The sequence below is a fragment of the Klebsiella sp. 10982 genome (genome assembly GCF_048589245.1).
In the GTDB taxonomy this organism is placed as follows: domain Bacteria; phylum Pseudomonadota; class Gammaproteobacteria; order Enterobacterales; family Enterobacteriaceae; genus Klebsiella; species Klebsiella quasivariicola.
Window position 1 is genome coordinate 1 of the sequence record NZ_JBMAXV010000022.1, and the last position, 90,402, is coordinate 90,402.

The 90,402-nt window shown below is 54.9% G+C and carries 71 protein-coding genes, 1 pseudogene and 1 riboswitch; of the genes and pseudogenes, 47 read left to right on the top strand and 25 right to left on the bottom strand.

Annotated elements, in window-relative coordinates; all coding sequences use genetic code 11:
- Positions 1–183: 183 nt before the first annotated feature.
- Complete coding sequence (locus ACKLKD_RS16650; protein ID WP_087805334.1) at positions 184–738, bottom strand: GNAT family N-acetyltransferase; 555 nt, start codon at positions 736–738, stop codon at positions 184–186.
- A gap of 85 nt (positions 739–823) precedes the next feature.
- Positions 824–2,566: a D-lactate dehydrogenase gene (dld, locus tag ACKLKD_RS16655; RefSeq protein WP_087805336.1), complete on the bottom strand. Its 1,743-nt coding sequence runs from the start codon at positions 2,564–2,566 to the stop codon at positions 824–826.
- 194 nt (positions 2,567–2,760) lie between these two features.
- Here dld and bglX point away from each other — a divergent pair, with 194 nt between their 5' ends.
- The 5 genes from bglX to ACKLKD_RS16680 all read left to right on the top strand — a co-directional run bounded on the left by bglX (position 2,761) and on the right by ACKLKD_RS16680 (position 8,938).
- A complete protein-coding gene (gene bglX / locus ACKLKD_RS16660) occupies positions 2,761–5,058 on the top strand; it encodes a beta-glucosidase BglX (protein ID WP_087805337.1) in 2,298 nt (765 codons plus the stop codon).
- A gap of 136 nt (positions 5,059–5,194) precedes the next feature.
- A complete protein-coding gene (osmF, locus tag ACKLKD_RS16665) occupies positions 5,195–6,112 on the top strand; it encodes an ABC transporter substrate-binding protein (protein WP_087805339.1) in 918 nt (305 codons plus the stop codon).
- A 7-nt stretch (positions 6,113–6,119) separates the two neighbouring features.
- On the top strand, positions 6,120–7,277 hold the full coding sequence (locus tag ACKLKD_RS16670) for an ABC transporter permease (protein ID WP_080897442.1): 1,158 nt from the start codon (positions 6,120–6,122) through the stop codon (positions 7,275–7,277).
- A complete protein-coding gene (locus ACKLKD_RS16675; protein WP_087805341.1) occupies positions 7,270–8,217 on the top strand; it encodes an ABC transporter ATP-binding protein in 948 nt (315 codons plus the stop codon). Before ACKLKD_RS16670 ends, ACKLKD_RS16675 begins: the two co-directional genes overlap by 8 nt.
- Positions 8,201–8,938: an ABC transporter permease gene (locus ACKLKD_RS16680; RefSeq protein WP_087805343.1), complete on the top strand. Its 738-nt coding sequence runs from the start codon at positions 8,201–8,203 to the stop codon at positions 8,936–8,938. Before ACKLKD_RS16675 ends, ACKLKD_RS16680 begins: the two co-directional genes overlap by 17 nt.
- Here the strand turns inward: ACKLKD_RS16680 and ACKLKD_RS16685 are convergent.
- The gene (locus tag ACKLKD_RS16685; protein ID WP_002912762.1) at positions 8,913–9,026 is read right to left on the bottom strand and encodes a protein YohO; all 114 of its coding nucleotides are present in this window, start codon (positions 9,024–9,026) and stop codon (positions 8,913–8,915) included. The genes ACKLKD_RS16680 and ACKLKD_RS16685 overlap by 26 nt on opposite strands.
- A gap of 229 nt (positions 9,027–9,255) precedes the next feature.
- Between ACKLKD_RS16685 and ACKLKD_RS16690 the strand changes: the two genes are divergently transcribed.
- From ACKLKD_RS16690 to ACKLKD_RS16700, 3 genes are read left to right on the top strand one after another with little or no spacing between them, the layout of a single operon-like run.
- A complete protein-coding gene (locus ACKLKD_RS16690) occupies positions 9,256–10,944 on the top strand; it encodes a sensor histidine kinase (RefSeq protein WP_025713098.1) in 1,689 nt (562 codons plus the stop codon).
- Positions 10,938–11,657 (top strand): two-component system response regulator BtsR, encoded by a 720-nt coding sequence (gene btsR / locus ACKLKD_RS16695; RefSeq protein ID WP_087805345.1) that lies wholly within the window; start codon positions 10,938–10,940, stop codon positions 11,655–11,657. Before ACKLKD_RS16690 ends, btsR begins: the two co-directional genes overlap by 7 nt.
- Before the next feature lie 47 nt (positions 11,658–11,704).
- The gene (locus tag ACKLKD_RS16700) at positions 11,705–12,175 is read left to right on the top strand and encodes a DUF1456 family protein (RefSeq protein WP_080897446.1); all 471 of its coding nucleotides are present in this window, start codon (positions 11,705–11,707) and stop codon (positions 12,173–12,175) included.
- A 110-nt stretch (positions 12,176–12,285) separates the two neighbouring features.
- Here ACKLKD_RS16700 and metG read toward each other — a convergent pair whose 3' ends face one another.
- Entirely contained in the window at positions 12,286–14,319 is a 2,034-nt protein-coding gene (gene metG / locus ACKLKD_RS16705; RefSeq protein WP_002912753.1) for a methionine--tRNA ligase, read from the bottom strand.
- Positions 14,320–14,472: 153 nt separating this feature from the next.
- Here metG and apbC point away from each other — a divergent pair, with 153 nt between their 5' ends.
- Positions 14,473–15,582: an iron-sulfur cluster carrier protein ApbC gene (gene apbC, locus ACKLKD_RS16710; protein ID WP_025713094.1), complete on the top strand. Its 1,110-nt coding sequence runs from the start codon at positions 14,473–14,475 to the stop codon at positions 15,580–15,582.
- Here the strand turns inward: apbC and ACKLKD_RS16715 are convergent.
- Both ACKLKD_RS16715 and ACKLKD_RS16720 read right to left on the bottom strand, forming a co-directional pair.
- Positions 15,579–16,040 (bottom strand): GNAT family N-acetyltransferase, encoded by a 462-nt coding sequence (locus ACKLKD_RS16715; protein ID WP_025713093.1) that lies wholly within the window; start codon positions 16,038–16,040, stop codon positions 15,579–15,581. The two genes, apbC and ACKLKD_RS16715, sit on opposite strands and share 4 nt — an antisense overlap.
- Positions 16,015–16,332 carry an RcnB family protein gene (locus ACKLKD_RS16720; protein ID WP_025713092.1) on the bottom strand — a complete coding sequence of 106 codons (318 nt, stop codon included), beginning with the start codon at positions 16,330–16,332 and terminating at the stop codon, positions 16,015–16,017. The genes ACKLKD_RS16715 and ACKLKD_RS16720 overlap by 26 nt, the downstream gene beginning before the upstream one ends.
- A gap of 183 nt (positions 16,333–16,515) precedes the next feature.
- Here ACKLKD_RS16720 and ACKLKD_RS16725 point away from each other — a divergent pair, with 183 nt between their 5' ends.
- The gene (locus ACKLKD_RS16725) at positions 16,516–17,415 is read left to right on the top strand and encodes a LysR family transcriptional regulator (protein WP_080924815.1); all 900 of its coding nucleotides are present in this window, start codon (positions 16,516–16,518) and stop codon (positions 17,413–17,415) included.
- Here ACKLKD_RS16725 and ACKLKD_RS16730 read toward each other — a convergent pair.
- Positions 17,405–18,748, bottom strand: coding sequence for an NCS2 family permease (locus tag ACKLKD_RS16730; protein WP_087805347.1), 1,344 nt, complete (start codon positions 18,746–18,748; stop codon positions 17,405–17,407). The two genes, ACKLKD_RS16725 and ACKLKD_RS16730, sit on opposite strands and share 11 nt — an antisense overlap.
- A gap of 2 nt (positions 18,749–18,750) precedes the next feature.
- The gene (locus tag ACKLKD_RS16735) at positions 18,751–20,562 is read right to left on the bottom strand and encodes an adenine deaminase (RefSeq protein WP_087805349.1); all 1,812 of its coding nucleotides are present in this window, start codon (positions 20,560–20,562) and stop codon (positions 18,751–18,753) included.
- 120 nt (positions 20,563–20,682) lie between these two features.
- On the opposite strand from ACKLKD_RS16735, the gene ACKLKD_RS16740 reads away from it, so the two are divergent.
- Positions 20,683–21,606 (top strand): LysR family transcriptional regulator, encoded by a 924-nt coding sequence (locus ACKLKD_RS16740; protein WP_117141023.1) that lies wholly within the window; start codon positions 20,683–20,685, stop codon positions 21,604–21,606.
- An 86-nt stretch (positions 21,607–21,692) separates the two neighbouring features.
- On the opposite strand, the gene ACKLKD_RS16745 is transcribed toward ACKLKD_RS16740, so the two are convergent.
- Positions 21,693–23,669, bottom strand: coding sequence for an alkyl/aryl-sulfatase (locus tag ACKLKD_RS16745; RefSeq protein WP_025713087.1), 1,977 nt, complete (start codon positions 23,667–23,669; stop codon positions 21,693–21,695).
- A 203-nt stretch (positions 23,670–23,872) separates the two neighbouring features.
- Between ACKLKD_RS16745 and ACKLKD_RS16750 the strand changes: the two genes are divergently transcribed.
- Positions 23,873–24,508, top strand: a complete 636-nt coding sequence (locus ACKLKD_RS16750) for a helix-turn-helix domain-containing protein (protein ID WP_087805351.1) — start codon at positions 23,873–23,875, stop codon at positions 24,506–24,508.
- A 67-nt stretch (positions 24,509–24,575) separates the two neighbouring features.
- On the opposite strand, the gene ACKLKD_RS16755 is transcribed toward ACKLKD_RS16750, so the two are convergent.
- Positions 24,576–26,552, bottom strand: a complete 1,977-nt coding sequence (locus ACKLKD_RS16755; protein ID WP_087805353.1) for an alkyl/aryl-sulfatase — start codon at positions 26,550–26,552, stop codon at positions 24,576–24,578.
- A gap of 230 nt (positions 26,553–26,782) precedes the next feature.
- Positions 26,783–26,880, top strand: a riboswitch (TPP riboswitch).
- A 34-nt stretch (positions 26,881–26,914) separates the two neighbouring features.
- On the opposite strand from ACKLKD_RS16755, the gene thiM reads away from it, so the two are divergent.
- The 3 genes from thiM (at position 26,915) to fbaB (ending at position 29,685) form a co-directional block, all read left to right on the top strand.
- Positions 26,915–27,688: a hydroxyethylthiazole kinase gene (gene thiM / locus ACKLKD_RS16760; protein ID WP_087805355.1), complete on the top strand. Its 774-nt coding sequence runs from the start codon at positions 26,915–26,917 to the stop codon at positions 27,686–27,688.
- Entirely contained in the window at positions 27,685–28,485 is an 801-nt protein-coding gene (gene thiD, locus ACKLKD_RS16765; RefSeq protein WP_025712744.1) for a bifunctional hydroxymethylpyrimidine kinase/phosphomethylpyrimidine kinase, read from the top strand. The genes thiM and thiD overlap by 4 nt, the downstream gene beginning before the upstream one ends.
- 147 nt (positions 28,486–28,632) lie before the next feature.
- On the top strand, positions 28,633–29,685 hold the full coding sequence (gene fbaB, locus ACKLKD_RS16770; RefSeq protein ID WP_025712743.1) for a class I fructose-bisphosphate aldolase: 1,053 nt from the start codon (positions 28,633–28,635) through the stop codon (positions 29,683–29,685).
- A gap of 81 nt (positions 29,686–29,766) precedes the next feature.
- On the opposite strand, the gene ACKLKD_RS16775 is transcribed toward fbaB, so the two are convergent.
- The gene (locus tag ACKLKD_RS16775; protein ID WP_025712742.1) at positions 29,767–30,708 is read right to left on the bottom strand and encodes a sugar-binding transcriptional regulator; all 942 of its coding nucleotides are present in this window, start codon (positions 30,706–30,708) and stop codon (positions 29,767–29,769) included.
- 206 nt (positions 30,709–30,914) lie between these two features.
- Between ACKLKD_RS16775 and dalD the strand changes: the two genes are divergently transcribed.
- The 4 genes from dalD (at position 30,915) to ACKLKD_RS16795 (ending at position 35,814) form a co-directional block, all read left to right on the top strand.
- Entirely contained in the window at positions 30,915–32,282 is a 1,368-nt protein-coding gene (dalD, locus tag ACKLKD_RS16780) for a D-arabinitol 4-dehydrogenase (protein ID WP_087805357.1), read from the top strand.
- Between the two features lie 9 nt (positions 32,283–32,291).
- Positions 32,292–33,755 (top strand): xylulokinase, encoded by a 1,464-nt coding sequence (xylB, locus tag ACKLKD_RS16785; RefSeq protein ID WP_087805359.1) that lies wholly within the window; start codon positions 32,292–32,294, stop codon positions 33,753–33,755.
- Positions 33,756–33,825: 70 nt separating this feature from the next.
- Positions 33,826–35,103 (top strand): D-arabinitol transporter, encoded by a 1,278-nt coding sequence (gene dalT, locus ACKLKD_RS16790; protein ID WP_025712739.1) that lies wholly within the window; start codon positions 33,826–33,828, stop codon positions 35,101–35,103.
- A gap of 48 nt (positions 35,104–35,151) precedes the next feature.
- Positions 35,152–35,814, top strand: a complete 663-nt coding sequence (locus ACKLKD_RS16795; protein ID WP_080897461.1) for an HAD family hydrolase — start codon at positions 35,152–35,154, stop codon at positions 35,812–35,814.
- A 268-nt stretch (positions 35,815–36,082) separates the two neighbouring features.
- Here the strand turns inward: ACKLKD_RS16795 and yegS are convergent, their stop codons facing one another.
- The 8 genes from yegS to ACKLKD_RS16835 all read right to left on the bottom strand — a co-directional run bounded on the left by yegS (position 36,083) and on the right by ACKLKD_RS16835 (position 49,981).
- Positions 36,083–36,979 (bottom strand): lipid kinase YegS, encoded by an 897-nt coding sequence (yegS, locus tag ACKLKD_RS16800; RefSeq protein WP_165931776.1) that lies wholly within the window; start codon positions 36,977–36,979, stop codon positions 36,083–36,085.
- 242 nt (positions 36,980–37,221) lie between these two features.
- Positions 37,222–38,583: a tRNA 5-hydroxyuridine modification protein YegQ gene (gene yegQ, locus ACKLKD_RS16805; RefSeq protein WP_080897462.1), complete on the bottom strand. Its 1,362-nt coding sequence runs from the start codon at positions 38,581–38,583 to the stop codon at positions 37,222–37,224.
- Between the two features lie 318 nt (positions 38,584–38,901).
- Complete coding sequence (gene baeR / locus ACKLKD_RS16810) at positions 38,902–39,624, bottom strand: two-component system response regulator BaeR (protein ID WP_025712735.1); 723 nt, start codon at positions 39,622–39,624, stop codon at positions 38,902–38,904.
- Entirely contained in the window at positions 39,621–41,129 is a 1,509-nt protein-coding gene (gene baeS / locus ACKLKD_RS16815; protein WP_025712734.1) for a two-component system sensor histidine kinase BaeS, read from the bottom strand. The genes baeR and baeS overlap by 4 nt, the downstream gene beginning before the upstream one ends.
- The gene (locus ACKLKD_RS16820; RefSeq protein WP_087805361.1) at positions 41,126–42,541 is read right to left on the bottom strand and encodes an MFS transporter; all 1,416 of its coding nucleotides are present in this window, start codon (positions 42,539–42,541) and stop codon (positions 41,126–41,128) included. The genes baeS and ACKLKD_RS16820 overlap by 4 nt, the downstream gene beginning before the upstream one ends.
- Before the next feature lies 1 nt (position 42,542).
- Entirely contained in the window at positions 42,543–45,620 is a 3,078-nt protein-coding gene (mdtC, locus tag ACKLKD_RS16825; RefSeq protein WP_087805363.1) for a multidrug efflux RND transporter permease subunit MdtC, read from the bottom strand.
- Positions 45,621–48,743 carry an MdtB/MuxB family multidrug efflux RND transporter permease subunit gene (locus tag ACKLKD_RS16830; protein WP_080897464.1) on the bottom strand — a complete coding sequence of 1,041 codons (3,123 nt, stop codon included), beginning with the start codon at positions 48,741–48,743 and terminating at the stop codon, positions 45,621–45,623. It lies immediately after the preceding gene.
- Complete coding sequence (locus ACKLKD_RS16835; RefSeq protein WP_080897465.1) at positions 48,743–49,981, bottom strand: MdtA/MuxA family multidrug efflux RND transporter periplasmic adaptor subunit; 1,239 nt, start codon at positions 49,979–49,981, stop codon at positions 48,743–48,745. The genes ACKLKD_RS16830 and ACKLKD_RS16835 overlap by 1 nt, the downstream gene beginning before the upstream one ends.
- A 300-nt stretch (positions 49,982–50,281) precedes the next feature.
- On the opposite strand from ACKLKD_RS16835, the gene ACKLKD_RS16840 reads away from it, so the two are divergent.
- Positions 50,282–51,556, top strand: coding sequence for a dicarboxylate/amino acid:cation symporter (locus ACKLKD_RS16840; RefSeq protein ID WP_025712729.1), 1,275 nt, complete (start codon positions 50,282–50,284; stop codon positions 51,554–51,556).
- A gap of 271 nt (positions 51,557–51,827) precedes the next feature.
- Here ACKLKD_RS16840 and ACKLKD_RS16845 read toward each other — a convergent pair whose 3' ends face one another.
- The 5 genes from ACKLKD_RS16845 to yegD form a co-directional block, all read right to left on the bottom strand.
- Positions 51,828–52,439: a helix-turn-helix transcriptional regulator gene (locus tag ACKLKD_RS16845; RefSeq protein WP_025712728.1), complete on the bottom strand. Its 612-nt coding sequence runs from the start codon at positions 52,437–52,439 to the stop codon at positions 51,828–51,830.
- Positions 52,440–52,555: 116 nt separating this feature from the next.
- A complete protein-coding gene (locus ACKLKD_RS16850) occupies positions 52,556–52,696 on the bottom strand; it encodes a small membrane protein (protein WP_042929430.1) in 141 nt (46 codons plus the stop codon).
- 225 nt (positions 52,697–52,921) lie between these two features.
- Positions 52,922–53,623, bottom strand: a complete 702-nt coding sequence (locus ACKLKD_RS16855; RefSeq protein WP_087805365.1) for a response regulator transcription factor — start codon at positions 53,621–53,623, stop codon at positions 52,922–52,924.
- Positions 53,624–53,637: 14 nt separating this feature from the next.
- Positions 53,638–55,491, bottom strand: a complete 1,854-nt coding sequence (locus ACKLKD_RS16860; RefSeq protein WP_165931858.1) for a sensor histidine kinase — start codon at positions 55,489–55,491, stop codon at positions 53,638–53,640.
- Positions 55,492–55,779: 288 nt separating this feature from the next.
- Positions 55,780–57,132 (bottom strand): molecular chaperone, encoded by a 1,353-nt coding sequence (gene yegD / locus ACKLKD_RS16865; RefSeq protein ID WP_087805367.1) that lies wholly within the window; start codon positions 57,130–57,132, stop codon positions 55,780–55,782.
- Between the two features lie 137 nt (positions 57,133–57,269).
- Between yegD and alkA the strand changes: the two genes are divergently transcribed.
- The 4 genes from alkA (at position 57,270) to asmA (ending at position 61,424) form a co-directional block, all read left to right on the top strand.
- Positions 57,270–58,118, top strand: a complete 849-nt coding sequence (alkA, locus tag ACKLKD_RS16870; protein ID WP_080897470.1) for a DNA-3-methyladenine glycosylase 2 — start codon at positions 57,270–57,272, stop codon at positions 58,116–58,118.
- Between the two features lie 114 nt (positions 58,119–58,232).
- Positions 58,233–58,874 carry a uridine kinase gene (udk, locus tag ACKLKD_RS16875; protein ID WP_002912442.1) on the top strand — a complete coding sequence of 214 codons (642 nt, stop codon included), beginning with the start codon at positions 58,233–58,235 and terminating at the stop codon, positions 58,872–58,874.
- 90 nt (positions 58,875–58,964) lie between these two features.
- Entirely contained in the window at positions 58,965–59,546 is a 582-nt protein-coding gene (dcd, locus tag ACKLKD_RS16880; protein WP_004151145.1) for a dCTP deaminase, read from the top strand.
- Positions 59,547–59,576: 30 nt separating this feature from the next.
- On the top strand, positions 59,577–61,424 hold the full coding sequence (gene asmA / locus ACKLKD_RS16885) for an outer membrane assembly protein AsmA (protein WP_080897471.1): 1,848 nt from the start codon (positions 59,577–59,579) through the stop codon (positions 61,422–61,424).
- A 410-nt stretch (positions 61,425–61,834) separates the two neighbouring features.
- Here asmA and ACKLKD_RS16890 read toward each other — a convergent pair whose 3' ends face one another.
- Complete coding sequence (locus ACKLKD_RS16890) at positions 61,835–63,418, bottom strand: TerC family protein (protein ID WP_087805369.1); 1,584 nt, start codon at positions 63,416–63,418, stop codon at positions 61,835–61,837.
- A gap of 358 nt (positions 63,419–63,776) precedes the next feature.
- On the opposite strand from ACKLKD_RS16890, the gene ACKLKD_RS16895 reads away from it, so the two are divergent.
- The 23 genes and pseudogenes from ACKLKD_RS16895 to rfbC all read left to right on the top strand — a co-directional run bounded on the left by ACKLKD_RS16895 (position 63,777) and on the right by rfbC (position 90,352).
- Positions 63,777–63,983 carry a hypothetical protein gene (locus ACKLKD_RS16895; protein ID WP_132312348.1) on the top strand — a complete coding sequence of 69 codons (207 nt, stop codon included), beginning with the start codon at positions 63,777–63,779 and terminating at the stop codon, positions 63,981–63,983.
- 193 nt (positions 63,984–64,176) lie between these two features.
- Positions 64,177–65,149, top strand: a pseudogene (gene galF / locus ACKLKD_RS16900) (GalU regulator GalF).
- Positions 65,150–65,464: 315 nt separating this feature from the next.
- A complete protein-coding gene (locus ACKLKD_RS16905; protein WP_087805371.1) occupies positions 65,465–66,094 on the top strand; it encodes a phosphatase PAP2 family protein in 630 nt (209 codons plus the stop codon).
- A gap of 958 nt (positions 66,095–67,052) precedes the next feature.
- On the top strand, positions 67,053–68,492 hold the full coding sequence (locus ACKLKD_RS16910; RefSeq protein ID WP_087805373.1) for a capsule assembly Wzi family protein: 1,440 nt from the start codon (positions 67,053–67,055) through the stop codon (positions 68,490–68,492).
- A gap of 73 nt (positions 68,493–68,565) precedes the next feature.
- Positions 68,566–69,717 carry a polysaccharide export protein gene (locus ACKLKD_RS16915; RefSeq protein WP_087805375.1) on the top strand — a complete coding sequence of 384 codons (1,152 nt, stop codon included), beginning with the start codon at positions 68,566–68,568 and terminating at the stop codon, positions 69,715–69,717.
- On the top strand, positions 69,717–70,154 hold the full coding sequence (locus ACKLKD_RS16920) for a protein tyrosine phosphatase (RefSeq protein WP_087805377.1): 438 nt from the start codon (positions 69,717–69,719) through the stop codon (positions 70,152–70,154). Before ACKLKD_RS16915 ends, ACKLKD_RS16920 begins: the two co-directional genes overlap by 1 nt.
- 14 nt (positions 70,155–70,168) lie before the next feature.
- Positions 70,169–72,343: a polysaccharide biosynthesis tyrosine autokinase gene (locus ACKLKD_RS16925; RefSeq protein WP_087805379.1), complete on the top strand. Its 2,175-nt coding sequence runs from the start codon at positions 70,169–70,171 to the stop codon at positions 72,341–72,343.
- Between the two features lie 132 nt (positions 72,344–72,475).
- Positions 72,476–73,903 (top strand): undecaprenyl-phosphate galactose phosphotransferase WbaP, encoded by a 1,428-nt coding sequence (wbaP, locus tag ACKLKD_RS16930; protein ID WP_087805380.1) that lies wholly within the window; start codon positions 72,476–72,478, stop codon positions 73,901–73,903.
- A gap of 36 nt (positions 73,904–73,939) precedes the next feature.
- Complete coding sequence (locus tag ACKLKD_RS16935) at positions 73,940–74,851, top strand: glycosyltransferase family 2 protein (RefSeq protein ID WP_087805382.1); 912 nt, start codon at positions 73,940–73,942, stop codon at positions 74,849–74,851.
- A gap of 176 nt (positions 74,852–75,027) precedes the next feature.
- Positions 75,028–75,498: a hypothetical protein gene (locus ACKLKD_RS16940; protein ID WP_087805384.1), complete on the top strand. Its 471-nt coding sequence runs from the start codon at positions 75,028–75,030 to the stop codon at positions 75,496–75,498.
- A gap of 458 nt (positions 75,499–75,956) precedes the next feature.
- Positions 75,957–77,036, top strand: coding sequence for a glycosyltransferase (locus ACKLKD_RS16945; protein ID WP_087805387.1), 1,080 nt, complete (start codon positions 75,957–75,959; stop codon positions 77,034–77,036).
- Position 77,037: 1 nt separating this feature from the next.
- A complete protein-coding gene (locus ACKLKD_RS16950; RefSeq protein WP_087805389.1) occupies positions 77,038–78,210 on the top strand; it encodes an O-antigen polymerase in 1,173 nt (390 codons plus the stop codon).
- A gap of 4 nt (positions 78,211–78,214) precedes the next feature.
- On the top strand, positions 78,215–79,387 hold the full coding sequence (locus ACKLKD_RS16955) for a glycosyltransferase (protein WP_087805391.1): 1,173 nt from the start codon (positions 78,215–78,217) through the stop codon (positions 79,385–79,387).
- Positions 79,388–79,394: 7 nt separating this feature from the next.
- Positions 79,395–80,642 (top strand): right-handed parallel beta-helix repeat-containing protein, encoded by a 1,248-nt coding sequence (locus tag ACKLKD_RS16960; protein ID WP_087805393.1) that lies wholly within the window; start codon positions 79,395–79,397, stop codon positions 80,640–80,642.
- Between the two features lie 68 nt (positions 80,643–80,710).
- Positions 80,711–81,238 carry an oligosaccharide flippase family protein gene (locus ACKLKD_RS16965; RefSeq protein WP_232667753.1) on the top strand — a complete coding sequence of 176 codons (528 nt, stop codon included), beginning with the start codon at positions 80,711–80,713 and terminating at the stop codon, positions 81,236–81,238.
- Complete coding sequence (locus ACKLKD_RS16970; protein ID WP_420061979.1) at positions 81,198–82,136, top strand: oligosaccharide flippase family protein; 939 nt, start codon at positions 81,198–81,200, stop codon at positions 82,134–82,136. Before ACKLKD_RS16965 ends, ACKLKD_RS16970 begins: the two co-directional genes overlap by 41 nt.
- Positions 82,137–82,332: 196 nt before the next feature.
- Positions 82,333–83,739 carry an NADP-dependent phosphogluconate dehydrogenase gene (gndA, locus tag ACKLKD_RS16975; protein WP_087805395.1) on the top strand — a complete coding sequence of 469 codons (1,407 nt, stop codon included), beginning with the start codon at positions 82,333–82,335 and terminating at the stop codon, positions 83,737–83,739.
- Between the two features lie 208 nt (positions 83,740–83,947).
- Positions 83,948–85,363, top strand: a complete 1,416-nt coding sequence (locus ACKLKD_RS16980; RefSeq protein WP_004103671.1) for a mannose-1-phosphate guanylyltransferase/mannose-6-phosphate isomerase — start codon at positions 83,948–83,950, stop codon at positions 85,361–85,363.
- Between the two features lie 22 nt (positions 85,364–85,385).
- On the top strand, positions 85,386–86,756 hold the full coding sequence (gene rfbK, locus ACKLKD_RS16985) for an O9 family phosphomannomutase RfbK (RefSeq protein WP_087805397.1): 1,371 nt from the start codon (positions 85,386–85,388) through the stop codon (positions 86,754–86,756).
- Between the two features lie 157 nt (positions 86,757–86,913).
- Complete coding sequence (gene rfbB, locus ACKLKD_RS16990; protein WP_087805399.1) at positions 86,914–87,978, top strand: dTDP-glucose 4,6-dehydratase; 1,065 nt, start codon at positions 86,914–86,916, stop codon at positions 87,976–87,978.
- 13 nt (positions 87,979–87,991) lie between these two features.
- Positions 87,992–88,861: a glucose-1-phosphate thymidylyltransferase RfbA gene (gene rfbA, locus ACKLKD_RS16995; protein ID WP_087805401.1), complete on the top strand. Its 870-nt coding sequence runs from the start codon at positions 87,992–87,994 to the stop codon at positions 88,859–88,861.
- A gap of 31 nt (positions 88,862–88,892) precedes the next feature.
- The gene (gene rfbD, locus ACKLKD_RS17000; RefSeq protein ID WP_087805403.1) at positions 88,893–89,783 is read left to right on the top strand and encodes a dTDP-4-dehydrorhamnose reductase; all 891 of its coding nucleotides are present in this window, start codon (positions 88,893–88,895) and stop codon (positions 89,781–89,783) included.
- 14 nt (positions 89,784–89,797) lie between these two features.
- On the top strand, positions 89,798–90,352 hold the full coding sequence (rfbC, locus tag ACKLKD_RS17005) for a dTDP-4-dehydrorhamnose 3,5-epimerase (protein ID WP_087805406.1): 555 nt from the start codon (positions 89,798–89,800) through the stop codon (positions 90,350–90,352).
- Positions 90,353–90,402 lie beyond the last annotated feature (50 nt).

The following is a 90,402-nucleotide window of genomic DNA, read 5'->3' on the forward strand; positions in this document are numbered from 1 at the left end:
GTGATTTGGCACCGGGTTCGCCCCCTTCCCGGGCCCGGCAAGCGCAGCGCCGCCGGGTAATCAGGCCGAGTGCCGGTGTTTGTGCCGGATGGCGGCTCGCGCCTTATCCGGCCTACGGAACCGCGCTGAACGGTAGCCCGGCTAAGGCGTTTACGCCGCGAGCCGGGGATTTGACGCCAGATATCACTCCGGCAGCGTCCAGTCGCCGTCACCCAGCGCGCGCTGCATAATCAAGGTATCTCGCCAGTCGCCCATCTTATAACCCACGCTACGCAACTGACCTACCACGGTAAAACCAAACTTTTTATGGATCGCCAGCGAGCCGGCATTGTTATGGCCATCGCCAATGATCGCCATCATCTGCCGCCACGGCCCTTTTTCACACTCAGCGATCAGCCGCGACAGCAGCGCGCTGCCAATCCCGCGCCCGCCCATGCCGGACTCAACGTAAATTGACTCCTCAAGCGTGTAGCGATAGGCCGGACGAGGCCGATAGAAGGTGGCATAGCAGTAGCCGACGATGGCGCCGCGCCACAGCGCCACCAGCCAGGGTAGCCCGTTATCGCGCACGGTCTGGATCCGTTTACGCATTTCGTCAACGGTCGGGGGGATCTCTTCGAAGGAGGCACGACCATTAAGCACGTGCCAGACATACAGCGCGGCGATGGCGTGCGCATCGTCGGGCAGCGCTTCACGAATTTCTAAATCACTGTCGAGTAACGGGGCCTCTGCGGGCATGGCGGCGCTCCTGAATTAGCCGAAGAAACATTCTCCGGCGTGCAGCGTAATACAGAAGCGCCAGGCTGAATAGTCCTGCCGCCGATTATTGCGGATCCGCCGACGAGGCCGGCTTCTGCGGCTCGCCCCAGTATTTTTGCTTACTGGTTTTACCAATCCCCGGGTTCATGCTGTTGGTCGGATCGTTCTGGCGATAGAACTGCTGCAGGCTTTCCGGCGCCTCATACAGATGACCCACGTTATGCTCGGCCGGGTACTGGGCGCCGCGCGCTTTCAGCAACGCCAGCATCTGCTCCTTCAGCGCGTGGGCGTCGACCCCTTTCTTAACGATGTAATCCTGATGGAACACATGGCACATAAAGTGGCCATAGTAGAGCTTATGCACCAGCTGGCTGTCGATCTCCGGCGGCAGATGTTCGAACCACTCGGTATCGTTGCGGCGCAGGGCGATATCCAGCGCCAGAATATCTTCCACTTCGTCAGCATGCACCGCCTGATAGCGGATGGCCGCGCCGGCGGCGGCAAAGCGGTGCAGAAACGCCTTGCTGCCTTCCTCCGGGGTACAGGCGAAGAAATCCCCCTCAGCCTGCTGGAAGTATTCCGTCAGCCAGCGCTGCGCTTCTTCGATGCCGTCGCCGGCCATCTTCAGCAGCAGATGGTGTTCATATTTATCACGCCAGGTTTTCATCCGCTCCGGTAAGTGCGCCGGGAAGACGTGGCCGAGCTTCTGCATAAAGCGGTCGGTAAAGTGCGGCTTAAACAGGGAAACTTTCTCCAGCATCGCGTCGGTGCGCCCCTTCATGGTGAAGAAGAACGGCATTTTGTCGGTGCCGAGCTTGTCGATCATCAGGAAGGTGTCTTTGCCATATTTCTCGGCGATATCGTAAATATCACGGTGCATATATTCCCCGGCCACCGGCAGATGCTGGAACTCGGCGAGGATATGGCGGCGAATTTCGGTCAATACCTGCGGCTGGTTGGTGCCAATGTAAAACACCTGCTGGCGTTTTTCCGCCGGGAAGGTATCCAGACGCGCGGCGAAAACCGCCAGCTTTCCGGCGCAGCCGGAGGATTCGAACAGGCGGTCCGGGTCGGCGTTGTAGCGCGCCGGAGTGTCGGCATCGACATCGCGCACGCGGGTCACATAGTCGTGATCGTGGGCGTGGCGGCCATCGTGCAGCACATCGCTATCGCTGATCCGCTCGTCGTCGAGCCGGCTGAGAATTTGCTCCGGCGTGCTGCCGAGATCAATGCCCAGATGGTTGACCAGCTTCAGCTTGCCGTCGGCGTCAATCTGCGCGAACAGCGACATCTCGGTATAGGCGGGCCCGCGCTGCACCAGCGAACCGCCGGAGTTGTTGCAGATCCCGCCGATCACCGATGCGCCGATGCACGACGAGCCGATCACTGAGTGCGGTTCGCGACCCAGCGGTTTGAGCGCTTTTTCCAGCGAATAGAGGGTAGTGCCGGGCCAGGCCAGCACCTGCTCGCCTTTGTCCAGCAAATGCAGTTTGTCCAGGCGCAGGGTGCTGATAATCACGATCTCGCGATCGTAATCGTTGCCGTTGGGGGTCGAACCTTCGGTCAGGCCGGTGTTGGCCGCCTGCATCAGAATAATTTTATCGGCGTCTACGCAGGCGTTAAGCACACGCCAGAGTTCCAGCAGGGTGCCGGGAAAGACAACCGCCAGCGCCTCGCCCTGACCGGAGCGGAAGCCTTTGCGGTAGCGTTGGGTTTTTGCCGGGTCGGTCAGCAGATGCGAAGGGCCAACCAGGCGCGCCAGATCCGCCAGAAATGTTTTATGGGTGTTAGTGGGTGCAGATGACATGTTCCACTCCTTGTGGTGGTGCGCAAAATATCGAGAATAAGCATAGCGCTTTGTATGACAATTTGATGCATGAATGTTTCGCAAAAATCAGAGAACAACCTTAGCATTCTGCGGGCGCGTTGTTTATATATATGGCAAACTGCGGTTTTTATTATGTTTTACCGAGTCCCCGTCTGAGAAAAAGCGAGATAACAATGAAATGGCTCTGCACTGTAGGCGTCGCCGTGAGTCTGGCGCTGCAACCCGCGCTGGCGGATGAACTGTTTGGTAACCACCCCCTGACCCCGCAGGCGCGGGATGCCTTTGTCACCGACCTGCTGAAAAAAATGACGGTGGACGAGAAAATCGGCCAGCTGCGTCTGATTAGCGTTGGCCCGGACAACCCGAAAGAGGCGATCCGTGAAATGATCAAAGATGGCCAGGTGGGGGCGATTTTTAACACCGTCACCCGGCCGGATATCCGTGCCATGCAGGATCAGGTGATGCAGCTTAGCCGCCTGAAGATCCCGCTGTTCTTTGCCTACGATGTGCTGCACGGCCAGCGCACCGTCTTCCCGATAAGCCTCGGCCTGGCCTCATCGTTTAACCTTGACGCGGTGAAGACCGTGGGCCGCGTGTCAGCTTATGAAGCCGCCGATGACGGGCTGAACATGACCTGGGCGCCGATGGTTGACGTCTCCCGCGACCCGCGCTGGGGACGCGCCTCCGAAGGGTTTGGCGAAGACACGTATTTGACCACGATGATGGGCCAGGCGATGGTGGAGTCGATGCAAGGCAAGAGCCCGGCGGACCGCTATTCGGTGATGACCAGCGTCAAGCACTTCGCCGCCTACGGCGCGGTGGAGGGCGGGAAAGAGTACAACACCGTCGACATGAGCCCGCAGCGCCTGTTCAACGACTATATGCCGCCGTACAAAGCCGGGCTGGATGCCGGCAGCGGCGCGGTGATGGTGGCCCTGAACTCGCTGAACGGCACCCCGGCGACCTCCGATTCCTGGCTGCTGAAAGACGTCCTGCGCGACCAGTGGGGCTTTAAAGGCATCACGGTTTCCGACCACGGTGCCATTAAAGAGCTGATTAAACACGGCGTGGCCTCCGACCCGGAAGACGCGGTGCGCGTAGCGCTCAAGTCCGGCATCAACATGAGCATGAGCGACGAGTACTACAGCAAGTACTTGCCGGGGCTGGTGAAGTCCGGCAAGGTGACCATGGCCGAGCTGGATGACGCCACCCGTCATGTCCTCAACGTGAAATATGACATGGGGCTGTTCAACGATCCGTACAGCCACCTGGGTCCGAAAGAATCTGACCCGCAGGACACCAACGCCGAAAGCCGCCTGCATCGCAAAGAGGCGCGGGAAGTGGCCCGCGAAAGCCTGGTGCTGCTGAAAAACCGTCTCGAGACGCTGCCGCTGAAAAAATCCGGCACCATCGCGGTGGTGGGGGCGCTGGCGGACAGCAAGCGCGACATGATGGGCAGCTGGTCGGCGGCGGGCGTGGCCGACCAGTCGGTGACCGTCCTGACCGGCATCAAAGAAGCGCTAGGCGATAATGGCAAAGTGATTTACGCCAAAGGGGCGAACGTTACCGACGACAAAGGCATTGTCGATTTCCTCAACCTGTATGAGAACGCGGTGCAGGTTGACCCGCGCTCGCCGCAGGAGATGATCGACGAAGCGGTCGCGGCGGCGAAGCAATCCGACGTGGTGGTTGCCGTGGTGGGCGAGGCGCAGGGCATGGCGCATGAGGCCTCCAGCCGGACCAACATCACCCTGCCGCAGAGCCAGCGCAATCTGATCGCCGCCCTCAAAGCCACCGGCAAACCGCTGGTGCTGGTGCTGATGAACGGCCGTCCGCTGGCGCTGGTGAAAGAAGATCAGCAAGCCGATGCGCTGCTGGAGACCTGGTTTGCCGGCACCGAAGGCGGTCACGCCATCGCCGACGTGCTGTTTGGCGACTATAACCCGTCGGGCAAACTGCCGATGTCTTTCCCGCGCTCGGTGGGGCAGATCCCAACCTACTACAGCCACCTGAATACCGGCCGGCCGTATAATCCGGAGAAGCCGAACAAGTACACCTCGCGTTACTTCGATGAAGCCAACGGCCCGCTGTATCCGTTTGGCTACGGCCTGAGCTACACCACCTTTAGCGTCTCCGATGTCACCATGTCGTCGGCCACCCTGCCGCGTGATGGCAGCGTGACCGCCAGCGTGCAGGTGACCAATACCGGCAAGCGCGAAGGGGCGACGGTCATTCAGCTGTATCTGCAGGACGTCACCGCCTCCATGAGCCGGCCGGCGAAAATGCTGCGCGGCTTTAAAAAGGTCACCCTCAAGCCGGGCGAAACGCAAACCGTTAGCTTCCCGATTGACGTCGACGCGCTGAAGTTCTGGAACCAGCAGATGAAATACGTTGCTGAGCCGGGCAAATTCAATGTCTTTATCGGCGTGGACTCTGCCCGCGTGAAGCAGAGCGAGTTTGAACTGTTGTAAGGAATAGCCCTTAAGCCCAACGTGACACTTAAAAGGCCGATTAATCGGCCTTTTCTTTTTCGCATCATCAGCAAATGGACTACGCTTTTCTCTTAAGCTTCTGTAAGCGAAGCGCAAAAGAACTGAGGGAAGCGGGATGAAGATGGCGACGAAATGGTCCGGTGCGCTGGCGCTGGCCGCCCTGATAAGTGTGCCGCTGCAGGCGGCGGAGCCGGTGAAGGTCGGCTCGAAGATTGATACTGAAGGGGCGCTGCTGGGCAATATGATCCAGCAGGTGCTGGAAAGTCATGGCGTAAAAACGATAAATAAAATCCAGCTTGGCACCACGCCGGTGGTGCGCGGGGCGATTGTCGCCGGCGAGCTGGATATCTACCCGGAATATACCGGCAATGGCGCTTTCTTCTTTAAAGATGAAAACGACCCGGCGTGGAAGAATGCCCAACAGGGCTATGAAAAGGTGAAGCGCCTCGACCAGGAGAAGCATCAGCTGGTATGGCTCACCCCGGCGCCAGCGAACAACACATGGACCATCGCGGTGCGCCAGGACCTGGCGGAGAAAAATCACCTGACCTCGCTGGCCGACCTCAGCCGCTATCTGCAGCAGGGCGGCGAATTTAAGCTGGCGGCCTCGGCGGAATTTATTGAACGCCCGGATGCACTACCGGCCTTTGAAAAAGCGTATGGCTTTAAACTTAACCAGAACCAGCTGCTGTCGCTGGCCGGGGGCGATACGGCGGTGACCATCAAAGCGGCGGCGCAGCAAACCTCCGGCGTCAACGCGGCGATGGCCTACGGCACTGACAGCCCGGTGGCGGCGCTGGGATTGCAGACGCTGAGCGACCCGCAGGGCGTGCAGCCGATTTATGCCCCGACGCCGGTGGTGCGCGAGGCGGTGCTCAAAGCCTATCCGCAGATCGCCGACTGGCTGAAGCCGGTCTTTGCCAGCCTCGATGAAAAAACCTTGCAGCAGCTGAACGCCCGCATTGCGGTGGAAGGCCAGGATGCGAAGCGCGTGGCGGCAGATTATCTGCAGCAGAAAGGCCTGCTGAAGTAAGCCACCGGTGACCATTCGTTGTACTCACCGCGTCGGCCTGCTGCTGACAGGTCTGTTGCTGGTTACGCTGGCGCTGCCGTTTATCACTTACGCGCCGAATCGCTTACTCTCCGGCGAAGGGCGTGGGCTGTGGCTGGTGATGCCCTGGCTCGCCGGCGTTCAGCTGGCGGCAGCCCTTGTCGGGATCTTGCTCTGCTGGCGGCCGGGCAGGGCCGCGCCGCTTCTCCACCTGCTGCTGGCCGAACTGCTCTTTCCGCTGCTCATCTGGGGCAGCGGCCAGGCGGCGCTTGAGCTCTCCCGGCAGTGCTCGCCGCTGGCGCGCACCTCGCCCGGCAGCGGCCTGTGGCTGTCGCTGGCGCTTTGTCTGCTGCTGGCCAGCGAGGCCATCCGTCATCTTACCGTCCGGCCGCTGTGGCGCTGGCTGCTTAATGCGCAAGTCTGGCTGTTGCCCATCATCCTGCTTGCTACCGGGGCGCTCGATCAGCTCTCTCTGCTGAAGGAGTATGCCAACCGTCAGGAGGTATTTGACGACGCCCTGCGCCAGCATCTGCTTCTGCTGTTCGGCACCCTGCTGCCGGGCCTGCTCATTGGCCTGCCGCTGGGGGTATGGCTGTGGCGGCGTCCGCGCTGGCAGGCGCCGGCCTTTACCGTGCTCAATGTGATCCAGACTATCCCGTCGGTGGCGCTGTTCGGCCTGCTGATTGCGCCACTTGCCGGCCTGGCGCGCTATTTCCCGGTGCTGGGCGAGCTGGGCATCTCCGGGACCGGCGTGGCGCCGGCCCTGATCGCCCTGACTTTGTATGCGCTGCTGCCGCTGGTGCGCGGGGTGGTGACCGGCCTGCAGCAGGTGCCGCAGGATGCTCTGGAGAGCGCGACGGCGATGGGCATGAGCGCCGGGCAGCGCTTTCGTCAGGTGCAGCTTCCCCTGGCGATGCCGGTACTGTTGCGCAGCCTGCGGGTGATCAGCGTGCAAACCGTCGGCATGGCGGTGGTGGCCGCGCTGATCGGCGCCGGCGGCTTTGGCGCGCTGGTGTTTCAGGGGCTGCTGAGCAGTGCGCTGGATCTGGTGCTGCTGGGCGTGGTGCCGACGATTGCCCTGGCGGTGGTGGTGGATGCCCTGTTCGCCCTGTGGGGCGCCTGGCTGAAAGGAGAGGCCAATGATTGAGTTTGAAGGGGTCAGCAAAGTGTTTGCCGGCCATCCGGCGGTGAAGGATCTGACCCTGCAACTGCGCGAAGGCGCTTTCTCGGTGCTGGTGGGGACCTCCGGCTCGGGCAAGTCGACGACGCTGAAGATGATCAACCGCCTGCTGGAGCCGGACCAGGGCACCATTCGTTTTGCCGGGGAAGATATTCGCCAGCAGTCGGTCCTGACCCTGCGGCGGCGGATGGGCTATGCCATCCAGTCCATCGGCCTGTTTCCGCACTGGACGGTGGCGCAGAATATCGCCACTGTGCCGCAGCTGCAAAAATGGCCGCGGGCGAGGATCGCCGACCGGGTCGACGAGCTGATGGCGTTGTTAGGGCTGGAGGCGACGCTGCGCGACCGTTACCCGCATCAGCTCTCCGGCGGCCAGCAGCAGCGGGTGGGGGTGGCGCGGGCGCTGGCGGCGGATCCGGAGGTGCTGTTGATGGATGAGCCCTTCGGCGCCCTCGACCCGGTGACCCGCGAGGCGCTGCAGCAGGAGATGCTGCGCATTCACCGTCTGCTGGGACGGACGATTGTGCTGGTGACCCATGATATTGACGAAGCGCTGCGTCTGGCGGACCACCTGGTGCTGATGGACGGGGGCGAGGTGGTCCAGCAGGGGGCGCCGCTGGAGATGCTCCTGCGACCGAAAAATAGCTTTGTACAGACCTTTTTTGGTCGCAGCGAGCTGGGTGTGCGCCTGCTGTCGCTGCGCGAGGTGGGGGACTATCTGCGTCCCGACGAACGGCTGGCGGGCGAGGGGCTGACCGTCACCATGACTCTGCGGGAAGCGCTGTCGCAGTTTGTCGCCCGGCGCTGCGCGGCGCTACCGGTGGTGGATGCCGAGGGACAGCCCTGCGGTACGCTGCATTTTGCCGATCTGCTGCGCCAGGAGGCGAGCCATGAAGGCACTTCGTGAGCCGCTGTGGTGGCTTATCGCGCTGTTTATCGGCCTGCTGGTGGGGTTGCCCTACAGCGGGCCGCTGTTCAGTCGGCTGTTCCCGGAACTGCCGCGGCCGGTCTACCAGCAGGAGAGCTTCTGGGCGCTCACTCTCGATCACGGCTGGCTGGTGGTGGCGTCCAGCCTCGCGGCAACGGCAATCGGGCTGGGGGCTGGGGTGGCGGTCACCCGGCCCGCCGGCAGCGCGTTTCGCCCGCTGGTGGAGACCATCGCCGCTATCGGGCAGACCTTTCCGCCGGTGGCGGTGTTAGCGATGGCGGTGCCGGTGCTGGGTTTTGGCTGGCTGCCAGCGCTGATTGCCCTTGCGCTGTATGGCATACTGCCGGTGCTACAGGGAACCCTGGCCGGGCTGGGGTCGATACCGTCGGGGGTGACAGGGGTGGCCGAAGGGATGGGAATGACCGGCTGGCAGCGTCTGTATAAGGTGGAGCTACCGCTGGCGGCCCCGGTGATACTGGCGGGGATCCGCACCTCGGTCATCGTCAATATTGGTACCGCGACCATTGCCTCGACGGTGGGGGCCAGTACGCTCGGGACGCCGATCATCATCGGCCTGAGCGGCTTTAATACCGCCTATATTGTACAGGGGGCGCTGCTGGTGGCGCTGGCGGCGATTATCGTCGACCGCGCGTTTGAGCGTCTGACCCGCTGGATCAGCCGACACCGCCACGCACAATAAAGGAATAGCCGGCCAGCATCACGCCGCTGATCCCGCCGATGGCCATAAGTAAGAAGAGGGTGACGACCGCGATTTTCGCTGGCTTCATAATAGGCTCCTGATGTTAACAGGGGGATTATACGGTGAAGCACAGGTGTTAATGAAACATTAATTGCGGTTTAGCGCGCCGCGCCGGGGTTTTTGCCGCGTTTACTGCGCAACGCTCCGGAAAAAAGTGTGATCCTGTCCGTCATTTTTCATTTTTATGCAGGGCTTCAAAGAAAGTTTTCGCCAGTCAGGGTATGGTACGCGCTTTCAGGAATGTGTGGTTTGCGGGTATGTACGAGTTTGATCTGGTGTTGCTGCTGCTTCAGCAGATGTGCGTATTTTTGGTCATCGCGTGGTTGATGAGCAAAACCCGACTGTTTATCCCCCTGATGCAAGTCACCGTCCGCCTGCCGCACAAGCTGCTGTGCTACGTCACCTTCTCCATTTTCTGCATTATGGGGACCTATTTCGGTCTGCATATCGAAGACTCCATCGCCAACACCCGCGCCATTGGCGCCGTGATGGGGGGCCTGCTCGGCGGCCCGGTGGTCGGGGGGCTGGTGGGGCTGACCGGCGGTCTGCACCGCTACTCGCTGGGGGGAATGACCGCCTTAAGCTGCATGATCTCCACCATCGTCGAGGGGCTGCTGGGCGGGCTGGTGCACAGCGTGCTGGTCAAACGCGGCCGGCCGGACAAAGTCTTTAGCCCGCTGACCGCCGGGGTGGTCACCTTTGTGGCCGAGCTGGTGCAGATGATGATCATTCTGCTGATTGCCCGCCCGTTCCAGGACGCCCTGCATCTGGTGCAGAGCATTGCCGCGCCGATGATGGTCACCAACACCGTCGGCGCGGCGCTGTTTATGCGCATTCTGCTGGATAAACGGGCGATGTTCGAGAAGTACACCTCCGCCTTTTCCGCCACCGCTCTGAAGGTGGCGGCATCGACGGAGGGGATCCTGCGCCAGGGATTCAACGAAGAGAACAGCATGAAGGTAGCCCAGGTGCTGATCCAGGAGCTGGATATTGGCGCGGTGGCGATCACCGATCGCGACAAGCTGCTGGCGTTTACCGGCATCGGCGACGATCACCATCTGCCGGGCAAGCCCATCTCCTCTTCCTATACGCAACGGGCGATTGAGACCGGGGAGGTGGTCTACGCCGACGGCAACGAAGTGCCTTACCGCTGCTCGATTCATCCGCACTGTAAGCTGGGGTCGACGCTGGTGATCCCCCTGCGCGGTGAGAACCAGCGGGTGATAGGCACCATTAAACTGTATGAGGCGAAAAATCGCCTGTTCAGTTCGATCAACCGCACCCTCGGGGAGGGGATTGCCCAGCTGCTGTCGGCGCAGATCCTCGCCGGACAGTACGAGCGGCAGAAGGCGCTGCTGACGCAATCTGAAATCAAGCTTCTGCACGCTCAGGTCAACCCGCACTTCCTGTTTAACGCGCTTAACACGCTGAAGGCGGTGATCCGCCGCGACAGCGATCAGGCCGGCCAGCTGGTTCAGTATCTGTCGACCTTCTTTCGCAAGAACCTGAAACGGCCGACGGAAATTGTCACGCTTGCCGATGAGATCGAGCATGTTAACGCCTATCTGCAGATTGAGAAGGCTCGCTTCCAGGCTAACCTGCAGATCCAGATGGCGGTGCCCGAGGGGCTGGCGCATCACCAGCTGCCCGCTTTCACCCTGCAGCCGATTGTGGAGAACGCCATTAAGCATGGTACTTCGCAACATCTTGGCGTCGGCGAAATTACCATTCGCGCCAGCCAGGACGATCGCTGGCTGCAGCTGGATATCGAAGATAACGCCGGGCTATACCGGGCCAACCCCCAGGCCAGCGGGCTGGGGATGAATCTGGTGGACAGGCGGCTGCGGGCGCGTTTTGGCGCCGACTGCGGCATCAGCGTCACCTGTGAACCGGAACGCTTTACCCGTGTCACCCTACGTTTGCCCCTGGAGGAGAATGCATGCTGAGAGTATTGATCGTCGACGATGAGCCGCTGGCGCGGGAAAACCTGCGTATTTTGCTGGAGACTCAGCGCAATATCGAGATCGTCGGCGAGTGCGGTAACGCGGTGGAGGCCATTGGCGTAGTACATAAGCTGCGCCCTGACGTGCTGTTTCTCGACATCCAGATGCCGCGCATCAGCGGTCTGGAGATGGTCGGGATGCTCGACCCGGAGCATCGCCCCTATATCGTGTTTCTCACCGCTTTTGATGAGTACGCGGTGAAAGCCTTTGAGGAGCACGCTTTTGACTATCTGCTCAAGCCGATTGAGGCCGCGCGGCTGGAGAAAACCCTCGCCCGCCTGCGCCAGGAGCGTAATTTGCAGGATGTGTCGCTGCTGGATGATGCTCAGCAGACGCTGAAATACATACCCTGTACCGGCCACAGCCGTATCTGGCTGCTGCAGATGGAGGATGTGGCCTTCGTCAGCAGCCGGATGAGCGGCATCTATGTGACCGACCGCGAGGGAAAAGAGGGCTTTACCGAACTGACCTTGCGCACCCTCGAGAGCCGTACGCCGCTGCTGCGCTGCCATCGCCAGTATCTGGTGAATATGGCGCACCTGAAGGAGATTCGCCTGGAAGAGAATGGCCAGGCGGAGCTGCTGATGCGCGCCGGGCAAACGGTGCCGGTGAGCCGGCGCTATTTAAAAAGCCTGAAAGAAGCGATTGGCCTGTAAAACTGCTACACTGCGCCCCATTGCAACATCGACAGTAAAAGGCACTCATGCTCAGTAATGATATTCTTCGTAGCCTGCGCTACACCCTGAAAGCCAATAATAACGATATGGTGCGCATTCTTGCGCTTGCCGATATGGAATCCACCGCCGCCAGCGTCGATACCTGGATGACGAAAGAGGATGAAGAGGGTTTTGTCCGCTGCCCGGATATTATCCTGTCGGGTTTCCTCAACGGCCTTATCTACGATAAGCGCGGCAAAGATGATTCGGCGCCGGAGCTGGCGCTGGAGCGCCGGGTGAACAACAACACGGTGCTGAAAAAGCTGCGGATCGCCTTCTCGCTGAAAACGGATGATATTCAGGCGATCATGAGCGAGCAGAAATATCGCGTGTCGGTGCCGGAGATCACCGCCATGATGCGCGCCCCGGAGCATAAAAACTACCGCGAGTGCGGAGATCAGTTTCTGCGTAATTTCCTGCGTGGGTTAACCCACCGGGTGCATCACCCGAAACCGTGATGTTTAGCCGGGTAGCGGCTTCGCCTTACCCGGCCTACAAAACCCGTAGGCCCGTGCAAGCGTAGCGCCGCCGGGCAAAAAAAAGCCGGAGAGTATCTCCGGCTTTTTGGTTATTTCACCTGCTGACCCGGCTTCGCGCCGTCGTCGGGGCTTAACAGGAAGATATCCTTCCCGCCAGGGCCGGCGGCCATCACCATCCCTTCCGAGATACCGAAGCGCATTTTGCGCGGCGCCAGGTTGGCGACCATCACCGTCAGGCGGCCAATCAGCGGCTGCGGATCCGGATAAGCGGAGCGGATGCCGGAGAAGACGTTACGTTTCTCGCCGCCAAGATCCAGCGTCAGGCGCAGCAGCTTGTCGGAGCCTTCAACAAATTCCGCGTTTTCAATCAGCGCCACGCGCAGGTCAACTTTGGCGAAATCGTCAAAAGTGATGGTCTCCTGAATCGGATCGTCCGCCAGCGGACCAGTGACCGGCGCCGCGGTGGCTTTCACCTCTTCTTTAGAGGCTTCCACCAGGGCTTCGACCTGCTTCATCTCGATGCGGTTGTACAGCGCTTTGAACGGATTCACCTTATGCGCCAGCAGCGGCTGCTGAATGGCGTCCCAGCTCAGCTCGCTGTTGAGGAACGCTTCCGCACGCGCCGCCAGCTGCGGCAGTACCGGCTTCAGCCAGGTCATCAGCACGCGGAACATGTTCAGCCCCATGGTGCAGATGGCCTGCAGGTCGGCGTCGCGGCCTTCCTGTTTCGCCACCACCCACGGCGCCTGCTCATCGACGTAGCGGTTAGCCACGTCGGCGAGGGCCATGATTTCGCGGATTGCTTTACCGAACTCGCGGCTGTCCCACGCTTCGCCGATGCTTTCCGCTGCGTCGGTGAAGGTTTTGTACAGCGCCGGGTCGGCCAGTTCAGCGGCCAGCACGCCGTCGAAACGCTTGCTGATAAAGCCGGCGTTGCGCGAGGCGAGGTTAACCACCTTGTTGACGATATCCGCGTTCACGCGCTGCACGAAATCTTCCAGGTTCAGGTCGATGTCATCGATGCGCGAGGAGAGCTTGGCGGTGTAGTAGTAGCGCAGGCTGTCGGCATCGAAATGATTTAACCAGGTGCTGGCCTTGATAAAGGTGCCGCGAGACTTGGACATCTTGGCGCCGTTGACCGTCACATAGCCGTGCACGAACAGGTTGGTCGGCTTACGGAAGTTGCTGCCTTCCAGCATCGCCGGCCAGAACAGGCTGTGGAAGTAGACGATGTCCTTGCCGATAAAGTGGTACAGCTCGGCCGTGGAGTCTTTCTTCCAGTATTCGTCAAAGCTGGTGGTGTCGCCGCGCTTGTCGCACAGGTTCTTGAAGGAGCCCATGTAGCCGATCGGCGCGTCCAGCCAGACGTAGAAATATTTGCCCGGCGCGTTGGGAATTTCGAAGCCGAAGTACGGCGCATCGCGAGAGATATCCCACTGCTGCAGGCCGGATTCGAACCACTCCTGCATCTTGTTCGCTACCTGTTCCTGCAGCGCGCCGCTGCGGGTCCACGCCTGCAGCATTTCGCTGAACGACGGCAGGTCGAAGAAGAAGTGCTCGGAGTCACGCATCACCGGCGTGGCGCCGGAGACCACCGATTTCGGGTCGATAAGCTCGGTAGGGCTGTAGGTCGCGCCGCACACTTCGCAGTTATCGCCATACTGGTCCGGAGATTTACATTTTGGACAGGTGCCTTTTACAAAACGGTCCGGCAGGAACATGCCTTTTTCCGGATCGTAGAGCTGAGAGATGGTGCGGTTTTTAATAAAACCGTTCTCTTTCAGGCGGGTGTAGATAAGCTCCGACAGCTCGCGGTTCTCGTCGCTGTGCGTCGAGTGATAGTTATCGTAGCTGATGTCGAAGCCGGCAAAATCGGTCTGATGCTCCTGACTCATCTCACCAATCATCTGCTCCGGGGTAATACCGAGCTGCTGTGCTTTGAGCATAATCGGTGTGCCATGGGCGTCGTCGGCGCAGATGAAGTTGACCTCGTGGCCGCGCATTCGCTGGTAACGGACCCAGACATCAGCCTGGATGTGCTCCAGCATGTGGCCGAGGTGGATAGAGCCGTTGGCGTACGGCAGGGCGCACGTTACCAGAATTTTCTTCGCGACTTGAGTCATAGTGAGCATTACATCTTCTGTTGTAAAAAGGGCTTCCGATATTATCAAAAGGGCTGTGAGTGCGCCATAAATGGCTGCCCATATATGGATAATCGTTAGCTGTGATAAACTCTGTGATTACTGAAAGCATCTCAAAACAACAAAGGAGTCGGGATGAATTCGCAATCCCAGGCCAAATCCCCTGAGCGCCTACGTGCGATGGTCGCCGGGACGCTGGCCAATTTCCAGCACCCAACCCTGAAGCATAATCTCACCGCCCTCAAGGCGCTGCACCATGTCGCCTGGCTGGACGATACCGTTCATATCGAGCTGCAGATGCCGTTCGTCTGGAGCAGCGCCTTCGAAGCGCTGAAAGCCCAGTGCAGCGCCGAACTGCTGCGCATCACCGGGGCGAAGGCTATCGACTGGAAGCTGACTCACAGCATCGCGACGCTTAAGCGGGTGAAAAACCAGCCCGGGGTTAATGGCGTGAAGAACATTATTGCCATCAGCTCCGGCAAAGGCGGCGTTGGTAAATCCTCTACTGCCGTAAACCTGGCGCTGGCCCTGGCCGCGGAAGGGGCGAAGGTGGGCATTCTGGATGCCGATATCTATGGTCCGTCGATTCCGACCATGCTGGGCGCCGAAGACAGTCGCCCGACTTCGCCGGACGGCACCCATATGGCGCCGATCATCAAGTATGGCCTGGCCACCAACTCTATCGGCTACCTGGTGACCGACGACAACGCCATGGTCTGGCGTGGTCCGATGGCCAGCAAGGCGTTGATGCAGATGTTGCAGGAGACCCTGTGGCCGGATCTCGACTACCTGGTGCTGGACATGCCGCCGGGCACCGGCGACATCCAGCTGACCCTGGCGCAGAACATTCCGGTGACCGGCGCGGTGGTGGTCACCACGCCGCAGGATATCGCGCTGATCGACGCCAAAAAAGGCATCGTGATGTTCGAGAAAGTGGAAGTGCCAGTGCTGGGGATCGTGGAAAACATGAGCATGCATATCTGCAGCAACTGCGGGCACCACGAGCCTATCTTCGGCACCGGCGGCGCGCAAAAACTGGCCGAGAAATACCACACCCAGCTGCTGGGCCAGCTGCCGCTGCATATTACGCTGCGGGAAGATCTGGATAACGGCACGCCGACGGTGGTGGCGCGTCCGGACAGCGAGTTTACCGACATCTACCGCCAGCTGGCGGGCCGGGTGGCGGCCCAGATGTACTGGCAGGGAGAAGTGATCCCGGGTGAGATTGCCTTCCGCGCCGTTTAAGGCGGCGGCGAGCGCATCAGCCAGTATCTGCCCTCGGGCGACGCGCCCTGTGCTTCGATGGTCCAGCCATGACGCTGGTAGAAGCGCAGGGCGTTTTTATTTTCCATCAGGCACTTCAGCGTTCCGCTGGCGGTAAAGGTCCGTTCGACCTGCGCCAGCAGCGCGCTGCCGATATGTTTGCCCTGCCAGTCGGGGTCGACAAACAGATGGTGAAGGAAATTATCGGCGGTCCATACGGCGGCAAAGCCCACCGGCTGGCCGTCGCATTCTGCCACCCACAGCTGTTCATCCGCGGTGGCGGCATCGAAATCCTCCAGCCGCCACGCCGCGGCGGGAAGCCAGGTCCACGACACACTGCGCGCCCGCAGGAAGATCTGGCGCAGCGCGGGAGAGTCCGCTGGCTCGCCGGGTCGCACGTGGAGGTTGCGCGGATCAGCGGTGATAGAAGATCTCGCCATCGTACACTTTGAGGATTTTGCCTTCGGTATCGGTGATCAGCACGTAGTTACCGCCCATGTAGGTCCAGTGGCTACCGGCGTCCGGCGCTGGCAGATTACGCTGCTGCCACTGTTTGATGTTGTATTCCGGGGTGAGGTACATCGGCGGAACGGTGTCACCGATGTGGAACTGGGTGAAGTCGGCGGTGAACTCTTTCAGCGCATACTGATCGATCCCCGCGGCAGTAGCCGTCCAGCTGGCGCCAGCGGTGGCAAGAAGTACGCCCAGAAGCATCATTTTTGTTTTACGCATAGTTTCCTCAATATTACCTGGACTCAAAATAGCAGCCTCGTATCATTCCTGATGCGTTGCTGAAATGGCAAGCACTGGATTTTTAAAAAGTGTAAGCAAAACACGGCGCAAGTCTTGCGCCGCTTGCGTTGCGGCGACGGTAATGCGTATTTTGGGAGCAATCTGAAGCAGGGGAGAATCGGCATGTTCAGGCTGGAAGATCTGACCTTATTTGTCCGCGCCGCGGCACTGGGCAGTTTTAGCGACGCGGCGCGCGAGGCCGGGCAGCAGCCGGCGCAGGTGAGCGCGGCGATTAAACGTCTGGAGACGATCCTCAATATTCGCCTGTTTGCCCGCTCAACGCGCAGCCTGCGTCTGACGCCGGAGGGAGAGACCTGGCTGCCCTATGCCACCCAGATGCTCGATACCCTCGAGGCCGGCCTGCAGAAGATCCAGACCCCGGACGATGAAATTCGCGGCATGTTGCAGATTGCCGTGCCGTCGGATCTCGGGCGTAACCTGCTCCTGACCCTGTTCCGCGATTTCCGCCAACGCCACCCGGCGCTGCGTCTGCGGCTGCTCTTTTCCGACCAGCTGACCGACGTGTTTAAAGATCCGGTGGACGTCGCCTTTCGCTATGGCAATAACGACGATGCTTCGTTTATCTCGCTGCCGGTGGCGCCGGAAAATCGCCGGGTGCTGGTGGCCTCGCCTGAGTGGATCGCCCGCCACGGCGAGCCGCAGACCCTCGAGGAGCTTGGCCAGCACAATGCGTTGATCTACATTTTGCGCGGCCGGCCGTTCGACCGCTGGTCGCTCAGCCTGGACGGCGTGGTTCAGCAGCAGAAGGTTTCCGGCACGGTGATGAGCGACGACGCCGAGGTGATCCGTCGGCTGGCGGTGGCCGGGGAGGGCATTGCCTATAAATCGATGCTCGACGTCAGCGACGATCTGCGGGCGGGACGCCTGCGGCGCCTGCTGCCGCGCTATCAGGGGGATGTAGTGCCGTTGAATCTGATTTGTCCGCACCGCAAACAGCTCTCTGCCGCGGTGCGTTTGTTATATGAAGAGGTGAAATCACATTGTGAAGGGCTTAATGTCTGACTAAGGTCGCGAAGTAATACACCAGCGGGACGGCCAGCACCCACAGGCCAATCGGGATTTCCCGTCCCTTGCCGGCGATAGCCTTGATCACAATGTAAAACAGCAGCCCGCCGGCAATTCCGGTACCGAAGCTGTTGGCGATAAGCGTAATCATCACCATCATCAGCACCGGCAGCCCGTCGGTGAAATTGCCAAGATCCACTTTGCGCAGGCCGCTGAACATGTTCAGGCCAATCAGGATCAGCGCCGGGGCGGTGGCTTCTTTCGGGATCATCAACGCCACCGGCGTGAACAGCAGCATCAGGAGGAACATTACCGCCGCCGACAGGGCGGTGAGGCCGGTTTTGCCGCCGGCTTCCGCTGCCGCCGAAGACTCAATCAGCGCCGTCGCCGCCGGGATCCCCACCCATGGGCCGAGCGCGGCGGCAATCGAATCGACCATAAACGGGCGATTAATCTGCGGCATGTTGCCTTCGTCATCCAGCAGACCCGCCTCGCCGCCCACCGCCAGCGTTGTCCCCATGGTGGAGAAAAACTCAGAGGCGAAAAAGACGAACAGGAACGGCAGGAAGGCGATGTTTAACGCCCCCAGCAGGTCAACCTGTCCCAGCACCGGGGTTAGCGAGTGGGGGGCATCGATAAAACGTGTCGGCAGATGGGTGACGCCGAAGGGGATGCCCACCAGCGTGGCGAAAAGAATGGCCCACAAAATGGCGCCCGGTACCTTACGTGCCTGCAGGGCTATCGCCAGAAACAGGCCGCACAGCGCCACCAGCGCGCCTGGAGCGAGAAAGTCGCCGAGCGTCAGCGCGTTGGTTTTCGCATTGGCCAGCACCAGTCCGGCATTGCGAAAGCCGAGGACGGCGACAAACAGGCCGATGGAGGCCGTCAGCCCCAGCTTGATCGACTGCGGCACCGAGCGGGTGACCACTTCACGCAGGCCAAAGCGGGTCAGCAGGAAGAAGAGGATCCCCGACCAGCAGGCAATCCCGAGGCCAGTCTGCCAGCCAATCCCTTCGCTACCGGCCAGCGTCACCCCCACCAGCACCGAGCCGCCAATGCCCGGGCCGACGATAAACGGCAGGTTGGCATAAAACGCCATCAGCAATGAGCCGACGACGAAGACCAGAATGGTGCCGGTGGTGGCGGCGCCTTTGTCCATCCCGCCGATCGCCAGCAGCCCCGGAATGACCACCAGTAAATAGGCGGCGGCGAGAAAGCCGGTGATCCCGGCCAGGCATTCGGTGCGTAGCGTGCCGCCGCGAGCGCGCAACGCAAAGCGGCGCTCCAGCCAGTTAGCGCGGGCGGAAGAGTGAAGTGTGTTATCGGCCATGCTCAGGCTCCCTGAGGATTATTGTTGTGATCGATTGGCTCCGGGATCTCCCGGCAGGCTATCAACGGGTCGACAATCTGACGGCTGCCGCCGTCGGTCAGACCCAAATCGGTTAAATGCGGCCCGGCGTTACAGGCAAGGCAGGTGCCTTCAATGGCCTTGAACACCCGGTACGGCGGCTCCCAGTCGGCGACTTTGCTGCTCAGATCGCGCAGCTCGCGGAACTGACGCGCCAGCTCGGCGGCCGGAAGATCCGACAGCATGCCGGCAATCGGCATCGCCACATGGGCAAGGATCTCACCCTGTTGCGCCAGCGCCATCCCGCCGCCGGAGGCGATAAGCTGGTTGGCCGCCCGCGCCATATCATCAGCGTCGCGCCCGAGCACCACCAGATTGTGCGAGTCGTGGGAGTAGCTGGTGGCGATGGCGCCGCGCAGCTCGCCCCAGCCTTCGAGCAGGGCGATTTGCGGCGTCGCCTGGTGGCGGCCATGGCGGTGCTTAACCCAGATCAGGCTGAAGCCGGCGGGCAGCTGGACCTTTCCGTCACGAACCTGCACTTCCACTTCGCCCCACTGGGTGAAGCGCGCGCCGCGGATATGGCGCAGGCGGGCGACGCCGTGGCGAATGCCCTGGAGGCGCAGAACAAAGTCATCGGCGCACAGGGGGGCGATCTGTAAGGTATCGCGCGGCGGGGTGACGCCCGGCGCGGGGGCGATCGGCTTTAGCAGGCGGCCGGCATGGGCCAGCCGTTCCCCTCCAACGTAGACTTCACGGGCCACCAGTTTCTCCAGGGAATCAAACACCACCAGGTCGGCGCGCCGTCCGGCGGCAATCAGCCCGAGGTCGTGGCGCTGCAGGCGAATAGCGGCGTTGAGGGTGGCGAAACGCAGGGCGTCGACCGCCGGTAAACCGTGCTCGATCAGCAGATTAAGCAGGGCGATGATCCCGCCTTTCTCCAGCAGCATATCCGGCGGCACGTCATCGGTGCAGACGGTGATTTGCGAGGAGAGGTGCGGCAGCGTGTTTAACGCCGCGACGATATCCGGCAGCAGATAGGGGTGCGAGCCGCGGATCTCGATCGTCAGCCCGGCGCGCAGTTTTTCCAGCGCATCGTCCGCCGAGGTCAGTTCATGATCGGAGGTGACGCCGGCGGCGAGGTACGCCTGCAGGTCAGCGCCGCTCAGGCCGCGGGCGTGGCCTTCAATCAGTTTGCCGCTGTTAAGACCGGCCTGGACAATCTCCTGCATCCGCTCGCTACCGTGCAACACGCCGTGCATATCCATCACTTCCGCCACACCGCGCACTTCCGGCCAGCCGAGCATGGTTTCCATCTCCGCGCCGGCGAAATCGGCACCGGACATTTCGAGGCCGGGCGTGGAGGGGACGCTGGACGGGGCGGCGACCATCACCTGCAGCGGCAGATGGCGGCTGGCGTCCACCGCGTAGCGCACGCCAGCGACGCCGAGGACGTTGGCCAGCTCATGCGGATCCCAGAACACCGCGGTGGTGCCCTGGGTGAGGACGATTTCGGCATAGCGCTCCGGCGGCAGGTGCGAGCTTTCGAGGTGGACATGGGTGTCCATCAGGCCAGGCGACAGGTAGTTGCCGGCCAGGGAACGCACTTCATGGGCGTCGGCGCGGCTGCCGCGCGGGTGGACGCTGGCGATCATCTCGCCGACGATACCAACGTCAGCGGGGCGAATTTCGCCCGTCGCCATATCGACGATCTGCGCATCGACAAGCAGCAGATCAAACGGGGATTCGCCGCGCGCGGCCTGTACGGCGCGACGGCGGACTTGAGCATTGCTGGACATAACCACTCCGGCACAAGGATAATGCGGATACTCTAGGGGCACAGCAAACGTTTGCCCAGATGAATAAATTTATCACCCGATAAGCTCGGGTTATTGTGCAGGACCAGCGTAGCGAACCCGATGATGAACGAACCCTGGCAGCGTCTGCCCGCGCTCTCTCTTAAACAGCTTCAGTATTTCGTCACCCTGGCCCAGCTGCGCCACTTCACCGATACCGCCAGTCGGCTGGCGATTAGCCAGCCGGCGCTGAGCAGCGCCCTGCGGCAGATTGAAACGGTGCTCGGCGGCAAGCTGGTCAACCGTACCGCTTCGGCGGTCACCCTGACTGAACTGGGGGCGGCGATTTTACCCCACGCTCAACGGATCCTCAGCGTGGCGCAGGCAGCCTTTTTCGATATGCAGCAGATCGTCGAGGCGGGCGGCGACGGGACGGTGCGCATCGGTCTGGTGCCGTCGGTCAGTTCGCTGCTGTTTCCGCTGCTGCCGCAGACTCTGGCCCAGGCCTTTCCGCGTCTGCGTATCGAATTTCACGATCAGACCAACGATGCGCTTATCCAGGCGCTGCAGCGCGGCGAGATTGATTGCGGCATCGGGGCGATCGACAGCTCACTGCCCGCTGAACTGCTGGTCTATCCGCTGCGCGAAGATCCCTTCGTGGCGGTGCTGCACCGTGACGATCCGCTGGCCGCGCATCCGCATTTGCCGTGGAAACAGCTGGTGGGGCGGGATATGGCCGTGTTCTCGAAAGGTAATATTCAGCGGCTGGTGGCGGCATTAGTGGAAAGCCATCGCCTGACGCTGACCACACGCTACCAGGTGGACTATATCGAAACCCTGTATGGCCTGGTGCGCTCGCGTCTGGCGGTGGCGATCCTGCCAGAGCTGTACACCACCCATCTGCAGGACCCGGCGCTAAAGGTCGTTCACCTGCAGCAGCCAGCGCTGACCCGTACGGTGGCGCTGATGCGCGGGCCGCAGGCCCTGCCGCCGCTCATTGAAGCCTGTTTTTCCCTGCTGCAGGCCGAATTGCGCCAGGGCAGGTAGGCGAACCGCCTCTTTTTGTGCGTTGAGCGGTGGCAAAAAAATCCCCCGCGACCAGACCGGCGACGGGGGATGTCAGCGTTAAACGCTTACGGTGTGACGATATTGAACCAGAAGGCAAAGGTGTCCATGTAGCTCAGCATCTCGTCGAGCTTAGCGCCATTACCGCTAATCTTGACCTCGCCCTGAGCCTCAGCCTGCTTCAGGGTTTCCTGCTTGAGGATAATCTTATTCAGGGCATCGCGACTCAGGGCGATGCTGGCATCGGCATTGTCCGCCACCGCATTGGCGGTATGGTTTAACACACCGTTTTCCAGCTCCAGTTTGTACTTGCCGCCGTCTTTGCCCAGGTCGATGTTGAAGACCGCTTTCGCCGCCCCGGCTTTTTCGCCATTGATATGCACCGCGAGGTAATCGAAGAACATTTCTGGCGTCATCGCCCGCACGGTATCCGGGCTGGCGGTGTTTGGCGTCGGCAGTTTCTGCACGCCGTTACGCAGCTCCTGGGCGCCGGTGAGGTAGAAGTTGCGCCAGGTCCCGGCTTCCGCCTGATAACCGAGCTGCTCAAGGGCGTCGGCTTCCAGATCGCGCGCCTGCTGATTGTGCGGATCGGCGAAGACGATTTTGCTGGTCACCTGGGCCACCCAGCGGTAGTTCCCCTGCTGGTAGTCGGCTTTGGCTTTCTGCATGATCGCATCAGCGCCGCCCATATATTCCACGAACTTCTTCGCCGCCTGTTCTGGCGGCAGCTCGTCGAGGGTGGCCGGGTTGCCATCAAACCAGCCGAGATAGAAGACGTAGGTCGCTTTTACATCGTGGCTAACGGAACCGTAGTAGCCGCGGCTCGACCACTGTTTCTCCAGGGAGTCCGGCAGCCTGAAGCTGGCGGCGATCTCATCGCGGGTCATGCCTAAGTTCGCCATCCGCAGAGTCTGGTCGTTGATATAGCGATACATATCGCGCTGACCTTTCATCAGCTTAACGATATTATCGTTCCCCCAGGTCGGCCAGTGGTGCTGAGCGATAATCACTTCCGCCTCGTTGCCCCAGCGGTCGATGGCGGCGTTGATGTATTTCGACCACGCCAGCGGATCGCGGATTTTGGCGCCGCGCAGCGAGTAGGTGTTGTGCAGGGTATGGGTCACATCCTCTGCCGCCTCGATCATTTTCTTCTCTTTGACATACCACAGCATTTCCGACGGCGCTTCCGAGCCCGGCGCCATCATAAAGTCATAGGTCAGGCCGTCGATCACCTCCTGCTGACCGGTATGGGTAATGTAATGGGTCGGCGGGATCAGCGTAACGGTTCCTGCCGAGGTGGTGGTGCCGAGGCCAGCGCCGACCTGGCCCTTGGCGTCCGGCTTCAGCAGGTTACCGTACATATAGCTGGCGCGGCGGCTCATCGCAGTACCGGCCATGATGTTCTCGGAAACCGCTTCCTCCATAAAGCCCGCGGGGGCGTAAATCTTCACTTTACCGGCTTTCACGTCGGCTTCATTGACTACGCCGCGGATACCGCCGTAGTGGTCCACATGGCTGTGGGTAAACAGCACCGCCACCACCGGTTTTTTCGGCCGGTGGGCAAAATACAGCGCCAGCGCCTCTTTAGCCGGTTCGGCGCTCAGCAACGGGTCGATGACCGTAATCCCGGTTTTACCTTCGATAATCGTCATATTGGAAAGATCGAGATTACGGATCTGGTAAACGCCGTCGGTGACTTTGAATAAGCCGCCGATGTTGAGCAATTGCGACTGTCGCCACAGGCTGGGATTGACGGTGTCTGGTGCCTTTTCACCTTCTTTAACAAAATTATATTTGGCGGGATCCCAGATAATATTTCCCTGTGCGCCTTTGAGCATCGTCGACGGCAGAGGGGCAATAAAACCCTGATGGGCATTATTAAAGTCGGTTTTATCCGCGAACGGCAGTTTGCGGTATAGCGCCTGGTTCGCCTCACGCGTGGCCGGTGTGGCATCCTGTTGTGGCGCGGCGGCGAAGGCGGTGATTGATAAAGAGGATAACATTCCGGCCAGGGCCAGGTTTTTGGCTATCTGATTTAATTTCATTACTATCTCTCAGGTAATTTATTCCGCGGAAATAAAAGCAATATTTCCCGTTTTTAAAATGAATGGCTTGTGGTTTATTCTAAAGACAAATATTGCGCTGAATAGTCCCATATGGGACTGGCGCGTGGTCGCTTAAGGATCCGCTCGTCTTTGCCGGAGGAGGACTGCTATACTGTTGCTAACGGCAAAGGCGAGGGCAGAGGATGAATTTTCAGGAAATACATAGTTATTATAAAACGTTAGCCATCGCCGACTTTTTTGCCGACATCGTTACGGAAGGTGAAGAGATTATTCTTACCGCCAATAAAAAATGGCGCCCGGAGTTGGGTTATATTTATTTTTGTACCGAGGGTTCGTTATCAATATTAATGCCGGATGATGGCTTGAGTATTGGTAATTCCATTGAGCATATGCCAATTGGCCTGATGGAGCGGTATTGCCCGCTGGCGAAATTTGAATATACCGGCAGCGCTCCGGTGACGCTGCGTAAAATTACCTACGCGACCTTCGATCGGCTGTTTATTGCCAATCACCCACAGCGCTTTGAGGCGCTGGCGAAAGTGCTGGTGTTCATGAGTATCTTTACCATCGATCTGCACAATGAACGCCGCCAGGTCACCAGCTATCAGACGATTCGCCCCATGCTGTATCGCTATCTGTATCGACAGCATACGCATGAGGGGGAAAATGAGGGGCTGGCGTTATTTATCATCAGGCGTACCAATCTTTCACGCACCCATGTGTTTCGCGTGCTGGCGGACTTAAAGGCGGGAGGATACATCACCATGAAACGCGGCAAGCTTGTCTCTATCGATCGACCGCTGCCTGCAGAGTACTAAACGTCGCTGAGAAGGTAACAAGGCGGCATTCTCCGCCCTGCTACCCACGACGCCAGTCAGCGAATCATTACGGCGTTACAATGTTAAACCAGAAGTCAAACGGGTCCATATAGCCCAGCATTTCATCGAGTTTAGCGCCGTTACCGCTGATTTTAACTTCCCCTTTCTCTTCCGCCTGCTTCAGAGTCTCTTCTTTGAGAATGATTTTATTCAGGGTGGCGCGATCCAGCGTCAGGGTGGTATCGGCCTCTTTCGCTTGCGCATTCGCGGTGTGGTTCAGCACGCCGTTTTCCAGCTCCAGCTTATATTTGCCGCCGTCACTGCCCAGATCGATATTGAACACCGACTTCGCGTTACCTGCTTTCTCGCCATTGATATGCACCGCCAGGTAATCAAAGAACATTTCCGGGGTCATGGCGCGGACGGTGTCCGGGCTGGCGGTATTCGGGGTCGGGCCTTTCACCACACCGTTACGCAGCTCCTGGGCGCCGGTGAGGTAGAAGTTACGCCACGGGCCGGATTCCGCCTGATAGCCTAGCTGCTCCAGGGCATCGGCTTCCAGATTACGCGCCTGCTGGTTATTAGGATCGGCGAAGACAATTTTGCTGACCACCTGGGCGACCCAGCGGTAGTTACCCTGGTCGTAATCCTCTTTCGCTTTCTGCAGGATGGCATCGGCGCCGCCCATGTACTCAACGAATTTCTTCGCCGCTTCTTCCGGCGGCAGTTCGTCGAGGGTGGCAGGGTTGCCGTCGAACCAGCCGAGATACAGCACGTAGGTGGCCTTCACATCGTGACTGACCGAGCCGTAGTAGCCGCGGTTAGCCCAGGTGTTGGCGAGGCTGTCCGGCAGCGTAAAGTTAGCGGCGATTTCATCGCGGGTCAGGCCTTCGTTAGCCATCCGCAGGGTCTGATCGTTGATGTAACGATACAGGTCTCGCTGGCTCTTCAGCAGGTTAACCACGTTTTCGTTGCCCCAGGTCGGCCAGTGGTGCTGAGCCATAATGATCTCAGCCTTATCGCCCCAGCGAACGATCGCCTGGTTGATATATTTTGACCACGGCAGCGGTTCACGGATCTTCGCCCCGCGCAGCGAGTAAGTGTTATGCAGGGTATGAGTGACATCTTCTGCGGATTCGATCAGTTTCTTCTCTTCGATATACCACAGCATTTCTGACGGCGCTTCGGAGCCCGGCGCCAGCATAAAGTCGTAGGTCAGGCCGTCGATGACTTCTTTCTGGCCGTCCTTGTCAATAATGTTGGTTGGCGCAATCAGGGTGACGGTACCCGCAGAGGTGGTGGTGCCCAGACCGGCGCCCACCTGGCCTTTGGCGTCGGGTTTCAGCAGGTTGCCGTACATATAGCTGGCGCGGCGGCTCATGACGTTCCCGGCCATGATATTTTCCGCCACGGCGGCTTCCATAAAGCCGGACGGCGCGTAGATTTTCACGTTGCCCGCTTTGACGTCGGCTTCATCAACCACGCCGCGCACGCCGCCGTAATGGTCAACGTGGCTGTGGGTGTAGATCACCGCGACGACCGGTTTTTTGCCGCGGTTTTGGTAGTAGAGATCCATCCCAACTTTGGCGGTTTCTGCCGAGACCAGCGGGTCAACGACGGTGAGCCCCTCTTTGCCCTCTATGATCGTCATATTGGAGAGATCGAGGTTGCGGATCTGGTAGACCCCATCGGTCACTTCAAATAGGCCGCTGATGTTGATCAGCTGCGACTGCCGCCACAGGCTCGGGTTCACTGTCTCCGGCGCTTTTTCCCCTTCTTTGATGAAGGCATACTGACCCGGATCCCAGATGATATTGCCTTGTTCGCCTTTAATGACCTCCGGCGGCAGGGCGGCAATAAAGCCTTTATGCACATTGGTGAAATCGGTGTTATCGGAGAAGGGGAGTTGATTGTAGAGGGCATCGTTCGCTTTTTTGGTCGCTTCGGTCGCCTCTTTGGCTGACGTATCCGCCCAGGCGGCGAAAGCGAGACTATTTAACAAACCCGCTAACGCTAACCCTTTAACTATCGGGGTCAATTTCATTGGAATCCTCATTAATGGCATGGTTCGTTCGGTTTAACCGATATAACGCAGGTGACTGTTTGTTAAAGATTTTTTAAATATAACTATGCATTAACAAACATCCATTTTTGTTTACAAAAAAAGTGAGTTTTACTCCTTATGTAGTACGGCTACAGAAGGGAAAAGAAATCAGGTTGGCTTGTGTTACCGCGCCACATTTCGTACCCTGCTGACTGAAAATGTTGTACCGCTTTTATGACTCGGGGTGCCCTTCTTCGTTGAAGGCTGAGAAATACCCGTACCACCTGATCTGGATAATGCCAGCGTAGGGAAGTCAGAGACCGCAGGGTCATTGCTTCCCCCTCGTCTGGCGGGAGCAAACCATGCCTGAATTGCTGAATCCTGCGTCTGTCGCGCACCTGCGCCATCTGCTGCGCGCCCATTCCCCCCTTGTGCACTGCATGACTAATGACGTGGTGCAGACCTTTACCGCCAATGTCCTGCTGGCCGTCGGCGCCTCGCCGGCGATGGTGATCGATCCCCGCGAAGCGGCGCAGTTTGCCGCTATCGCCGATGCGCTGTTAATTAACGTCGGTACCCTGACCGAAGATCGCGCGGTGGCGATGCGCGCCGCGGTGGAACGCGCCCGCCAGGCCGGCAAGCCCTGGACGCTGGATCCGGTGGCCGTCGGTGCCTTGACCGTGCGCACGGCCTTTTGTCACGAGGTGCTGGCCCTGCAGCCGGCGGCCATTCGTGGCAATGCCTCTGAAATTCTGGCACTGGCCGGGATGAGCGCCGGTGGGCGCGGGGTGGATACCACCGATACGGCCGCCGCGGCGTTGCCGGCGGCCCAGGCGCTGGCCGGCCAGTTGACTACCATTGTGGCGGTTACCGGCGAGGTGGATTACGTCACCGACGGCGAGCGGGTGCTTAGCGTGGCGGGGGGCGATGCGCTGATGACCCGGGTGGTGGGCACCGGCTGCGCGCTGTCGGCGGTGGTGGCGGCAAGCACGGCACTGCCGGGAGACCGGCTGGAAAATGTAGCCGCTGCCTGCGGGCTGATGAAGCAGGCCGGGAAGATCGCCGCCCGCCAGGGAGGCCCTGGCAGCTTTATTCCGGCGTTTCTCGACGCGCTGTATCAGGAGGTGCAGGGATGAAACGCATCAACGCCCTGACTATTGCCGGCACCGATCCCAGCGGCGGGGCCGGTATCCAGGCCGATCTGAAAACCTTCTCCGCGCTGGGCGCCTACGGCTGCTCGGTGATCACCGCCCTGGTGGCGCAGAATACCTGTGGCGTGCAGTCGGTCTATCGCATCGAACCAGATTTTGTGGCGGCGCAGCTCGATTCGGTGTTCAGCGATGTGCGTATTGATACCACCAAAATCGGCATGCTGGCGGAGACCGATATTGTGGAGGCCGTGGCCGAGCGGCTGTCGCGCTACCGGGTGGCCAACGTGGTGCTGGATACGGTGATGCTGGCGAAAAGCGGCGATCCGCTGCTGTCGGCATCGGCGGTGGAGACCCTGCGTCAACGATTGTTGCCGCAGGTGTCATTGATCACCCCGAACCTGCCGGAAGCAGCCGCGCTACTCGATGCCCCCCATGCGCGCACCGAGCGCGAGATGCTGGAGCAGGGGCGGGCGCTGCTGGCGCTGGGCTGCGGCGCGGTATTGATGAAGGGCGGCCATCTCGACGATGCCGAAAGCCCGGACTGGCTCTTCACCCGTGAAGGGGAACAGCGGTTTACCACGCCGCGGGTACAGACTAAAAATACCCACGGCACCGGCTGCACGCTCTCTGCGGCGCTGGCGGCGCTGCGCCCGCGTCATGCGGACTGGGCGGCCACCGTCGCCGAGGCGAAGGCCTGGCTGTCGGCGGCCCTGGCGCAGGCCGACTCTCTGGAGGTGGGCCACGGCATTGGGCCAGTGCACCATTTCCACGCCTGGTGGTAAATGGCAGCGCAACGGGACAGCAGAATCTCCTGAAAAAATGGCCCCCCGGCTGGAAAATAGGCTAAGTCGGTACCAGGCTTAACCTGCCCAAAAAAATTGGGTTGGGATAATGCATGCCGGCTTCGGCCGGCCTTACGGGAGATTGCTATGACTGATATTGCGCAGTTGCTTGGCAAAGATGCCGACAGCCTTTTACAGCACCGTTGTATAACCATTCCTGCCGACCAGCTGTATCTGCCGGGCGCAGATTATGTTGATCGGGTGATGGTGGATAACAACCGACCACCGGCGGTGCTGCGGAATATGCAGACTCTATACAATACTGGACGCCTGGGGGGGACCGGCTACCTTTCCATTCTGCCGGTCGACCAGGGCGTAGAGCACTCGGCGGGCGCCTCCTTCGCCGCCAACCCGCTGTACTTTGATCCGAAAAATATCGTCGAGCTGGCCATTGAGGCCGGCTGTAACTGCGTGGCGTCGACCTACGGCGTTCTTGCCTCCGTGTCGCGCCGATATGCGCACCGCATCCCTTTTCTGGTGAAGCTCAACCATAACGAAACGCTGAGCTACCCTACCGAATACGACCAGACCCTCTACGCCAGCGTTGAGCAGGCGTTCAATATGGGCGCCGTGGCCGTGGGCGCGACGATCTATTTTGGCTCGGAGCAATCGCGTCGCCAGATAGAAGAGATCTCCGCCGCCTTTGAGCGGGCGCATGAGCTGGGCCTGGTCACCGTGCTGTGGGCCTATCTGCGTAATTCGGCGTTCAAGAAAGACGGCGTCGACTACCATGTTTCCGCCGACCTGACCGGGCAGGCCAACCATCTGGCGGCCACCATCGGCGCCGATATCGTTAAGCAAAAGATGGCGGAGAATAACGGCGGCTATAAAGCGGTTAACTTCGGCTATACCGACGATCGGGTGTACAGCAAACTGACCAGCGATAACCCTATCGATCTGGTGCGCTACCAGCTGGCGAACTGCTATATGGGCCGCGCCGGGCTGATTAACTCTGGCGGCGCGGCGGGCGGGGAGACCGACCTTACCGACGCGGTGCGCACGGCGGTGATCAATAAACGCGCCGGCGGCATGGGGCTGATCCTTGGCCGTAAAGCGTTTAAGAAATCGATGGCCGACGGCGTGAAGCTGATCAATGCCGTGCAGGACGTCTACCTTGACGGGAAAGTGACTATCGCCTGATAAGCCCCACGCTCGTCGGGTTCCCCGGTGGCGCGACGCGCACCGGGGTTAACGTTTTGTATGGGTCTTCAGCCTGCGCCGTTAGCGGGTCAACAGCCAGCGGGCGGTATGTTCATCGGTCACCAGACCATTGATCCAGCCGCCTTTAAGGGCCGCCAGGATCGCCGGCCGTTTGTATTCTCCACACGCCGCGGCAATACGCGGGCAGTGGTTCTGACGGATATCATAGCTGGTGATCATGCGGTTGATCTCGCTGTCTACCACGTTGCCTTCGGCATCAATAAACCGTCCGAGGATCTCCCCGATGCCGCCGCGCGCGGTCAGCTCATCCATTTGCGCCTGATTAATAAACCCGTCCTTAAAAATTGGACTTTGCGTGCCCAGGGGACCAATGCCGACAAAAATTACGTCTGCCTCGCGGGCGACGCCGGAGACGCTGCGGAATAAGCGGTTGCTGCACCACATCTCATACTCCTCCGCGCTCTGGGCGTAGCGCGGCGCCGGCCACTGATAGTACTTGGCCTTTATTTTGCGGGTTAGCAGCAGGGGCACGTCATCGTAATAATTGCACTGCCCGTCGGCATTCATGGCGCTGATCAGCGCCACGCAGCGGGTATTCAGGCTGTCAAAATCGATGCGCTGCAGCGCTTTTTTCAGGGTCAGGCCCGAGCCCAGACCGATAATTTTCTCTTTATCATCCTGTAAATAGCGAGCCATCAGCTGATAGCAGCCAAACGACACGCTATCGAGGGTGCTCTCTTCGCTGAAGGCGGGGACCACATTGCACTCGATCAGTTGATACTTTTCCTGCAACAACTGCGCATAATCGAGGCAGTTTGCCACCGGATGGTGCAGATTAATCGACACAATCCCTTCTTCTTTCGCGGCGGCGATCAGCCGTTGCACCACCGGTCTGGAGGTGCCCAGCTGGCTGGCGATCTCGCTCTGATTCTGACCGGCGATGTAGTACATCCACGCGGCACGCACCTTCTGATCCATCCGGATATCGTCTTCTTTACTCATGGTTTCCCGCCCTAAGTTGCTGACCAGGGCTCGCAATTGGCCCGGCGAATACCCGCATTCTCGCCGTGGTTGGGATAACTGGCAAGCTTTTGCTCTTATCTGGTCATTTGTAATTTAATTGGGTAATTGTTCTTTTGTGATCCACGGCTCTTATTTTGGTCAAATGATCAATTACAGTGGCGCCATCAACTCAAGGAGAGCAGAACATGAACAATCAATTCACTTGGCTTCACATCGGTCTGGGTTCTTTTCACCGCGCGCATCAGGCGTGGTATCTGCATCGTCTGATTGCGTCCGGGGATAAGCGCTGGCACATCGCGGCGGGAAATATTCGTAACGACGCCGAGCAGGTGGTCCAGGCGCTGGCGGCGCAGGGAGGACGTTACGTCCTGGAAACCGTCAGCCCGGAAGGGGAGCGCGACTATGAAGAGATCACCTCAATCCAGAAACTGCTGCCGTGGCAGGCCGGGCTGCAGCCGCTGATTAACGAGGGGGCAAACCCGCAGACCAAAGTTATCGCCTTTACCGTGACGGAAGGGGGGTACTACCTGAACACCCGCCATCAGCTGGAAACCAGTAACCCCGATCTGCAGGCCGACCTGCAAGGCGAGTGCAAAACCATTTACGGTACCCTCGCGCGGATCCTGGAAAAACGCATGGCGGACAACGCCGGGCCGCTGACCCTGCTCAACTGCGATAACGTGCGCCATAACGGCGAGCGTTTTCACGACGGGATGGTGGAGTTCCTGCAGCTCACCGGCAAACAGGCGGTCATTGACTGGATGGCGGCCAATACCACCTGTCCGAACACCATGGTGGACCGCATCACCCCGCGTCCGGCGGCCGATCTGCCGGCCCGTATCAAAGCGCAAACCGGGATTGATGACAAAGCGCCGGTGATGGGGGAGACCTTTATCCAGTGGGTGGTGGAGAACCACTTCCGTGATGCCCGCCCGAACCTGGAAGCGGTCGGCGTGGAGATGGTCGAGTCGGTCATCCCGTATGAAGAGGCGAAAATCCGCATTCTGAACGCGTCGCACAGCTGCATTGCCTGGGCGGGAACCTTAATTGGCCAGCAGTATATTCATGAAAGCAAGCTGACCGATGCTATCTACGCCATTGCCGACCGCTACGTCACGGAGGATGTCATCCCGTGCCTCGGCGATAACGGCATTGATTTGCCGACCTACCGGGATGTGGTGCTTAAGCGCTTTACCAACCCGTATATCCAGGACACCAACCAGCGCGTCGCCGCCGATGGCTTCTCGAAAATTCCGGCGATGATCGCCCCCACGCTGCAGGAGTGCTATCAGCGCGGCGTTCGCCCTGAGGCGACCGCCATGCTGCCGGCGCTGTTCTTCGTCTTTATGGAGCAGTGGCATAAGGGAACGCTGCCGTATGAGTACCAGGACGGCATCCTGGATGCGCAGGCGGTGCATGAAATGTATGAGGCTCAGGATCCGGTGGCTGTCTACGCTCGCGATAAAGCCCTGTTTGGTGACCTGGCCAACAACGCGGATTTCCTGGCGCTGATGCGCGAGAAAGTCGCCGCCGTTTACACGCTGATTAAATAAGAGGTGGCTATGTATCTGGGTATCGATCTCGGCACATCGGAAGTCAAAGCGCTGGTCATTGATGAGAACTATGAGGTTATCGCCAGCCATAGCGCGCCGCTGAGTATTCAGCGGCCCCATCCGCACTGGTCAGAACAAGCGCCGGAGTTATGGTGGGAGGCGACGGAGTATCTGATGACCACGCTGCGGGAAAAATGCGCGCAGCACTGGCCGGCCATCAAGGCGATTGGCCTCTCCGGGCAGATGCACGGCGCGGTGTTGCTGGATGAAAAGGGGGAGACGATCCGTCCGGCCATTCTGTGGAACGACACCCGCTGCGCTGCAGAGTGCGCCGAGCTGGAGGCGATGGCGCCGGAGCTGCATCAGGTGGCGGGAAACCTGGCGATGCCGGGCTTTACCGCGCCGAAGCTGCTGTGGGTGCGCCGTCACGAGCCGCAAAACTTTCAGCGCACCGCCACGGTGCTGCTGCCGAAGGATTATCTGCGTTACCGGATGACCGGGAAGAAAGTCTCCGATATGTCGGACGCCGCCGGGACGCTGTGGCTGGACGTGGCGAAGCGCGACTGGTCCGACGCTCTGCTGGATAAGTGCGGCCTGTCACGCAGCCAAATGCCGACGCTGGTCGAAGGCTGCGAGGTTTCTGCCACCCTTGACCCGCAGGTGGCGGCGCGCTGGGGGCTGAACGCCTCGGTGGTGGTGGCCGGGGGCGGCGGTGATAACGCGGTCAGCGCCATTGGCGTCGGCGCGGTCTCGCCGGGGGATGCGTTTATTTCGCTAGGTACCTCCGGGGTGCTGTTTGTGGTGACCGACGCCTATCGTCCGGCCCCGCAGTCGGCGGTGCATGCGTTTTGTCACGTGCTGCCAAACCTGTGGCACCAGATGAGCGTCATGCTGAGCGCCGCCAGCTGTTTGCAGTGGTTCTGCCGCCTGATCGGTACCACGGAAGTGGCGCTGCTGGCGGAAATTGCCGAACTCAGCGAGGAGGAGAAAGCCCACGCTCCGTTCTTTTTGCCCTATCTCTCCGGTGAACGTACTCCGCATAACGATCCTGATGCGCGCGGCATGTTCTGGGGCCTGACCCACGCCAGCCTGCGCGCGCAGCTTGGCTACGCGGTGCTGGAAGGGGTGAGCTTTGGTATCAACGACGGCCTGCAGGTGTTGAAAGAGAGCGGTACGTCGATCGCGCAATGCTCGCTGGTGGGCGGCGGCGCCCGCAGTCCGTTCTGGGCCCAGCTGCTGGCCGATATTCTCGCTATGCCGGTGGTGACCCATAAAGGGGGAGAGACGGGCGGCGCCCTGGGTGCGGCGCGGCTGGCCTGTCTGGCAGCGGGCAAACCGATTGCCGCGGTGTGTGAGAAACCGGAAGTCTGGCAGACCTGGCGTGCGGATCCGCTTCGCCACCACTCTCTGATGCAACGCTACGCGCAGTTTAAGGCGCTGTATTTTAACGATCTGAGTTATCGGCAGCACTGATTTTCATCATAACAGCCGCTGCGTTGCACGTCGCGGAGCGGCCACCCTGTACCCTGAAAACGAGGTCATTATGTCTATCAATAATAAACAGTGGCTCGGTTTACCCCTGAACCTGCTCTGGGGATACATTGCCATTGCCGTATTTATGACCGGCGACGGTTTTGAATTAGCCTTTCTGTCGCACTATATCAAAGCGCTTGGCTTCTCCCCGGCGGAGGCCTCCTTTGCCTTTACCCTCTACGGCCTGGCCGCCGCGCTGTCGGCGTGGATTTCCGGCGTGGTGGCGGAAATTATCACTCCGCTGAAAACGATGATGATTGGCTTCGTGCTGTGGTGCGTGTTCCACGTGCTGTTCCTCGTTTTCGGCCTCGGTCACGCCAACTATGCGCTGATCCTGATTTTCTACGGCATCCGCGGCTTCGCCTATCCGCTGTTCCTCTACTCATTTATCGTGGCGATTGTCCATAACGTCAAAAGCGACAATGCCAGTTCGGCCATCGGTTGGTTCTGGGCGGTGTATTCCATCGGCATCGGCGTGTTTGGCAGCTATATTCCGAGCTTCACCATTCCGCACATTGGCGAACTGGGGACGTTGTGGCTGGCGCTGGCCTTCTGCGTCGCCGGGGGCGTGATTGCCCTGGCTTCCCTGCGCCATATTCAAACGCCGCAGCATATGCAGAATCTCACCACTCGCCAGAAATTTTCCGAGCTGGGACGCGCCGCGACGCTGCTCTATACCAACCGCAATATTCTGCTGTCGAGCATGGTGAGGATTACCAATACCCTCTCGCTGTTCGGCTTTGCGGTCATTATGCCGATGATGTTTGTCGATGAGCTGGGCTTCACCACCTCAGAATGGCTCCAGGTATGGGCAGTCTTCTTCTTCACCACCATTTTCTCTAACGTGCTGTGGGGGATCCTGGGGGAAAAACTGGGCTGGATGAAGGTGGTGCGCTGGTTCGGCTGCATCGGTATGGCGCTCTCCAGCCTGGCGTTTTACTACATTCCTCAGCACTTTGGCCATAGCTTTGCGATGGCGCTGATCCCCGCCATCGCCCTCGGGATCTTTGTCGCCGCCTTCGTGCCGCTGGCCGCCGTGTTCCCGGCGCTGGAGCCGAAGCATAAAGGCGCGGCCATTTCGGTTTATAACCTGTCGGCGGGGATGTCGAACTTTCTCGCGCCGGCGATTGCCGTGGTGCTGCTGCCGTTCTTCAGCACCATCGGGGTGGTGATCGCCTATACCGCATTGTACGTGGTGGCCTTTTTCCTCTGCGCTTTTATCCGCGTGGAGCAGCCGGGGTTCTCCCATAAGGAAACGACCGCCTCCGAGCAGGTTGAATTCTCTTAGGTGATGCGGCTGGTATGAAGCGCATGCCAGCCTTTATGAGGTGAACGAATGGATATGCAGGCGGTTATTTTTGACATGGACGGCGTGATTATTGATTCCGAGGCGCTGTGGCGACAGGCGCAGATTGACGCCCTCGCGCAATGGGGAGCAACGGCGAGCGTGGATGAATGTGAAACCCTGACCAAAGGCAAACGTCTTGATGAAATCGCCGGCACCTGGTGCCGCTATTTTCAGCTCAACCTTGCCCTGTCGTTGCTGGAAGACGCCATAATGCAGCGCATCACCGGCCTGATTGCCGCGAAAGGCGAACCGATGCGCGGGGTGCTTGAGGCGTTACGCTATTTTCGCGAGGCGGGCTATCAGATTGCGCTCGCCACCTCATCATCCCGCCAGGTTATTGCCGCGGTGCTGAACAAGCTCTCGCTCTGGCATTTTTTCGACGTGGTCTCCAGCGCGGATGATGAACCACGCGGCAAGCCGCACCCGGCGGTGTATTTGACGACGTTGCGTAAGCTCAACCTTGCGGCCAGCCAGTGTCTGGTGATTGAGGATAGCTTTACCGGCTTTTGCGCGGCCCAGGCCGCCGGTATTCCCACGGCGGTGGTTGCCGAAGACAGCCAGCAGGAGCGCTATCAGGCCGCCGTGGGTCGGTATCAAACCTTACCTGAACTGCTGGAAGCGCTTACCGCGGAGCCAGCGGTGGCGGTATAAGTCAGCCATTTGTGGGCGCAGACATTCCCGGGATGTAGCTGGTCGGTTAATCTCTTCTCTGCGCTCACACCCCTTTTATTGCCTTAATCCGCTCAGGAGCTGCACCGGCATCCGTCGCCGTACCGGTGTTGATGCCGGGTGGCGGCTGCCGCCTGACCCGGCCTACATTGACTCACCGGCTGGCGCGGCGCTTATTCGGGCGACATAAAATGTGCGGACCATAGGCCCGGCCAGCGCAGCGTCGCCGGGCGATGGGCTCCTGTCCGCCTCAGCGTAGCAGCGGGCAGTCGGGCGGCAGTCGGCAGCGCAGGGCCGCCGGTAACAGCTCCATACGGAAGGTTTTGCCGCTGAGCGGCTCGCCGTCAAGGTTAAACGTCATCTCATGGGGGGCGGTGATCTCAAACCACGAGGAGACACCGTCAACAATATTCGGCGAGTTTTCCGGATTCGCCAGCGTGCTGAACAGGGCAGGGATCAGCTCTTCGCCGGTGAAAATACGTAGATGCAGCAGACCATCGTTAATTAACGCCTCCGGACACAGCTGCTGGCCGCCGCCCGCCTGGCGGCCGTTGCCGATGCCGATGACCAGCGCATCGCCCTGCCAGTGAAAGTTCTCCCCGCGGATCTCACAGCGGTCCGGCTTCAGGGTATCCATACGCATCAGGCCGTGGATTAAATACGAGACACCGCCGAGCGCGGCTTTGAGTTTTTCCGGCGTTTCGGTGGTGATCCGGGTGCCGAACCCGCCGGTCGCCATATTAATAAAGCCGGTTTTATCATTAACCCGGGCGATATCTATCGGTACATCGCGGCCGACGATCGCCAGCTTCAGGGCGCTGGCCAGATCCTGTGGAATACCGACGCTGGTGGCGAAGTCGTTAGCCGTGCCCAGCGGTAAAATCCCCAGCGCCATGTTGCTGCCGCGCTCCACCAGCGCGGTCGCCACTTCATTAATGGTACCGTCGCCGCCGCCGGCGATCACCGTTTCAACATTCAGCTGCCGGGCTTCATCGATATAGCGCACGGCATCGCCCTTTTCCCAGGTAACGCGGACGTGAATATCGATCCCTTCGTCGCGTAACAGGTTAACCGCCTCGCGTAGCTGCGGTTCATTGGCACCTTTGCCGTTAAGGATCAGTAAGCTGGCTGGAAACGTAGACATCATCAAGGGAACCTTTATTGCTCAGTGTTGCATAAAGTGTACCGCATGACGAAAGCGAGGACCGAAGGAGAGACAAAAAAATAAGCCCGCGTAAGGGAGATTACGCAGGCTAAGGAGGTGGTTCCTGGTACAACTAGCATTTATGGGTTATGTTTTTCAGCGAAATGGATGATACCTGTTTCAATCGAAACGGTATGTGATCCGATTCTAATATCCTTACATCGTGAAAAAATAACGCAAATTAACTAGTTACCGTGCGGGTTTCTGGTTGTCTGACCAGTAAAGTTGCGCATCAGCAGCGCATACTGCAGGGGCAGGTCGTCCGGCACAGGCAACCATACGGTATAACCGTCGCCCGGAGCCACCGGCATGGCTTCACCTTTGCCATTTTCCATATGCTCGAGGGTGAAGTTGACGTTACCCTGCGGGGTCATCAGCTCGAGGCTGTCGCCGACGCTGAACTTATTTTTTACCGCCACGGCCGCCAGCGGGCCGTTACGCTCCCCGGTGAATTCGCCGACAAACTGCTGGCGCTCGGAGACGGAGTAGCCGTACTCGTAGTTCTGATAATCGTCATGAGTATGGCGGCGCAGGAAGCCTTCGGTATAGCCACGGTGGGCCAGCCCTTCCAGCGTCTCCAGCAGGCTGGTATCGAACGGTTTGCCGGCGGCGGCATCGTCGATCGCTTTGCGGTAAACCTGAGCGGTGCGCGCGCAGTAGTAGAAGGATTTGGTGCGGCCTTCGATCTTCAGCGAGTGAACGCCCATCTGGGTCAGACGCTCAACGTGGGCGATAGCCCGCAGATCTTTCGAGTTCATGATGTAGGTGCCGTGTTCGTCCTCAAAGGCGGTCATGTACTCGCCTGGACGTTTAGCTTCCTCAATCATAAAGACTTTATCGGTCGGCGCGCCGATGCCGAGGGTGGGCTCCACGGTCTGCACCGGGATCGGCTCATATTTGTGGACGATATTGCCGACGTCGTCTTCTTTACCTTCCGCCACGTTGTATTCCCAGCGGCAGGCGTTGGTGCAGGTCCCCTGGTTCGGATCGCGCTTGTTGATATACCCGGAGAGCAGGCAGCGGCCGGAATAGGCCATGCACAGCGCGCCGTGGACGAAAATCTCAATCTCCATCTCCGGCACCTGGCGGCGAATCTCTTCGATTTCATCCAGCGACAGTTCACGGGAGAGGATCACACGGGTCAGGCCCATCTGCTGCCAGAATTTAACCGTCGCCCAGTTGACGGCGTTGGCCTGCACCGAAAGATGGATCGGCATATCAGGAAAGTTTTCCCGCACCAGCATGATTAAACCCGGATCGGACATGATCAGCGCGTCCGGACCCATCTCCACCACCGGCTTCAGATCGCGAATAAACGTTTTCAGCTTGGCGTTATGCGGGGCGATGTTGACCACCACATAGAATTTTTTACCCAGCGCGTGGGCTTCATTGATGCCGAGCTGCAGATTTTCGTGATTGAATTCGTTGTTACGCACGCGCAGCGAGTAGCGCGGCTGGCCGGCATAAACGGCATCGGCGCCATAGGCGAAAGCGTAACGCATATTTTTCAGCGTTCCCGCCGGGGAGAGGAGTTCAGGTTTAAACATGGTGTTCTCGTTCTGATGACAGGTCAGATTCGCCGCACCCGGTGCGGCGAGTTGGGGAGTGTCCCCACATTAAGGGCGGGCATTGTAGCGCCGCGGCGAAGGGGAGTAAATATCAGATGGGTATCTTTCAGTATGGCTAATTTGTTTGCCATTTTTAACCTGGGCAGTGCTCACACTGACAGCACTAATAACGCCTGGCGGGATAGGCGCTATGGAGTTTCCCGGGTTGCGGCGTAAACGCCTTACCCGGGATATGGATTGCAGATGACGGTGAAGTTGTAGCCCGGCCAGGCGCAGCGCGAGCCGGGAAGAGGCTCACTACGCCAGTCGGCAGGCGTCCGCTTCCCAGCGATAGCCAACGCCATACACCGCGCGGATAAACGACTGCTCGGCGTCCAGCGCCTCCAGTTTGCGCCGCAGGTTTTTGATGTGGCTGTCGATGGTGCGGTCGGTCACTACCCGATAATCGTCATACAGATGGTTGAGAAGCTGTTCGCGGGAGAAGACCTTGCCCGGCTCCTGGGAGAGGGTTTTCAGCAGCCGGAACTCGGCGGGAGTGAGGTCCAGCAGCTTGTCGCGCCAGGAGGCCTGAAAACGACTCTCGTCGACAATCAGCGGGCTCTGGGCATCCAGCGCCAGCAGATCGCGCTGCGGCTTGCAGCGACGCAGGATAGTTTTCACCCGGGCGACCACTTCCCGCGGGCTGTAGGGCTTGCAGATATAGTCGTCGGCGCCAATCTCCAGCCCCAGCAGGCGGTCGATCTCTTCGATTTTCGCCGTCACCATCACCACCGGAACGTCGGAGAAGCGGCGAATTTCCCGGCACAGGGTCAGGCCGTCGGTGCCGGGCAGCATCAGGTCCAGCAGGATCAGGTGCGGCGGCGTCTGCCGGACGTAGGGCAGGACCTTGTCGCCGTGGTTGATCAGCGTAGGCGCGTAGCCCGCCGCCTGCAGATAATCAATCAGCAGCTGGCCGAGCTTGGGTTCATCTTCCACGATAAGAATGCGTGGGGTGTTTTCATCTACAGACAATTCAGTCATACGTCTCTCGGTAAATCATGTTCCAGAGGTAACTCAACTTTAATGCTAACCCCGCCAAAAGGCGAATGGTCGGCACGCAGGGTGCCGCCGTGGGCTGCCACAATATTCAGGCAAATCGCCAGCCCGAGGCCGGATCCGCCGCTGGCGCGGTTGCGCGATCCTTCCGCGCGGTAAAAGCGTTCACACAGGCGGGCCAGCTGTTCATCGCTGACGCCGGGGGCGCTGTCGGCAAAGTCGATGACCAGCATCCGGCCGCTGCGGCGGGCGGTGATCTGCAGGCTGCCGCCGCTGTCGGTATAGCGCAGGCTGTTCTCCAGCAGATTGTTAAAGAGCTGCATTAGCCGGTCGCGGTCGCCGAAAATCATCGCCTGCTCCGGGAGCGACACCTGAATGCTCAGCTGCCGGCTGGCGAAGCGCTCGCGGAAGGCGCCTGCGGCGACCTCCAGCAGGGTGATGATATCCAGCGAAGTTTTCTGGTAGGCCAGCGCCCCCTCATCGGACATCGACAGCTGGTGGAGGTCGTCCACCAGCTTGGTGAGGGTGGCTACCTCGGCCTGCAGGGAGGGAATAGACTCAGGGGTAAAGCGCCGCACCCCGTCCTGAATCGCCTCCAGCTCGCCGCGCAGCACCGCCAGCGGGGTGCGCAGCTCGTGGGAGATATCGGCCATTAGATCGCGACGCATCTGCTGGTTGCGCTCAAGCGTGCTGGCGAGCTGGTTAAAATCCTGTGCCAGACGGCCGAGCTCATCGCTGCCGGTCACCGTCACGCGGGTGGAAAAATCACCGGCCGCCAGCTTGTGGGTGCCTTCCACCAGTCGCTTCACCGGCGCCAGCAGGCCGCGGGCCAGCGGGAAGGTGGCCAGCGCGGCAAGCAGGGTGGCAAGGGCGACAATCAGCCAGCTGGTGCGCTTCTGCTGCCGGTCAAAATTAATATCGGTATTGCGCGTCAGCCGCTCCACCGGCGAGGCGATCACTTTGCCGACTTCGACGCCGTTGACCACAATGCTGCGCTGGGTGCCGTCCTCCGGCACGCGCTCACGCGGCCCCACCAGCACGCGGCCAGACTGATCGACCACCCAGAACATGGTGCGCCAGCCGTGGGGCGGCATTTCCGGCCTCGGACGTGCGTCGTCACGCGGGCCGTCGGGCGGCCCATCCGGCGGCGGCCCGTCCGGACCGGCGCCAGGCGCTTCCATCGGCCCCGGCTTCATCGCGTGCCCCGGCGGCGAACGGTCGTCATTATCCCGTTCGAAGGTGCGCAGCAGCTGGAAGATAAAACGGTCGTTGTTGCGCAGAAACGCCCAGCTGCCGTGCTGGGCGTACTGCTCGCTCAGCGCGTCGCCAAGCATGGTTAACCGCTGTTCGTTGCCGCGCTTGATGTAATCGATAAATCCGCGTTCGAAACTAATGCGCACCGCCCAGTGCATGCTGATCAACAGCACGATACAGGTGGCGAAAATAGCAAGGAACAACTTACCGGTAATGCCCGGGCGCCAAAGTTTCACGATTCACTCCTGTTGCGTCGGCGGATAACGGTATTGCTGCCGACGTCATCCGGTACCCGGGAGAAAATGAGCGCCGGGAGGGCGATGATCGCCGCCATGCTCAGATAGGTATAGAGAAAGACCTGATGGGTGCTGGCGGCGTCGAGGCTCAGATGCTGTTGGCCGTAAAGCCCCAGCAGCATCCCGGCGATGGTCACGCCAATACTCATCGACAGCTGCATCACCATCGACAACAGACTGTTGCCGCTGCTCGCCAGATCGTCCGGCAGATCTTTCAGCGTCAGGGTATTCATCGAGGAGAAGCGACTGGAGTTGATCATGCCCTGTAAAAACAGGATCAGCGGCAGCACGTAATACCAGCCGGCAAGAGCGCTACACATAAACAGCAGGCTGACAGCGGCCAGGCCCAGGGTGCTGGCAACCAGTACCCGACGATAGCCAAAGTGGTTCACCACCTGAACCACGATCCGCTTCATACCCATGCTGCCGAGCACCATCGGGATCATCATCAGCCCGGCGTGAAAAGGGGAGAAGCCAAGGCCGATTTGCAGAAATACCGGCGTCATAAACGGCAGCATGCCGCTGCCGATACGACCGGTGAAGCTGCCGCTGAGGCCGAGGGAGAAGGTGCGGTTGCGAAACAGATCGAGACTGAACAGCGCCCGGGCGTTGTCGCGGGCATGCCACAGGTACAGCAGCAAGGCGCCGAGGCCAGTGGCCACCAGGCCTGCCAGCCACGACGACGACATGCCCAGCCCTTTCTGGCCGTCCAGCGCCAGGGTCAGGGTCGCCATCCCGGCGGCCAGCAGCACAAAGCCGGAGAGATCGAAGCGCAGGGTTTGCAGGGTGTAGTTGGGCATCAGGCAGAGAGTGGCGATCGCGCCGATGATCCCCACCGGGATGTTAATGAGGAAGATCCAGTGCCAGGAGGCGTACTCCACCAGCACCCCGCCCAGCGCCGGGCCGAGCAGCGGGCCAACCTGGCCCGGCAGGGTGACGAAAGTCATCGCCGCCATGTACTGATCGCGCGGGACGATCTTCATCACCGTCAGGCGACCCACTGGCACCATCATCGCCCCGCCGACCCCCTGCAGCACCCGCGCCATCACCAGCTGGTCGAGGGTGTTGGCCTGGGCGCAAAACAGCGACCCGGCGGTAAACAGCACGATGGCGGTGAAGAAGATATTGCGCACCCCGACCCGGTCGGCCGGCCAGCCGCTGGCCGGCAGCATGACCGCTACCGTCAGGACATAGGAGACAATGATCATATGCATATGCAGCGGGCTCTCCCCGAGGCTTTTGGCCATCGAGGGGAGGGCGGTGTTGACGATGGTGGTGTCCAGCGACTGCATAAAGAAGCCGAACGCCACTATCCATAGCTGCCAGCGCACGCTGGCCGGGAGGTCTGTCATGTTATTCGCTTACCGGTTGAGTGGAGTGACGCGAAAAACGCAGTCGCAGACGGTCAAAGAACAGATAGACCACCGGCGTGGTGTAGAGCGTTAACAGCTGGCTCATCACCAGACCGCCGACAATAGTGATCCCCAGCGGCTGGCGCAGCTCGGAGCCATCGCCTCCGGAGAGCACCAGCGGCAGGGCGCCGAACAGCGCCGCCAGGGTGGTCATCATAATCGGCCGAAAACGCAGCAGGCAGGCCTGGAAAATCGCCTCTTCCGGCGCCAGATTGCCGTTACGCTGCGCCTCAAGGGCAAAATCAACCATCATGATGGCGTTTTTCTTCACGATGCCAATTAATAACATGATCCCGATAAGGGCGATTAGGCTGAACGGGGCATCGAATATCTCCAGCGCCAGCAGGGCGCCGACCCCGGCGGAGGGCAGCGTCGAGAGAATGGTCAACGGATGCACGTAGCTCTCGTAGAGCATCCCCAGCACGATATAGACCGTGGCGATGGCCGCGAGGATCAGGATCACCTGCGCGTTCATGGTCTGCTGGAACACCTGAGCGGTACCGGCAAAGGAGCCGCGCACGCTCGACGGCACCCCGAGCTGGGTCATCGTGCGGTTAATGGCGTCGCTGGCTTCCGACAGCGAGCGGCCGGTGGGCAGGTTAAAGGAGATAGTGGATGCCGCCGACAGCCCCTGATGGTTGACCGACAGCGGGGCGTTGGCTGGCTGCCATTTGGCGAAATAAGCCAGCGGGATCGGCTTACCCTCGCTGTTGATGACAAACATCTTGTCCAGGGCGCTGACGTCCTGGGTGTAGACCGGATCCACTTCCATCACCACCTTATACTGGTTGAGCGGCTGGTAGATGGTGGAGATCTGCCGCTGGCCGAAGGCGTTGTTCAGCAGGTTGTTGGCGTCCTGGACGCTGATGCCGAGGCGCGACATGGTATCCCGGTCGTAAACCAGGTCCATTTCGGCGCCATTGTCCTGCTGATCCGAGTTGACGTCCGCCAGCTCAGGCAGCGCCGCCAGCGCTTTGCGGATCTTCGGCTCCCATTCGCGCAGCGCCGACAGGTCGTCAGACAGCAGGGTGTACTGGTAGCTGGCGTTCGACTGCCGGCCGCCGACGCGAATATCCTGCACCGCCATCAGGAACAGGTTGGCCCCGGGCTCGTTGGCCAGCTTTTTGCGCAGCCGGTCGATCACCTGCTGCGCCGTCTCGTGGCGCTGGTCGCGCGGCTTGAGGGTGATAAACATCATCCCGCTGTTGACCCGCGAGCCGCCGGTGAAGCCGGTGACGTTATCCACCGCCGGATCTTCGCGAATGATCTTCATAAAGTCCTGCAGCTTGCCGCGCATCGCCTGGAAGGAGATGCTCTGGTCGGCCTGAATGCCGCCCATTAGCACCCCGGTGTCCTGCTCCGGGAAGAAGGTTTTCGGGATCGAAATGTAGAGCCAGACGCTGAGGGCGATAGTGCCCAGCACCACCAGCCCGGTCAGCCGGCTATGCTTGAGCACCCATTTTAACGACTTACCATAGCCGCCCTGCACGGCCACCAGCAGGCGGCCAAAGCCGCGATTGCGCGTCGGCTGATGGGGCTTACCGCTTTTCAGCAGCCAGCCGCACATCATCGGCGTCAGGGTAAGCGACACCGCCAGCGAGATGCCGATCGCCACCGACAGGGTGACGGCGAACTCGCGCAGCAGACGGCCGGGCAGGCCGCCCATCAGCAGCAGCGGCAGGAACACCGCCACCAGCGACAGGCTCATCGACAGCACGGTAAAGCCGACCTCGCGGCTCCCCTGTAGCGCCGCCTGCAGGGGCTTCATCCCCGCCTCCAGATGGCGGGAGATATTCTCCAGCACCACGATGGCGTCATCGACCACGAAGCCGGTGGCGATGGTCAGGGCCATCAGCGACAGGTTATTGAGGCTGAAACCGCACAAATACATCGCGGCGAAGGTACCGATTAAGGAAACCGGGACGGCGACGGCCGGGATCAGCGTGGCGCGCCCGGAACGCAGGAACAGGAACACCAAGAGGATCACCAGCGCCACCGAAATCACCAGCGTCTGCTCCACCTCCTCCAGCGAGGCGCGGATGGTCGGCGAGCGGTCCTGGGCGATTTGCAGGTCGATGGCCGCCGGAATCGTCTGCTGCAGCTCCGGCAGGCGGGCGCGGATGCTGTCCACCGTCTGGATAATATTGGCTTCCGGCAGTTTGCGGATCATCAGCAGGATCGCCGGTTTGGCATTGGTCATCCCGGCGTTACGTACGTCCTGCACCGAATCCGAAACGGTGGCGACATCTCCCAGCCGCACCGCCGCGCCATTCTGGTAGTGGACGATCAGCGGCTGATAGTCGGCGGCGGTCTTCAGCTCATCGTTGGTCTGCACCTGCCAGCGGTGCGCGCTGTCCTCCAGCGCCCCCTGCGGTTTGCGCACGTTGGCGTCGCTGATGGCGGTGCGCACCGCGTCCAGCGACACGCCCTGATTGAACAGCGCCTGCGGGTTGAGGTCGACGCGCACCGCCGGCAGAGAGCTGCCGCCGACGTCGACATCACCCACGCCGTCGATCTGCGCGATGGTCTGCGCCAGCTGGGTGGAGGCGAAATCATACAGCTCACCCTGGGAGTAGGTGTCCGAGGTCAGCGTCAGGATCATGATCGGCGCATCCGACGGGTTGGCTTTGCGGTAGGTCGGCCGGCTGGGCATCCCGCTTGGCAGCAGGCTTTGCGCGGCGTTGATCGCCGCCTGAACGTCGCGCGCCGCGCCGTTGATATCGCGGTCGAAGTTAAACTCAAGAATGATGCGGGTACTGCCCAGCGAACTGGAGGAGGTCATCTCATTGACCCCGGCAATCCGTCCCAGGGAGCGTTCCAGCGGGGTGGCCACCGACGAGGCCATGGTTTCCGGCGAAGCCCCCGGCAGCGAGGCGCTAACCATGATCACCGGGAAGTCCACCTGCGGCAGCGGGGCCACCGGCAGCAGCCGGAAGCCGAGAATGCCGCACAGGGTGATGGCCAGCGAGATGAGGATCGTCGCCACCGGGCGGTAAATGAAGAGGGCAAAAAACTTCACTTACGCCTCCTCTTCCTGACGCGGGAAGCGGCGCTTCAGGTGCAGCGACAGGCGGTCGAACAGCAGATAGATCACCGGGGTGGTGAACAGGGTCAGCACCTGGCTGAGCATCAGACCGCCGACCATGCCGATCCCCAGCGGACGCCGCAGCTCGGCGCCGACCCCGGTGCTCAGCATCAGCGGCAGGGCGCCGAGCAGGGCGGCGAGGGTGGTCATCAGGATCGGCCGAAAACGCAGCAGACAGGCCTGGTAGATCGCTTCCCGCGGCGGCATGCCCTGCTCGCGTTCAGCGGCCAGCGCGAAGTCGATCATCATGATGGCGTTCTTCTTCACGATGCCGATCAGCAGGATGATGCCGATAATAGCGATCACGTCCAGCTCGCTGCCCGCCAGCCACAGCGCCAGCAGCGCCCCGACCCCGGCGGTGGGCAGGGTGGAGAGGATCGTGATCGGATGGATAAAGCTCTCATACAGCACCCCCAGCACGATATACATCGCCACCACCGCGGCGACCACCAGCCAGACGGTGCTGCCGAGCGCCGACTGGAAGGCCAGCGAGCTGCCCTGGAACTGGGTGCGGATATCGGTCGGGAAATCCAGCGACTGTTCGGCGGCGAGGATCGCCTCCACCGCTTCGCCCAGCGAGTAGTTGTCCGGGACGTTGAACGAGATGGTGGTCACCGGGAACTGATCGAGGTGGTTCACCGACAGCGGGGTAAAGCGCTGCTCCACCGAGGCGATGGCGGTCAGCGGCACGATACCGCCGTCGCTGCTGGTCAGGCGGATATTATCCAGCGCCGCCAGGCCCGGCGTCGCCTCGGTATCCTGCTCGAGCACCACGCGATACTGATTTGCCTGAGTGTAAATGGTGGAGATCAGCCGCTGGCCGAAGGCGTTGTACAGCGCGTTATCCACATCGGCCATTGAGATGCCGAGGCGGCTGGCGCTGTCGCGATCCACCTTGATATACGCAGCCAGGCCCTTGTCCTGCCAGTCGCTGCTGACGTCGGCCAGCTGCGGCTGGGCCTGCAGGCGGCTGAGCAGCGGCGGCACCCAGGTGCTCAGCGCCTCCAGGGAGTTCGCCTGCAGGGTGAACTGATACTGGGTGCGGCTCACCGTGGTGTCGATGGTCAAATCCTGGGTCGGCTGCAGGTAGAGCGCTACGCCCGGAACGCCGGCCACCGCCTGCTGCAGGCGGCCGATCACCATCTGGACGCGGTCGTCGCGATCGTCGAGCGGTTTGAGGTTGATCTGCAGACGGGCGCTGTTCAGCGCCGGGTTGGTGCCGTCGACGCCCACAAATGAGGTCAGGCTTTCCACCGCCGGATCCTTAAGGATAATGCTGGCCACCTGCCGCTGGCGCTCGGCCATGCTGGCGAAAGAGACCGACTGCGGCGCCTGGAGGGTGCCCTGAATAATGCCGTTATCCTGGATCGGGAAGAAGCCTTTCGGGATAAAGACCCAGAGGATAATCGACAGCGCCAGGGTACTCAGCGCGACGCTGAGCGTCAGCCACGGATGGTTCAGCACCCGGCTCAGCCAGCGGCCGTAGACGGCGATCACCCGTTCGAAGAAACGCTCGCTGGCACGCGAGAAACGGTTCTGTTTGCGCAGCGATTCGTGGCTTAACATGCGGGCGCACATCATCGGCGTCAGAGTCAGGGAGACCACCGCCGAAATGAGAATAGCGACGGCAAGGGTGACGGCGAATTCGCGGAACAGGCGGCCGACGATATCGCCCATAAACAGCAGCGGGATCAGCACCGCGATCAGCGAGAAGGTGAGGGAGATAATGGTGAAGCCGATTTCCCCCGCGCCTTTCAGTGCGGCGGCCAGCGGCTTCTCGCCTTTTTCGATATAACGCGAGATGTTCTCGATCACCACGATGGCGTCATCCACCACAAAGCCGGTGGCGATGGTCAGGGCCATCAGCGTCAGGTTGTTGATCGAGAAGTCGAGGAACACCATTACCGCGAAGGTGCCCACCAGCGACAGCGGCACCGCGACGCCGGGAATGATGGTCGCCGGGACGTTGCGCAGGAACAGATAGATGATCATCACCACCAGGGCGATGGCCAGCATCAGCTCAAACTGGGTGTCGTGTACCGAGGCGCGAATGTTGGTGGTCCGGTCGGAGAGCACCTGCACCTTCACCGATTTCGGCAGACTTTCGGTAAGCTGCGGCAGCATCTGGCGAATGCTGTCGGCGGTGTCGATGATGTTGGCTCCCGGCTGGCGCTGGACGTTCATCACGATGGCCCGCTGCTGGTTGGCCCACGCCCCCAGCCAGCTGTTTTCGGCGCCTTGCTCGACGCTGGCGACATCGCCGAGACGGATCGGCGCCCCGTTCTGATAGGCGATAATCAGGCGGCGATAATCCTCCGCCGACTGCATCTGATCGTTAGCGGAAAGCGTCACCGCCCGGGCCGGGCCGTCGAGGCTGCCTTTCGCGGAGTTAACGTTGGCGCTGGTGATAGCGGTGCGCACGGTTTCGCTGGTCAGGCCGAGGGCGGCGATGGCCTGGGCGTTAAGCTTCACCCGCACCGCCGGGCGCTGGCCGCCGGCGAGGGTCACCAGACCGACGCCGGAGACCTGGGAGATTTTCTGCGCCACCCGGGTCTCCACCATATCCTCCACCTGGGTCATCGGAATGGCGGAAGAAGTGACGGCGAGGGTCATGATCGGCGGATCCGCCGGGTTCACCTTGCTGTAGACCGGCGGGTTGGGCAGATCGCTCGGCAGCAGGTTGGTGGCGGCGTTAATCGCCGCCTGCACTTCCTGCTCGGCGACGTCCAGCGGCAGGGTCAGCTGGAACTGCAGCGTGACTACCGAGGCGCCACCGGAGCTTTGCGACGACATCTGTTTGAGGCCGGACATCTGGCCGAACTGGCGCTCCAGCGGGGCGGTGATGGCGGAGGTCACCACGTCCGGGCTGGCGCCCGGATAGAGGGTAACCACCTGGATGGTCGGGTAATCAACCTCCGGTAACGCAGAGACCGGCAGAAAGCGGTAGCCGATGATCCCGGCCAGCAGGATAGCCACCATCAGCAAAGTGGTGGCGACCGGACGCATAATAAACAGCCGGGAGGGGCCGCCGGTGCGGCCTGGGGGTAACACCTGCATCAGGAACGCGCTCCGTGTTTACCGCTCTGGCGCGGGGCAGGCTGTGCCTGCTCGCCGCTGCTGGCGGTGACGACTTCCACCTTCGCCCCTTCGGTCAGGCGGTCGATTCCGTCGGTGACCACGCGATCGCCGGCGGAAAGCCCGGCGCTGATCACGACTTTCTGGCTGTCCTGGATCCCCGGCGTGACGCTGTGTTTGCTGACTTTATTCTCATCGTTCAGTACCCACACGAAATGCCCTTCGTTACCCATTTGCAGGGCGGCGGCAGGGATCACCACCGCGTTCTGCTGGGTATCCACCAGCAGGCGGGCGTTAACAAACTGGTTAGGGAACAGCGCGTCGTCCAGGTTGCTGAAGCGCGCCTTCAGCTTGATGGTTCCGGTGGTGGCATCGATCTGGTTGTCGAGACTCAGCAGCTCGCCGACGCTGATTTTCTGCTTATTAGTGCGATCCCAGGCTTCGACGCTGAGCGTTTTGCCCGCTTTCTGCGCCTGTACCACCGTGGCGATGCTGTTTTCCGGCAGGGTAAAGACCACGTCGATCGGGTGCGTCTGGGTGAGAACCACGATCCCGGTGGTGTCCCCACTGGAGATCTGGTTGCCGATATCCACCTGCTTTAAGCCGACGCGGCCGTCAATCGGCGCGGTGATGCGCGTCCAGTCCAGCTGCAGCTGGGCGCTGGCGACGGCCGCTTCATCGGCCTTCACGGTGCCGACGGATTCCACCACCAGCGACTGCTGGGTGTCGAGCTCCTGGCGCGAGATCAGGTTGGTTTTCACCAGCTGCTGGTAGCGGGCAAGATCGCGGCGGGCGTTGGCGAGGGTGGCGTTATCTTTCGCCAGCTGGCCCTGCGCCTGGGCGAGGGCGACTTTAAACTGACTGGGGTCGATCTGCGCCAGCAGGTCGCCGGCTTTCACCTGCTGCCCTTCCTGAAAATGAAGGCTCAGCAACTGACCATCGACCCGGCTGCGGACGGTCACCGTATTGGCCGCTGTCACGGTACCCAGGCCGGTAAGATAGCGCGGGACCGCTTCTTCGGTGGCGGTGGCCGCCTGCACCGGTGCCAGCGCGCCGCCAAAGCGGCCATGGCGTGCGCCACCCGGCCCCTGTGGACCTTGCCCGGCGGCGGGGGTCCCGCTGCTGCTCGTCCCACGATCGTGCCAGAACCAGTAGGCGGCCCCGGCGATAATCACTACCGCCAGCGCGGCGCCCCAACGACGTATGTTACTGCCTTTCATTAGTTTACGGTCTCATCCTGAAGCGTTTCGCTGAATGATACTAGTTTAGTGAGGGAAGGGGCCGTAAAAATGGAGGAATTATGAAAAGAAGGTTGAGAAATGTCTGGATAACCACCGCGACGCCGGGCGGTCTCGTTGTCGATTTCCGGGGTGATATCAACTTTTAGTTTAAAAAAGCAAAAAACAGTTGTATCCGGAGAGGCTTTAATTAGATTTATGCGGTGAATAAATCAGTGCATTCCCATAATAATAACAGATGTACTTTAAAATCAACGTGTTAAATAATCAGGGGTCATTGCTGTGGCAAACGCAAACAAACTCACGCTCTTCATCGTCATCTTTATGCTGATGGGGATCCTCTCCGGCGCGGCTATCCATGCCTATGCGACGCCGACCACCATCTCCGCCTGGGCGGATAACATTACGCTGCTGACCGATCTGTTTCTGCGGTTGATCAAAATGGTCATCGCACCGTTGGTGTTCAGCACCCTGACGGTCGGTATTATGCGTCTCGGCGAGACGGCGACCATTGGCCGGGTGGGCGGTAAGGCGATGGTGTGGTTTATCACCTCGTCGGTGTTATCCATTCTCGTTGGGCTGGTGATCGTCACCTTTCAGCACCCGGGCAGCGGGTTAAACCTGGCGGTGCCGAAAGAGGCCGTGGATACCGGCCTGGCGGTCAGCGGCATGAGCCTGAAAGGGTTCCTGTCGCATACCATCCCCACCAGCATCACTGAGGCGATGGCTAACAACGAGATCCTGCAGATCGTGGTGTTCTCGATGTTCTTTGGTATCGCCGGCGCGTCGCTGGGCGAGAAGTTTAATGCTCCGCTGGTGGCGGCCCTCAACGTGGTGTCGCACATTATGCTGAAGGTGACGGGCTATGTGATGTATGTTGCGCCGCTGGCTATCTTCGCCGCTATCTCCTCAGTGATTGCCTCGCAGGGGCTGGGGATCCTGCTCAACTACGCTTCGTTCATTGGCGGCTACTATCTGGCGGTGCTGTTAACCAGCGCGGTGCTGATCGCCGTCGGTTATATGGTGCTGAAAAAAGAGGTTTTCCGTCTGCTGAACATGCTGAAGGATCCGGTGCTGGTAGCCTTTACCACCAGCAGCTCGGAAGCGGCCTACCCGAAAACGCTTGAGCGCCTGGTGAAGTTTGGCTGCTCGCGCAATATCGTCTCGTTCGTCCTGCCGATTGGCTACTCGTTTAACCTCGTTGGTTCGATGGTCTACTGCTCCTTCGCGGCGATGTTTATCGCCCAGGCCTATAACGTGCCGCTGAGCTTTAGCGAGATTACGGTCATGATGCTGACCCTGATGCTGGCCTCGAAAGGCATCGCCGGGGTTCCGCGCTCGGCGCTGGTGGTCCTGGCGGCGACGATCCCCAGCTTCAATATTCCGGTCGCCGGGATCCTGCTGCTGATGGGTATCGACCATTTCCTCGACATGGGGCGCTCCGCCATTAATGTGTTGGGTAACGGCATCGCCACCGCGATGCTGTCGAAAAACGAAGGTCTGCTGACAGACGAGGACGTCCAGCCGGACTGGGAAGCCGAGAAAGCGGAAGCCTGATTTTGCCGCGCTTTCCTTGAAGGCGCTATTCCACGCAGAAAAAAAGACCCCTGACAGGCACGTCAGGGGCAATGTGACGAAGTATCCGTTTTCCTCTTAAGTAGTCTTTTTTCTTATATAAAAACGCGCGCGAACGTCTTTATATCGAGGAAGCGTCAGAGTTTAACGTTATGTCTGGCCGCGCTGGCGCTTTTTTTCCATTCTGCTGTTATTTTCGGATTTTCGACAATATCATCTGGTGAATATCCTATTTTTGTGTTCGCTATTTTACCTACCAGCGTTCACGTAGCAGATTCATAAACTGGAAAAAGTCGTGGTTATTATTCAGACGGTATTTTTCCATGATCTTATTTTTATGGTAGGCGGCAGTACGCGGCGTGACGCGCTGCAGAGCGGCGATTTTACTCATATCCAGCCCTTCCAGAATGCCGTGCACGACGGCGGTCTGCGATCGCGATAGCACGCGATGCGGGCAGCTGGCGCAGCTCAGTTCCCGGCTGGCGGCGTCAATAGCCAACGGATCCATACAATGCTGGAGCTCGCTTTTAATGATCGCCAGCAGCTGCGGAATACTGGCCGTTTTCAGCGAAACAAAAATGACTCCCTTCAGGCAATTGATCATGAAATCATCTTCCGGCAACTGCTCATAGCTGTGAAGGATAATCAGCGAGCTGCCTTTTTTCCTGTTCTTAATCAGCGAATTACACAGATAAATTTCGCCGGGGATCGCTTCATAAATAATGATGTCTTCGCCTGACAGGTCGTCGTTGCGCCAGGAAAAACGCGTCTGCATATCATCCCGGGTCAGGTCGTTGACCATGGCGACCAGCGATTCACGTACAAAGGTATTGCGGGTATTAATAGTGACATTAATGTTTCTCATGGCGTTATTTCCTTATGCAAAAACATAACGCCATGCTGTGACCAATCCTCCGGGCGTATGCGGTGTGTTGACGGTATAAAAGTACCTGCAATAATTTTTTATTATTTTAAAGTGAATTATTTACGACGAGCGGAACGCTTGTCGTTAAAAGTAAATTTCTGCCGTCTCCTGTCTTTCAGATAGGAAATAAAGCTGTATACAGAGATGCTGAAGAAAAAAATGCATAGCAATAAAACTAACCACGTTTGCATGGCCATCGTTTTTACCTTGTTTGTGTTGCATGATCTCAGAATTTGCCACGAACGGCTAATACGTTTTGTTATATGCTTTTCTGTCCACTGAAAATCATACGACATCATCCTGATGTGGTAGCACTATAAGAAAGTTCTTAACAGCATCGTCAGTCTCATTCCTCTCATTTCTCTCAGAAAATGAGAAAAATTAACCCCGGCACGTGATTCCGGTCCTCAGCGCGCCGTCCATCAGGAAATAAAGGCCAGCCCCTTACCAAAGATCGCGCGTACGGGCAGGTGAATTCCCTGCTGGCGTGCCTTATGGCGCAGGCGGCTAATCACCACGTCGATGCGGTGCAGGTCAGGCTCGCTTTCGTGGGAAAACAGGCAGGCATGGAGGTCCAGCTTGCTGCACACCTCGTTGCGATTGCGCATTAACAGCTCCACCAGACGGTACTCCTGCTGGGTTAACTCCAGCGTCCGGGCATCGGGAGAAATCAGTTTATCCTCATGCAGACGCCACAGTCCGGTGGCGGCGGATGACGCGGTGCCGGGCGCCTCCGATGGAAGGGCGGCGGGTCGATCCTGCTGCAGGCGGGCGCCAAGGGCGGTGAGGGTCTCCGCAAGGTGGGCGAAGTTAACCGGCTTAATCAGGTAAGCATCGGCCCCAAGGCTGAGCGCCTGCAGTTTATCCTGCTGCTGGCCGTGGGCGCTGACCACCACCAGCCCGTAATGCCCCAGCTCATGCAGGTAGCTCAGCACGCTGAAGCCATCTTCCCCGGTCAGGCCGATATCAATCAGCACGATGTCCACCGGATGGCTGTGCAGTTGTCGCCAGAAGGCTTCGGCGCTGCGCGAGCCCCACACCTCGAAGCCGCGATAGCCCAGCCAGGCCAGCAGTTCATCCAGCAGATCGGCGTTATCTTCAATTATCGCCAGCCGTAAAGCCATACGTCGTTCTCCTCTTAAGCAACCGTGGGGAGGGTGAGAATAAAGGTGCAGCCGTCCGGGCCATGCTCGGCCAGCCACAGTTTGCCATCATGAGCCTGCACGATCTGACGCGCAACATACAGTCCGAGACCGGTGCCGCCCGGCACCGGCGACGTGTGCTCGCCGCGGCGGTAGCGCTCAAAGATCAGTTCCGCTTGCCCGTCGGGCAGGCCCGGGCCGTGGTCGCGAATGCGCAGCTCGGTATGCCCGGCTTCGGAGCGGATATCGATGGCGATTTCACCGGGGGGCGAATACTTCACCGCGTTATCCAGCAGATTAGCGATGGCGATGCACAGCAGGCCAGCATCGGCCTGCAGCTGCGGGCTTTCCACCGCGCCGTAATGGCGGATGTTCAGGTAATGGTCGTGGGAGATGGCCACCACCGAGGCGGCCATGTTGATCACCGACAGCAGGGCGGTCTGCTGGCGATCGACGTGCAGATCGTGGGAAGCGAGCCGGGCGTCGGCGAGGCAGTTATCGGTGAGCTGCACCAGACGGGTGGCGGCGCGCCCGATGCGATCGAAGCGTGCCTCCTGGCTGGCCGATGCTGCCGAGAAGCGCAGATTCTCCAGCGCCGCCTGGATCACCGCCAGCGGCGTGCGGAATTCGTGCGCCACCATGCCCATAAACTGCCGCTGGTGGAAGCTGGCTTCGCGTTCGATCTGCAGCTCGCGCGCCAGGCGCTGCTTGTGATCCAGCTGGCGGTTTTCAGCGCGCACCCGCAGGATAGCAATGATCAACACCGTAATGATGTGCACGATCAGCGCGTACTGCCAGAGAGAATAGATGGCCATATGGAAAGGGATAATCCCGTGAATTGACAGTTGCACCAGCACCGCGGCGGCGACATAGAACGGTGGCAGCAAACCCAGCAGCAGAGTGTTGCGGTCGATGGCGTTTTTGCGCCACAGCCACCACGACGTGAACAGCAGCACCGGGGTGATAATGATGAAGATCACGCCTTCAATCTGCATGGCGAGGCCGTAAAATCCCAGCGGAATACTGCACTGCAGCACCAGGTTGAGGACCACCGCGGCGATCAGTAGCTGATGAAGCCGCGGCATATTTTTCTTCAAATCAAAAATCTCGCTGTGCAGCCAGAGGGCGGTCGCATAGCTGAACAAAGAGAGGCTGCTGATCATATAGTCCTGGAAGGGCCGCGCGGCGCTGCCGAAGAACCACTCCGGGAAGCCGTGCAGGGCGGCCACCAGCGGGTAGTTGAGCGAGAACAGACAGATCCCCCACAGCAGACGCCGGCGCAGGGCCAGCGCCAGCCACAGCGCGACGCCGCTGGCGACGGTAGCCAGACCAAAATAGAAGCTCCAGAAGGCGGTGTCGGCGGTGGCCCGCTGCACAAACGCCTGCGGAGAGGAGAGCGAGGCCAGCAGGATCAGGGTGCTGGTGCTCTGCAGACGAAAGACCAGCTCATAGCCGGCGGCGGTTGGCGGCGGGGGGAGGATCAGCACACTCTCCCGGTAGTGCAGGTCGCTGCCGCGGGAGGTGTCACGGTCGCCAAACGCGCGCTCTGTCCACGGGCCGCCGCTGCCCAGTGGCCGGTAATAGATAGTCAGGTGGTCGACAAAGGAGGGGCTCAGCTGCAGCCAGCGCGGCTCCCCGGCAAACCACGTTCCCGGCAGCTCGCTGCGCAGCCACCAGGTTTTTCGCGAATAGCCAAAGGAGGGGATCTGCCGGGTAGTGGCGAGCTGGTCCGAGGGCATGGCGGCGAAGCGATCGACCGTCATCTGGCCGCTGTTGTCCGCATACCACTGGACCGGAATATCAATGCCCACCTGGCGCGTTGTCGCCTGCGCCTGCGGGATAGCCAGCAGAAAGAGTAATCCACAGCTGGCCAGCCAGCCGGCCAGCAATCGCAGCCGGCGATGCCGCACTGCCGCGAAGATCGCAGACACCCTTTTCAATCACGCCCCCTTGCGGCATGCCAACGATACAGACCGCAGACGTCTGGCTACGGTATGGGTAATAGACCCCGGATGCGGGGGAGAATGGACAGGCCTGTCCGGACGAACAGGCCATTTTGCGTGGGAGACCAGGAATATTCCAGCGTAATCTGCAGCGCTACGATCAGGACAGACCTGCTGTGTGGCGCTGGCGAGCGCCTAGCGGAAGACTACCTGCGCCCAGCGGGCCAGCCCGGCGGTCACCGAGCCAAAATCATCGCCGCCGGCCAGCGGAATACCCGGCAGCTGAGCGGCCAGCGCCTTTTTGATCAGCGGCGAACGGGCGCTGCCGCCGGTAAGATAGATCACATCCGGGGTGGTCTGGCTGCTGTCGAGCGCGAGCCGCACCTGTTCCATAATGCGGGTCAGGGGCTGATCCAGCGCCGCTTCCAGACCCTGCCGGGCAATGGCGGTGGCCAGATCGTCCTGAATAAACGGCAGCGCGGTTTCGACGCTGGCGGCGCTGGAGAGGGCGATTTTGCTCTCTTCGGCGCTGCGCACCAGACGATAGCTGAGACGCTGGCGCCAGACTTTCAGCAGCAAGGCTACCTTGTCGGCATCCCGGGCGCTGCGCAGCAGATCGTTAAGCAGACGGCCGTTGGCGGTGCTGTAGAAATCGCTCTGCGCCGGCACGTCGTTGATCGCCACCGCGTTCCACCACGGCAGGATCGGCAGCGCGGTACCTTTCTCCGTTTCGCCGCCCATACCGAGGAGGGGCATCAGGCATTTGAAGGCCAGGGCAATGTCGAGGTCGTTGCCACCGATGCGGCAGCCGCTGTGGCCGAGCAGGCTCTGCTGGCGGTCGGCGCGTTCCCGCCATTGCGGGCCCATCAGCAGCAGAGAGCAGTCGGTGGTTCCGCCGCCGATATCGACGACCAGCACCCGTTTTTCTTCATTGAGGGTCGCTTCGAAATCGAGCCCGGCGGCCACCGGTTCAAACTGGAAGACCACGTCGCGGAAACCGGCGCGGCGGGCGGCCCGCTCCAGGATGCCCTGCGCCTGGGCGTTCGCCTCGTCGCCGCCGAGGCCCTGGAAGTTAATCGGTCGGCCAATCACCGCCTGGTCGATGGGCTCGGGCAGCTGGCTTTCGGCCTGCAGCTTGATGTGCAGCATCATGGCGCAGACCAGGTCTTCAAACAACGCCACCTGCTGCGGCTTAAGCCCGCTGGCGCCGAGGAAGGATTTTGGCGATTTAACGAAGTAGACCTCTTCCGGATCCTCAACATACTGCTGTAGCGAGGCGAGGCCGAACTGCACGCTGTTGCGCAGTACTTCGATGTCTTCATCGCGGTTCGCGGCGATGGCCCGACGCAGCAGCGCCTGGTTTTCGTCGCTGTGGGTGGGCACGTCGTGATGGCGATAGAGCCACTCGCTAACCGCTTCGCGCGTTGGCGCGCAGAGCATCGAGGGCAGCAGCGCGCTGCCGTTTTCCAGCGTCAACAGCTGGGGTTTGTTTTCCCGCATCACGGCCACCGAACAGTTGGCGGTGCCGTAGTCAAAACCAATAAACATCGTCTGCAAAATCCCCATGCCGGTGAAGAAGGGGGGCGACTTTAGCGGATTGCCGCCATGCCGACAACCGGAATTTAAAAGCAAGGCGCCGATGGCCGTGGGCGACTATCATTGAAACGCTATATAAAGGAGAGCTTATGGTGTTGTTACCCTGGATCCCCCCCTACGACTGGGCGTGGATGGTTGGTTTTCTGCAGGCGCGTGCCGTCGCCGGCGTTGAGCGCTTTCATGATGGAGGCTATAGCCGCAGCTTTGCTGTGGCGGGCCATCGTGGTCTGATCCATCTGACGCCAGATGTAGAGGCGCAGGGCCTGCGGGTGACCCTTTCCCCGGGGCTGCAGCCGGTGGCGGAGATCTGCTATACGCGAATTGGCCGGCTGTTTGATCTGGCCTGCGATCCGCGGCAGGTCGCTTGCACGCTCGGCGGCCTGGCCGAGGCGCGGCCGGGGCTACGTCTGCCGGGGGCGCTGGATGCCTTCGAGCAGGCGGTGCGCGCGGTGCTGGGCCAGCTGGTGAGCGTGGCGATGGCCGCCCGGCTCACCGCCAAAGTGGCGGCAGGCTGGGGCGAACCGCTGGCGGAGGCGCCTGGCTATGTCTTGTTCCCGACGCCGGACATCTTGTCCCGGGTCGAACCGCAGGCGCTGAAGGCGCTGGGCATGCCGCTTCGACGCGCAGAGGCGCTGATCCATCTCGCCCGGGCGGCGCTCAGCGGCGAGTTGCCCCTGACCGCGCCGACGGACATCGACGCCGGGCTCAGGCAGTTGCAGACATTCCCCGGGATTGGCCGCTGGACGGCAAACTACTTTGCCCTGCGCGGCTGGCAGGCGAAGGATATCTTTTTGCCGGACGATTACCTGATTAAACAGCGCTTTCCGGGAATGACACCGGCCACCATCGCCCGCTATGCCCGCCGCTGGCAGCCGATGCGATCGTATGCGCTGTTGCACATCTGGTATACCGATGACTGGACGCCGGTGGTGGAATAGCCGTCCGGGGCGCATACCACTGGTATCGGGGCGCTGAAATCCCTATAATTGCCGCGTTTGGCGGTCCGCCGCCACCCTCCATCTCTATCCAGGTTAATCAGGTCGCAAAAATTTATGACTGATATGTCCCATCAGTGCGTCATTGTAGGCATCGCCGGCGCATCGGCTTCTGGCAAAAGTCTTATTGCCAGTACTCTTTATCGCGAATTGCGTGAACAAGTTGGCGACGAACATATTGGCGTCATTCCGGAAGACAGCTATTACAAAGATCAAAGTCATCTGTCGATGGAAGAGCGCGTCAAAACCAACTACGACCACCCGAGCTCAATGGACCACAGTCTGTTGTTCCAGCATCTGCAAATGCTGAAAAGCGGCCAGCCGATTGAGCTGCCGGTCTATAGTTACGTCGAGCATACCCGCACGCCGAATACCATTCACGTCGAGCCGAAGAAGGTGATTATTCTTGAAGGGATCCTGCTGCTGACCGACGCGCGCCTGCGTAACGAACTTAACTTCTCTATTTTCGTCGACACCCCGCTGGATATTTGCCTGATGCGCCGTATTAAGCGCGACGTTAACGAGCGCGGCCGCTCCATGGACTCGGTGATGGCCCAGTATCAGAAAACTGTACGTCCGATGTTCCTGCAGTTTATTGAACCGTCGAAGCAGTATGCCGACATCATCGTGCCGCGCGGCGGCAAAAACCGCATCGCCATTGATATTCTGAAGGCCAAAATCAGTCAGTTCTTTGAATAACCTGGCCGAATTGTGTAACGTGCAAAGAGTAGCCCTATTGCCCTGTCCGCCGCGAAGCGTGCGGGAAGCAGCCTTATAAGGAGAAAGCCCATGCGTCTGTGTGACCGAGATATCGAAGCCTGGTTGGATGAAGGGCGACTCGCCATCAATCCGCGCCCGCCCGTTGAGCGTATTAATGGCGCGACGGTTGATGTACGGCTGGGTAATAAATTCCGCACGTTCCGCGGCCACACGGCGCCGTTTATCGATTTAAGCGGACCGAAGGCTGAGGTCAGCGCCGCGCTGGACCGGGTGATGAGCGAAGAGATCGTCCTGCCGGAAGGGGAGGCGTTTTTCCTGCATCCGGGCGAACTGGCGCTGGCGGTGACCTACGAGTCGGTCACTCTGCCTGCCGACCTGGTGGGCTGGCTGGATGGACGCTCCTCGCTGGCGCGCCTGGGGCTGATGGTGCACGTTACCGCGCACCGCATTGATCCGGGCTGGTCCGGCTGCATCGTGCTTGAGTTCTACAACTCTGGCAAGCTGCCGCTGGCGTTGCGCCCGGGGATGCCTATCGGCGCGCTGAGCTTTGAGCCGTTATCGGGCCCGGCGGCGCGGCCGTATAACCGCCGTGAAGACGCCAAATATCGCGACCAGCAGGGCGCGGTGGCGAGCCGAATCGATAAGGATTGATAACGTCAACGGGGTGTTGCTGAGGGTGCCATGAGACGAATACTGACAACGCTGATGATCCTGCTGGCGGTGATTGTCGCCGGGCTTACCTCGTTGGTATTGCTGGTCAATCCCAACGATTTTCGCGCCTATATGGTGCATGAGGTGGCAGAGCGCAGCGGTTATCAGCTTGAACTCGATGGCCCGCTGCGCTGGCACGTCTGGCCGCAGCTCAGCATCCTTAGCGGACGCATGACGTTGACCGCCCGGGGCGCCCAGGAGCCGGTGATCCGCGCCGACAATATGCGCCTCGATGTGGCGCTGCTGCCGCTGCTCTCGCACCAGCTGCAGGTGAAGCAGGTGATGCTCAAAGGGGCGGTGATCCAGCTGACCCCGAAAACCGAAGCGGTTCGCGATAGCACCGCGCCGGTGGTGCCGCATGACAACACGTTGCCGCAGGCCCCGGAGGATCGCGGATGGTCCTATGATGTGCGCCAGCTGCAGGTGGCCGACAGCGTGCTCTTCTTCCAGCATGAGAACGGCGAGCAGGTGACCGTGCGTGATATCCGCCTGCAAATGGAGCAGGATGAAAACCACCGGGCCACCGTTGATTTCTCCGGTCGCGTGAACCGCGATCAGCGCGACCTGGCGCTAAGTTTCTCGGCCACCGTGCAGGGCGGCGATTATCCCCACTCCTTAAAAGCCGATTTTAGCCAGCTAAGCTGGCAGCTGCGCGGCGCCGAGCTGCCGCCCGACGGTATTAATGGCCAGGGCAGCCTGCAGGCCAACTGGCAGGAAGAGGGCAAAATCCTGCGTTTTGACAACCTGAATCTGATGGCCAACCGCAGCACCGTCACCGGCAGCGGCAGCGTGGTGCTGGGGGACCGTCCTGACTGGTCATTGGATCTACACGCCACCACCCTCGACCTTGACAGCCTGCTGGCGCAAAATTCGCCGGCGACGGACAGCAGCGCCAGCCAGCAGGGCCAGAGCCAGACGCGTCCGCTGCGTCCGGTGATCGCCGATAGCGATGAGCGCGAAGATTACCAGAGCCTGCGCGGCTTTAACGGCCGGATGGCCCTGAGCGCTGACCAGCTGCAGTGGCGCGGGCTAAACTTCACGCAGGTGCAGAGCGAGATCAGCAACCAGCAGGGGCTGCTGACGGTCAGCAAAATGCAGGGCAATCTCGATGGCGGGCAGCTTTCCCTTCCCGGCTCCCTGGATGCCCGCGGCGATACGCCGCTGGCGACGTTCCAGCCTGCCCTGCAGAACGTGGAGATCGGTTCGCTTATCAAAGCCTTTAACTATTCCTTAAACCTGACCGGCAAGCTGTCGCTGAGCGGTGAGTTTTCCGGAACGCGCATTGACGCGGATGATTTCCGCCGTCACTGGCAGGGGCAGGCCCAGCTCCAGATGGCCGATACCCGTACTGAAGGGCTGAACTTCCAGCAGCTGGTTCAGCAGGCCGTGGAGCGCAGCACCAACGTGCGGGCGCAGGAAAATTACGACAACGCCACTCGCCTGGACTCCGTGAGCAGTCAGCTGACGCTGAATAACGGTCTGGTGACGCTGAATCGTCTGCAGGGACAGTCCGACATGATGGCGATGACCGGTGCAGGACAGCTCGATCTACAGAAAGAGAACTGTGATATGCGCTTTAACGTGCGCGTGCTCGGCGGCTGGAAAGGGGAGGGCAAACTTATCGACCGCCTGAAACAGACCGCCATCCCGCTGCGCATCTACGGTGACTGGAAGTCGCTGAGCTACAGCCTGCAGGTCGATCAGATCCTGCGTAAACAGCTGCAGGACGAAGCGAAGCAGCGCCTCAACGACTGGGTTGAACGTAATAAAGGCAGCCAGGACAGTAAAGACGCCAAAAAATTGCTCGATAAGCTGTAATCCCCACCCCCGCGGCCCGGGCGTGCCGGGCTGTGAGATTGTCGTCAGAGGGTGAGGTCAAGATGATGCCGGGTGACGGCTGCGCCTGACCCGGCCTGGGTTTTGTGCAATATCATCCGTTTGTATCGCCACTTAATGTAGGCCTGATAAGCGCAGCGCCATCAGGCAGTGTGGCTGCTCTGGAGCTTCAATTCCCCGTAATGAGAGAATGTCGTCAAAGTGTGGAGCCCCGTTGATGCCGGGCGGCAGGTGCGTCTGACCCGGCCGAAGATATATGGTGAGTGCAATACCCCGGTTTATATCACCATCCTGTAGGCCTGATAAGCGAAGCGCCATCAGGCATTAAACAGGGCACCTGGTTAGCAATTTTACGGCCCGGGATCCCCTGGGCCGATATTTATCCCTGACGATTACACCTCATAATCCAGCTCATCCTGCTTTACCGGCGGGACGATCTGCACCTTCTGCACCCGATGGCTGTCGACCTGCAGCGTGCGCAGGGTATAGCCGTCAATCTCAAGAGTTTCCCCCACCTGCGGCACATGCTGCAGATACTCCATCAGCAGACCGGCAACGGTATGATACTCACGCTTATCATCCAGCGGCAGCGGAACGTACTGCACCAGGTCCTCCAGCGGCATATGACCGTTGACCGTCCACGAACCGTCCTGATGATGCTGAATATCGTGCCGGGCGTCGATCTCCTCCACCTCGTTGGGCAGATTACCGGCAATGGTCTCCATGACGTCGCTCAGGGTCACAATCCCCTCGACGGAGCCAAACTCATCGACCACAAAGGCAAAGTGAGTGCGGGCCTGGCGGAACTGCTCAAGCGCAGAGAGAAGCGGCAGCCCCTCCGGGAAGACCAGCGGCTGACGTACCAGCGCCTGCAGGTCCAGCGGCTCCTGGCGCAGGGACTGCTGAAGCAGGTCGATGACATGAACCACGCCCAGCAGGTCTTCATTATCTTTCCCACCGGTAACCACCAGCCGGGTGTGCTGATTTTTCTCCACCAGGCTGCGGATCTCCTCCTCCGGCGCGCTGAGGTCAATGCGCTCGATATCATGGCGCGAAGTCATGATACTGCTGACGCTGCGCTGATTAAGGTTCAGCACGCGCTCAATCATCAGCCGTTCCTGGGGATTAAACAGCGGATTATGATCCTGATCGGCCACCAGCGACGCCGTGTCAGCATCCAGTTCAGCTTTTTCCCTCTGGCCGCTTAATAGATTCATCACCGCCTCGGTGGTGCGCTGGCGCAGCGTCATATTGGCGGAGAGGAAGCGACGACGGTTAAACAACGCCAGCTGATTAAGCGCTTCAATCATCACCGAGAAGCCAATTGCCGCATATAAATAGCCTTTCGGAATAATAAAGCTGAAGCCTTCAGCAATCAGGCTGAAACCGATCATCAGCAGGAAGCTCAGACAGAGAATAACGATGGTTGGGTGGCTGTTCACGAAGCGCGTCAGGGCCTTGCTGGCCATCAGCATCAGGCTGATGGCGATGACCACTGCGGCCATCATCACCGCCAGATGATCAACCATGCCGACGGCAGTGATCACCGAGTCGAGCGAGAAGATGGCGTCGAGCACCACAATCTGTGCCACCACGGCCCAGAATTTCGCCCCTCGGCGCTGGGTGGGATTATCGCTGTCTTTCCCCTCCAGCCGTTCATTAAGCTCGACGGTGGCTTTAAACAGCAGGAACAGGCCGCCGAACAGCATAATTAAATCGCGGGCGCTGAAGCTGAAGTCGTGAAAAACAATCAGCGGTTTGGTCAGGGTGACCAGCCAGGAGATAGAGGCCAGCAGTAGCAGGCGCATCACCATCGCCAGCAGCAGGCCGGTGATCCGCGCGCGGTCGCGCTGGGCGGGAGGCAGCTTTTCGGCGAGGATAGCGATAAAGACCAGGTTATCGATACCCAACACCAGCTCGATAACCACCAGCGTGACGAGACCTGCCCAGATTGACGGGTCGGCAATCCATTCCATAAGTATTTAAACCTGTACGACTGCGGTATGTGTTAGGACGATCATGGATAAGATGAGTCTAAAATGCAATAACGATGCGGATGTCACCCTGCCAGGGGTGGATATATTTTCAGCAGATTAAGCGAATCGATAAGAATTATGTTCCGGAAAAGAACAGTGGAAAAATAACACCATGGTGAGTCCTCTGGAATTAGCTTGCAGATATCAGAACTGCTTCCGCTGCGTTTCAGCGAGGCCGCAAAAGGGGCTTTTTATCATGGTTCGTTCCGGCGAGCGCGGATGCTCAGAGCTGGAGAAAGTGCAACGTCCGCTCACAAAATCGGCATAATTCATATTATGAAGTGAGTACATAATAGGCATGATCGCAGATTTCTGGCGTGGTTTGCGGGTATTATGCCGCCATGGCTGGCGGTTAATGCTGAAATATATTTTCTGGATAAATTTATTATCTGAACCTATTCTTTCCGGGCATACGGACGGCGGCGCAGGGCTGGCGCCTCTTTGGCCGCAGCGGACAGGCTTTTCAGCCATGTGGAGCGGCGCAAAGAAGCAAGCCGCTGAATAACCTGATGGAGAATAAGATTATTCTCACTTCAAACTGTTGATAAAAGAAAGTTGTGTGTATTCTTTAGGGTGACAGTGAATTTAAGAATTTGGCGGGCAGATGCCCGGGCAGTATCCGTGTATTATCAGTTTCAATGGATTTGTGACATGTACAATTTTGCAAAACCGCGTGTTTTGTAACCAAACAGGTGAAGATGAATATGGCGAATTTGAAAGCGGTTATTCCGGTCGCAGGACTAGGCATGCATATGCTGCCGGCCACAAAGGCAATTCCAAAGGAAATGCTGCCGATCGTTGATAAACCTATGATTCAATACATTGTGGACGAAATCGTCGCCGCCGGGATCAAAGAGATTGTGCTGGTGACGCACTCCTCGAAGAACGCAGTAGAGAACCACTTCGACACCTCCTACGAGCTTGAAGCGCTGCTGGAACAGCGTGTGAAGCGTCAGCTGCTGGCGGAAGTGCAGGCGATTTGCCCACCGGGCGTGACCATCATGAACGTGCGCCAGGCGCAGCCGCTGGGCCTGGGCCACTCCATTCTCTGTGCCCGCCCGGTCGTCGGGGATAACCCGTTTGTGGTGGTGCTGCCGGATATCATTCTTGACGGCGGCACCGCTGACCCGCTGCGCTATAACCTCGCCGCGATGATCGCCCGCTTTAACGAGACCGGCCGCAGCCAGGTACTGGCGAAACGCATGCTGGGGGATCTCTCCGAATACTCCGTGATCCAGACCAAAGAGCCGATGGTAGCCGAAGGGCAGGTGGCGCGTATCGTCGAGTTTATCGAAAAACCGGACGAACCGCAGACCCTGGACTCGGACCTGATGGCGGTGGGGCGCTACGTGCTGTCGGCGGATATCTGGGCCGAACTGGAGCGTACCGAACCGGGCGCATGGGGCCGTATCCAGCTAACCGACGCCATTGCCGAGCTGGCGAAAAAGCAGTCCGTTGATGCGATGCTGATGACCGGCGAAAGCTACGACTGTGGTAAGAAAATGGGCTATATGCAGGCCTTCGTTACTTACGGGATGCGTAACCTGAAAGAAGGCACCAAATTCCGCGAAAGTATTAAAAAACTGCTGGCCTGATTGCCAGCATGTGCCGGGCGGCAGGGCCAGAACATTCGTCCTGCCGCTCATAACGTTATGCAGAAATTATTCATAGCGTGAATGTTATAACGATTGTAAAGAAACGTCTGGCTTCGGAGACTTCTGGTAGTTTGTCTCTGGGCTCTGTGGTGCAATGGTCGGAGTAGCGGCAATAATGCTTTATGAATAGTCACTAAGTGCGACAATTCTTAAAGCACAGGGAAAGCGGTCAATGTCAGCCAAAAATAAAACTTGACTGCGATCATGTTTCCGCTATAAACATCTCACTTGCATGCATAAAAATGTGAAATGAATTGGCATGCGAGCTGGTACAGACATTACGGATAATCCCTGAGCACGGCAGTGGACATCATCGAAGGATCACAGGTATATGAACTGGCAACTCATCTCATTTTTTGGCGATAGCACCGTTTTGCTGCCCAGCGCAGCGGCGCTGTTTATTGTCCTGATGCTGCGTAAAACGTCGCGGTTGCTGGCGTGGCAGTGGAGTTTGCTGTTCGGCATCACCGGCGCCATCGTCTGCGCCTCTAAACTGGCCTTTATGGGCTGGGGCCTGGGGATACGCGAGCTGGACTACACCGGCTTTAGCGGTCACTCCGCGCTCTCCGCGGCCTTCTGGCCTATCTTCCTGTGGCTGCTTAGCGCGCGTTTTTCCGCGGGACTGCAAAAAGTAGCTGTCGCCACCGGCTATATTCTGGCCGTTGTAGTGGGGTATTCACGGCTTGTCATTCATGCGCATTCTGTTTCGGAAGTGATCGCGGGCCTGTTGCTCGGCGCTGCTGGCAGCGCTTTGTTCCTGCTGCTGCAAAAACGTACCACCCATGCGGAAAGCGTGAATATCTCATGGGGCGGGGTTGCATGCCTGGTGATGGTTCCGCTTATCCTTTTGCACAGCGGCAGCAAAGCACCCACTCAATCCCTGCTGGGACAAATCGCCACTGCGGTGGGACCGCTGGATAAACCCTTTACCCGAAACGATCTGCATAAGCAAGTGTGGTAATCGCCATTTATTTTACCGGGGAAATTACGTTTTCGCCGGTTAATTAGGCAAATAAGAAAATAATCTACTATATACCGGTCAATTGATAATTCATATTTATGAAATAATGAAGTGCTACTACATTATCATTGAATATTTGCCTGGATATAGCGGTGATAAGATGTTTCTTAAATGCGCTGAGAAAGCACCTGGAACTGATTAGTAGTATATCCAGACCCCCAGAAACTATTAGAAATTGTAGTTGACTATCACGCTATCATCTGATTTTTCAATGGCGTCATCATTGCGGAAAAAATGTGTTTTTACAGTGAGTTAGGCGATTTTGCGCTGTTATTGTAACATTGTACGGCTGATCACCAGCTGAAAGCAGTAAATAATCTTAATTGATAACACGCTTATTTTTTGCCAGTAAAACACCGGGCGGCGTTAATTGGCAGATATTCGGTCTCAAGACTCCCAATTGGGACCGAAATCCCGTAAACTTAACGCCGCTAAAATAAGGCCTGACCAATTATTCATCCGCAGGTCGATAAAATATGCCAATCATGAAGTCAGTGCGCTGGTAGCTGTTAAGCCAGGGGCGGTAGCGTCGCTGAAACCGCTATCTGTATCGCACGCGGGACGATGGTGAACGGCTGCTTTTATCGACTGACCTGAGATGAGCATCACCATCAGATGTTTATCATAAACACCGGGTATCCTTTGAAGGTGGTCAGGGTAGGCTGCTGATATTGCCTGTGCATTAACTTTCCCGCCTCGTCCATAGCCTGGACGATAAAATTCGCCTACATTGTGAGCTGGGCAGATGTTATAAGGGTGATAAGCAGCTTAGGGTAAATGTACTTGCCTCGTCGGTGTTGCACAGTGAAGTCGACTGGTGCCGCGAGCGCTTTCTATCTTGGTATTCCCCTCATTCTCATTGAGATACGACAGCGGGGCTGAAAATGGATCTTGTACAATGATAAAAATTGCGCGCATTGCCGTGACGCTGGGGTTGCTTTCCTCTCTGGGAGCCCAGGCTTACGCGGCTGGGTTAGTGGTAAATGACAACGATTTGAGAAATGACCTTGCCTGGCTTTCTGACCGTGGGGTCATTCATCTGAGCCTGTCGACGTGGCCGCTGAGCCAGGAAGAAATCGCCCGGGCGCTGAAAAAGGCCAAACCGTCCTATTCTTCTGAGCAAGTGGTGCTGGCCCGTATTAACCAGCGACTGTCTGCCTTAAAAGCTGATTTTCGGGTCACCGGTTACACCTCAACCGACCAGCCGGGCACTCCGCAGGGGTTTGGCCAGACGCAGCCGGCAGATAACTCGTTAGGTCTGGCATTCAACAACAGTGGCGAGTGGTGGGACGTACACCTCCAGGGCAACGTTGAAGGGGGAGAGCGGATCAGCAACGGATCGCGCTTCAACGCCAATGGCGCCTACGGCGCAGTGAAGTTCTGGAACCAGTGGCTCTCATTTGGCCAGATACCGCAGTGGTGGGGACCGGGCTATGAAGGCAGCCTGATCCGCGGGGATGCCATGCGGCCGATGACCGGCTTCCTGATGCAGCGGGCAGAGCAGGCGGCGCCGGAAACCTGGTGGCTGCGCTGGGTGGGGCCATGGCAGTATCAGATCTCTGCCAGCCAGATGAATCAATATACTGCCGTACCGCATACCAAGATTATCGGTGGTCGTCTGACTTTTTCCCCCTTCCAGTCACTTGAGCTTGGCGCATCGCGCATTATGCAGTGGGGAGGGGAGGGAAGACCCGAGTCGTTTAGTAATTTTTGGGACGGCCTGACGGGTAAAGATAATACCGAAGCAAACGATCCTAATGAGCCAGGCAACCAGCTTGCTGGTTTTGACTTTAAGTTGAAACTGGAACCTACGCTGGGCCTGCCGATCAGCTTATACGGTCAAATGATTGGCGAAGATGAGTCCGGCTTTTTACCTTCAGCAAATATGTTCCTTGGCGGAGTCGAAGGCCACCACGGTTGGGGCAAAGATGCTGTTAACTGGTATCTGGAGGCTCACGATACCCGATCGAATATGAGCCGCACCAATTATACGTATACACACCATATCTATAAAGATGGCTACTACCAGCAAGGCTACTCACTCGGTGATGCTATGGGAGGCGATGGCCAACTCTTTGCGGGTAAAGTTGAATTGGTGACAGAGGATAATCAGCGCTGGAGCGCACGTTTAGCGTATGCGAAGGTTAACCCAGAAAATCAGTCAATCAACAAGGCGTTTCCTCACTCAGATACATTAAAAGGTGTGCAACTGGGCTGGAGTGGCGATGTGTACAAATCGGTACGACTGAACACTTCTCTCTGGTATACCGATGCTAACCATAATGATAGCGATGATGTAGGCGCAAGCGCTGGGATTGAAATTCCCTTTAATTTATAGCCTTAACACAGTTTCTGGAAAGAGACTGTTGTTTGGGGATTAGAAACTTTTGGTTTACTGATGATGTGACATTATGAAGAAAAAAATTGTTAGATTTTCGGCATTGGCATTGGCATTGGCATTAGCAATAGGTTTTTTATCAGGCTGTACCGTTATGCCGGGACAGGGGTTAAATAGTCTGCGTAAGAACGTAGTTGAATTACCGGATAGCGACTACGATTTGGATAAACTGGTGAATGTCTATCCTATGACGCCGGGGCTGATAGATCAACTTCGCCCCGAACCAGTTATTGCACGTTCAAATCCTCAGCTAGACAGCTTGTTAAAAAGCTATGAATATCGCATTGGGGTGGGCGACGTACTCATGGTTACGGTATGGGATCACCCGGAATTGACGACTCCAGCTGGTCAATATCGTAGCGCCAGTGATACGGGTAACTGGGTGAATTCCGATGGAACAATTTTTTATCCTTACATAGGTAAAGTTCAGGTAGCTGGAAAGACTTTAAGCCAGGTTCGTCAAGATATTGCAAATAGATTAACAACATATATTGAAAGTCCCCAGGTGGATGTCAGCATCGCAGCTTTCCGCTCGCAAAAAGTTTATGTGACAGGGGAGGTTACAAATTCGGGGAAACAAGCAATTACAAATATCCCTTTAACTGTGATGGATGCTATTAATGCGGCAGGGGGCCTAGCGGCTGATGCTGACTGGCGAAATGTCGTACTGACTCATAATGGTAAAGATACTAAGATTTCCTTGTATGCGCTAATGCAGAAAGGCGATCTTACTCAGAATCATTTGTTATTCCCAGGCGATATACTTTTTATTCCGCGTAATGATGATCTCAAGGTTTTTGTCATGGGAGAGGTGGGAAAACAGAGTACGCTTAAGATGGATCGCAGTGGTATGACTCTTGCAGAAGCGTTGGGTAATGCTGATGGATTATCCCAATCAATGAGTGATGCAACAGGAATATTCGTAGTTCGTCAGTTAAAGGGTGACAAGCAGGGTAAGATTGCAAATATCTACCAGCTAAATGCTCAAGATGCATCTGCAATGGTTTTGGGAACTGAATTTCAATTACAACCATATGATATTGTATATGTTACTACTGCACCGCTTGTTCGTTGGAACCGCGTAATATCTCAGCTTGTACCAACTATAACTGGTGTTCACGACATGACAGAGACCGTACGATATATCAAGAGATGGCCAAATTAATGTTTGATTCAATTTTAGTCGTATGTACAGGAAACATATGCCGCTCTCCTATTGGTGAGCGCATTTTACGTAAAAAATTACCAAACAAAAGAATAGATTCTGCTGGGACCGGAGCACTAGTGGACCATATGGCTGATGCAAGTGCTATTAAAGTGGCGGAGGAACATGGTCTTTCTCTTCAGGGGCATAAAGGGAGGCAGTTTGATAGTAATATAGCCCGAGATTATGATCTTATTCTGGTAATGGAGAAAACTCATTTAGAGCAAATAGGCAAAATCGCTCCGGAAGCTCGAGGTAAAACGATGCTATTTGGTCATTGGATTAACAAGAGAGACATTCCCGATCCTTATCGTAAAAGTGAAGAAGCATTTACCTCTGTTTATAATTTGATTGAACAGGCTGCAAATGGATGGGTCGAGAAGCTTGACTCTAAATAAGTAGGAATATCGTAATGTCATCAGTTACCAACAAACAACCAACACCAGACTCGAGTGAAATTGATTTCGGTCGTTTACTGGGTGAATTAATAGATCACAGAAAACTCATTGTTTCTGTAACCTCACTTTTCATCTTATTAGCTTTGATATATGCTATTTTTGCCACTCCCGTTTATCAAACTGACGCGCTAATTCAAGTGGAACAAAAGCAAGGTAACAGTATTTTAAGTAATCTGAGTCAAATGCTACCTGATAGTCAACCTCAATCAGCCCCAGAAATTGCTTTGCTCCAGTCGCGTATGATTTTGGGAAAAACAGTAGATGATCTCAATTTACAAGCATATGTAGTACAAGATTATTTTCCAATATTTGGGCGAGGATGGGCTCGCTTATCAGGGGAGGCACCAGGACAGCTTGAAATATCAAGACTTTATTTACCAAAGAATAAAGATGGTGATGTACCACTGATAAAGCTTAATGTTTTAGATGATAAACATTATGTTATTGATTATCAAGGTGGAACAATAAATGGTAAAGTCGGAGAACTTATAGAGGAACAAGGAATATCAATAAAGGTCAATAATATCGATGCAAGTAAAGGAACTAAGTTTAATATTTATTATATTAGCCGGCTAGAAGCTATTACAGATTTAAAAGAAAAATTCAAGGTTGCCGATCAGGGCAAAGACACAGGAATGCTTACGCTTTCCCTGATTGGATATGATCCATCATTAATCAAGAAAATCCTTGATAATATTAGTTCAAATTATTTAACTCAAAATATAGCAAGACAAGCTGCGCAAGATGCTAAAAGCTTAGATTTTCTGGATGAGCAACTCCCAAAAGTCAGAACGGATCTTGACTTGGCCGAGAACAAATTAAACCAATTTCGTCAGAAAAGCGATTCAGTTGACTTATCTCTTGAGGCTAAATCAGTATTAGATCAAATTGTAAATGTTGATAATCAGCTTAATCAGCTAACTTTTCGTGAGTCAGAAATTTCTCAACTTTATACAAAAGAGCACCCGACCTATAAAGCATTGTTAGAAAAGCGGAAAACTCTTTTGGATGAAAAATCAAAGCTCAACAAGCGTGTTTCAAATATGCCTGTCACACAACAGGAAATTTTAAGATTAAATCGCGATGTAGAGTCTGGAAGAGCAGTTTATATGATGCTCTTGAATCGACAGCAGGAATTGAGTATTGCTAAATCAAGTGCTATTGGTAATGTTCGCATTATTGATAATGCAGTTACTCAACCTAAGCCTATTAAACCACAAAAATCCATAATAATTATTATTGGTGTTTTACTAGGCATTATAGTGTCCGTTGGGATTGTACTTATTCGAGTCTTCCTAAGACGTGGAATTGAAACACCGGAACAGCTTGAAGAATTGGGTATAAACGTATATGCAAGCATACCGGTGTCTGAATCACTAGCTAAAACTGCATCTCGTAATGCCGGATGGAGAAGAAAAAATGTGAAAGATGACTATGAGTTTCTTGCTCTAGAGAATCCGGCTGATCTTGCAATTGAATCCATACGAGGTTTAAGAACTAGTTTACATTTCGCAATGATGGAATCAAGAAATAATGTATTGATGATCTCAGGAGCCAGTCCAAATGCGGGAAAAACTTTCGTAAGTTCAAATCTTTCAGCTGTAATTGCTCAGGCAGGCAAGAAGGTCCTCTATGTTGATACAGATATGAGAAAAGGCTACGCTCATAAATTATTTAAAACTAACAATGAAAATGGGCTTTCAGATATCTTATCTGGAAAAATTGATGTTCAAAACGCTGTAAAAATTATCGATGGTGCTGGATTTGATTTTATTTCAAGAGGTATATTACCTCCTAATCCAGCTGAATTACTAATGCATCGGCGCTTTGGAGAGTTAGTAAATTGGGCTAGTCAGAATTATGATATTGTTATACTGGATACGCCTCCAATTCTTGCAGTAACAGATCCTGCAATAATAGGGCACTATGCAGGAACAACATTATTAGTGGCAAGATTTGAGACAAATACTGCTAAAGAAATTGATGTTAGTGTTAAGCGATTTGAGCATAGTGGTGTCATTGTGAAAGGATGCATTTTAAACGGTGTTGTTAAAAAAGCCAGCAGTTATTATGGATATGGATATAGCCATTACGGTTATTCCTATTCTGACAAAAACAATACAAATTAAATAATTATAATTGGCCTATGATTTAAAATAAATTCATAGGCCAACTCATTACCTAACTAATTTAAAGACTTTGGATGAAAAATTAAAAAAAAGTAGGTTGACATGATTGTAAATATATATTGAGAGGACATCATGACACTCCTTGTCAGAAATGTTTTAGTCAGTTTTTCACTAGCAATTTCAGATCTATTAGGATTTGTGGCTTCAATTTATTTAGCTATTTGGATTATGTTTTTTTTTACTAATGATACATCCTATCTTTTTTCTTCTACAGTGATGGAAGGATGGATTTTTTTGCATTGGATATTGGCTTTTTTCTGTATTGGCTGGTATTCAATGAGATTGCGACATTATTTTTACAGAAAAACATTTTGGTTTGAGTTAAAAGAAATTCTACGCACATTAGTGATTTTCGCTACTATTGAAATTGCTGTATTAGCGTTTACCACTTGGTCTTTCCCTCGGTTAGCATGGATCCTAACATGGGGGTTGGTATTAGTTCTTGTTCCAACGTTGAGGATGACAGCAAAATTAATTTTACATAAATTAAATTTATGGCAACGTGACACATGGGTTATTGGTTGCGGAGCGAATGCACAAGAAGCATATTTAGCAATAAATAGTGAACGGAATCTCGGTTTAAATATTGTGGGGTTCGTAGCAAGTGATGGATTATCAACTTCAGGAAAACAAATTAATGGACTACCAGTTATTGCTGAGTCCCCTAAATGGTTAGAAGGTATAAATAAAAAAACTCAATTTATTGTCGCTGTTGAATCAGATCAGAGTGATATAAGAAATAATTGGCTAAGAAACTTCATGATTCAAGGATATCGTTATGTTTCGGTCATTCCAACGCTACGAGGGATGCCATTGGATAGTACCGATATGTCTTTTATTTTTAGCCATGAAGTCATGATATTTAGGGTTCAGCAGAATTTAGCAAAATGGTCATCCCGCTTTCTTAAACGTTCATTTGATGTCATAGGCTCATTGGCAATCATCACAGTGCTTTCTCCCGTACTAATTTATATTAGTCAAAAAGTTAAAAAAGATGGCGGTCCCGCAATTTATGGACATGAAAGAATTGGAAAAGGGGGGAAGCCATTTAAATGTCTTAAGTTTAGATCAATGGTAATTAATTCAAAAGAGGTCTTGGATGAATTACTTGAGAAAGATATGGATGCGAAACGAGAGTGGGATTCAACATTTAAATTAAAAAATGATCCACGCGTTACTAAGATCGGTAGTTTCTTACGAAGAACAAGCTTAGATGAGTTACCTCAACTGTTTAATGTTCTTAAGGGTGAAATGAGCTTGGTAGGTCCAAGACCAATTATAACAGCTGAACTGGTGAGGTATAATGAAGAGGTCGATTATTACCTTCTCAGTAAACCTGGAATGACAGGTTTATGGCAAGTGAGCGGGCGTAGTGATGTCGATTATGAAACGCGTGTCTATTTGGATGCTTGGTACGTAAAAAACTGGTCAATGTGGAATGATATTGCTATTTTGTTTAAAACTATTGGTGTCGTTTTGAAAAAAGATGGGGCTTATTAGTTTAAATTACAATTACCTAGTGGACATTTTCTTCTCATGAAATATTTTATAGCAATACCTACTTATAATGGCGGTGAACTCTGGCGCTCAACCGTGCTATATATAAAAAAATATGCACCTCAGGATGCGCAGATTTGCATCATAGATTCAAGTAGTAAGGATGATACGGTTCTTTTAGCTAAAAATGCTGGATTTGCAATATCTACGATCCCAAGCGTTGAATTTAATCATGGCGGAACGCGCAATAAAGCTATATTAGATTTCGGTAGTAATAGCGATATTGTTATTTTCTTAACGCAAGATGCTGTACCAAAAGCTGGTTTTATTGAGGCTATTCTTGCTGCGTTTGAAAATGAGCAAGTCGTCTGTGCATATGGTCGACAATTACCCCACGATGATGCTAATCCAATTGCAAAGCATGCTAGATATTTTAATTATCCATCCCAAAGCTATACTTGTGGTATCTCTGATATACCTCGAATGGGTTTGAAAACTGTATTTATGTCTAATTCTTTCTCGGCATATAGGTTAACGGCATTCAGAGAACTAGGTGGTTTTCCGTCTGATACAATACTTTGTGAAGATATGTATTATACAGCGAAAGCCGTTTTGGCTGGTTATAAAGTTGCATATGTCCATGACGCTTTAGTTGCACACTCTCATAACTATAGCCCACTTGAGGAATTCAAACGCTATTTTGACATCGGAGTGTTTCATACAGATGAGCCGTGGATTCGCAAAGCTTTTGGGGGAGCTGGAGGTGAGGGTAAAAAGTTTATCCTTTCGGAAATATTCTTTTTGTTGAGAAATAATCCATTATGGATACCTGTTGCTTGTATCAATAACTTAATGAAATTTTTGGGATACAAAATCGGCCAAAAATATAAAAATATACCATTAAGTATAATTAAAAAGTTTAGTATGCATACACGTTATTGGAAAGATTGAATATTGTAAAAAGTGACTTAATGATATGGCATTGGGTGTTATACTCTTCATGTTTTTTAGCACTATTCATTGATTATATGTAATGTGGTTAATAAGTTTTGTAACTTTTCTAATAATTATGTTTATTTTCTGCGGGTATGTTATGAGGAATTTTTTGGTTCGAATTAGGAGACGTAATGAATACATTAATTGCTATTATATTGTATAACAAAGAAATAGAAAACTCTCTAACTATTAATAGCTTATTGAATAACTCATATCAAAATTATGACCTGGTTTTAATTAATAATGGTCCTAATAGAATAAATTATAATATTTTCAAAGAAGCACTACCACCTGGAAAAGTTAAAAATTTTTTCTTTGAAGAGTTTTTGGATAATAAACCTTTAAGTTTTCTTTACAATGAAGTTATTAACAAATATCAGCATGCGGATAGATTTATCCTGCTTGATGACGATAGCTTGCTAGATGCTAATTTTTTCTTCGATATTGATTCTAATCTCTCTTCAGAAAATGAGGTGGATTTGCAGGTGCCAAAAATCATTGACAATAAAACTGAAATAGAGTTTTATCCAAGATACAATGGTATGCCTGTTGAGGAACAATACGAACATAACAGTAAAGAAAAATATTTTTTTATTCAATAGGTTCAGGTTTGGTGATTTATAAAAGTCTTGTGGATAAAATGAAGGATTTTTATCCGGATTTATTTGATACGAGATTTGCTTTATATAGAGTTGATGTAAGCCTTTTTAGAAGGATTAAAGCGATTGAGCGTAACGGTGTTTGCGTAAACATCCAGGTTGTCTCAAGAATCAATCACTCCTTATCTCGAACTGAAACTGTTATGCCTGCCTGGCGATATAAAGAAAGGTTATTCGATTCCGTCTTATCAACTAAATATTATTCACGTAATAAATTTTATCTCCTTTATCATTTTGTCAGATTAATTTTAATTGAAGTTTCGAAACTAAATATTAATAATATTAAATTAATATTTACAACTTTTTACACTGGTAAACATCCCCGAACTTAGGCTATATCTAGCGATTGCAATGATAGAAAGATATAGTCCATGCCATAAAATAAATGTTAAGTGAGTATAATGAGTAAAAAGATACTTTTTGTTACAATGCACTTGCCTAGTGTTTCCGTTCCCGAGGCGGGTCAGAAGCTAGCTTATTCACGTCTATGTAGCCTTTCAGAAAAAAATAATGCGAAAGATATTGATTTAATAGCTATTTATAATGAAAGGGAGGAGTCTTATATTAATTTGGCTGATTATCAGCGATTGAATTCGACTAATCTTCTAAAAATTACTAATGTTAGAAGGCTTATTAATTTTTTATCTAATTTTTACCTGCCTATTAATATAGCAGCAAAAACTGACTCTAGAATAAAGTCGTTAGTAAAATGCAAAGAGTATGATTATATTCATATCGAATTTGAACAAGGTATATCAAATATTCCTGTGGAATTATGGTCTAAATGTAATCTAGTTTTGCATGATGTGCTCTCACAATCATTATATAGATTCTATATAAGAGAGAAGAGTTTTTTAAAAAAAATTATCTATTATTTTAGATATAAGCAAATGATTTCTTGGGAACGAAAAGTATTTAATCGGGCAGGTGAAATCACCGTGCTTAATGATAAAGATAAGGACATAGTTAAAACGATCATCAATTGGAAAAATGTTAGAATAAATGTTGACTACCCCAAAGTTTCAGGAGTATTCCATGATGTTAATCGAAACAACGTAACATTAAATAACATTATTTTTTGGGGGGCAATGAATCGTAAGGAAAATATTGATGCTGTTTTTTGGTTTCTAAATGAGATATTTCCTCTTATAATTAAAAAAATACCGGACTCAACTTTTTATATAGTAGGAGCCAATCCACCAGAAGAAATAGTTCAGATGCAGTCGGAAAAGATACTGGTAACAGGGTTTGTTGAATCACCTATTCCTTTTTTTGAGAAAGCGGCCTTATCGGTTGTACCACTTCGTTTTGGTGCTGGTATAAAATTAAAAGTGTTGGAAACTTTAACGGCAAAAATACCTACTTTAGCTACTGATGTTGGTGCTGAAGGTATAGATAATATAAATGGGTGTCTTTTTGTCGAAAATGAACCTGAAAAATTTGCAGCTCAAGCTGTTAAAATTTTAGAAAGCAGGAGTTAGTATGGCTCTTTTGTTATGGATAATAGTAACATGTTTCTATATCTATTTCGGCTTATTATATTTACAATTTTCAAGCTTTGCTCCGCTTGGCGCGATGGTATTACCTGAAGTAGTTAATAATTTGGTATTTACTTATGTTGTTGGTGTTGTATCTGTGATTTTATCATACGCATACTTCATTAGGAAAAAAAAGAGCAACTTCGGAATTTTAAACGATAATAATTTCTTGAGTTATTTATCTTTAATGTATTGTGTTTTTTCTCTTGGATGCTTTATTTGGGGTATTCAGTATTATGGTGGTTATATTGCTTTTTTGCGCACACCATATATTGCAATTTTCTCCGGTAATGCCGAAAATGGGATTAAAGATGTTTTGATTTCTTCATCAGGACTGATGGCGATTTTTTCTATATTGTGTGCATCCCAGGTTATAAAAGTATCCCGTATCTCAAAGTGGATACTCATCGTTAGTTGCATTGTGCTTTTCTCTATATTCGTGCAAGGCAGAAGAGAGACTCTTCTACTTTTAATAATGACATTTGCTTCATATAGATTTTTATCTGAAAAGATCTCAATTAAGACAATTACAAAATCTCTTTTATTCGTTTCCCTGTTATTTGTGTTCGCAGGCCTTGGTTTATACCTTCGTGCCTCATCTGAAACTTCAGGTGGATCCTTTTTATCTGCTATTATCAACGCAGTTTTATTTGAAACACATTTTACCATCGCAAACCTTGCTAATGAAATTGCTACCCACTCCTATAATAATATTCCATACGGTGGGTTGATGTTTTTGTTTTACCCTGTGTTTTTTATTGTGCCTAGCTTTATATTTTCCATTTTCGGATATGATAAATCAGAGGTTTTTTCCTTCAATGAGCCAAAAATATATGACGACAAAGGTGGTAGCTTCATATTTACTGAAGCCTATCATTCCTTGGGTAATATTGGAGTGATTTGCCATGGAGTATTATTGGGATTTTTAATTGCATATTTTTATTCCTCAGCTAAAGCTAGTAGGAATATGATTTTTCATTTTCCTTTAGTGTCATTAATTTTAGTTGCAAGTAGGAAAGATATTATTTATGGCATTAAATATATATCACTTGAATTCATTTTAATGTTTGTATTTTATCTTTTTTATATTCTTCTTCCTAAGAAAACAGCAAGGTAGTAAAATGAAGGTAATGATTATTAACACACTTTATTATCCTTATAAAGTTGGCGGTGCTGAAGTATCTGTAAGATTATTAGCCGAAGGTTTGGTTAATTTGGGTGATCAGGTTACAGTATTATCTCTAAATAATAAAGGCTCAAAAGAAGATGCTATATACTCTGGCGTCTTAAATTCTTCATATCCAATTCCTAATGTTTATTGGCCATATGATAAAATACATAAATCCAGATTAAAAAAAATACTATGGCATGTTTTAGATTTATTTAACATTAAGGCCTTAAATATAGTCATCAAAGAAGTAAAAAAACATAAACCAGATATCATACATACAAATAACCTTGCCGGCTGGTCAGTATCAGTCTGGCTTGCTGCTCGTATGTGTAAATGTAAGGTAGTTCACACTTCGAGAGATTATTATCTTCTTCATCCTAATAGTTCTCTTTTTAGGAATGGCCAAAACATGGATCCTAATAGGATTGAAGTGAGGGTCTTATCCGCCTTTAAAAAATATCTTAGTAGGTTGGTTACTGGTTACGTTGGCATTAGTTCTTTTATTAAGGATCTGCATTTAACGGCAGGTTTTTTTAAAAAAGCTTCAAGTGCAAGAATTTATAATCCTGTAGTTATAAGTGAACATACTGAAAGTAATATAGAAAAAAATAAGCATGTGAAATCAATAGGTTTCATAGGTCGATTATCTGAGGAGAAAGGATTTGACATATTCTGTGACATTGCTTCTGCAAATAGTCATCGTTATAAATTTTTAGCTGCTGGAGGATTTACCAATTCAAATGATAAAGAGAAATTTGATGAGTCATATAGCGATGTTATTCGCTTACTTGGTATTGTTGAACTTGAAGATTTCTTAAAGCAAGTTGATGCGGTTATACTTCCTGTTAAATGGAATGAGCCTTTTGGTCGGGTAATTGTAGAGTGTGCTAAGGCGAATAAATTTGTTCTTACATCACCCAAAGGAGGAATTACTGAGCTTAATGAGTTTTTTCCAAATGTTTACCTTTCAAATGATTGGCGGAAAGATTTTAAACAGTTTGATTTTGCAAATGCAATTTCAGAATCTAGTTCATGCCAAATAAGTTTTGAAGCTAAAGAAATAGCTAGTCAGTACCGCGAATTTTATATTAAGGTTCTATCATCCGAGGTGAGTAATTTGTGAGGTAGTGATGAAACGACGCTCGTTTATCTTGTCTGCTCTATCAATGTTGTCTCTTTTTTCATTTGATTTAAAGGCTAGTTACCATGCTTTAGAGTTAGATATTCGAGATAATAATCTCAAATTACTCAAATCTCGAATATATAAAGATAAAATGGAGCTAAAACTTCTTTTATCGAGTTTAATGAATAAAACTAAAAAAGTTTTAAAAGTTGATAAACTTTATTACCTTGATGAGTCAATAACTCTGCCTGATGGATGTGATGTAATCGGCACCGGTAAAAATTCCGGTTTCGTTTTTTTTTCTGAAGGGCGACCGGAGTCGAAATATGGTTTAGTAATTCGTGAATCCAATAACAAATTAGATAATTTTGGTTTATATTTCACCTCCAGTCACAATATCTCTAATGATATAGGTAAACCTGATTTTATTTGTATTTTTATTACGGAAACAGCATCTAATTGTTCTCTCAATAACTTATTTGTTGAAAATTATACTCCTGATTTGTTTTTCTTTTCCCATTGTGTCAGGGTCATGGGGACGAACCATTCTATTAGTAACTGTTCCATTATTAATGGTAGTATGTGTTTATCGATACGAGGTCAATATATTACTGTTACAAATAATAAAATTACAAATAATTTCTCGTCTAGAATACAAGGCCCTTGGCAGCCATCATGTGATGTTTGGGATGGAATTGTTATGGAAGGATGTAAGCAATGCTCAATTGTTGGAAACGCTATCTACGATTGTGGGCAAAGTGGCATTTATTGCGGTGGTAATGGTTCTGCAAGCTCTAATATATTTATTATAAAAAATACAGTTTATAAGAATTGGAACAGAGGAATTGATATAGGGGTCACAGGTAAAGTTACAGGAAAAAATTTCGTCAAAAACGTTGTAATAAAAGAAAATTTAGTTTTCGACAATCGTGAACCTCAGATTTGGTTAAATGGTGTATCTGATAGTGAAGTTTCTCACAATATTGTAAAAATTACCCTTAATTACAAAAAGTTCTATAGAGGATATTATGGGGGTATTGTTGGAATTGCGTTAGGAAGTGACAGTCACACAGAAAATAACTCTGTAATTCTAAACGAAGTGAATGTGATGCCTGAGAGTGTAGCTGCAATTACAGTTTACGGTAAAGGAAATTCTGTTCGCGATAATAACATTAAAGGGAAAGGTGTGTGGTATGATAAAAAATCTGATGTTTTGAGTCATAATATTGTCATTAATAATGTTCTTACAAAATGAATTTATAAAATTAAACCCTGACTGATCAGTTTTACACATTGTTTTTTGCAGGCTAAAAGTGTGAATATATGAATTTAATATCAAATGCTAAATGGAATGCCTTTTCTCAATTTATCAAAATGGCTATCCAAGTTGTAAATCTTGTTTATTTAGCTAAGATTATACCCCCAGCTGAATATGGCTTGATGGCTATGGCTGTCGTTGTTATGAATTTGGGTATTCTCTTAAGAGATCTAGGAACTGCAGCTGCTATTATTCAAAGGAAAAACATTTCTAATAGCCAAATTAATTCTATTTTTTGGTTAAATGTTTTTTTAGGAGTGATGCTTGCAATTTTAATGATTAGCCTAGCTCCTTTCATATCATATATTTATAGCGAACCTTCCTTAACACTGGTCTTAATTTTTCTTAGTGTTACATTTCCCCTATCAAGTTGTGCCGCTACGCATCTAGCATTATTGGAGAAGGTGTCTCATTTTAGAAAAATCTCAACTATCGAGATTTCATCTTCATTACTTGCGGCCATATTTGCAATAGTTTTTGCAAACTTGGGTTATGGTGTTTATAGTATTAGTAATACAAGCTATTGTTCTTAATTTATGTTCGGCTTTGCAATTTTGGTTTGCATCATCCTGGCGGCCATCCTTTAAAAAACTAATTTTAGTGGAAGATCTTAAGGATATTTTTGGTTTCAGTGCTCATTTGTCGATATTTAATTTAATTATTTATTTTTCCCGGAATGCTGATAGTTTTTTGATCGGGAAGTTCATGTCGTCCTTCATTTCGGGTAGTTACAATCTTGCATATAGAATTATGCTCTTTCCGATTCAAAGTTTGACTTATGTAGCGACTCGCTCTTTATATCCTATTTTAAGCCATCATCAAGATGATAATAATAAAATCAAAGACACATATCTTAATTGTGTTCTTGTTATTCTGGTTTTAACATGTCCTCTAATGAGTGGTATAGCAATTCTAAGTCGACCCTTTATATCAATAGTCTTTGGTCCACAGTGGCATATTGCAGCAGAAGTTTTGCAGTGGTTAGCTCCGACAGCTATTATACAGTCGGTTCTGAGTACCACCGGTTCTGTATTTATGGCTAAAGGTAAGACGAATGTTTTAATGAAGTTAGGGTTTGTTGGTGCTTTTTTGCAAGTAGGTTCTTTTATCATTGGTGTTAATTATTCAATATCAGTTTTAGCAAAATTTTATTTGCTTGCTAACATAATTAATTTCTTCCCTGTCATGTTGTGCTTATTTAGTACTGTCTCCATAATTTTTTCAGACTTCATTAAAAAAATATGGCCAGCCATTATTTCGACTTTAGTTATGGTAATGGCTCTTTTTTTGGTGAACATTTATTTTATTAATTTCAGTACAATGGAGAGATTTGATCTTCTAGTTGGCGTATCTTTTTTTGGTGCATTTGTATATATAATCTCCCTTTTCTTTTGTTTGCGGCCTTTTCGTTTGTTATTCATCAGGAAATAGTTATTTACCTTATTCTTAATACGCACATAAGATATTCTTAATCCTTCGCTTGAGCATTTCTGGCCAGAAGTAAAGCTGGTGATTACAGTAATATTGATTTTATTTATTTCTACTACTGATGTTTTCTTTAGTATATAATTATTAGTTGATTCAATTGCGAATATTTCGCAGTGACCACACCTGACAGGAGTATGTAATGTCCAAGCAACAGATCGGGGTTGTCGGTATGGCAGTGATGGGACGTAACCTTGCGCTCAACATTGAGAGCCGCGGTTATACCGTCTCCGTTTTCAACCGCTCCCGTGAAAAGACCGAAGAAGTAATTGCTGAGAATCCCGGCAAGAAACTGGTCCCTTATTATACTGTGCAAGAGTTTGTTGAATCACTCGAGACTCCGCGCCGTATCCTGTTAATGGTGAAGGCGGGGGCAGGCACTGACAGTGCCATCGACTCTCTGAAACCTTACCTGGATAAGGGTGACATCATCATTGATGGTGGTAACACCTTCTTCCAGGACACTATTCGTCGCAATCGCGAACTTTCTGCGCAAGGCTTTAACTTTATTGGTACCGGTGTGTCCGGCGGTGAAGAGGGCGCGCTTAAAGGTCCTTCTATCATGCCTGGTGGTCAGAAAGAAGCTTATGAGCTGGTTGCGCCAATTCTCAAGCAGATTGCCGCAGTTGCAGAAGACGGTGAGCCGTGCGTCACCTATATCGGTGCGGATGGTGCTGGTCATTATGTCAAAATGGTTCACAACGGTATTGAATACGGCGATATGCAGCTGATCGCTGAGGCCTACGCTTTACTGAAAGGTGGCCTTGCGCTTTCTAATGAAGAGCTTGCGCAAACTTTCACTGAGTGGAATGAAGGTGAGCTGAGCAGCTATCTGATTGACATCACCAAAGACATCTTCACCAAAAAGGATGAAGAGGGTAAATACCTGGTTGACGTGATCCTTGATGAAGCAGCAAACAAAGGTACCGGTAAGTGGACCAGCCAGAGTTCTCTGGATCTGGGCGAACCGCTATCGCTTATCACTGAGTCAGTCTTTGCCCGCTATATCTCCTCCCTGAAAGACCAGCGTGTTGCTGCTTCTAAGGTTCTTTCCGGGCCGCAAGCGAAGACTGCTGGTGATAAAGCAGAGTTCATTGAGAAAGTTCGTCGCGCTCTCTATCTGGGCAAAATCGTCTCTTACGCTCAAGGTTTCTCCCAACTCCGTGCTGCGTCTGATGAATACCACTGGGATCTGAACTACGGCGAGATTGCTAAAATCTTCCGTGCAGGCTGTATCATCCGTGCTCAGTTCCTGCAAAAGATCACTGATGCCTATGAGCAGAATGCGGGTATTGCCAACCTGCTGCTGGCGCCTTACTTCAAGCAGATCGCCGATGATTATCAGCAAGCGCTGCGCGATGTGGTTGCTTACGCTGTGCAGAATGGTATTCCGGTTCCAACCTTCTCTGCGGCTATTGCCTACTACGATAGCTATCGTTCCGCTGTACTGCCTGCTAACCTGATTCAGGCTCAGCGTGATTATTTCGGCGCGCATACATATAAGCGCACTGATAAAGAAGGCGTATTCCATACTGAATGGCTTGATTAATTCGTGATAAAACAGCCTGGCAAGAGCCAGGTTGTTTTTTAATGGGGTAACACGGAATCTAATTTCAGTTTTTATTAGAAAATATAAGATTTATATTCCATCCAAAGTGTTTTTAATCTTCCTTCTTTTGCAATTTTGCCAAAATTTGCAAAAGAAGGACTCATTACTTCCATAACGTCATATTTAATATTTTATTAAGGATTTTATCATGTTACTTCCTGTGATTATGGCGGGTGGCACCGGTAGCCGCCTGTGGCCGATGTCCCGTGAACTCTATCCAAAACAGTTTCTCCGACTGTACGGGCAGAACTCCATGTTGCAGGAAACCATCTCGCGCCTCTCCGGTCTGGATACCCATGAGCCTATGGTTATCTGCAATGAAGAGCACCGCTTCCTGGTGGCTGAACAGCTGAGACAGCTCGGTAAACTGTCAAAAAATATCATCCTTGAGCCGGTGGGCCGCAACACGGCACCGGCCATCGCCCTCGCGGCGCTGCAGGCCACGCAGAATGGCGATGACCCGCTGATGCTTGTCCTGGCAGCGGACCATATCATCAATAATCAGCAGGTCTTCCACGACGCCATTCGCGTCGCGGAGCAGTATGCGCAGGCTGACCATCTGGTCACCTTCGGTATCGTTCCGAACACCCCCGAAACCGGCTACGGCTATATCCAGCGCGGCAATGCGCTGGGGGAAGGGGAGCACACGCCTTATCAGGTCGCCCGCTTTGTCGAGAAGCCGGACCTGGAGCGTGCGCAGGCCTATCTCGCCTCCGGAGAATATTACTGGAACAGCGGCATGTTCATGTTCCGGGCGAAAAAGTATCTCTCCGAACTGGCAAAATTCCGCCCGGATATTCTCGAAGTCTGCACGGCTGCGGTCCGCGCCGCCGACAGCGGCAGCGACTTTATCAGCATCCCCCATGAGGTGTTCAGCACCTGTCCCGACGAATCCGTTGACTATGCGGTGATGGAAAAGACCGCCGATGCGGTGGTGGTGGGGCTGGATGCCGACTGGAGCGACGTCGGCTCCTGGTCAGCCCTGTGGGACGTCAGCCCGAAAGATGAGCTGGGCAACGTGCTGACCGGCGATGCCTGGGTGCACAACAGCCAGAACTGCTACATCAACAGCGACGAAAAGCTGGTGGCGGCTATCGGCGTTGAGGACCTGGTGATCGTCAGCACCAAGGATGCGGTACTGGTGATGAATAAAAATCGTGCCCAGGACGTGAAAAAGGTCGTGGAGTACCTGAAGGCCAACCAGCGCAGCGAATACAAACGACACCGCGAAATCTACCGTCCGTGGGGCCGCTGTGACGTGGTGGTCCAGACGCCGCGCTTCAACGTTAACCGTATCACCGTCAAGCCGGGCGGGGCGTTCTCCATGCAGATGCATCACCACCGCGCCGAGCACTGGGTGATCCTCGCCGGGACGGGGCAGATAACGGTCAACGGCAAGCAGTTCCTGCTGACTGAAAATCAGTCGACCTTTATTCCCATTGGTGCCGAGCACTGCCTCGAGAACCCGGGACGTATCCCGCTGGAAGTGCTGGAGATCCAGTCCGGCTCCTATCTGGGCGAAGACGACATTATCCGTATTAAAGACCAGTATGGTCGTTGCTAATTTGTATTTAAGGATTAAATAGATGGCAAAATTAAATTGTTTTAAAGCTTACGATATCCGCGGTGAACTGGGCGAAGAATTAAACGAAGATATCGCCTACCGTATCGGACGCGCCTACGGCGAATTTCTGAAGCCGAAAACGATCGTGGTGGGTGGCGATGTGCGTCTGACCAGCGAGTCGCTGAAGCTGGCGCTGGCCAGAGGCCTGATGGATGCGGGAACGGACGTGCTGGATATTGGTCTGAGCGGGACCGAAGAGATTTACTTCGCCACCTTCCACCTGGGCGTGGACGGCGGGATAGAGGTGACGGCCAGCCATAACCCGATGAACTACAACGGCATGAAGCTGGTGCGTGAAAACGCGAAGCCCATCAGCGGCGACACCGGGCTGCGCGATATCCAGCGCCTGGCGGAAGAGAATCAGTTTGCGCCGGTGGACGCGTCCCGTCGCGGCACCCTGCGTCAGATATCGGTGCTGCAGGAGTACGTGGACCACCTGATGGGCTACGTGAACCTGGCCAGCTTCACCCGTCCGCTGAAGCTGGTGGTAAACTCCGGCAACGGCGCAGCCGGTCACGTGATTGATGAGGTGGAGAAACGTTTTGTGGCGGCAGGCGTGCCGGTGACCTTTATCAAGGTGCATCACCAGCCGGACGGCCACTTCCCGAACGGTATCCCGAACCCGCTTCTGCCGGAGTGCCGGCAGGACACCGCGGATGCGGTGCGCGAGCACGGCGCGGACATGGGTATCGCCTTTGACGGTGACTTCGACCGCTGCTTTATGTTTGATAACGATGCAGAATTTATCGAAGGCTATTATATTGTTGGCCTGCTGGCGGAAGCGTTCCTGCAGAAGCAGCCGGGCGCCCGGATTATTCATGACCCGCGTCTGACGTGGAATACGGTGGATATGGTGACCCGCAGCGGCGGGACGCCGGTGATGTCGAAGACCGGGCACGCGTTCATTAAAGAGCGGATGCGTCAGGAAGATGCGATTTACGGCGGGGAGATGAGCGCACACCACTATTTCCGCGATTTCGCCTACTGCGACAGCGGGATGATCCCGTGGCTGCTGGTGGCGGAGCTGCTGTGCCTGAAGAACAGCCCGCTGAAGGCGCTGGTGGCGGACCGGCAGGCGGCGTTCCCGGCGTCGGGGGAAATAAACCGCAAGCTGGAGAATGCGGCGGCGGCAATAGCGCGCATCCGTGAACGCTATGAACCGGATGCCGTCAACGTGGACACCACAGACGGCATCAGTATTGAATATCCGGAGTGGCGTTTTAACCTGCGCAGCTCGAACACCGAGCCGGTAGTGCGTTTAAATGTTGAATCTAAATCGAATATTGAGCTAATGAAAATGAGGACGGCGGAGTTATTAGATTATCTAAATTAAATTTTATTGTTTTTATCTGCTTCAAAAGATAACTACTCAGTAATTCTTATTGGTATGCAACCCGGCATTTAATATGATACTTTCTGTTGAGTTTTTTTATTAAATATCGAAATTGTCGCGTTGTTAAATTATATTTTCAATCAGAAAGAGATACAGTATGAAGATCCTTGTCACAGGCGGTGCAGGTTTTATTGGTTCTGCCGTTGTCCGTCATATTATTGAGAATACTTCCGACGAAGTTCGGGTAATTGATTGTCTTACATACGCTGGTAATCTTGAATCCTTGGCTCCGGTCTCAGGTAATGAGCGCTACTCGTTTTCTCAGACAGATATCACTGATGCTAAATCTGTCGCAGAGCAGTTCAGCGATTTCCGCCCGGATATTGTGATGCACCTGGCCGCAGAGAGCCATGTAGATCGTTCTATCGACGGACCTGCTGCCTTTATTCAGACCAACCTGATTGGGACCTTCACTTTGCTGGAGGCTGCCCGTCAGTACTGGTCAGCTCTGGACCCGGAACATAAGCAAACTTTCCGCTTCCACCATATTTCTACTGATGAAGTCTATGGCGATCTGCATGGTACTGATGATCTCTTCACAGAAGAGACTCCGTATGCGCCGAGCAGTCCCTACTCGGCCTCCAAGGCTGGCAGCGACCACCTGGTTCGTGCCTGGAACCGCACCTACGGCTTGCCAGTGGTGGTGACCAACTGCTCCAACAACTATGGCCCGTACCACTTCCCGGAAAAACTCATTCCGTTGACAATTCTCAATGCGTTAGCTGGTAAACCGCTTCCTGTCTATGGAAACGGCGAGCAAATCCGTGACTGGTTGTATGTTGAAGATCATGCTCGTGCATTGTACAAAGTGGCGACTGAAGGCCACAGTGGTGAGACATATAACATCGGCGGACACAACGAGCGTAAAAACATTGATGTTGTTCGCACTATCTGCGCCATTCTCGATAAAGTCGTTGAACAGAAGCCAGGTAATATAAACCAGTTTGCTGATCTCATTACGTTTGTGAAAGACCGCCCGGGTCATGATCTCCGCTATGCTATCGATGCGGCGAAAATTCAGTGCGATCTCGGTTGGGTGCCAGAAGAGACATTCGAAAGTGGGATTGAGAAAACAGTCCATTGGTATCTGAATAACCAGACCTGGTGGCAACGTGTGCTCGATGGCTCCTATGCCGGTGAGCGTCTTGGCCTGAACAACTAACAAGGAAAAGAGAATGAAAGGAATTGTACTCGCCGGTGGTTCCGGCACACGCCTATATCCAATTACCCAAGGTGTTTCTAAGCAACTGCTGCCCATCTATGACAAACCGATGATTTATTATCCGGTTTCCGTTCTGATGCTGGCGGGAATTAGGGATATCCTGATTATCACCACGCCGGAGGATATGCCCGCATTCCAGCGTCTGCTGGGAGATGGTTCTCAATTTGGCGTGAATTTCTCATATGCAATTCAGCCTTCTCCAGATGGCCTGGCACAAGCCTTTATTATCGGTGAGAAGTTTATCGGTAATGATGCCTGTGCGTTAGTACTCGGCGATAACATTTACTTTGGCCAAAGCTTTGGCCGGAAACTGGATGCCGCCGCCAGCAAAGCATCAGGTGCAACAGTCTTCGGCTACCAGGTTCTCGATCCGGAACGTTTTGGTGTGGTGGAGTTTGATGAGAACTTTAAAGCTCTATCGATTGAAGAGAAACCGTTGAAGCCAAAATCCGATTGGGCAGTAACCGGACTGTATTTTTACGACACCGATGTAGTGGCAATGGCGAAGGAAGTTAAGCCATCCGCGCGTGGGGAGCTTGAAATCACCACGCTGAACCAGATGTATCTTGATCGTGGTGATCTCCAGGTAGAACTACTTGGCCGTGGTTTCGCCTGGCTTGATACCGGTACACACGACAGCCTGATTGAAGCCTCGCAATTTATTCATACCATTGAAAAACGTCAGGGAATGAAAGTTGCTTGTCTGGAAGAAATTGCGTATCGCAAACAGTGGCTCAGCGCTGAAGGTGTGGCGGCTCAGGCCGAACGCCTGAAGAAAACAGAGTACGGTGCTTACCTGAAACGTCTGCTTAATGAGCATTAATGACTGCCGGTCATAATTAGGATACTGATGTATGAAGATTTTACTTATTGGTAAAAATGGTCAGGTAGGCTGGGAACTGCAGCGCGCGCTTTCAACATTGGGCGAAGTGGTTGCTGTAGACTTTTTTGATACAGATTTGTGCGGTGATCTGACTAATCTGGAAGGGATCGCTCAAACAGTCCGCTCGGTTAAACCTGATGTGGTAGTGAATGCGGCAGCGCATACAGCAGTGGATAAGGCAGAAAGCGAGCGCGAACTGTCTGACTTGCTGAATGAGCGAGGCGTAGCTGTCCTTGCTACTGAGTCAGCAAAGCTCGGCGCTCTCATGGTTCACTATTCAACGGATTATGTATTTGATGGTCAGGGGGTTCATTATCGTTCTGAGGATGAGGCTACTGGACCGCTAAATGTATATGGTGAAACTAAGCGGGCCGGCGAAATAGCGTTGGAGCAAGCGAATCCACGACATCTTATCTTCCGTACCAGCTGGGTATATGCCACTCGTGGAGCGAACTTCGCTAAAACGATGCTGCGTCTGGCTGGCGAGAAAGAGACATTGTCGATAATTAATGATCAGCATGGAGCGCCAACTGGCGCAGAGATGCTGGCTGACTGTACGGCAATCGCTATACGTGAAGAGCAGCGTAACCGTTCGGTAGCTGGAACATATCATCTGGTAGCCAGCGGTGAAACAAGCTGGTATGACTACGCTAAGTATGTCTTTGAAGTGGCTCGTGCACAGGGAGTTGAGTTGGCTGTTAAAGAGGTGAACGGTATTCCGACCTCTGCCTATCCAACGCCTGCGAAACGTCCGCTGAATTCGCGCCTGTCAAACGAGAAATTCCAACGCGTATTTAGTGTGACGTTACCGGACTGGCGCCAGGGTGTCGCACGAGTGGTAACTGAAGTTCTGGGTAAGTAAACAGGCAGATAATTATGAATATTATTAAGACAGATATCCCTGAAGTTCTAATTTTCGAGCCACGCGTCTTCGGCGATTCGCGCGGTTTTTTCTTTGAAAGCTTCAGCAGTAAATTCTTTGATGAAGTTGTTGGACGGAAAGTCGAGTTTGTCCAGGATAACCATTCTCAGTCGCAGAAGGGCGTCCTGCGCGGTCTACATTACCAGCTTGACCCGCATGCTCAAGGTAAACTGGTTCGCTGTATTGAAGGAGAGGTTTTTGACGTGGCGGTTGATATCCGTCGCTCTTCCCCAACTTTTGGTAAATGGGTAGGGGCGGTACTGAGCGCGGATAATAAGCGTCAACTGTGGATCCCAGAAGGATTTGCCCATGGCTTCATGGCGTTGAGCGAAACGGTGCAGTTTGTATATAAAGCAACTAATTACTACGCACCTCAATCTGAGCGCAGTATTATATGGAATGATCCTCAGATTAACATCGAATGGCCTGACCTTGCTGACTGCTCACTCTCTTTGTCTGATAAAGATTTGCTGGCTCATACCTTAGCGACTGCAGAAGTATATAAATAATCATTAAATATTTCTTCAAAACTGGGTAATGACTCAAAATTATTGAAACT

Bases quoted from the DNA above. Each gene is read 5' to 3' on its own strand.
- ACKLKD_RS16685 (WP_002912762.1), bottom strand. From the start codon at position 9,026: ATGAAGCCAGCGAAAATCGCGGTCGTCACCCTCTTCTTACTTATGGCC.
- ACKLKD_RS16680 (WP_087805343.1), top strand. From the start codon at position 8,201: ATGAAGGCACTTCGTGAGCCGCTGTGGTGGCTTATCGCGCTGTTTATC.
- ACKLKD_RS16905 (WP_087805371.1), top strand. From the start codon at position 65,465: ATGAACTGGCAACTCATCTCATTTTTTGGCGATAGCACCGTTTTGCTG.
- ACKLKD_RS16910 (WP_087805373.1), top strand. From the start codon at position 67,053: ATGATAAAAATTGCGCGCATTGCCGTGACGCTGGGGTTGCTTTCCTCT.
- thiM (WP_087805355.1), top strand. From the start codon at position 26,915: ATGCCTGAATTGCTGAATCCTGCGTCTGTCGCGCACCTGCGCCATCTG.
- ACKLKD_RS16895 (WP_132312348.1), top strand. From the start codon at position 63,777: ATGATCGCAGATTTCTGGCGTGGTTTGCGGGTATTATGCCGCCATGGC.
- ACKLKD_RS16920 (WP_087805377.1), top strand. From the start codon at position 69,717: ATGTTTGATTCAATTTTAGTCGTATGTACAGGAAACATATGCCGCTCT.
- asmA (WP_080897471.1), top strand. From the start codon at position 59,577: ATGAGACGAATACTGACAACGCTGATGATCCTGCTGGCGGTGATTGTC.
- ACKLKD_RS16820 (WP_087805361.1), bottom strand. From the start codon at position 42,541: ATGACAGACCTCCCGGCCAGCGTGCGCTGGCAGCTATGGATAGTGGCG.
- ACKLKD_RS16700 (WP_080897446.1), top strand. From the start codon at position 11,705: ATGCTCAGTAATGATATTCTTCGTAGCCTGCGCTACACCCTGAAAGCC.
- ACKLKD_RS16955 (WP_087805391.1), top strand. From the start codon at position 78,215: ATGAAGGTAATGATTATTAACACACTTTATTATCCTTATAAAGTTGGC.
- dalD (WP_087805357.1), top strand. From the start codon at position 30,915: ATGAACAATCAATTCACTTGGCTTCACATCGGTCTGGGTTCTTTTCAC.
- ACKLKD_RS16675 (WP_087805341.1), top strand. From the start codon at position 7,270: ATGATTGAGTTTGAAGGGGTCAGCAAAGTGTTTGCCGGCCATCCGGCG.
- ACKLKD_RS16965 (WP_232667753.1), top strand. From the start codon at position 80,711: ATGAATTTAATATCAAATGCTAAATGGAATGCCTTTTCTCAATTTATC.
- ACKLKD_RS16830 (WP_080897464.1), bottom strand. From the start codon at position 48,743: ATGCAGGTGTTACCCCCAGGCCGCACCGGCGGCCCCTCCCGGCTGTTT.
- ACKLKD_RS16750 (WP_087805351.1), top strand. From the start codon at position 23,873: ATGAATTTTCAGGAAATACATAGTTATTATAAAACGTTAGCCATCGCC.
- fbaB (WP_025712743.1), top strand. From the start codon at position 28,633: ATGACTGATATTGCGCAGTTGCTTGGCAAAGATGCCGACAGCCTTTTA.
- ACKLKD_RS16935 (WP_087805382.1), top strand. From the start codon at position 73,940: ATGAAATATTTTATAGCAATACCTACTTATAATGGCGGTGAACTCTGG.
- rfbB (WP_087805399.1), top strand. From the start codon at position 86,914: ATGAAGATCCTTGTCACAGGCGGTGCAGGTTTTATTGGTTCTGCCGTT.
- bglX (WP_087805337.1), top strand. From the start codon at position 2,761: ATGAAATGGCTCTGCACTGTAGGCGTCGCCGTGAGTCTGGCGCTGCAA.
- ACKLKD_RS16715 (WP_025713093.1), bottom strand. From the start codon at position 16,040: ATGGCGAGATCTTCTATCACCGCTGATCCGCGCAACCTCCACGTGCGA.
- ACKLKD_RS16850 (WP_042929430.1), bottom strand. From the start codon at position 52,696: ATGGCCATGCAAACGTGGTTAGTTTTATTGCTATGCATTTTTTTCTTC.
- dalT (WP_025712739.1), top strand. From the start codon at position 33,826: ATGTCTATCAATAATAAACAGTGGCTCGGTTTACCCCTGAACCTGCTC.
- ACKLKD_RS16775 (WP_025712742.1), bottom strand. From the start codon at position 30,708: ATGAGTAAAGAAGACGATATCCGGATGGATCAGAAGGTGCGTGCCGCG.
- ACKLKD_RS16855 (WP_087805365.1), bottom strand. From the start codon at position 53,623: ATGGCTTTACGGCTGGCGATAATTGAAGATAACGCCGATCTGCTGGAT.
- ACKLKD_RS16925 (WP_087805379.1), top strand. From the start codon at position 70,169: ATGTCATCAGTTACCAACAAACAACCAACACCAGACTCGAGTGAAATT.
- ACKLKD_RS16915 (WP_087805375.1), top strand. From the start codon at position 68,566: ATGAAGAAAAAAATTGTTAGATTTTCGGCATTGGCATTGGCATTGGCA.
- ACKLKD_RS16690 (WP_025713098.1), top strand. From the start codon at position 9,256: ATGTACGAGTTTGATCTGGTGTTGCTGCTGCTTCAGCAGATGTGCGTA.
- rfbA (WP_087805401.1), top strand. From the start codon at position 87,992: ATGAAAGGAATTGTACTCGCCGGTGGTTCCGGCACACGCCTATATCCA.
- ACKLKD_RS16950 (WP_087805389.1), top strand. From the start codon at position 77,038: ATGGCTCTTTTGTTATGGATAATAGTAACATGTTTCTATATCTATTTC.
- udk (WP_002912442.1), top strand. From the start codon at position 58,233: ATGACTGATATGTCCCATCAGTGCGTCATTGTAGGCATCGCCGGCGCA.
- dld (WP_087805336.1), bottom strand. From the start codon at position 2,566: ATGTCATCTGCACCCACTAACACCCATAAAACATTTCTGGCGGATCTG.
- apbC (WP_025713094.1), top strand. From the start codon at position 14,473: ATGAATTCGCAATCCCAGGCCAAATCCCCTGAGCGCCTACGTGCGATG.
- ACKLKD_RS16845 (WP_025712728.1), bottom strand. From the start codon at position 52,439: ATGAGAAACATTAATGTCACTATTAATACCCGCAATACCTTTGTACGT.
- ACKLKD_RS16730 (WP_087805347.1), bottom strand. From the start codon at position 18,748: ATGGCCGATAACACACTTCACTCTTCCGCCCGCGCTAACTGGCTGGAG.
- yegQ (WP_080897462.1), bottom strand. From the start codon at position 38,583: ATGTTTAAACCTGAACTCCTCTCCCCGGCGGGAACGCTGAAAAATATG.
- yegD (WP_087805367.1), bottom strand. From the start codon at position 57,132: ATGTTTATTGGTTTTGACTACGGCACCGCCAACTGTTCGGTGGCCGTG.
- ACKLKD_RS16835 (WP_080897465.1), bottom strand. From the start codon at position 49,981: ATGAAAGGCAGTAACATACGTCGTTGGGGCGCCGCGCTGGCGGTAGTG.
- ACKLKD_RS16945 (WP_087805387.1), top strand. From the start codon at position 75,957: ATGAGTAAAAAGATACTTTTTGTTACAATGCACTTGCCTAGTGTTTCC.
- ACKLKD_RS16740 (WP_117141023.1), top strand. From the start codon at position 20,683: ATGATGAACGAACCCTGGCAGCGTCTGCCCGCGCTCTCTCTTAAACAG.
- ACKLKD_RS16795 (WP_080897461.1), top strand. From the start codon at position 35,152: ATGGATATGCAGGCGGTTATTTTTGACATGGACGGCGTGATTATTGAT.
- thiD (WP_025712744.1), top strand. From the start codon at position 27,685: ATGAAACGCATCAACGCCCTGACTATTGCCGGCACCGATCCCAGCGGC.
- wbaP (WP_087805380.1), top strand. From the start codon at position 72,476: ATGACACTCCTTGTCAGAAATGTTTTAGTCAGTTTTTCACTAGCAATT.
- ACKLKD_RS16755 (WP_087805353.1), bottom strand. From the start codon at position 26,552: ATGAAATTGACCCCGATAGTTAAAGGGTTAGCGTTAGCGGGTTTGTTA.
- ACKLKD_RS16980 (WP_004103671.1), top strand. From the start codon at position 83,948: ATGTTACTTCCTGTGATTATGGCGGGTGGCACCGGTAGCCGCCTGTGG.
- osmF (WP_087805339.1), top strand. From the start codon at position 5,195: ATGAAGATGGCGACGAAATGGTCCGGTGCGCTGGCGCTGGCCGCCCTG.
- ACKLKD_RS16650 (WP_087805334.1), bottom strand. From the start codon at position 738: ATGCCCGCAGAGGCCCCGTTACTCGACAGTGATTTAGAAATTCGTGAA.
- ACKLKD_RS16960 (WP_087805393.1), top strand. From the start codon at position 79,395: ATGAAACGACGCTCGTTTATCTTGTCTGCTCTATCAATGTTGTCTCTT.
- yegS (WP_165931776.1), bottom strand. From the start codon at position 36,979: ATGATGTCTACGTTTCCAGCCAGCTTACTGATCCTTAACGGCAAAGGT.
- ACKLKD_RS16725 (WP_080924815.1), top strand. From the start codon at position 16,516: ATGTTCAGGCTGGAAGATCTGACCTTATTTGTCCGCGCCGCGGCACTG.
- ACKLKD_RS16745 (WP_025713087.1), bottom strand. From the start codon at position 23,669: ATGAAATTAAATCAGATAGCCAAAAACCTGGCCCTGGCCGGAATGTTA.
- xylB (WP_087805359.1), top strand. From the start codon at position 32,292: ATGTATCTGGGTATCGATCTCGGCACATCGGAAGTCAAAGCGCTGGTC.
- ACKLKD_RS16735 (WP_087805349.1), bottom strand. From the start codon at position 20,562: ATGTCCAGCAATGCTCAAGTCCGCCGTCGCGCCGTACAGGCCGCGCGC.
- gndA (WP_087805395.1), top strand. From the start codon at position 82,333: ATGTCCAAGCAACAGATCGGGGTTGTCGGTATGGCAGTGATGGGACGT.
- ACKLKD_RS16890 (WP_087805369.1), bottom strand. From the start codon at position 63,418: ATGGAATGGATTGCCGACCCGTCAATCTGGGCAGGTCTCGTCACGCTG.
- ACKLKD_RS16940 (WP_087805384.1), top strand. From the start codon at position 75,028: ATGAATACATTAATTGCTATTATATTGTATAACAAAGAAATAGAAAAC.
- metG (WP_002912753.1), bottom strand. From the start codon at position 14,319: ATGACTCAAGTCGCGAAGAAAATTCTGGTAACGTGCGCCCTGCCGTAC.
- rfbD (WP_087805403.1), top strand. From the start codon at position 88,893: ATGAAGATTTTACTTATTGGTAAAAATGGTCAGGTAGGCTGGGAACTG.
- rfbC (WP_087805406.1), top strand. From the start codon at position 89,798: ATGAATATTATTAAGACAGATATCCCTGAAGTTCTAATTTTCGAGCCA.
- rfbK (WP_087805397.1), top strand. From the start codon at position 85,386: ATGGCAAAATTAAATTGTTTTAAAGCTTACGATATCCGCGGTGAACTG.
- dcd (WP_004151145.1), top strand. From the start codon at position 58,965: ATGCGTCTGTGTGACCGAGATATCGAAGCCTGGTTGGATGAAGGGCGA.
- baeR (WP_025712735.1), bottom strand. From the start codon at position 39,624: ATGACTGAATTGTCTGTAGATGAAAACACCCCACGCATTCTTATCGTG.
- ACKLKD_RS16970 (WP_420061979.1), top strand. From the start codon at position 81,198: ATGGTGTTTATAGTATTAGTAATACAAGCTATTGTTCTTAATTTATGT.
- ACKLKD_RS16720 (WP_025713092.1), bottom strand. From the start codon at position 16,332: ATGCGTAAAACAAAAATGATGCTTCTGGGCGTACTTCTTGCCACCGCT.
- btsR (WP_087805345.1), top strand. From the start codon at position 10,938: ATGCTGAGAGTATTGATCGTCGACGATGAGCCGCTGGCGCGGGAAAAC.
- alkA (WP_080897470.1), top strand. From the start codon at position 57,270: ATGGTGTTGTTACCCTGGATCCCCCCCTACGACTGGGCGTGGATGGTT.